Raw genomic sequence first — 109,935 nt, 5'->3', positions numbered from 1 at the left:
TTGTCACGACGTAACGGTTGCGGGGTAATCCGTAAAGAAAGGCAAAAGCCGGTCATAGGTGGAGAGCAGGAGCTGGGGCACGATCCGGGTTTCCCCGAAAACGGCCATGAACGAGGAATCGCCGTTCCACCGGGGCACGATCTGGAAATGGAGGTGGGCGGCAATCCCGGCCCCGGCAGCCTCGCCGAGGTTGAGTCCGATGTTGATGCCCTGGGGTCGCAGGGCCTCTTTGAGCACCCGGGTGCAATAGGCAAGCCCGGCGGTCAGTTCCCCTGACTCGGCCGCAGCGAGTTCGGTCAGGCAGCTCACGTGGCGCACCGGGGTGACCATCAGGTGGCCGGAGTTGTAGGGAAATTTGTTCATGATCACGAACGTGTGGCAGCCCCGGGCCAGGACCAGCCGGTCCCGGTCCTCGTCCCGGTTTTCCGGCAGGCAGAACACGCAGGCATCGGGCTTTGGGCCCAGTATGTAGTCCATGCGCCAGGGCGCCCACAACACTTCCATCAATCACGACTCCGACAGCTGATCGTCCCGGCAAAACGCCGCCACCATGGCCGCGGCTTCTTCCGGGGTTTTCGCGGACCGGACGCCGGGAAGCGTCCCATACGGCCCAAGGGCCACCACGGGCCGGCCGAGTTTCAGGGCCAGGCCGATTTCCGACAAGGTCCCGGCCCCGCCGGACAGGGCCACGACCGCGTCCCCGTTTTTTACCACCAAAACGTTTCGAGCGATACCCATGCCCGTCACAATGGGCACATTCACAAAGGGATTGGCCGCGGCCGGGTCGTCGCCGGGCAGGATGCCGATGGTCCGGCCGCCGGCCTCGCGCGCGCCTTGGCACACGCCGGCCATGACCCCGCCAAGGCCGCCGCAGACGATGTCGCAGCCGTGTCCGGCCAGCAGGCGTCCGAGGAGACGGGCCGCCTCGTAGACGGCCGCGTCGCACGTTCCCGCGCCGATGACCGAAACCCGTCTGGGTCGTTTCCCGCTCATGTCCGCATTTTCCTACACGCGTCTTTCTCCAAGGGCAAGGGACCCTTAGCCCAAAGACGAAAGGTGGCCGCACCCGGGCTTGAGTCCGGGACCCGGCCGGGCTAGTCTCCCGGACCATGTACGATTTTGAACCGAAAAATTTTCCCACGTCGCCTGGGGTTTACCTCATGAAGGGAGGCAAGGGGAAAATTCTTTACGTGGGCAAGGCCAAAAATCTCCGGGCCAGGCTGGGCTCGTATTTTCGCGGGGAAACCGGGCACACGGTCAAGACGGCCGCCCTGGTCGGACGCATCGAGGCCGTGGACGTGCTGCTCACGGCCTCGGAAAAGGAGGCGCTCCTCCTCGAGTCGAGTCTCATCAAAAAGCACCGCCCCCGCTACAATGTGGTGCTCAAGGACGACAAGAACTACATCCTTTTCAAACTCGACAAGCGTTCGGATTTCCCCCGGCTGGCCTTCACCCGGCGGGTGGAGCGCGACGGGGCCACCTATTTCGGCCCCTTCACCTCGGCCGCCGCCGCCAGGACCACCTGGAAGGAGCTCGGCCGGGTCTTCCCGCTTCGAAAGTGCGGCGACCGCACGCTCCACAACCGGGTGCGGCCCTGCCTCTACTACTTCATCGGCCAGTGTCTGGCCCCGTGCGTCCTGCCCGTGGAGCCGCAGGAGTACATGACGCTGGTGCGCCGGGTGGAGGCGTTTCTGACCGGCCGGTCGGCCGAGATCCTGCGGGCCGTGCAGAAGGAGATGGAGGAGGCGGCCGAGAGGCTGGCCTTCGAGCAGGCGGCCAAGCTGCGCGATCTGTTAAAAGCCATGCGGCGCACCGTGGAGGGCCAAGCCACGGTGCTGACCCGGCTTGTGGACATGGACGTGGTCAACATGGCCGCAACCGAGCACGGGGTCGGGCTGTGCGTGCTTTTCGTGCGCCAGGGCCGGCTCCTTGACCGCAAGACGTTTTTTTTCCCGGGCGTGGAGGCGGCCGAGGCCGACGCGGTCGCCGTCACCGCCCTGGTCCAGTTCTACCGGCCGGGGAGCTTCATCGCGCCGCGCGTGGTGGTGCCGGCGACCCTGGCGCCGGTAGCCATCGGAGCTTCCGGTCCTCCGGACCCGGTCCGTCCCGGGGAAGCCGGGAGGCCGGACCCAACCGGGGAGACCGACGCGAGGGGCGGCGATCCTGGCGCATCTGACGTGGGTGGCGGCGAGGGCCAGCGGGAGGGGGCCAGCCCGGGCGAGGCGGCCGAAGATGCGGCCGCTTACGGCGTCGGCGGCGAGAGCGGCGGAGCCGGCCAGAGCCCGGAGGCCGCAGACGCGGCCGGAGCCGTCATGGGCGAGGGCAGCGAAGAGGGCGGCGGCGATGGCCAGGCCCTGGCCGAGATCCTGGCCGAACGCCGGGGCGCGGGCGTGCGCCTGGGGCCGCCCCGGGGCCGGGAGGAACGCCAGCTTCTGGAGATGGCCGCGGTCAACGCCCGGCGCGCCGCCGAGGAGGCGGCCAAGGCGGCGGAAGGCGACATCCTCCCGTCCCTTGCCCGTAAGTTCGGCCTGCCGGCCCTTTCCCGCATCGAGGCCGTGGACGTCTCGCATTTGGGAGGAAAAGGGGTGCGCGTCGGCATGGTCGTCTTCGAGGACGGGACGCCCCAAAAAAGCGACTACCGGGCCTATGCCTTCCCGGAACTCGAAGGCACGTCCGACGACTATCTGGCCCTGGCCACCTTTGCCGCCAAACGGGCGGCCTCCGGCCCGCCCTGGCCGGATCTGCTTCTTATCGACGGCGGCAAGGGCCAGCTCGAGGCTGTCTCAAGAAGCCTGACCGAGGCCGGGGTGGCCGGGGCCTTTGCCCTGGCCTCCATCGCCAAGGGCGAACGGCGGTCCCAAAACGAGATGGACGACGTGATCTACGTGCCTGGCCGCAAAAATCCGCTGTCTCTGCGATCCGGTTCGCCGGAACTCCTTTTCTTGCAGCGCGTGCGCGATACGGTCCATGATTTTTCCATCGGCCGCCAGCGCCGGGCCAGGAACACGGCGAGCCTTCAAAGCACGGTGCTGGAACTGCCGGGCGTGGGGCCGAAGACCGCCCGGCTCTTGTGGGAGGCCTTTGGCTCGGTTACGGCCATGCGGGCGGCCGGCGCCGGGGAGATCATGGCCAAGACGGGCCTTGGACCCAGACGGGCCGCGGCCGTGGCAGCCGCCTTGGCGGCCCTGGCCGATTGATCTCTTCATTTTTTTTTGGTAATGTTCCCGATTATTTTCGTTCGGAGACCCCATGCCCCCTTTGCAGGAATTTTTGGCCCTCGCCCAGTCCATCGCTCCCGAACACCGCTACCGAACCGTCTACGACACGGATTTTTCCGTGCTCGTGCCCGGCAAGGAAGCCATCGACGCCGACACCTTGCAGGTCTTTTCGCGGATAGGGTTCGCCGGCCGCACGGTGGTCGATCTTGGCTGCAACTTCGGATTTTTCACCTTCGAGGCCAGCCGGCTCGGGGCGGCGAGGGTGCTCGGCGTGGACCGGGAGGCCCGGGTGCTGGCCGGTTGCGAACTCTTAAAGAAACACTTTAAGATCGACAACGTCGCCTTCGAGCGCCACGATCTCGACGATCCGGACAGTACCTTGCCGGCCCGGCAGTTCGACATCGCCATGCTGGTGGAATTCATTGGCAAAACGTTTGTGGTCGAAAACCGGGTGGCTCCGGCCCTGGCCTTTCTGGAGCGTCTTTCCCGGCGCGAACTGATCGTTTCGGTCCAGAAGATCTACTGGATCCGAAAGGAACTCGGCACCACGCCCGGGAAGCTTCGCGAGGTCTATCCGGAGAAGTACGTGCAGGGGGGCGACTTTCTGCTTCTGGAGTACGTGTGCGATTGCCTGGCCCCGCGCTGGCGCATGGAGCCGCTTTCGCCCATGGCCGAGGGCTACGAGAAACCCCGCAAGTTCCTGCGGTTCGTCCCGGCCTGAACCATGGCAGGCGGCACCAATCGCGCCGACATCCGGCCCGGCCTTCGTGTGGCCATTGTGCTCAAAAAGGACCAGCGCACGGGCGCGCTGACCGAGGGCGTGGTCAAGGACATCCTGACCAAGTCCCCGTACCATTCGCGTGGCATCAAGGTCCGTCTGGCCGACGGCCAGATCGGCCGGGTCCACGCGATCCTCGGCCCTGCGGCCTGAGAATACGCCTCTCGCGTCTCACTCCCGGCATTGCTTCTGGGGGACGACGGATCTTTCCCCAGGGGAATCTTCCTGGTGTCTTGCTGTTTCCCGGACCGTCATCCCTTGCCTGCCGCCGGCATCCTCCTGGCCAGGACCACGCCGCCAAGGGCCAGGGCGAAACCGGCCAGTTGTGCTGGCCCGAGCCGGGCCCCGAAAAGGAGCCAGGCCTCGGCGGCCGCCAGGGGCGGGGCCAGAAAGAGCAAGGATACCGCCCGCGACGCCTCCCCCCGCCGCACCAGCCAGACGAGCAGGCTCGCCCCGCCGACGGACAGGCCGCCCACTCCCCAGGCCAGGGCCCCGAAGAGGGGCAGGGACGGCACGAACCGCGTCTCGTCCCACACCACCGCGAGGAGCGCCGTGACCACGGCCCCGCCGGCATGCTGGAGCGCGCCCGCCGCCCGCAGGTCGGCCCGGGCCAGGGAGGATTTCTGGACGAGCGCGCCGATGGTGATGGCCGATACACCGGCAAGGGCCAGGCCGATCATTGTCGGCGACACCGGCGGCAGGCCGCCGTCGCCTCCGCCGGACGACAGGCCGGGCCAAACCACCACGCCGACGCCGGCCAGGCCGGCCAACATGCCGAGCCAGAGCCGCCAGTCCGGCCGCTCACGGAAAAAGTATACGCCGCAAAGGGTGGTCAGGGGCGGCTGGAGGGCTCCGAAAAGGGCCATGACGCCCGGAGAAAGCCCCAGAGCCACGGCCCGGTAGCTGGCCGCGAGATAGAGGCCGTGAAGGAGCCCGCCGGCGGCCAGATGACCGGCCGCGTGTCGGGCGCCCGGCCAGGACGCCCGGGCCGCCAGGGCGCACCCGGCCAAAACGAGTCCGGCCAGGGCAAACCGGGCGGTCAGAAACAGGCTTGGGTCGGCGTAGGGCACGATAGCCCGGGCCACCACAAACCCGGTGGACCAGAGGAAAACGAACAGGGCAGGAGCAAGGGATGCGACCATGGCCGTGTCTTTACCCAAAGCTTTGCATACGGTATAATGAAACTATTCGATCTCTCCATAACTTATTTTTATGAAGCAGAATCTTTTCGACACCCAGGCCCTGCGCCCCCTGGCCGCAGTGGTGGATGCAGGCGGATTCACAGCCGCGGCGGCCGGACTCTGCAAGACGCAGGCGGCCGTCAGCGCGGCCATTGCCGGCCTGGAGCGGGCGGCGGGCTGTCGGCTGCTCCAGCGGTCGCGCCAGGGCTGCCGGCCGACCCCGGCCGGAGAGATGGTGGTCGGCTATGCCCGCCGCATCCTAAGTCTTTTGGATGAGGCGGCCGTGGCTCTGGAAACGGCCAAGCCGGCCGGGACGTTGCGGCTTGGGGTGCCGGACGAAGGCGTGGCCGGACTGGTCGCTTCGGTAGTCGAGGGACTGGCCCGGGACTGCCCGCAGGGGCTGGTCGATCTGCGGTGCGATTTGTCGGCCGGGCTCGAAGCGGCGCTTATGGCCGGGGAGCTGGATGCGGTGGTGGTGGTCCGCGAGCCCGGAAGCGCTCGGGGGGAACTGGTCTTTCGCGACCGGCTGGTGTGGTGTGTGCCGCCCGGCCGGGAGCCGCATCTGTCGCGTCCGCTGCCGGTGGCTCTTTTCGCCGAGGGCTGCCGGACCCGGCCCATGGTTCTGGCCGCCCTGGCCAGCGCCGGCATCGCCTGGCGCGAGGTCTGCCGGGCCTCGCACATCGCGGGGCTCACCGCCATGGCCGGCCGGGGCCTGGCCGTGACGGCCCTGGCCCGGCGGACGGTCCCCCAAGGCTGGCGGGTCCTTTCGTCCGGGGAGGGCGGTCTGCCGGTGTTGCCGGATTACGAGGCGGCCCTCATTCTGCCGCCTCGGCCCACACCGCTTGCCCGGCGGCTGGCCGGCCTGCTCCTCGGTCCGTCCCGCCCGGAGCGGGCCGCCCCGCCCCAGGACCCATTTCTTCGTTAAGCCCGGTACATGGCGCCGGCCGAAGATCATCCTCAAATAGGCACCGATCTCTGGGGGCTTCCAAAAGGCTATGCCCCTGTGGCCGCCGGAGGGATCCAGCCGCCTTCCCTCCCTGTCGCCTCAAATGGCCTTCCACAGGGTCTGTTCCGGAGTGAAGGCGGCGTCGAGTCGGGGGCTTATCTCCACCGTAATTTCCTCTTCAGCGCGTGTCACCCGGACGTGGCCTTCGGGCGGCAGGCCGGCGTCGCGGGCGGCCTCGGCCCAGCGGGCCAGATCGGCTGCAATGAGTTCCTCCAGGGCCGGCTCGGGCTGGCACGGACGGCAGAAGCTCGATACCGTCACCCAGGCCTGTCCGTCGTTGTTGTCTTGTTCCATCTGGCAACCCTGACATTCCCCGCGCATAGGCACTCCTTTCCGTGGCGGCCCGTCCGGGGCCGGCCCTTTTGTCGTTTGAGGACATTGGCGATGCGCCGGTCGGGATAGGGTCCCCGGCGCCGGGCATCGGTTGGTGAAACGTGCCGTCCGGTCACTGCGGGTCTCCGGCCAGGAGGCAGGTCATAGGGAAGTCGGGCCAGGCCGGGGTGTGGGGTTCGAGTCGGCCGTCGGCCCGGATGTGGACCACCCGGGCCCCCCGGGTGAGGAGGGCCGGGGCGATGCGGCCGGCCCGGTGGCACCGCCGGGGGTCTTCCTCGGCGCAGAGCAAGGCCAGCCGATAGGCCTGCCGCCAGGCGTCCATCACCCGTTCCACGCCCCGGGCAAAGGATACGGCGTTCTCGATGCCCGAGCCCCGGCCGCCGAGATCGCGGCCGAGGAACTGGTAGCCCACGCCCCAGGCACGCAGGGACTTCTCCAATGCGTCTTTGGAGAAGTGCGGCATATAGCGGGAGACGGGATGGGAACGGACGTCGATCAACAGGTTGACGCCGTGGCAGGCGAGTAGGCTTAGAAACGCGGCCCGCTCCAGATGGCCGTGGCCGATGGTGTAGATGGGCGGGCGGGAAAGGGGCTCGCGCTGCATCAGGCCGCCCCGGTCAGCTCCCGGTAGCGGAAGCAACCCGTCAAATGGTCGTTGACCAGGCCGGCCGCCTGCAAAAAGGCGTAGACGATGGTCGATCCGACGAATCCGAAGCCGCGGGCCTTGAGGTCCCGGCTGACCTGCTCGGACAGGGGTGTCGTGGCCGGAACCCGGCTCAGGTCGTCCCAGTTGCCGACCACCGGCCGGCCGTCCACGAAACGCCACAGGTAGGCGTCGAAGGAGCCAAAGGCCTCGTTGACGGCCAGAAAGGCCTGGGCGTTTTTGACCGAGGCCGCGATCTTGGCCCGGTTGCGGATGATCCGGGCATCGCCGGCCAGGGCGGCCATCCTGGCGGCGTCAAAGGCGGCCACCCGGACCGGGTCGAAGCCTTCGTAGGCCTCCCGGTAGCCCTCCCGGCGGGTGAGCACCGTCAGCCAGGACAGGCCGGCTTGCGCCCCTTCGAGGATGAGGAGCTCGAAAAGGGCCCGGTCGTCGTGGAGCGGCGTCCCCCACTCCTCGTCGTGGTAGCGGACGTAGAGCGGATGGTCGCCGCACCAGGGGCAGCGGATTTTGGCGTCAGCCTCGGGCATGGCCTAGAGTCCCAGTTCGCCCCACAGGGCGTCGATGCGGGCCCGGGTGGCCGGGTCCATGGCCAGGGCATCGGGCCATTCGCGCATGTGTCCTTCCTCGGGGCCTTTTTTCGTGGCGTCGATGCCGATCTTGCCGCCGTAAAAGGCCGTGGGCGAGGCGTGGTCCAGGGCGTCGAGGGGTCCGTCCACGATCACGATGTCGCGCCTGGGGTCCACGTTGTTGCCAAGCCGCCACAGCACTTCCGAGGTGTTCTGGACATTGACCCCGGCGTCGACCACCACGATGCACTTGGTGAACATCATCTGGCCAAGGCCCCAGATGGCGTACATGATCTTGCGCGTCTGGCCGGGATAGCGCTTGTCGATGGAGACGAAACAGAAGTTGTGGAACACGCCCTCGAGCGGCAGGCTCAAGTCCACGATCTCGGGCAACTGCTTTTTGATGAGCGGCAAAAAGAGGCGCTCGGTCGCCTTGCCCATGTAGCAGTCCTCCATGGGCGGCGGACCGACCAGGGTGGCCGGATAGACGGCGTCCTTGCGGTGGGTCAGCGCCGTGACGTGGAAAACCGGATAATCGTCGGCCAGGGAATAGTAGCCCGTGTGGTCGCCAAACGGACCCTCGCGGCGTCGTTCACCGGGTTCGACATACCCCTCCAGCACGAACTGGCTCGAGGCCGGCACCTGCAAGTCCACGGTCTTGCACTGCACCAGTTCCACCGGGGCCTGGCGCAGGAAGCCGGCGAACAGGAATTCGTCGATGTCGTCCGGCAGCGGGGCCGTGGCGGCGTAGGTGCAGGCCGGATCCGGGCCGATGGCCACGGCCACGGGAAGTCGCTCGCCGCGCTGTTCGGCCAGATGGTAGTGGGCGGCCCCGCCCTTGTGGCGGTGCCAATGCATGCCCGTGGTCTTTTTGTCGAATACCTGCATCCGGTACATGCCGACGTTGCGCTTGCCGGAAACCGGGTCCCTGGTCACCACCACAGGCAGGGTGATAAAGGGCCCGGCGTCGCCCGGCCAGGTGGTCAGGACCGGCATGATGGACAGGTCCACGTCGTCGCCGGTCAGGACCACGTCCTGGCACCGGCCGCCGCCCACGGTCTTGGGGAAGATGCCGGCCATCTTGGCGAGCTTGGGCAGGAGCTTGAGCTTCTCGATCAGGCCTTCGGGCTTTTCCATCTCCAGCACGTCGTCGATGCGCCGGCCCAGGGCGTCGAGATTCTCGCATTCGAGCGACAGGTGCATGCGCGGGTAGGACCCGAACACGTTGGTCACCACCGGAAAGCGCGCCCCTGTGGGGTTTTCGAAGTACAGGGCCGGGCCGACGGCCTTGGACACCCGGTCCGTGATTTCGGCGATCTCCAGATACGGGGAAAGCTCGGGCTTTATGCGCCGCAGTTCGCCCTTTTTCTCCAAAAGCCGCAAAAATTCCTGCAAGTCCTTGTATGCCATGGGCTATCGCTCCGGGGAATGGATCTCTCGGCCTTTGCCGGTCCCCGCCTTTATACCCGAAGCCGCAGCCCCGTAAAGGGCCGGCCCGCGTCGGCCAAAAGCCGGGCCACAAAACCGGAGGCATATGCGGCCGGGAGCGGCCCCACGGACAGCCAGGCCGGAGCAAGGACGGCGCGGCCGAAACGGACCCGGGACAGGGCGGCCGTCACGGCCCCGGCCGCGTCCCTCCGTTCGAGCATGAGGCGGCAGGCCACCCGGCCCGGATGCCAGGAGGCCTGCACGGCCACCAACCCCTCACGGGCCAGCCGGCCGAAAACGCGAACCGTCCAGGCCGGCCCGCCCTGGCCGGCCGGCAGACGCGCGGCCAGAAGCTCCGACTGGGCCAGCCCCGGAAACACCCAGGGCACGTAGGCCAGCCGTCCCTCGGTCCGGGGCAGGAAGTCCCCGGCCACGGCGCAAAGCGCGGCCACGGCGTCAAAATCGGCCCGCACGGCCGGATCGGCTGTGAGCCAGGCGAGGAAACGGCGTCTGGCCCCGGTCAGGTCCAGGGGCGGGACGGACGGCGGCCCGTCGTCCGCCAGCCGGTGTTCGAAGCGCGACCGGGCCTCGGTCAGGGCGGAAAGGAACAAGGCCGGATCGGACCGGGACGAGGGCGGCGGAGTGATGTCCTTGAGCAGGAGTTCGGGTTCCAGGCGCTCGATGCGAAAGAGGAGCTCCCGGCCGGGCGTGGGCTCGTGGTCGAGTCGGGCAAGGAGCCTGTGCCCGGCCGCGACGACCCAATAAAGTCCGTGCGGGCCCGGACCGGCCAGCCTGCCGCGCACGATCTGCCCGGCCTTGCGGCCCCGGCGGAAGGCCTCGGGATCGGACCTGTCCCGGCTGTTTGGCGACCGGCCATTGCTGCTTTGCTTGTCGCTGACGCGCATTGGAGAATGCCTCCGGCGGCCGGGGGATCATCCCCCCCGGACCCCCTGGCCTTTATCGTCGGTGCGCCCACGGTCCGGATGCCGCCGCCACCGTGATACAAGCGGGGAGGGCCGGGGGAATCATTCCCCCGCCCGCCGGAGGCATCTTCCTTCCGTGTTCCCTAGGGGTTGTTCTGGGCCAGGATCAGTTCCACCTCGTCGAGGGACAGGCCGGTGGCCTTGGCCAGGGCCTGGGGCGACTGGCCTCGACGGGTGCCGTTCAGGATGATCTGGCGCAGAAAATCCGGTGAACGGCTGTATTCCTTGGCTTTCTTGACCAGTTTTTCCAGTTCGTCGCGGCGCTGTTCGAGCTTCTGGTCCAGTTCGGCCAGTTCGGCCTGGCGGCGCTGGAAACTGCCGATCAGCTCCTGTTCGAGCTTGGCGTTGAAGTCGAGCTTTTTGAGCAGCGAATCCTGGTTTTTCTGGAGCTTGGCCAGGAGCTCCTCGGAGCGGCGGAGCCTCGAAAAGAAAAGGACGACCAGCAGGAGCAGGGCCAGCTCGCACACGGTCAGGAAGATGACGAGAGTGGAATAGCCGTTCATCGGGGAACATCCAGGGGGCGTGCCGCCGGCCCGGGCCGGACCGCCGCCGGGAAACATGTCTCCCTGATGGCGAAAATGCGGGGACGGGCGACCGGGCGGACGGCGGACATGGGCAGGGCGGGCGGCGTGGCGCTAGATTTTCATGTTGATGATGTGACCGGCAAAGGGCGTGGGATTGCTGGCCTGGGTTTCCTCGGCTTCGGGCGGGGCCGGACGGCGGGGGCGATGCTGCCGCTGGTCCCTGGCCTGGCGGCCCTGCTGCTCTTTGTCGCCAACGGTATCGGCCGCGTCCTGCTGCTCGATGCGCGGGGTCTGCTTGTTCTGTTCGGCCAGGACCTGCTCGGCCAGAAGCTGGGAGGCGGCCAGACCGGCTTGCGGCTGGACCAGCTCGGCATGGGCCACGTTCTGCGCGTAGGGCAGGGCCTGGAAGACGGTGGTCAAATCGATGGACATCTACTTCACCAGGTAATCCTCGATAAGCAGGTTATCCAGCGGTTGTGCCCCGATAAACTGGTTTATGACCGACAGGACGTCTTTTTTGAGGGCATCGGCGTTGTTCTTGTCGGTCAGGAACTCCAGGTTCTTGTTTTTCAGATAATAATACACGGCATCGCGAACGACAATGAGATTCCGCTTGAATTCGAGTTCCACAGCCGGTTCCCGGGTCACGGCCGTGAAGCGGATGGTCAGGAAGCGGGTGCGGCCTTTCGGATCGGCCAATTCGATCAAAAACGGGTCCATGGCCATGATGATTTCCGGCTGGACCGCCGGCGGCTCGGGGGGCGGGGGCGTGGGGACCACCGGGGCAGGGGCCTCGACGGGCGGGGGCGCTTCCTCGACCACGGGGGGGGGCGCGGGTGGGGTTTTTTTCAGGAGAAAAAACGCGGCCGCCCCGGCGAGGAGCAGGAAAAGGACTGCGCCGACCAGGACGAAGAGCTTTTTTCGGGAAGGCTTGGCCTCTTCATCCGTTGCCGGGAAAGGGGTCGATTCCTCGACCACGGCGGACGGGGCGGGTTCCTCGGCCTCGTCTTCGAGGAACGGGGCGTCATCTAGGTCGAGATCGACCTTTTGGAGGGCCTTTGGCAGGTCGTCGGACAGTTCGCTGTCGTCAAGCTTGGCCTTGATCTGGGAATCGAAACCGTCGTCCGCAACCATGGAAGCCTCGTGGTCCTTGCCCGGGCCGGGCGGCCTCGACCCGGCGGCGATGCACCCGGCCAACGGTCGCGCTCCTGGCGTGTCGCCGCAAGGCCTGTCGGGAGTGCCGGCTCCCGGCCTGGCAGCCGGGAGCCGGGGGCGTCATGGCCCGGCCGTGATCCGGGAAGGCGGGCTATTTGTCGAAAATCTTGTCGATCTTCTGGCCCAACGTTTCCGCGGTAAAGGGCTTGACGATGTAGTTGGATACCTTGGCCTGGACGGCCTCGATGATGTTTTCCTGCTGTGCTTCGGCCGTGACCATGAGAAACGGCAACTCGGCGAACTCTTCGCTGGAGCGGACCTTGCGCAGGAGTTCGATGCCAGGCATCTTCGGCATGTTCCAATCGGAGATGATAAAGTCGATCTTGTCTTTATTGAGGGTTTCCCAGGCGCTGCTACCGTCGTCGGCTTCGATGATGTTATTAAAGCCCAGTTGTCTGAGAATATTTTTTATGATTCTGCGCATCGTGGAAAAATCGTCAACGACCAGGATGCGCATTTCCTTATTGGCGGCCATGGCTTCTCTCCTGTTGGTGCGAATGCTTCACTATCGTCTGGGGCAAGGCGGATGCGGCGGTGTTTGACGATGCTCCCGCAGGAGCCTCGATGCGGACCGCGACTGCCATTCCCGCGTCAATGCTGTTCGATGTTGTATTGTGCTTTGAACTTCTGGCGGAGCCTAGCCAAGGCCTGGGAGTGCAGTTGCGACACCCGCCCTTCGGTGATGCCCATGACCTCGGAGGTTTCCCGCATATTCAGTTCCTCGCCGTAATAAAGCGACAATACCAACTTTTCCCGGGGAGTCAAATCGTCGATCAGGGAAGCCAGCTTGTCGACCAGTTCCTTGAATTCGGCGGATTTGTACGGCTCGTTTTCGAGCTGGTTCTTCTGGTACGACGAAATGTTTTCCGTGATGGCGTCAAGGCTCAGGCACAGCTGGTTCTGGAGGGCCTCAAGCCCCTGGGTGACCTCGCGCTCGGTCAAACCCGTGGCTTCGGCCAGTTGTTCCACGGTGGCGGCCTTGCCGGAATCGTTTTCGATGCGCCGCGACGCCTCCTCCAGGGTGCGGACCCGGTGCCGCTGGCCCCTGGAAAACCAGTCCATGCGCCGCAGGTCGTCGAGCATGGAACCCTTGATCCGGGACTCGGCATAGGTCTCGAACTTGATGCCGAGTTCCGGCCGGAAGCGGCCGAGGGCCTCGATCAGGCCCATGGCTCCGGCGCTTAAAAGCTCTCCCATCTCCACGGACTGGGGCAGCTTGGCCTTGAGCCGGCTGGCCACGATTTTGATCTTGGGCGAGTAGTGGCGCACGATCTCCTGCCGATCGCGCGCGTCGAAGTCTTTCCACTGCGTCGCCCCGGATTCGAGCCTAAGCCAGGGGTTGTTCCTGGAAGAGGAGCTTTTTCCAGAAGAATTTGATGTTTCCATCGAGCTTGGCGTCCACGTCCCAGGAATCGATCGTTTGGGCCAGTTCCATAAGTTTTTTGCTGGCCGGAGCGTCGGGCGTCAGGTGGCAAAACGGCTTTTGCCGGATCACCGCGTTTTTCACGGCCGGATCGACCGGCACGATCCCCGTGAAATCCAGGGAGATGCCGGAGAGAAAATGGTCGCAGGCCGTGGAGAGCTTTTCATATACCGCCTTGGCCGCCTTGAGGCTCGGGGCCATGTTCACCACGACCCGGAACCGGTGCACGTCGTGGTGCACGTGCATGACCTTCACGAGCGCATAGGCGTCGGTCAGGGAAGTGGGCTCCGTGGTCAGGACCAGCAGCCGTTCCCGTGCGGCCAGATTGAAATAAATGACATTATCATTGATTCCGGCCCCTGTGTCCACTATCAAATAGTCGATTTGGCCTTCCAGGTAATCCATGGCCTCGAGCAGGTCGAGCTTTTGCCCCGTGGACAGGGCCAGCATGTCGCTCACCCCCGAGGAGGCCGGCAGGATGGAAAAGCCATAGGGCGTTTCCATGAGCACCTGCCTCAGGTCCACGCCTTCGTGAAAGAGGTGGAAGAGGTTCATGGTCGGGGTCAGGCCAAGCAGGATGTCCACGTTGGCGAGCCCCAGGTCGGCGTCGAGGAGCACCACCCTGCGTCCCATCCGGGACAGGCTGTAGGCTAGGTTGACCGAAAGGTTGGTCTTGCCGACCCCGCCCTTGCCCGAGGTGACGGAAAGGACTTGGGGGATGGCCGCGCCGTGGCGGGGGCGGCGGGGCGCGGCGAGTGTGCTGGTTGGCATGGGTCGTCCTTAGACGCCGGCTTCGGCATCGGGATAGTCGCCGGGCAACTGGTGTTTGAAAAGCAGTTTCCACACAGCCTTGCCCGAGGCCGGCGTCATGCCCTGGGTCAGTTCCGGTCCGTAGGCCAGGGCCGAGACCGGCAGCGACGAAGCATGCGCCATGTTGACAAGACTTCCATAATTACAGGCTTCATCGAGCTTCGTCCAGACAAGGCTCGCGAGCGGCTCGCAACGGTAGACGCGCAGGAACTGGGCGGCCTGGGGCGCGGCGTAGAGGGGTGACAGGGCGAGGTGGGCGCAAAGGCCCTTGCGGCCGGAAATCCCCATCTCCCGGCACCAGCCTTCCATGGCCCCGTCGCCACGGACGCTCGGCGTGTCCACGAATACGGCGTCGCCTCCGGCCGCCTCGTCAAAAATCCGGCGAAAGTCTTCCGGCCCGTCGGCCTCGGCGTAGGCGAGGCCGGAAAGTTCGGCATAGTGGCGCAAAAGGAGCCGCCCCTTGCCCCGGCCGCCGTCGGCGTTGACCACCACCACCCGCCGGGCAGGCTCCTGCCGCCGGGCCGTCAAGGCCAGGCGCAGGAGGTTGGTGGTCTTGCCCACCCCGCTTGGGCCGATGAACATATGGGCCGTCTCGGGCCAGTCCCTGGTCGTCAGAGGTTTGACGCGAAGGAGGCGGGACAGGGCCGGAATGACCGTGTCCTCGCCGCGTTCGACAATGGAACGGTAGAGGGCCAGGACCGAGGCCTCGTCCACTCCTTCGCGTTCGAGGAATTCCAGGGCCAGTCGCTGCCGGGGCGAGAGGGTGCCGAAATCCATGCGCGGCCGCAAAAGCGCCAGCAAGTGCCCCTTGATCTCGCCCCATTCCCTGTTCCAGTCCCCGCCCGAGGCCGGAGTTGCCGAGGTGGCCGGCCCGGCCTGGCTCTCGGCCGGGACGCCGGCCCTGGCCTTGCCGTTGCCCGAGGCCTTGCGGGTCGGAGCGGGGTTCGGCTGCTCCAGGGCGGCCATGACCTCGCACAGGCACTTCCCCTCCTCGCGTACGGTTTGGTTGCCGAGAATGACGGCCTCGCTCCCGAGCTCCTGGCGGACCTGGGACAGGACGGCGGCCATGCTCTCGCCCCGGAAGGTCTTAACCCGCATTGGACAGTCCTATGTTGGCCACGGATTGGAGCTTGATCTCGGCCGGGATCTCGGCCTGGGAGATGACCGGCAGGTTGGGGATGAACCGTGACAGGAGCTGGGCCAGGTGGGGCCGGACCAGGGGCGAGGTCAGAAGGACCGGCTGTCCCTCGGAAAGAAGCGCCTTGTCCAGGGCCCGCTGGATGGCCTGGATGATCCGCTGGGCCAGGCCCGGCTCCATGGCCAGGTAGGCCCCGTGGTCGGTCTGGCGCACGCTTTCCTGGATGGCCCCCTCGACCTTGGGCGTGAGGTTTAAAATCGGCAGCGACCCCTCGGCCGTGAGGTAGGGCTTCACAATGGTGCGGCCCATGCGGGACCGGACGTATTCCGTCAACTGGTCCGGGTCCTTCACGGAGGCGCCGTAGTCGGCCATGGTCTCGACCACGGTCAGGATGTCGCGGATGGAGACGCCTTCCTTGACCAGATTCTGGAGCACCTTCTGCACGCCGCCGAGGTTCATGGTGCCGGGCACCAGGTCTTCCACGGCCTTGGGCGCGCGCTTGGCCAGGTTGTCGAGCAGGACTTGAACTTCCTGGCGGCCGAGGAATTCGTGCAAGTGGCGCTTGAAGACCTCGGTCAGGTGGGTGGCGATGACCGTTGCCGGATCGACGACGGTGTAGCCGGCCAGGATGGCCTCTTCCTTGTGGAGCTCGGGCACCCACAGGGCCGGCAGGTTAAACGCCGGCTCGCGGGTTTCCACGCCCTGGATGCGGTGCTTGGCGTCGCCCGGGTCCATGGCCAGATAGTGGTCGATGAGGATCTCGGCCGAGGCCACCTCGTTGCCTTTGATGAGCACCACGTACTGGCCGGGGCGCAGTTGCAGGTTGTCGCGCAGGTGCAGCGACGGAATGACCACGCCCATATCGAGGGCGAACTGGCGGCGGATGGAGCGGATGCGCGAAAGGAGGTTGCCGTTTTGCTCCTCGTCGACAAGCGGGATGAGCCCGTAGCCGACTTCGAGCTCCAGGGCGTCCAGCGGCAGCAGCGACTGGACCTCTTCCGGGGTTTCGAGTTCCGGCGCCGGCTTTTTCTCCTTCTGATCGGCCTCGGCCGAGAGCATCTCCTGCTGCCTGCCCGAGAGCCGGGCCACCAGGAAGAGCAGAGCCGACATGGCCAGGAAGGGAAGGGTCGGCAGGCCCGGGACGATGGCGAACAGGAGCAGCATGGCCGACACCAGCCGCAGGGCCCGGGGGTGGAAGGTGAGCTGGGCCAGGAATTCCTCGCCCATCTTGGCCTCGGCCGCGGCCCGGGACACGATGAGGCCGGCGGAGGTGGAGATGATGATCGAGGGGATGATGGACACCAGGCCGTCGCCGATGGTCAAAAGCGTGTAGGTCTGGGCCGCGTCCTTCCAGTTCATGCCCTTTTGCATGACCCCGATCAGGAAGCCGCCGCAGATGTTGATGGCCGTGATGATGATGGTGGCGGAGACGTCTCCGGAGACGAACTTGCCCGCGCCGTCCATGGCGCCGTAGAAGTCGGCCTCCTTGCGGATGACTTCGCGCCGGTCGGTGGCCTGCTTTTCGTTGATGAGTCCGGCGTTGAGGTCGGCCTCGATGGCCATCTGCTTGCCGGGCATGGCGTCGAGGGTGAAGCGGGCGGCCACCTCGGCGATTCGGGTGGTGCCGGCCACGATGACCTTCTTGTTGATGGCGAAAAGGACCAGGAAGATGACGCAGCCGACGATGTAGTTGCCGCCGACCACGAACTGGCCGAAGGCCTGGATGACGTGTCCGGCCGCGGACGGGCCTTCGTCGCCGTGCAGCAGGATCAGCCTTGTCGAGGCCACGTTCATGGACAGCCGCAGGAGGGTGGTGACCAGGAGCAGGGAGGGATAGATGGAAAATTCGAGCGGCGAGCCCATGAACATGCTGGTCACCAGGATGACCAGGCTGATCGAAATGGAGAAGGTCAGCAGGAGGTCGATAAAGATCGGAGGAATCGGCACCAGCATGACGAAGAGAATGACCACCACGCCGACCGCCAGCATGATGTCGCCCTGGCGAGCGAACTGGGCGTAGTTGAATTTGATCGGTTCAGCGGTCTTCGCCATGATTTTGACGCCTTCTTTCCGGCCGCGGGGACCTAGCGGGGCCGGCCGGGACGCTTGAACTTGTCGAGTTGGGCCAGGATCGAGGCCACCGCCTGGTAGAGGTCCTCGGGAATGGTCTGGCCTATTTCCACGTTCTTATACAAGGCCTGTGCCAGGGGCTTGTTCTCGCGGATGGGAATGCGGTGTTCCCGGGCGATCTCCTTGATTTTTTCGGCCAGATGGTCCGCGCCCTTGGCCAGGAGCAGGGGGGCCGGGGACTCCTTGGGATTGTAGCGCAGGGCGCAGGCGAAGTGGGTGGGGTTGGTGATGACCACGTCGGCCTTGGGTACGTCCTGGAGCATGCGCCGCTGCATGACCTCCATCATCTTGCGCTTTTGTTGCTGCTTGATGGCCGGGTCGCCGATGGCCTGCTTGGTTTCGTCCTTGATCTCGTCCTTGGTCATCTTGAGGTTCTCTTCGTAGTCCCACCGCGTGTACCAGACGTCGAGCACGGCGATGATCACCATGGGGACCAGGGTGTAAAGGACGAGGATGAAGCCGTTTCCGAGGAGAAAGGCAGCGAAGTTTTCGGTGGTCTGGTAGAAAAGCGGAAAAAACTCGTCGAACTTGTTTTTGAGGATGAGGTAGGGGGCCAGGCCGATGGCCGCGGCCATGGCCACCTGCTTGCCGAGCTGCACCAGGGTCTTCGGATTGATCAGAAGCTTCTGGATGGCGGCCACGGGATTGAAAAGGTTGCTGAAATCCGGGTTGAAGAGCCTTGAGTACCATACCTCCCCGACCTGCCACCGCTGGGTGACGTAGCCGACCACGGCCATGACGAGCAGCAGCGGCAGGAGCATGACGGCCAGCTTCTGGGACAAAAGCCACATCAGGGCGTTGACTCCGTCCGGGGTGGCTTCGAAGGCCAGGCGTTGGCCGAGGAAGGTGGTGAAGACCTCGCGCAGGGCGTCACCAAGGTCGTCGATAAGGAGGCGCAGGGTGAAAAGGCCGGCCAGGAGCACGGTCAGCTTGGGCAGTTCCTGGCTGCGGGGGACAGATCCTTTTTCCCGGGCCTTGTCCCGCCGTTTTTGGGTGGCTTTTTCTGTCTTGCTTGGATCTCTGGCCATGTCGTTCCCCTGGGCCGCGTTCGCTGCCGCCCGTTATTCCCGCCCGCTGCGGCCGGCTCCTAGCCGGAAGCCTTGAGCACCAGCCGGTACATCGGCCCGAGTTCGGCGATGTACTGGCCGACGTAGACGGCGAGGGCGCCGAACACCAGGGTCATGAAGAGAAAACCCACGCTGATCTTGAGGGGAAAGCCGATGAAGAGCACGTTCATCTGGGGCGCGGCCCGGGCCACCAGGGCCAGGGCCAGGTCCACCATGAAGATGGAGGCCATAATCGGGGCGGCGATCTTGAGGGCCATGACAAAGATCTGTCCGGAAAAGGCAATGAGGTGCTCGCCCAGGGCCGGGCTGAGGAAAAGCCCGCCCGGCGGGACCAGGGTGAAGCTTTGGGCCATGCAGTCGAGCAGGAACAGGTGGCCGTTTAGGCACAGAAACAGCATGGTGGTGACCTGGTTCATCAGGTGGCCAAGGCCCGACTCCGAGGCGCCGGTCATGGGATCGATGCTGTTCATGAGCGAAAAGCCCATGGAAAATCCCATGATGGCCCCGGCGCACTGGACCGCGGAAAAGAGGAACATGACCAGGATGTCGAGCAAAAGGCCCATGATCACCTCGCCGAGGAACATCAGGGCCAGGGTCCAGGGGTTGGCCGGCATGAGGGCCGCCGGAAAGGACAGCATGGGAAAGACGGCCAGGGTCAACAACAGGCACAAGGCGCCCTTGACCGGGTTCGGCAGCAGATTGGCCCCGAAAAACGGCAAGAGGAAAAGGACGACGCTGATGCGCATGAGTGTCAGCAGGAAGCTGAACACGAGGTTCGGATCGAAGTGGAACAGGTCCATGGCGGGGTGCAAGCAAAAGCCGGGCCACGGGCGGCCGGCTATTCCACGATGTAGCGCATGGGACTGACCGGTACGCCGCCAAGCCGGGTCTCGTAGTGGAGGTGGGGACCCTTGGACTGGCCGAAATCGCCGACATGGCCGAGGAGCTGGCCCCGGGTCACGGCTTGGCCCTTGGCCACGGCCGCGTCGCGCAAAGGGCCAAAGGAGGTGACAAGGCCGCCCTGGTGGTCGATGGCCACAGTGAAGCCGCCATCCGGCGTTGCAGCGGCAAAGGTCACCAGGCCGTCGCCCGGGGCCACCACCGGCGTGCCGGTGGGCGCGGCGATGTCCAGGCCCTTGTTGAATTCCCGGCGGCCGGTCAGCGGCGAGGTCCCTTCGCCAAAGGGCGAGACGATCCAGCCTTCCACCGGCCAGGACATGGGCATGGCGGCCAGGAGTGTCCCCTTGGCCGCAAGCGTCCCCAAAAGCTCCTGCTGGCGGATCGTTTCCGTGGCGGCGCCACGGCCCAGGTCGGCCAGGAACTGGTGGAGCCGGCGGGTAAGCATCTCCTGGCGGTAGAGAGGCAGGTATTTCTTGTCGAAATCCGCGGCGTCGCTGCCGGCCGGGGCCACGTTCCGAGGCTCCTGGTCGAGGCCCGCCATCTGGCGCAGCTTGGCGTCGAAGCCGCGCAGCCGGTTGAGGTCGGCCTCGAGGCCCTTGACCTTGTCGGTGATGCTCAAAAGCTGGGCGTTCTGCTCCCTGGCCTCCTGGTCGAAAGCGGCCAATTCGATCTGCATCCGTTTATAATTATAATAATATTTTATCAGGTAAACATTCCCGGCCAGAAGAAGGGCCACGGCCAGCAGGATGGCGGCGAACAGCCAGCCCCGAAATCGGAGCTTGCGGCAGGAGCCGTGGTGGTCCCGGAAGACGACGACCTGGTAGTTCTTGAACATCAAAACGGTCCTGACCGGGCGGCTGGTGGGTCCCCTACAAAAACAGGGCATCCATTTTTAATAAAAATATAATTATTGAAGTGTGTTGCTTTTTGCATGCGGCACGTCCCGATTTCGGGGACGCGAGGCTAGCGGGGCGCGGCATCCCGGTCGCGCTGCCAGCGGCCAAGCGCGTTTTCCAGGTTCACGGCCCGCTTTTTCCCCGTGGCGCAGATGTCCTTGATCCAGGTTTCGGCCTCGTGGCGCATGGACTTGCCGGCCATGGGGCAGGGATTGGAAAAGACCGGCAGTTCCCAGGCCTTGGCCGCCCGGATAATCGTTTTCTTGTCCACGAGCAGAAGCGGCCGGATGACGGTCAGCCGCCCCTCGAAAAAGGATTCCCGGCACGAGAGGCCGTCCACGCGGCCGTTCTGGAAGATGTTGAGGAAAAAGGTGGCGCTCAGGTCGTCGGCGTTGTGGCCGAAGGCCAGATGGGTCAGGCCATATTGCCCGCACAGGTCGAATAGGCGTTTGCGGCGCAGCCAGGCGCAGTAGAAGCAGGCGGACTTCTTCTTGTTTTCGTCGGAGAAGGCGCGGGGGCCGAAATCCGTGACCTCGATGTGGGCGGGAAGGCCAAGGTCCGCGCACAGCCCGGCCAGGGGCTCGTGGTTGGCGGCGTCGAAGCCGGGATTGAGGTGCAGGAGCATGAGTTCGACCGGAAAAGGGACGATGCGGCGGCGAATGGCCATGACGGCCAGCATGACCAGGCTGTCCACGCCGCCGGATACGGCCAGGCCCACCCGGGCCCGGGGCGCAAGCTGGCCGGTTTCCATCATGAGCTTGCCGGCCTTGGCCACGCAGACGCGTTGGGCGTAGCCGAGGTCCCTGGCGCGCAGGGGATGCGGGGAACGCGTCATTGCCTCACCTTTTAAAGGGTATTTTCCATGAGGATCTCGCGAACCTCGGCGATCTGTTCCAGAATGGCGGCCATGACGTTTTCCATCTGGGCCGGCGTCACGTCAAGGCGGGCGAAAACGGCTTCGGACGGGGCGTACTGCATGCCGTCGATGCCCATGCCGATGCCCGTCATCTTGGCGATGACGTCGCCCACGTGCACGAGGTCGAGGGCCACGTCCGGCTCCGGGCAGTCGTCGGGGCGCAGGCGGTAGCGGACCACGTTGACGATGGAGCAGGGGATCGACCACCGCTCAAGGAGGACGGCGCCGAGTTCCGCATGGTTGATGCCAAGGACCATCTCCTCGGCCTGTTCGAAGGAGATGTGGCGCTCGTGGGCCAGGGTCAGGATCGGGCCGGCGTCGACTTCCAGGAACGAGCCCATGACGGTCTTGCCGATATTGACGAGCAGGCCGGCGGTAAAGGTATGGGGGGGCGGGATGATGTCCAGTTCCCGGGCCAGGGTTTCGGAAGCCGTGGCCACGGCCACGGAGTGTTCGAGGAGTTCGCCTGGCCGCAGCCCGTACCCCTTGATTTCATAGCGGGTGAAAGGAGCCACGCCCGAGGCGATGACGAGCTGGTAGATCCGGTGCAGCCCCAGGCGCATGAGCGCCTCCTTGACCGTGGTCACCTTGCCCGCGCCGCCGAAAAAAGACGAGTTGGCCATGCGCAGGACATTGACCGTGAGCCCCGGGTCGAACTCGATGATCCTGGCCAGCTGGCGCAGGTCGGCATCGGGATTGCCGATGTAGGCCAGAACCTTTTGCACGGGCATGGGCATTTGGGGAATGGCTGTGGCTTTCTCGATGATTTCCTCGCGTCGGCTCATAAATCCCAGGACCTCCCGCAAGATGAGATCATAACCCGGCCCGTGTCGGCGAAAAGGCGCATGGTGCGCGGAATGGTGCCACCGACGTCCTCGGCGGACAGACGCATTTCATTGACCAGAAGCAGTTTTTTAAGAGCGGCGAAATTGTTGGCCCCGGTGTCGAACTGGTTGGAGATGTGCATCATCCGGCCGCAGCCCGCGGCCTTGAGCACCAGGTTCTCCCGGGTCGCGCCCCGGTTGAAAAGGGCGCGCATCATTTGGGGAACGCCGAGATTGACGTACATGAAGGGGTTTTTGACCGGACCCTTGGCCGTGTCCCTGGCCACGGGAAGCAGGCAGTGGATGAGCCCGGCCACGCCGGCCGCGGGATCGTAGGCGGCAAGCCCGAGACAGGAGCCCAGGGCGTGGGTGACCAGGACATCCTTGGGCCGGTTGGTGACCTTCATGTCGGAGATGCTGACAATGATCTCCATGATTCGTGGAGGTGGATCCTTGGGCGCAAAAGGTTGTCGGCAGATGCGGGTCAAAGAGGGCAACCTAGCCGGAAAGCGACCCGAGGACAAGGTCGGGTCGCGGCGGGGAACATGCCTGTGGACAGATGGCGGGCAAGTGCATACTTTCCCCGGACTTTCACGCGACGCAACGGACCAGGGCCGGCCGCCAACCGGGAGAGGGCGATGTCCATCGAATTTTTCAAGCACATCATCGAAAACTACGGTTATCTTGCCCTCTTCATCGGCACCTTTCTGGAAGGGGAGACCATTTTGCTCCTGGCCGGCTTTGCCGCCCAGTCGCCGGAATTCCATCTGGATCTGCGCTACGTCATCCTGTCCGCCTTTGCCGGCAGCCTGGCCGGCGACCAGACCGCCTTTTTCATCGGCCGCTACTTCGGCCGGCGCCTCATGGAAAAAAGTGAGAAATGGCGTGCCCGCACCGAACGGGTCACCACCATGCTCAAGAAATACCACGAGATCCTCATCCTTTCGTTCCGGTTCTTCTACGGCCTGCGCAACCTGACCCCTTTCGTGCTCGGTTCCATCGACATTCCGGTGCGCAAATTCTTCGTCCTAAACGCCATCGGCGCGGCCATCTGGGCCGTGGCCTTCGCCCTGATCGGCTACGGCTTCGGCAGTCTCCTCGAAAACGTCCTCGCCCGGCTTATCGACAACGTGCACTATGCCGAACTGGCCGTCCTCGGCCTGGCGGCCCTGGCCATCGTCGCGGTCTGGATCCTCAAGCTCCTGCGCCGCCGCTAGGCCGCCCGCCCGGCCTTGCGGCCCCACGGCGAAGGAATCCTTTGAGTTCAGGACAAAAACGTGTAGTTTCGCCATGCCCCGGCAGGTCAGCCGCGGGCGTCGCCCGGGAAACTGCGCGGATCTTCAAGGCGTCTCGCTCACGCGTCTTGGAGGGCATGCGACGGGTATGGGAGCCATGACCGACACCACCGATCTCACAAGCACCGCTTCCGACATGCTGCGGCAGTGCCGCACAGCCCTCGAGGGCATGGAACACGGCCTGTCGTCGGTCATGAAAGGCCGCGAACGGGATTTCCTGCGTCTGGGGGAAGACCTGATGTCCCTGCAGGCCGGCTGCGAGGACATTTCCCGAGACGCCCGGGAACTGGTCGCCTGCACCTCGGGCCAGGGCATGCACGTGACCCTCGAGGGCCTCTCGGGCGAACTGCGCTCCCTGACCGACGCCACGGTCCACGACGCCGGCCGCCGCAGTCTCGGCGACATTGAGGGCGTGTCCGGCATTGTCAACGAACTTTCCTCCATCGTTTCGGCCTTCTCGAAGATCGTCAAGCATCTCACCATGCTTGGCATCGCCACCCGCATCGAAAGCGCCCGGCTCGGCACGGACGGGCGCGGGTTTTCCACCCTGGCCGACGACGTGGAGAAGCTCGCCCATCTGATCGTGGACCACTGCGCCGGCATCACCACCCGCATCGAGGCCCTGCGCGGCCATGTCGATTCGGCCCGGGCCAGGACGCTGGCCATCATCCACGCCCAGGACCAATGCCACAATGTGATCTCCCGGGAACTGGGGGCCCATATCGCGGGGTTGGCCGACATGGCCGAAAGGTCGGCCACGGTGTCCCTGGCCTTGTCCCGCAACGCCGAGGAGATCGAGGCGGAAATCGCCAAGGCGGTCCGCTCGCTCCAGTCCCACGACATCGTCCGCCAGCAGATCGAGCACGCCGAGCACGCCCTGGCCGAAGTGGCCGGGGTCCTCGACAACGGCGGGCGCGGGCCGGCCGGCCAGGAAGACGCCCTGGACATGGTGGCCTTCGTGGCGGACGTGCTGACCTTGCAGGCCTCCCAGCTCGACAGTGCGGACAGGCACTTTTCCGAGGCAGCGGCCATCCTGCGCGACTCCCTGGACTCCCTTGCCGCCCGCATCCGGGGCATCGGCACGGCCATCGCCGCCGTGGCCGGGACGACCGACGCCAACAGCCCGCTGGTCAGGATGGAGGCCGGCATCGGCACGGTCAAGGCCGAACTCGGCGACTTCGCCACCCAGGGCGAGGCCTTGGGCGGCATCATGGACTCGGTGGCCGAGACCATTGCCGGCATGGGCGGCTCCATCGAGGCCATCGAGGAAGTCGGGGCCGAGATCGAGCTGATCGCCATAAACGCCAGCATCAAGGCCGCCCATACCGGCGAGGCCGGCGCGGCCCTTGGCGTCCTGGCCCTGGCCATCCAGGGCCTTTCGGCCGACGCCAGGCGGCAGACCGATGCCGTGGCTCGAATTCTCGGCGATATTTCCAGCGCTTCCAAGGTGTTGCAGGAAAAAGCCCGCCAGTATAACGACCAGTCCGAAGCCTGGCGCGTGGTCGGCCAGCTCGACGAGGTTCTGGCCGCGACCTCGGGCACGGCCAGGCGGTGCGAAACGCTTTTCGCCTCCCTCAAAAGCACCAGCGCCGCTCTTGGCAGCCGGGCCGGCGAAGTGGGGCGGTCCATCGATTTCGACAAGGACATCGGTTCCCGGCTGACGGCCATCCGCCGAACCCTGGAGGGTCAGGTGGGCCTGGCCAGGAAGCTGGCGCCGGAGGGTGGACTCGGAAAAAGCTCGCGACTGCGCGCACTCTACGACCGTTACACCATGGAGGCCGAGCGGGCCGTGCACGAGGCGGCCTTTGGCCTCGCTTCCGCCCCGCACGATGCCGCAAATCCGGTCGCGGCCCAGGAAGACGCCGGAGAATTCGGGGACAACGTTGAATTGTTCTAATCCCGCTTTTCCCGTCCGATCACGGAGGCCCGCCAGGCGATGAGGTCCCAGGAAGACGCCCACCGCGCCGCCTACTTGGATGAGGCCAGGGAGCTCTTGGCCGACCTCGAGGCCTCGCTTCTGGAGCTCGAACGGACTCCGGAGGATGTCGATCTCCTGCACAAGATTTTCCGGGCCCTGCATACGGTCAAAGGCTCCGGGGCCATGTTCGGCTTTGACGATATCGCGGCGTTCACCCACGACGTGGAGTCGATCTTCGACCGAGTCCGCAACGGTTTTCTGGCCGTCGACCGCCGTCTGCTCGACCTCTCGCTCGGGGCCTGCGACCACCTCCGGTCCCTGCTGGAGCCGGTCGCCGGCCGCGAGGCGGAACTCGCCGCCGTCGGGGCCGACCTCCTTTCCGGATTCCGCGCCTTTGGCGGCGAGCCGGCGTCCGTCTCGGAAGCACACCCCGCAACCGACGCCGCGGTTGCGGCCATTTCGTCGGCCCCGGGCGTCCCCCGCATCTACCGGCTGCGCCTGCGGCCCCATGCCGCCATGCTGGCCACGGGCAACAATCCCCTGCACCTGCTCGGCGACCTCATGGCCCTTGGCGAATGCCGCTTCTACGCCCACACCGAGGACATCCCCGAGCTTTCCGCCCTTGTCCCCGAAACCTGCCTGGTCTGGTGGGACTGCGTCATTCGGACCGAGTCCGACCGGGCGGCCCTGGCCGACGTGTTCGTCTTCGTCGAGGATGACTGCGACCTCTCCATCGAGGTGCTCGATGACGGCTGCGCCCATGACGGCGAAGCGGTCCACCAACGGCTCGGGGAGATCCTTGTGGCCCGGGGGGACATCACCGCCGCCGAACTGGAGGCCGCCCTGTCCTCCCAGCGGCGTCTGGGCGACATTCTGGCCGGCGAGGGCCTGGTCAGTCCGCCCCGGGTGGCTTCGGCCCTGCTCGAACAAAGCGCCGTGCGGGAGCTGTGCCAGAAGACCCCGGACCGGGTGGAAAAGACGACCAGCATCCGGGTGGCTGCGGACAAGCTCGACGCCTTGGTCGATCTCGTCGGTGAACTGGTCATCGTCCAGGCCCAGATCCGCCAGGCGGTGGAGGAGCGGGGGGATCCGCTCTTGCGCGGGCTGGCCGAACACCTGGAGCGGCTCGGCGACAGCCTGCGCGATTCCACCCTGTCCATCCGCATGCTGCCGATCGGGGCCACCTTCGCCAAGTTCCGGCGGCTGGTGCGCGATCTGGCCACGGAACTCGGCAAGGAGATCGAGCTCGTGACGGTCGGCGAGGAGACCGAGCTCGACAAGACGGTCATCGAGCGGCTTGGCGACCCGCTCGTCCACCTGCTGCGAAACAGCATCGACCACGGTGTCGAATCCCCGGAGAAGCGGACGGCCGCAGGCAAGCCGGCCACCGGCGTCATCCGCCTCGCCGCCGAACACTGCGGTGGCGAGGTGGTCATCTCCGTGGCCGACGATGGCGCGGGCCTCGATTCCGCGGCCATCCGGGTCCGGGCCGAAGAGCGGGGTCTTATCCAGCCGGGCCTTGAGCTGACGACCAAGGAGCTTTACAATCTCATTTTCCTGCCCGGTTTCTCGACGGCCGGCGCGATCACGAACATCTCCGGCCGGGGCGTAGGCATGGACGTGGTCAAGCGGGCCATCGAAGCCCTGCGCGGCATCGTGGAGATCGATTCCGAACCAGGACAGGGCACCTCCATCACCGTGCGCCTGCCGCTCACCCTGGCCATCATCGACGGCCTGCAGGTGGAGGTGGGGGGGGAATACTATGTCGTCCCGCTGTCCCTGGTCGAGGAATGCCTGGAGATGGCGCGCGGCGGCGACGGCCCGGATACGACGATGCTCAACATGCGCGGCCAAGCCGTGCCGTGCCTGCGCCTGCGCGAGGTCTTCGACATTCCGGGCCGGGTGCCGGCCATCGAACCGATCGTGGTGGTGACGGTCGACGGGGCACAAGTGGGCTTGGCCGTGGACCGAGTGATCGGAGAGCACCAGACCGTGATCAAGGGCCTGGGGCCGCTTTACCGCGACATCGAGGAATTTTCCGGCGCCACCATCCGGGGCGACGGCCGCCTGGCCCTGATCCTCGACGTGGCTGCCCTGGTCCGGCGGGCGGCCGAGGCCGCCGAGGCGTCGTAGTTTTCGTTTCTTCGAAGCAATGACGGCGTCACGGCCCACCACCACGCCGCGCAAGGGGAGCAAGACATGGCCGAAATCCCGAGCAGCAACGACAACCAGTACCTCACCTTCACCCTGGAGCGTGAGCTTTTCGCCCTGGACATCGGCTCGGTGCGCGAGGTTCTGGAGCTTGTGAACATCACGCGGGTTCCTCGCACCCCCGACTACATCCGGGGCGTGATCAACCTGCGCGGCCGGGCCGTGCCGGTGGTGGACCTCAAGATGAAATTCGGCATGGGCGCGACCGAGAGGACCGTCAACACCTGCATCATCATCGTGGAAGTGGCGCTCGAAGGCGAGGCCACGGTCCTTGGCGCCCTGGCCGACTCGGTCCAGGAGGTCTACGAGATGGAGTCCTCGCAGATCGAGCCGGCCCCGCGCATGGGCACTCCGATCAAGGGCGATTTCATCCGGGGCATGGGCAAGGCCGGCGAGCAGTTCATCATCATCTTGGATATCAACAAGGTCTTCACCTCCCTGGAGCTGGCCGGTCTGGCCCAGAGCCTTGGCGAACCCACCGCAGAGACCGAGGAGGCCTAGTTCCCATGGCGCCAGTCGGCACCCCGGCCCGGGCAAGCGGCCTCATGGCCATGTCGGAAAAGGAATTCAAGCGGCTAAGCGAATTCGTCCATGCCGAAGTCGGCATCAAGCTGCCGCTATCCAAGAAAGTCATGGTCGAGGCCAGGCTGCAAAAGCGGTTGCGCACGCTTGGCATGCCCGGCTACCGCGACTACTACGACTATCTCTTCAGCCCCAAGGGGCTTGATGAGGAACTCGTCCATCTCATTGACGTCATCACCACCAACACCACGGAATTTTTCCGCGAACCGCGTCATTTCGAGATCATGAGCCAGGACACCCTGCCGGCCTGGCGGACCGCCCAGGGGGCAAGCCGCGCCTTCCGGCTGTGGAGCGCCGGCTGCTCGACCGGCGAGGAACCCTACACCCTGTCCATTGTGCTCTCGGAATTCGGCCTGCGCGCGCCCGGCTTCCGGTTCAAGATCATGGCCACGGACATCTCGACCCGGGTGCTGACCATGGCCCGCAACGGCGTCTATCCCGAGGAGCGGGTGGCCAAGATGCCGCTCGAACTCAAGCGCCGGTATTTTCTGCGCAGCAAGGACCGGGCGCGCAAACTCGTGCGCCTGATGCCGGAACTGCGCCAGACCATCGAATTCAAGCGTCTCAACTTCATGGAGCCGTTCGCTTTCCCGGAACCCATGGACACCATCTTCTGCCGCAACGTCATGATCTATTTCGATCGGACGACCCAGGAACAGCTTCTGAAGAAATTCTGCACCCAGCTGCGCCAGGGAGGATTTCTCTTCATCGGCCATTCCGAGAGCCTGACGGGCATGGATCTTCCCTTGCGCCAGCATGCGCCAACAGTATACAGAAAAGTATAATACCGGATGACGCCTGCATTTTGCCAACGAGGTCGCGAGTGAAAGATACCATCAAAGTGCTTGTCGTGGACGACTCCGCGCTGGTCCGCCAGACGTTGACGGACATCCTGTCGTCGGACCCCGAGATCGAGGTGATCGGCGCGGCCGCCGATCCCTATGCCGCGGTCAAACGCATGGAGACCCAGGCTCCGGACGTCATCACCCTCGATATCGAGATGCCGCGCATGGACGGGCTGACCTTTCTGCGCAAGATCATGACCCAGCATCCGATCCCGGTGGTCATCTGTTCGACCCTGACCGAGGCGGGTTCCGAAACCACGCTGCGGGCCATGGAGTACGGGGCCACGGACATCATCCTCAAGCCCAAGCTCGGCACGCGCCAGTTTCTGGAGGAGTCGCGCATCCGGGTGGTGGACGCGGTCAAGGCCGCGGCCCGGGCCAAGACGCGCAAGATGCTGCCCCCGTCGGCCATGAAGGTCGCGCCCAAACTCTCGGCCGACGCCATGCTTCCGGGGCCGACCGGCAAGGCCATGTTCCAGACCACGGAAAAAGTGGTGGCCGTCGGCGCGTCCACCGGCGGCACCGAGGCCTTGCGCGAGTTCCTGGAAGCCATGCCCCAGGACTGTCCGGGCATCGCCATTGTCCAGCACATGCCGGAAAAATTCACGGCCGCCTTTGCCAAGCGCCTGGACAGCATCTGCCGCATCACGGTCAAGGAGGCCGTCGACGGGGACACGATCCTGCGCGGCCAGGCGCTTATCGCCCCGGGCAACCTGCACATGCTTCTCAAGCGCAGCGGGGCGCGCTACTACGTGGAAGTCAAGGAAGGGCCGCTTGTGCGCCGCCACCGGCCGAGCGTGGACGTCCTTTTCCGCTCCGCCGCCCGGTATGCCGGCAAGAATGCCGTTGGCGTCATCATGACCGGCATGGGCGACGACGGCGCGTCGGGCATGCAGGAGATGCATGAGGCCGGGGCCTACACCATCGCCCAGGACGAGGCCTCCTGCGTGGTCTTCGGCATGCCCCAGGAAGCCATCAAGCTCGGCGGCGTGGACAAGATCATGCCCCTTTCCGGCATTGCCCACGAAGTGGTCCGGGCCTGCTCCGGCTAGCGTCCATGAAAAAGTACATACTTTTTCATGAATAAAAATCTAGGATGCTTGTTTTTATTAAAAAAAACTGCCGTATTTTTTAGAGGATTGCACCGCGAGAGGGGGGGCAGGCCAGCGCGCCCGAACGCCGGGGGAAAGGCCGGAGGTCCGGAAAAGGGTCTGGAAATATTCGAGCTTTCTCCCTATGATGCGCCTTTGCCGGAAGGCTTCGGGCGGTCCCCATCCGACGTCGCGCCACAGGGCTGGCTGCGGCGGGGAACCCTCTTTTTCCCGGCGTTTCGCAACTTCCCGGAAGGCATCCCCATGGACAAGGTATTGCTCGACTATGGCAGCGGCGGGCGGGCATCGCACCGCTTCGTCCAGGACCTCTTTTTCAAGCATCTCGGCAACGACATCCTGGCCCGCATGGACGATGCCGCCGTTTTGCATCTCAACGGCCCGGTCGCCATGAGCACGGATTCCTTCGTGGTCGACCCGATCTTTTTCCCGGGCGGCGACATCGGGTCCCTGGCCGTCCATGGCACGGTCAACGACGTGGCCATGATGGGGGCCCGGCCGCTCTACCTGACCTGCGGCTTCATCCTGGAAGAAGGCCTGCCCCTGGCCGATCTCGAACGCGTGGTCGCTTCCATGGGCCAGGCGGCGCGGGATGCCGGGGTGCGGATCGTGGCCGGCGACACCAAGGTGGTGCAGCGGGGCGCGGCGGACAAGATCTTCATCAACACCACGGGCGTGGGCGAGATCGTGGTCGATCCGGCTCCGGGCGGCAACCGGGCCCGGATCGGGGACGCGGTGCTGGTATCCGGGTCCATGGGCGACCACGGGCTGGCCATTCTCTCCACTCGGGAAGGCCTTTCCTTCGCCGCCCCGGTGGTCAGCGACAGCGCGGCCTTGTGGGGATTGGTGGAAAAGGTCCTGGCCGCGGCCGGCGATGTCCACGTCCTTCGCGACCCCACGCGCGGCGGCCTTGGCACGACCCTCAACGAGATCGCGGGCCAGTCGGCTGTCGGCATCGAGCTCGTCCAGGCCGACATTCCCATCGATCCGGCCGTGGCCGGCGGCTGTGCCGTGCTCGGCCTCGATCCGCTCTATCTCGCCAACGAGGGCAAGTGCATCTGCATCGTGCCGGGCGACAAGGCGTTGGCGACGCTCGAGGTTTTGCGGGCCGATCCGCTCGGCCGGGACGCGGCGGTCATCGGCCGGGTGGTGGCCGAGCATCCGGGCAAGGTGGCCATGGTCACGCCTCTTGGCGGCCGGCGGCTTCTCGGCATGCTCGAAGGCGAGCAGCTGCCGCGCATCTGCTAGGCCTTTGGCCTGCAAATCCTTTGTTGAAAAAGGCCGGCACTGACGGTACGGACGAAATGGGGTCGGATGCACGGCATCGTTTTTCAGACACGAGTTACGAAAGGGGGGCGCAATCATGAGTGTATGCGACGTGGTGATCATGGGGGCCATGGGGCGCATGGGCCAGACCCTGATCCGATTCGTCAGGACCGATCCGGATCTGCGTCTGGCCGGGGCTCTGGAGCGCAGCGGCTGCACGGCGGGGCTTGAGGGCCTTGATTGCGCCGTGGGCGACGACCTGGCGACCGTGCTCGCCAAGTGCCCGGGCGCGGTGGTGATCGATTTCACCTCTCCGGAAAGCACGGTGGCCGCGGCCGCGGTGGCCGCCCAAAGCGGCAATCCCATGGTCATCGGCACGACCGGCCTTTCCCCGGACCAGGTCCGGACCCTGGAAGCGGCGGCGGCCAGGACGCCGGTCTTTTTCGCCCCCAATATGAGCGTGGGCATAAGCGTCCTGCTGCAAGTCCTGCCGGAGCTCGTGCGCAAGCTCGGTCCGGACTACAACCTGGAGATCATGGAAATCCACCACAACCGGAAGGCCGATGCGCCAAGCGGCACGGCCATCAAGCTCGGCCAGTGCCTGGCCGCGGCCCGGGGAGCCGAATACGACGCGGTCAAGCGCCACTGCCGCGACGGCATCATCGGGCCGCGCCCGAGCGACGAGATCGGCGTGGCCGCCCTGCGCGGCGGCGACGTGGTCGGCGACCACACGGTCTATTTCTTCGGACCGGGCGAGCGGATCGAGGTCACCCACAGGGTGAACAACCGCGAGACCTTTGCCCAGGGGGCCCTGCGGGCGGCCAAGTGGGTGCGCGGGCAAAAGCCCGGCCGGCTCCTGGCCATGGCCGACATGGTGGCCTAGGAAACAAACGCTCCTTCCCGCCGCGGCGGGATTCCCGGCGGCCGGCTACGCGCCGGCCGCCAGCTTTTCCCCCATGGTCCGCAGCACGTCGTTCATGGCCCGTTCCATGGCCGCGAACGCCTCGCTGGCATGGGCCGCGTCATAGTCCTTGGCCGCCCGTTCCAGGTTGTGGCTGGCTTCCCGCAGGGCCGGGGCACACATGGTGGCCGAAGCCCCTTTGAGCGAATGGGCCATGAAGGCCAGCTGGTCGAAATCGGCCATGGCCAGGGCTTCGCGCATGGATTCCAGATTGATCGGCTGCTCGGCCACGAACGCCCCGAAAAGCTTCATGAGAAAGCCGGTATTGCCCCGGGCCTTGGCCAGGAGCTCGGTCCAATCGAGGAGACCATCCTCGCTGGCCGGGGCCGGATAGGGCGCGTTCCCTTCCGAAACCCCGCCACCGGCCGCAACCGTGTGTTCAGCCGCGGCCGCTCGCTCTTTCGCGGCCTCGTCGACAGCGGCACCGGCGGTCTTCCTCGCCTCCGCGTCGCCGACAGCCCGCATCAGGGCCGCTTCCAGTCCGGCCGGACTGACGGGCTTGCTCAGGTATTCGTTCATGCCGGCCCGCAGGAAGGTCTCCCGGTCGCCTTTGAGGGCGTGGGCGGTCAGGGCCACGATCGGAATGTTGGGATCGAAATCCCCGGTCTGGTCGGTCCGGATGGCCCGGGTGGCTTCCAGGCCGTCCATCTCCGGCATCTGGATGTCCATGAGGATGGCATCGAAATATTTGCGGCGCAGGGCCTCCAGGGCGCGCCGGCCGGTGTGGGCCACCACCACCTCGTGGCCGTCCATCTCCAGGAGTTCCTGCACGTAGAGCTGGTTTATGGGATTGTCCTCGGCCAGCAGGATGGAGAGGGGCCGGGGTTTTTTGTGCCCGTTTCCTGGAGCGTCCTCGGCGTCGTTCGTCCGTCCCTCGGGCAGGGCGAAGGTCAGGGTGAAGGAGAAAATGCTTCCCTGTCCCTCTTCGCTTTCCACGCTGTAAAGGCCTCCCTGCATCTCCACCAGGTGCCGCACGATGGCAAGCCCCAGCCCCGCTCCCTGGTAGCGGCGGGCGGCCGAGACGTCGGCCTGGGTGAAGCTGTCGAAAATGGCCTGGATCTTGTCCCGGGGAATGCCGATGCCCGTGTCGCGAACGGCCAGATGCAGTTGGGCCGCCTTTCTTTCCGACCCGTCGTCGGCCCGGGTGATGGTGAGGACCACGCTGCCGGCGTCCGTGAATTTGACGGCGTTGCCGACCAGGTTGATGAGGATCTGGCGCAGGCGGCTGGCGTCGCCGACCAGCACTTGCGGCACGGCGCCGATGAACTGGTAGCCGATGACCAGGTGCTTTTTCGCGGCCAACGGCCGGAAGACGCTTATGGTCTCTTCCACCGTGGCATAGAGGTCAAAGGGGGTCCTGGCCAGTTCGAGGGCCCCGACCTCGATGCGGGCATAGTCCACGATGTCGTTTAAGACCGTCAGCAGGGACTGGGCCGAATGCCGGGCCATCTCCAGGTATTCCCGTTGTTTTTCCGTCAGCTTGGTGGCGAGCGTCAGCTCGGTCATGCCGAGGATGCCGATCATGGGCGTGCGGATCTCATGAGTGATGTTGGCCAGGAAATGGCTTTTGGCCCGCTCGCCGGCCTTGGCGGCCTCGCGGGCGGCGGCCAGTTCGGCCAGGACCGCCCGGTGTTCGGTCACGTCGCGAAGGACCACCCGGGTGAGCGGCAGGCCGGATTCGTGCAGGCTCTCCCGACGCAGGAGCGCCACGCGGCCTGTGGCGGCAAGGGTCACCTCGGCCTGCCCGTCGCACATCACCGGAATGCCGAAGGGGAGTCCGGTCAATTGGTTGGCCGGGCTGCCGAGGAGGGGGGCGGCCGCGGGCGTGGCGTGCAGGATGATGCCATCCTTGTCGAGCAGGAGCAGGGCATCCCCGGAAAGACAACCGATGGCGTCGGTTTCGCGGATCAGGTCTTCGAGCATGGCGGCGTTACCCTTTGATGCAGGCCAGGGGGCGAAGCCTGGCGGTTTTGGCTGCCAACCCCAGGGCATGGGTGGTCTGTGCCACTTCCTCGATATCCTTGTAGGCGCCGGGAGCCTCTTCGGCCACGCCCCGCAGGGTGTGGGTCCGGATGGTGATGCCCTGGCCGGCCAGGGCGGCGACGACGCCTTTTGCCGAGAAGCGCTTGGCCGCCTGTTTGCGGCTCATGGCCCGGCCGGCGCCGTGGCAGGCCGAGGCGAAGGACAGGGCCTCGGAAGCCTCGGTTCCGGACAGCACGTACGAGCTCGTGCCCATGCTGCCCCCGACGATGACCGGCTGGCCCACCTCACGAAACGTTTCGGGCAGGTCGGGATGGCCAGGGCCGAGGGCCCGGGTGGCCCCTTTGCGGTGGACATGGAGGGTCTTGACGCTTTTCCCCACGGCGTGGCGTTCGACCTTGCAGGTGTTGTGGGACACGTCGTAGAGCAGGGCCAGCCGGCAGCCGGGAAAAAGCGCGGCAAAAACCTCGCGCACGAGGTGGGTGATGATCTGCCGGCCGGCCAGGGCGCAGTTGATGGCGGCCCGCATGGCCCCGAGATACCGGACCCCGGCCGGAGACTCGATGGGGGCGAAGGCCAGTTCCGGGTCGGCCACGGTGAGGCCGTGCCCGGGCGCGGCGGCCAGCATGGCCGCCATGTGTTCGGTGGCCACTTGATGCCCGAGCCCGCGCGAACCGCAGTGGATGGAAACCACAACCTGGCCCGGGCGCAAGCCGTAGGCCGAGGCGGTCCGGGAATCGAAAATTTTTTCCACGTGCTGCACTTCGAGATAGTGGTTGCCGGACCCGAGCGTGCCGAGTTCGTCGCGCTGGCGCTCCCGGGCCTTGGCCGAGACCCCGGCCGGATCGGCTCCGGGCATGGTCCCGCCTTCCTCGCAACGCGGCAGGTCCCCGGTCTGGCCAAACCCCTCGCGCACGGCCCAGGCCGCGCCGCCGGCAAGCATCCGGTCCATGTCCCGATCCGAGAGACGCAGTCGTCCTCCGGCTCCGAGTCCGGCCGGCACCGCGTCGTAGAGCCGGTCGGCCAGGCTTTCCCGGACCGGTTCCACGTCTTCCCGGTCCAGGTCGGACACCAGCGTTCGCACGCCGCAGCCGATGTCGAAGCCCACACCCCCGGCGCTGACCACGCCCCCGGCCCGGGCGTCGAAGGCGGCCACGCAGCCGATGGGGAAGCCATACCCCGTGTGGGCGTCCGGCATGGCCAGGGCCTGGCCGGCGATGCCGGGCAGGGAGGCCACGTTTCGCAGTTGGGCGAAGACCCCGTCCTCCATGGCCGCGAGGGCCGCTTCCGTGCCGAAAAGCATGGCCGGCACCCGCATGGAACCCGTTTGCGGCATCTCCCAGACAAGCGCCTCTCGGCGTCGCACGTCGTGCCGTCCCATCAGACGCCCCTCGTTGAAATGGCTGTCCCGGCTCCCTGGCCGAAAAACCAGTATTCTGTAACGTTAGTTCATGGAGCGCGGCTTTTGTCAAGGTCTCCGACGGGCGGCCGGGCACCCTTGGCGCGGGGCGACCCTATGGGGCCGGCCAGCCGGTTCCACCGGAAAGCCTATCGGTCGTCGTCGGGAACGAAGGCCGCGCACATGGCCGCGACCGTGGCCGCGTTGCCCTCTGGCGTCAGGTGCGAATCGGTCGGCCAATAGAGGCGCCCGGCGTCGGGGTCATTCATGAACGCCGGTTCCATGTCCAGGGTTTCGATGCCGGCGTCGGACAACATGCCGAGGAGAAGGCCGGCCAGGGCGTTGAGGTTTCGGACTTCGTCCCAGGATTTGCGGGCGAATTCCGAGCGGCGGTCAACGGCCGCGAAATCGATGCGCGGGAAAACGACCTGCAAGGCGGTCGGCAGGAGGACCACCCGGAGGCGCAGGTGCCGGCTTTCGGCCAGGCGGCGCAGATCGGCCAATACCGCCGCGACCGACTCCTCCTCGGCCGGCCCGAACCAGGCAGTGTCGGCAAAGGACCGGTAGAAGGGATGGAAGGCAAAGGGGAGGCCCTTTTGCGTGGGCACGGTCAGGGGCACGGGAAAATAGCCGTGGGTATCGACCGTGGGCGTCGGCCCGGCGGCCAAGGCCTGCCCCGCGCCCTGGTCGGCGTCACGCAGAAACCGGCTAAGCCGCCACAGGGTGCGCAGCTTCACATGCCGCCAGACGCCGAGGCGTTCCTCGGCCAGACGGTCCCGGTAGACGAAGAGGTCCGCGGCCGTGTCATTGCCGACGTAGAGGAGAACGAAGACGTCCCTGCCCCCGAAATGCCCCGGGGCCCCGGGCGGCGTCTCCACGGTCAGGCGGCGCAGGATGTCGCGGTACTGCGGCAGGCCGTAGCCGTTTTTGCAGGCCGCGTACACGGGCTGGCCGGTGGCTTTTTCATACAGGGCCGGGATGCTCCGGGCCGAGCCCGAGCCCGCGCCGTAGCAGAAGGAATCCCCGATAAAAAGGACGTCCGCCTCGCGCGGCATCCGTCCGTTCCACCAGCCGAGAGGATCGGTCGCGGCAACGGTCAGGCCCGGCGGGTCGGGCAGGGCGATGCCGTAGGCCCGGTAGGCGTCGTCGGCCGTGCCGGACCGGGGGGGCTGGTTCGGCTCGTTGACATAGCCGTGCAGCCACTGCCGGTAGAGGGGGTTGGTCGTCGGGTCGAAGACGCCGTAAGAATAGAGCAGCTCCCGCTGCTTGTCGGAAAAGAGGGGGGCATGGGGCAGCCCATGGTAGATACCGGCGTCGAGCCCGGCCAGGGCCAGGTACAGGACCGTCGCGAGACAAGCGGCGCAGACGGGCCGTCGCCAGTGACAGCGGGAAACGAAAGCGGGGAGGGTGATGCGCATACGACTCGATCAGGGGGAGTTCGTTGGGGCCTGCGAACGGGAAAAAGTGGCCGGTGGGACCTTGGCCAGACGTCCGCAACCGGACCGGTCACGGACGCCTGGAATGCCTGGGGAAGACGGAAGGAACGCGGGCCATCCTGCCGGTTTTTTTTAGATGCTGTAGAGCTTTTCCCCGGGGATGATGGGGATGTTGTTTTTCTGCAACAGTTCGATGGCCTGGTCGGTGCGGTCGAAGCGGACGATGATGACGGCCGATTTTTCGCACTGGTGGACGAAGGCGTACATGTATTCGACGTTGATGCCGCCGGCGCACAAGAGCTTCAGAATGGAGTGCAGACCGCCCGGCGCGTCCGGCACTTCCACGGCCACCACGGCGTTACGGCCGACGGTGAAGCCGTTTTCCTTAAGTGCGACCTTGGCTTTCTCGTGGTCGCTGACGATCAGGCGCAGGATGCCGAAATCCGAGGTGTCGGCCAGGGACAGGGCCCGGATGCTGATGCCGGCCTCGGCCAGGACGCGGGTCACTTCTTCCAGGCGACCGGAGCGGTTTTCCAGGAAGATGGAAATCTGTTCGGCTTTCATGGCTGTTCCTTCGCGTGGCGGTTTTTTGCCGTTAGACGTGGCGCAGGTCCACGATGCGTTTGGCCTTGCCTTCCGAGCGCTGGATGGCCCGGGGCTCGACCAGCTTGACCAGGGCGGTGACGCCCAGAAACTCCTTGATGTTCTTTTGGATCTTGCCTTCCAGGCGCTGGAGCTTTCTAATCTCGTCGGAAAAGAGCTTTTCGTCCACTTCCACCTGCACGGTGAGTGTATCGAGGTTGCCCTCGCGTTCGACCACCAGTTGGTAGTGGGGGGTCAGCCCCTCGGTTTCAAGCAGGATGCTCTCGATCTGGGACGGGAAGACATTGACCCCGCGGATGATCAGCATATCGTCGCTTCTGCCCTGGACGCGCACCATGCGGGCGAAGGTGCGGCCGCATTTGCAGGGCGTGTATTCGAGCCGGGTGACGTCCCGGGTGCGGTAGCGGATGAGCGGCTGGGCTTCCTTGGTCAGCGTGGTGATGACTAGCTCGCCGACCTCGCCCGGCCCCACGGGCTCCTTGGTTTCGGGATCGATCACCTCGAACAGGAAATGGTCTTCCTGGAGGTGGGCCCCGTGCTGGGCCTCGACGCACTCGATGCCGACCCCGGGTCCCATGATCTCGGACAGGCCGTAGATGTCGATGGCCTTGATGCCCATCTTGGCCTCGATGTCCCGGCGCATCTCGTCGGACCAGGGTTCGGCCCCAAAGACGCCGATGCGAAGGGGCAGGTCCTTGAAGTCGATGCCGGCCTCGAGGGCGGTCTCATACAGGACCAGGCTGTAGGACGGGGTGCAGCAAAGGACCGTGGCGCCGAAATCGCGCAGCAGCATGGCTTGCCGCCGGGTGCCGCCGCCCGAGACCGGGATGGTGGTCGCACCCAGGCGCTCGGCTCCGTAGTGTGCCCCAAGCCCGCCGGTGAAAAGGCCGTAGCCGTAGGCCACATGGATGATGTCGCGCCGGCCGGCCCCGGCCGCAGTCAGGGACCGGGCCATCATGGTGGCCCAGTTGTTGACGTCGCGCTGGGTGTAGCCGGACACGGTCGCCTTGCCCGTGGTGCCGGAAGAGGCGTGGATGCGCACCACGTTGTCTTTCGGCACGGCGAAAAGACCGAACGGATAGTGGTTGCGCAGATCCTGTTTCTCGGTAAACGGAAGATAGCGCACGTCGGCCAGGCTTTTGATGTCGGCCGGCTTGACCCCGGCCTCGTCAAAGGCGCGCCGGTAGAAGGCCACGTTGGCGTAAACCCGTTCGCACAGCGTTTTGAGGCGCTTGAGCTGCAGCGCCTCCAGGTCTTCCCTGGGCAGGGTTTCGATGTCCATATCGAAAATCATGCGGCTTCCTCCCAATAGCGTCGTGGCGCGTCCAATGGCGATACCTGCCCGAAAGCCGCCCGGGGCGTCAAGAGAGGACTGGGAAAAAACGGAAATCCCGATCCCGGCATTTGCGGGGCCGGGCCAAATCGGATACTGCACCCCTGTTTCCCCGTGTTTGGGAAACGCACCTGCATTCTGGAGAGACGATGCCCGAAAAAAAATCCGACAAGAACCTGTCCGCCAGGGACAAGGCCGTCATAGTCGCTTCCTGGCTGGCCGAGAAAAAGGCCAAGGACATCCTGGCCATTGAAGTCGCCCCGTTAAACCCCGTCTGCGACGCCATGATCCTGGCCTCGGCCGTGAGCCTCAGGCAGGCCAAGGCCCTGGCCGATCACGTCCTTTTGCGCAGCGGCGAGGAGGGGTTTTCCTACCTCGGCATGGAAGGCTACGGCAACGGCCAGTGGATCCTGCTCGACTTGAACGACGTCATGGTCCACATCTTCCAGGAAGACCTGCGGCCGTTTTACAACCTCGAAGGCCTGTGGTCCGAGGGCAAACGCATTCCTCTGCCGGCCCTGCCGAAGCCGGAGAAACGGTCCGAACCCGAACCCGATACGAGCGCTGAATGAAGCCCGCGCCTACACTGCTTCTGATCCTGGACGGCTGGGGGCTGGCGCCGGCCGGACCCGGCAATGCCGTGGCCCAGGCGAAAACACCGGCCCTCGATCGCCTCCTGGCCGAATACCCCGCAACGACCCTGGCCTGCTCGGGCCGGGCGGTCGGCCTGCCGGACGGGTTCATGGGCAACTCCGAAGTCGGGCACATGAACATCGGCGCCGGCCGGGTCGTCTACCAGGACATGACCCGCATCGACATGGCCGTGGAAGACGGCAGCCTGGCGGACAACCCGGTCCTGGCCGACCTGGCCCGGGCCTCGCTCGCCGCCGGCGGCCGCGTCCACCTCATGGGCCTTGTCTCCGACGGCGGGGTGCACAGCCATGTGCATCACCTGAAAGCCCTGGTCGCGGCCCTTGCCGCCCTTGGCCAGAGAGACATCTGCATCCATGCCCTGCTCGACGGCCGCGACACCCCGCCCCAAAGCGGGGCGGACCATGTCGGGAACCTGGACCGCTACCTGCGGGATACGGGTGTTGGCCGCATCGTTTCCCTGATCGGTCGGTTTTACGCCATGGACCGGGACAAGCGGTGGGAGCGGGTGGCCGAGGCCTACGCCGCCCTGACGGAAGGGAAGGGCGAGCCCTTTTCCGATCCGGTCGCCGCCGTGGCCGCGGCCTATGCCGTGGGCCAGACGGACGAGTTCGTGAGGCCCCGGGTGCTGGCCGGCGGGGACGGGGCCATCCGCGACGGCGACGCCGTCTTTTTTTTCAACTTCCGGGCCGACCGGGCACGGGAGATCACCAGCGCGCTCACCCGTGACGATTTCGACGGCTTCCCTCGCGGGATCCGGCCGAAGCTCTCCGGGTTCGCCACCATGACCGAATACGACGGCACCTTCGGCCTGCCCGTGGCCTTTGGCCCGGTGGCCGTCACCGACGTCCTCGGCGAGGTCTACTCCCGGGCCGGGCTGACCCAGCTCAGGCTGGCCGAGACCGAAAAATACGCCCATGTCACCTATTTCCTGAACTGCGGCCGGGAAGAGCCGTTTCCGGGCGAGGAGCGCCGGCTGGTGCCGTCGCCCCGCGACGTGGCCACCTACGATCTCAAGCCCGGGATGAGCGCGGTCGGCGTCACGGACATGTTTTTGCGCGAAATGGACAAGGGCTATTCCCTGGCCGTGATGAACCTCGCCAACTGCGACATGGTCGGGCACACGGGCGTGCTGGCGGCGGCCATTGCGGCCGTCGAGACCGTGGACGCCTGCGTGGACCGGATCGTTTCCGCCTCGGTTGCGGCCGGCTGGCGGGTGCTTGTCACCGCCGACCACGGCAACGTCGAGGAAATGATCGCCCCAGGCGGCGGTCCCATGACCGCCCACACCCTGAACCCGGTGCGGCTGATTCTGGTCGATCCCGGCCGCAAGGACGCACGGCTGGCCCCGGGCAAGCTCGGCGACATCGCGCCCACGTTGCTCACCCTGGCCGGGCTGCCCGTGCCCGAAGCCATGACCGGGACCTGTCTGGTCGAAACGTCCGGGGAGGCGGCGGCATGAGCGGCGAACAGCGAAAACCGCTCACCCCGGCCAAGCCGGTGGGCGTGGAACTGGTGTTTCTCTATCCGTGCCCGTTCTGCCAGCGCGAGGTGCCGGTGGTGGCGCCGACAAAGCCCACCATGATCGCCTGCGACGCCTGCCGCGGCCGGTTTCCCATCGTGCCGGTGGACGACCGCTCGGTCCGGTTCGTGAAACTGATGCTGGCAGGCGGCAAGGCGGCCGTGGACCCGGATTTCCTCTAGGCCCAAGCCGGGGGCGGCCCCGGGTCGCGCCACCGCTCTTTTCCCTCAAATCGTCGTCGGATCTGGACGACGGCCCCCCTTTTGGTCACTATGCTCGCGGCTCTCTCCAAGGAGGATACCCCATGGCCGTCAGTCCCCTGGCCGGCAAACCGGCTCCGCGCTCGCTCCTCGTCAACGTGCCCCGGCTGGTCGCGTCCTACTATTCCATCAAGCCCGATCCGGCCGAGCCCGTCTGCCGGGTCTCGTTCGGCACCTCGGGCCATCGGGGAACGTCCTTTGACGGGTCGTTCAACGAGGACCACATCCTGGCCACCACCCAGGCCATCTGCGACTACCGGGCCGGGCAGGGCATCTCCGGGCCGCTCTATCTCGGCATGGACACCCACGCCCTGTCCGAGCCGGCCTTCATGACGGCGCTGGAGGTCCTGGCCGCCAACGACGTGGCCACCCGCATCCAGACCGGCCGGGGCTACACCCCGACCCCGGTGGTCTCCCACGCCATCCTGACCTTCAACCGCGACCACAAGAATGTCACGGCCGACGGCATCGTGATCACGCCCTCGCACAACCCCCCGGAGGACGGCGGATTCAAGTACAATCCCCCGTCCGGGGGCCCGGCCGACACCGACATCACCAACACCGTCCAACAGATGGCCAACGCCTACCTGGAAAAAAAGCTGGCCGGCGTCAGACGCCTGCCTTTTGCCGCCGCCCTTCGGGCCGCGACCACCGAAGCGTACGACTACGTGACCCCGTATGTGGCCGATCTGGCCAACATCGTGGACATGCAGGTCATCCGGGATTCCAAGATCCGCATCGGCGTGGACCCGCTCGGCGGATCGGGCATCGGGTTCTGGCAGCCCATGGTCGAGCGCTACGGGCTCAACCTTTCCCTGGTCAGCGATGTGGTGGACCCGACCTTTTCCTTCATGACCGTGGACAAGGACGGCAAGATCCGCATGGACTGCTCCTCGCCCTACGCCATGGCCCGCCTGATCGAACACCGCGACGCCTACGACATCGCCTTTGGCAACGACCCGGACTACGACCGGCACGGCATCGTCACCCGCTCGGCCGGACTCCTCAATCCCAACAGCTACCTTTCCGTGGCCATCCACTACCTTTTCACCACCCGGCCCGAGTGGCGCGCCGACGCGGCCGTGGGCAAGACCGTGGTCTCGAGCGCCATGATCGACCGGGTGGCCGCCTCCCTCGGCCGGCGCCTGTGCGAGGTGCCGGTCGGATTCAAGTGGTTCGTGTCCGGGCTGGTGGACGGCTCCTTCGGCTTTGGCGGCGAGGAGAGCGCCGGCGCGTCGTTCCTGCGCAAGGACGGCACGGTCTGGACGACCGACAAGGACGGCATCATCATGGACCTGCTCGCGGCCGAGATCACGGCCAAAACCGGCAAGGATCCGGCCGCCCACTACGCCGATCTCACCGCCCGCTTCGGCCAGCCAGTCTACGAACGCCTGGACGCTCCGGCCACCAAGGCCCAAAAGGCGGCACTGGGCAAGCTTTCGCCCGAAATGGTCACGGCCACGTCCCTGGCCGGCGAGGCCATCACGGCCAAGCTCACCCATGCCCCGGGCAACGGCGCGGCCATCGGCGGCCTCAAGGTCGTGACCGAGAACGGCTGGTTCGCGGCCCGGCCCTCGGGCACCGAGGACGTTTACAAGATCTACGCCGAAAGCTTCAACGGCCGGGACCATTTGCAGGCCCTGCAAGCCGAGGCCAAAGAGATCGTGGACGCCGCCTTCAAGGCGGCGGGGGTGTAGAAGGTGTAGAAAGAAAAAAAGGATGCCTCCGGCGGCCGGGAGGGGATGATCCCCTCCCGGACCCTCCCCGATGGGGGTTGCCTGGGGGGCGGTTGCCCGGTAGAGGAGACGGCCGATTGGACGTGGAGAATGCTATGGATGGCGGGAGGGCTCTGGAGCCGGATGCGGTCCGGTTGCTTGAGGCTCTGGCCGCGTTGCCGGACGCGCCGTATCCGGATCGGATCATGCCGGGCGAGGTGGCCACGTCGTTGGGGATGCCGCCGGGAAAGGCCTGGCGGCTTTTTCGGGCCCTTTTCACGGCCGGCTATTATGAATATGACATCTCGGCCTACAGCGGCCGGCTGACCGCGGCCGGCCGTCTGGCCGCACAGGATTTGCAGAAGTGAAGCTTTCACAACACTGTCTGAGCACCATTCCGTTGGCCGTGGCCGGCTATGCCGCGGCCGGCGGCAGTTTCGCCGCGGCCGTGGCCGCCGGCCTGTCCAGCGTGCTCATGGATCTGGACCACGTCGGCGACTATGTGCTGTGCAACCGGGGCTGGGGCGGGATGAAGCACTTTTTCGCCAGTTGCGAGGAAGGCCGGCTGGATAGGCTCTACCTGGTGCTCCACTCCTTCGAGTGGGTGATTTTTCTGTGGATCCTCATTGGCACGGGCATTGCCGCGCCCTGGGGGGTGGGCCTGGCCGTCGGCATGGCCGGGCACCTGCTCCTTGACTGGGTCGGCAATCGCCACCTCGTGCAGCCGTCGTTTTACTGGCTGTGGTTCCGGGCCCAGAACCGTTTCGACGGCAACGTTCTCTACCGCGTGCCCCCGGGAACCCTGGCCGCCGAACGGAACAAGTAGCCGCCTACCGCCGAGCCTGTCGCCCGGCCTGGCACTGGGAACGGGCCGGAGCGTACACTTCCAGCCGCAGGTCCGGGGCCAGGGCCAGGCCGAGGCTTTCGGACAGGAACAGGGACGGCGAGGCGTCGAAGACGTCGAGCCCGGCCGTGCGCTCCAGGTGGAACAGTTCGCCCCAGGTCGTGGCGTAGAGCACGTCCAGGCTCACGGTCCGTCGTTCCTCCCGGGGGGCGAGCAGGTTGACGACAAACAGGGCGGCGGTCACGCGTTCCGGCAAAAGCCCCAGCGAAAGCGCCGGGGCAAAGGTCTCCCGGACCGGAAAGACGTTGTGCACGGCTCCAAGGACGCCGGCCACATCGGGCAGGGTCAGGGGCGCCGGCAGGGCGGCGGCCTGCAAATGCAGCCCGGGCCGGTAGAGTTCGTTGGCCGTGAGCCAGCCGGCCAGACGGGGAAGCGAACCCTCCTGGCGCACGGTTTCGCGCTTTCTGGCCTTTCGGTCCGGACCGGCGCTCTCGGCCCGGATGACGAAGCCCTTTTCCCGGGGTGAAATCTCCTCGCAAGCGATTTCCAGGGAGGCGAACAGGTCCCGGCCCGGCCGGATAAACGGCATGCGCATGATTTTTCCGACCCGCCGGCCGAAGCTCGCGGCAATGCGCCGCGACAGCATGGTCTGGTCGCGTTCGGTCAGCCCGCCGCCGCTGGCCAGTTCCTGGCTGCGGGCCTTGAGCCGCTCGTAGGCCCGCAGGAAATAGGCGGTGATGGCATCGCCAAGGGCCACGGCCTGGGCAAAGCCGTCCTCGTCGGCCTGGCTGTCCCGCCGGGGCGGAGGCGGGCAGGCCCCGGCCGCGGGCGGCGCGTAGGGGAAGAAGTGGTCGAGGATGGTTTCCCCGGACCGGGTGGCGTATTCCTCGCACGGATCAAAACCCGTCTTCTGCAAAAAGGCCTGGCGCAGGAGCTCCACGGCGCCGGATTGCTTGCGCTCCTGGTAGTGGCGGCTGACCTCGCGGAATAACAGCGCATAGGGATCGCACCGCCAAAGGCCGCCCTGGTTGGCAAACACGTAGTCCTTGAGCGTGTCGCACAAAAGCTCCGGCTCGCCCGGGTGTTCGGCGTATTTTTCGAGTAGCCCGAACTTGATGATGGACTTGAACGGGCTGGTCAGGGACTTGACGATCATCCACAACGACGCCCCGAAGTACTCGTCGCCGGCGATGGCCGTCACCGGTCCGAAATCCAGGCAGTCGGCGGCCACCTCCGGTTCGGCCCGTCTGATGCCCGAGAGGGCCTTGGCGTACGCTTCCTGCCCGATCCGGGCCGGAACGCACCACCAGGCCGGCTTCCTGCCGGCCACCACCAGCGCCGTGCGGTAAAATTCCTCCTTCAGCAGGCAACCCTGGGCCGAGCCGTAGCCCTCGTCCTCGGAATAGCCGAACACGTTGTCCCGCACGTCCTGGACCGTCATGCAGAAGAAATGGATTTCCAGTCCCGCTTCCGTTTCGGCGAACCGGCTTATGGTTTCAAGTTTGTCCGTAAAGGCCGGCAGATCCGGGTGCGCGGCCTCGCCGTCCTTGAGACAGATCCAGACATCGAGATCCGAATCGGAAGTCTGGGCCACGGTGCCGACGCTGCCGATGGTGTAGACCGCCTCCACGGCCAGGGCGTTTGCCGGGACCTCCGGGAATGCCGCGGCCGGGCAGCCGAAATGGCGCACCAGATGCCGCAGGGTGGGCAGGTCCGGGGCGAATCCGGCGATACGTGCCCCAGGAGCCGGACGCGTGCCCGACCCGTCCCGCACGAGCCCCAGGCCGACCAGCCCCGGCAGCATGTCGAGAAAGGCCGCGCCCGCCTCGCCAAGCCGCCGTCTGGCCCAGGCCAGCCGGCGCTTGTTGTTGGCCAAAAGCGCCAGCCGGCGGCGGCGGATGTCGCGGGAAAAAAGCAGGGCATCGCAGCAGGCGGCCACCAGCCGCAACCCCGGCCCTTCGGCCAGGGCGGCCGGCAGGGGGATGTCCGGGGCGGCCTCGGCCATGGCCAGGGCATCGTCCTTGGCCATGGCCCCGAGAATGTCCGGCTCCTCGGTCGCGCCGGAAAACCGCGAGCCGGCGAAATAGCAGCCCTCGGTCCGAAGGCCCGAGAACCTGGCCCGGGGAAAGGTGGCCATCTCGAAGAGGCAGTCGGAAAAAAGCACGCCCCGGCTGGAGAATCCGTGCAATACGGCCCGCACCAGACTGACCGCCCGGAACCGGCACCGACAGAGGGACAGGCCGGTCAGAACGGCGCTGAAAAAATCGCATTCCGCCACATCGACCGAGGTAAAGGCCACGTCGCTCCCGGTGGCGGATTCGAAGCCGCACAGCCGCAGTTCGCAGTCGGCCAGCCCCACCCCGTCGAGCACGATCCGGGAAAACCGGCAATTGGCGAACCGGCAGCCCTGGAAGGTGACGCGGGTCAGCCGAGACTGCTCGAAATTGACGTCCGAAAACTGGCAGTCCGTAAAGGTGACGTCGGCAAGTGTGGACTGGCTGAGGCCGACGGCTCGGAACACGCATTTCGAAAAGACCGCATCCGTGATGGCCTCGCCGTCAAGCGGCGTCCATAAGATCTGTCGCTTGTGGATTTCCTCCCCGGCGGCCAACTGCCGGCGAAGGGCCTCGGCCTTTTGGTCGCCGCCGCTTCCGGGCGTCGGCACCAGGGATTTGACGCGTTTCCAGAGCCCCTTGGGATCTTCCCTGGGTGCGGCCGGACCGGGCAGGGCCGGGCGGGGCGGGAAGGGGCGCGAGGCGGCCTTGGCCCTGACGGCCAGATCCGCGAGCAGGGACTCGGTGAGCTGAGCCGGGGCCACGCCTGCCCGTGCCACCGCCCGGGCGGCACCGGCCATGGCCTGGGGCTGGGCCGCGGCCAGGACGGCATAGACGGCCCCCAGGGTCTTTTTCCGCAGTTGCGGGGGCAGGCCGCGAAGGGCCTGGCCGAAGGCGGCCAGGGGCAGGCCGGCCAGAAGCGGGGCCAGTTCGGCCGTCCGCCCGGGATCGCCGGCCAGAAGTCCGGCAGCGGCCTCGGCCGCCAGGGACGGATCGCACCGGGCCAGGGCGGTCAGGGCCGCGCCGGCCAGGGACGGTTCCGGTGTCGCCAGAAGGGCCGCCACAGGCCCGGCCGCCACGGCCGGGTCGATGCCCGGCGTCTCGGCCAGGGCCCGGCAGACCATTTCGGCGGAAATTTCGTCCAGGTTGCCGAGCCGCTCCACCAGTCCCTCCACCAGGACCGGCTCCCGCAGCCGTCCGACCACGCGGGCCATGTACCGGGTCTGCTCGGCCGACAGGTCCATCCGGAGTAGCCGGTGCAGCCACATGCCGAGCCGGCCGCGCACGAGCCCGTTTCGCACGGGCAGGGCCGGATACTCGTGGCGGTTGGCCAGGAGGTCCAGAAGGATCAGGAGTTCGTCCGGGGTCCGCTCCACCACGTCGGAAAGGACCCCGAGGCCGAAGGCGGCGGTCTTCGGCCGCGCCGGCCGTTCCCGGCGGAAAAAGGCGTTGACGAAAAGGAGTTTTTCCTCGTCGCCAAGGCCGGAGAGGATGGCGACGGCCTGGTCCTCGGACAGCTTTTCCAGATGGATGACGGCCAGGACCTCGCCTTCCACGCCCAGGCGGAAAAGCAGACCAAAGGCCTGACGGGCAAAGCCTTCGTCTCCGGCTTCGAGCAGGGCGGCCAGCAGAAAGGCCAGCTCCGACGCCTCGCCGGCCGTGGCCGGATCGTCCACGGCGCCACGGTCGATAAAGGCCAGGGCCTGCCTGGCCAGGGGCACGAGCGGAGACAGGTCCGAGCCCGGCGGCTGAGACAGCCCGGTGCGCAGGGTCCGCATGATGGCCCGGGCCGGCGAGCCCGGACGGGTCACGGCCTGCCCCGGCCGATGGCGGGTGCGGCCCTACGGACGGGGCGCGGCGTCGACATAGTAGGAAACCTGCTTGCCCGGGTTCAGGTACTGAAGAACGTCTGGCGGAAGGTCCGTTGTTTTGAGGGCCTTGGCCACGTTCAACTCCGTTTCGATGCACAGGTCGATAATGAGGGCCTCGCGTTTGGGAATGTCCGGGTGGTAGACCTTGACGCTTGGCCGCATAGAATCGCGCAGGTTGGCCGAAACCACCATGCCCTGCATGCCGTTTGACAGCTCGACCAGGGAGCCGGGCGGGTAGACCCCGAGCTTGCGGATGAACATGGTGACGGCCTTGGGGTCAAGCAGGCCCCGGCGCTTGTACAGGGCCTTCATGGCCTCGTGCGGGGTGCGGCTCTCGCTGCCGTCCTTGGTGTTGCAAAACCGGTCGTAGACATTGGCCACGGCCGCGATCCGGCCGCCGAGAGTGATGGCCTCGCCGCTCACGCGCATGGGAAAGCCCGAGCCGTCCATCTGCTCGTGGTGCTGCAGGACCAGAAGCTGGGCGGCCGGCGGAAACCCCGGGACGGCGGCCAGCATCTTGGCTCCGATCTTCGGGTGCTCCATGTAGTATTCCTTGAGCACCTTGTTCATGGTCACCATGTTGCCCTTGGTGAACCGCTGGATCGGGACCCGTCCCTTGCCGATATCGTGGAAAAGCGAACCCATGCCGACCTCCTCGATGTCCTTTTTGCCAAGGCCCATTTCCTTGGCCAGCATCATGGAGAGCACGGCCACGTTCAGGGCGTGGTAATGCTTGGCCTCGTCGCGCATCTTGGCGGTCATGACGTTTATAAGGACGTCGAGGTCGGACAGGAAGGTCTCGGCCATGGGGCCGACCACCTCGCCGGCCGCCTCCAAGACTTCGGCGTTGGGCGAGGAGACCCGCTTTAAGGCCTCCACCACCTGGCTCATGGCCTTTTCATAGCGGCGTTCGCAAGCCGCGAACCGCTCCAGCCGGTCCTTGTTGCGCTCGATGGTCTCCCGCTTGAGGCTCGACAGTTCGGCCGAAACCGGCGTGCGGGCCGTGGACCACGGCCCCTTCTGGCGTTTGCCGGCCAGGCCGTCGATTTCTTCCAGGGAAACGGGCAGGCGGTCGGACTTGTCCGGCACGCAAAGGACGTGGGCCAGGCCAAGGGCCGTCACCTTGGCCACATCGGCATCGGTTTTGAGCAGAAACCCTTTGGCGGGAAAGGGATGGGGCAGGCCCGGCTCGTCAATGCGGATGAAAAGTCCGGGGCACAGTTGTTCCACCAAGATAGGGTATTCGTCTATTTGCATGAGGCATGATCCTGGGACCGTGGATGCCGCCGTTTGGGCCCCACCGGGCGGTATGGCCGATGGGTTTGTCGCCTCGGCATCCCCGGGTATATGCGGCAGGAAAAATTCCTGTCAACTCGCGCCGCCCCGGGCAGGCCGGGCATGGCTTGCCGAAACCTCCTCCCCGGGAGTATCAGGGACGACACCCCCAACCCCTTTGCCATGCCGCAACCCCCGAACCATACCATACCCGTTCCCGGGGCCAAACCCGTCAAGGGGGTCTTTTCCACCGACGCCCAGCAGTTCCTCGGCCAGCGGAGCCTCGGCCGCATCACCCAGCGTCTGTTCGTCTATGCCGAGGAGCAGGGAGACGGCCGGATGGCCCTCTGGCGCCTGAGCCGCAACTTCATTCCGACAGGGACCAGGCGGATCATTCCCAAGGAGCGGCTTCTGGCCGAGTATCTGCCCGAACCCTCCATCTATATCAACAAGGTCGTGCCTGTCATGCGCCGGCTGGAGGACGCCGTGGAAACGGCCGACCGCCATCGGCAACGCCAGGAGCTTTTCTCCGCGGAATTCGAATACCAAAACGTGCTGCGTCTGGACGCGGACCACGTCAAGGCCACGTTCGGACTCGGACTGACGTATCTCGAACGCCAGGAAAAGCAGAACGCGGACATCGTGTTCCAGAAGATCATGCGGATCGAAGCGGCCTTCACCGTGGAGCACAAGCATCTCTTCAACGACTTCGGCATCAAGATGCGAAAACTGGGCATGTACGACGAAGCCATGCAATACTACAGCCGGGCCTATCGCCTGTGCCGCACCGACGAACACTTGCTCTACAACATGGCCAGGACCCTCTATGAAAAAGGGCGCCTGGCCAGTTCCCGCATGATGCTCACCCACGCCCTGCGCCTCAATCCCGCCTTCCCTCAGGGCAAGGCCTTCATGGCCTATCTGGAATCACGCCAACGCGGGGAATCCATGCCCGAACCGCCCCTGGAAGAGGCTTCGGACGCGAACGACGGAATTTGACAAAACCGGCAAATCGGGCAACACCTCGGCAGCACATCCCATCATTCGGGAGTATCGGCGCGATGACGCATCCTGTCCGGCAGTTTCAGGGGGAGGGGCCGTGGGCAATTTCAAGGTCGGCGTAAAGTTGTTCGCCTCGGTGGTTGTCACGTCGCTCATCACCGTCGTTATCGGCATCCTCGGCTATCGGAGCCTGCAGGATACCGGCAAGGCCCTGTCCGAGGTGGCCGGGTCGGCCCTGCCCCGCGTGGCCGGGCTTGGCCTGGTGAAGGAAGGGCTCCTGGCCGCCCAGTCGGCCGAGCGGACCATCCTGGTGCCGGAGCTGGCCAATTCCAAGGAATTCGACCGGCAACGGGAAAACCTGAAGACGGGGCTTGGCCTCGTGGACCAGGGCCGGGCCATGGTGGAGGGGCTTTGGCGCGACGAGGAGGATGTGGCTGCCTGGAAGACGTTCAACGATGCCCTGGCCGAATGGCGGGCCACCAACGCCAAGGTGGTGGAGTTTGTTTCCCAGAACAAGCGCAGCAACGCCCTGACCCTGTCCATCGGCACCTCCATGCTTTCCCTGCGAAAGGCCAGCACGGCCCTTGGCAGCCTGCTCGAACGCAGCCGGATCCAGGCCGATGTCCTGGCCCGGTCGGCCAGGGAGCAGGCGGCTCGGCGGGGGCTGACCCTGGTCGTGGCCGCGGTCTTGTGTCTGGCCGTTTCCATCGCCCTCGGCACCATCATTACACTGTCGATCGTCGGGCCGCTTAAAAAAAGCGTGGCTTTTGCCCGGTCCGTGGCCGGCGGCGACCTCGACGCAATGCTTGCGGTCAAGGGCCGGGACGAGCTCGGGGAGCTGGCCGACGCCCTGCGCCGGATGCTTGATTCGCTCAAGGAAAACATCGCCGCCGCTCTGCGAAAGGGCGAGGAGGCCGCCGCCCAGGCCGAAAAGGCCTGCGCGGCCACGGCCGAGGCCGAGGCCCACCGGCTGGCCGCCGAGATGGCCCGCCACGAGGGCATGCTCCACGCGGCCGAACGGCTGACGGCCGTGGTCGAGGTCGTGACCGAGGCCTCGGCGGAGCTGGCCGAGCGCACGGAGCAGGCCACCCGGGGCGCGGCCGAACAGTCGGCCCGGCTCTCGGAAACCGTGGCCTCCATGGGCGAGATGAGCGCAACCGTCCTCGACGTGGCCCAAAACGCTTCCACGGCTTCGGATACGGCGGCAAAGGCCCGGGAACAGGCGGCCTCGGGCTCGGAAGTGGTGCGCCGGGCCGTGGCCGGCATCAGCGCGGCCAGGGACAAGGCGCTCGTCCTCAGCCAGGACATGGCCGAACTCGGTACCCAGGCCGAAGGCATCGGCCGGGTCCTTGGCGTCATTTCCGACATTGCGGACCAGACCAACCTGCTGGCCTTAAATGCCGCCATCGAGGCCGCCCGGGCCGGCGAGGCCGGGCGGGGCTTCGCCGTGGTGGCCGACGAGGTCCGAAAGCTGGCCGAGAAAACCATGACCGCCACGGCCGAAGTGGGCAAGGCCATCCGCGACGTCCAGGCCGGCACCCACAAGAGTGTCGGCGGCGTGCGCGAGGCCGTCGGCGTCATCGAGTCAGCCACGTCCCTGGCCGACCAGTCCGGCCAGGCCCTGACCGCCATCGTCTCCCTGGTGGAGTCGGCTTCCGACCAGGTCCGCTCCATCGCCGCCGCCTCGGAGGAGCAGTCCGCGGCCAGCGAAGCCATCGAGGCTTCCATCGCCGACGTCAGCCGGGTGTCCGGCGAGACGGCGCAAGCCATGGAGCGCTCGGCCACGGCCGTGGCCGACCTGGCCGAACAGGCGCAGGTCCTTAAAGGATTGATCGAGGAACTCCGCGGCGAATCGGCCCATGCCGCCCAGACGGCCCTGCCGGGCGGGCGGGCCTGAGGCGGGCGGCGCCAGGCTGTTGCACCACACGGCCGAAACCGTATTTCCACAGCGGCCGGTCCGGCGTGCCTGGGCAGACCCCTTTCCCCTGGCGGGTGTCGGGACGGCGCCCGCCAGGTTGCGGCCGGCTGCCCGGCGTTCCTTTCGGGGCTCCGGGCTCACGACCTTGACCCCATATCCCAAAGCGTCTAAACTGCCACGTTTACGTTTCGGTTGTTCAAGTCGCGTTACGGCGTCGCTTTGGGATGGTTCCGAAAAACGTCGAGAGCAACGGGGGAAGGAAGATGGGGCTACGTACTGATTTCATCTGGATGGATGGCACGCTTGTTCCCTGGGACCAGGCCAATGTGCACGTCCTGACCCATGCCCTGCACTACGGGTTTTCCGTGTTCGAGGGCATCCGGGCCTATGAGACCGCTGATGGCAAATCGGCTGTATTTCGCTTGCATGAGCACGTGGACCGGCTGTTCGGTTCGGCCAAGGTCCTTGACATGGTCATTGCCCACACCCGGGACGAAATCGCCAAGGCCTGCGTGGACACGCTGGTGGCCAACAAGATGCCGGCCGGCTACATCCGGCCCATCGCCTTCGTGGGGTCGGGCGAGTCCATGGGCGTCAACCCGGGCAAGAATCCCATCCGCATGGCCATCGCCACTTGGCCGTGGGGCGCCTACCTCGGGGCCGAAGCCCTGGAGAAGGGCATCCGCATCTGCACCTCGAGCTACACCCGCCACCACGTCAACGTCATGATGACCAAGGCCAAGGTGGCCGGCAACTACGTCAACTCCGTCCTGGCCAAGACCGAAGCCCTGGCCGACGGCTACGACGAGGCCCTCATGCTCGACCCCTCCGGGTACGTGGCCGAGGGGACCGGGGAAAACGTCTTCATCGTCAGAAACGGCGTCATAAAGACCCCGCCCCTGACCTCCATCCTGGCCGGCATCACCCGCGACAGCCTGATCATCCTGGCCAGGGAGCTCGGCTATGAAGTGGTGGAGCAGCTTTTCACCCGCGACGAGCTCTATATGGCCGACGAGGCGTTTTTCTCCGGCACCGCCGCCGAACTGACGCCCATCCGCGAAGTGGACCGCCGCGTCATCGGCCAGGGCCATGCCGGCCCCGTGGCCAAGGCCTTGCAGGCCGCCTTCTTCAAGGTGGTCAAGGGCGAGAACCCGGCCTATTCCCGCTGGCTGTACCCCTTCAGCCTGTAATCCTTCCCGGGCGGCCTCGCTTCTCCGCCAGGCCGCCCGGACACGCCCCATGAGCACCACCAGCCTTACCGCCAAATACCGGCCCCAGCGCTTCGCCGACGTGGCCGGCCAGGAGGCCGTCAAGCGGATCCTGTCCCGGGCCGCGGCCGAGGACAAGATCGCGCCGGCCTACCTTTTCAGCGGGACGCGCGGCGTCGGCAAGACGACGCTGGCCCGGGTGCTGGCCAAGGCGCTCAACTGCGAGACCGCGCCGACCGCCGAACCCTGCAACGTCTGCTCCCAATGCCGCCAGATCACGGCCGGGGTCTCTCCGGACGTGATCGAGATCGACGCCGCCACCCACGGCAAGGTCGACGACGCCAGACGCCTCAAGGAGGACGTGGGCTACGCGCCCTTAAACAGCCGCTACAAGGTCTTTATCATCGACGAGGCCCACATGCTGACCATGCAGGCCTTCAATGCGCTGTTAAAGACCCTGGAGGAGCCGCCGGCGCGGGTCACCTTCATCCTGGCCACCACCGAACCGCACAAGTTTCCGGCCACCATCATCAGCCGCTGCCAGCATTTCCTTTTCAAGCGTCTGGCCCAGCCCGAACTCGAAGCCCATTTGGGTGGCCTCCTCGACCGCGAGGCCGTGCCCTTCGAGTCCAAAGCCGTAAGCCTCATCGCCCGCCGGGGGGCGGGGAGCGTGCGCGATTCCATGTCGCTTCTGGCCCAGGTCCTGGCCCTTGGCGGCGCGGCCCTGACCGAGGCCGACGCCCGAAGCGTCCTCGGCCTGGCCGGGCAGGACGTCTTTTTCGGCCTCATCGAGGCCATCCACGCCATGGACGGTCCGGCCGTGGTGGAACTCTTGCGCCAGGTCCTTGACAAGGGCCTGGACATCGGTTTTTTCCTGCGCGAACTGGCCGGCATGTGGCGAAACCTCTTTCTTTTGCGCCAGGCCGGGGAAAAGGGCCTGGCCGTGGTCAACCTGCCGGCCGAGGAAGCCGGGATCTGGCTGGAATGGGCGGGCAGGTTCGACGCGGCCCACATCCACGCCTGCTGGCAGATGACCCTCGAGGGCCAGCGTCGGGTGCTGACGAGCCTGGAGCCGGCCCTGTCCCTGGAGCTCCTGCTTTTGAACATGGCCTATCTGCCGCGCCTCCTTCCCTTGCAGAACCTGGGCTCGTGCACCGTGCCGCCCGGCCGGTCCGGCCCGGCAGGAGCACCCGGGACACCGGGCGCTCCTGGAGGGAGCGGGGGAGGCGGTGGGGCGTCCGGCCCGGCGGGACCGCGTTTTTCCCCGTCCGGCTCCGGACCGGCGCCCCGGCGCGTTGACGGGCCGGCCCCGCGACCGCCCCAAGGGGCCCAAATGCCTTCGCCGGCCGGGGCCGGGCAAGAGCCTTCCCCGTCGGCCGGCCCCGTCTCCGGCGTGGCCGAGCGGCCGACGGCCGCGCCCGCCGGCCCGAAGACCTGGGACGGGTTCAAGCGGTTCGCCGGCAAGGGCGGGGAGATCGCGGGCCTTAAAAAGGCGCGCGGCGTGTTTGCGCCCGAACCGGAGCCCGGGGAAGTGCGGATCGGCTGCGAAAACGCCTTCCACTGCGGCCAGCTCACCCAGCCCGAGAAATTTCGCCAGCTCCAGGCCCTCGTGGCCGAATACTTCGGCCCGGGCGTGGCCGTGCGCGTGGAGGCGGCCGGAAACGCCGACCGGATGACCCCGGACGACCTCAGGCAGTACATCGACACCCGGCCCGAAGTGCGTCAGGCCGTGTCGGCCTTTGACGCCGAAATCATCGAACGAAAGCCCCGCTAGGGCAAATCCCAAGGAAGGACGCCATGAAAGGAATGAATGAATTGGTGCGCCAAGCCCAAATCATGCAAAAGAAAATGGCCAAACTTCAAGAAGAGCTTGAAGTGAAGACGGTCGAGGGATCGGCCGGCGGCGGCATGGTCACGGCGGTTGTTTCCGGGTCCAACGAGCTCAAGTCCATTGTCATCGACAAGACGGTAGTGGACCCGAACGACGTGGAGATGCTCCAGGACCTGATCCTGGCTGCGGTCAATGACGGCCTCAAAAAGGCCAAGGCCATGATGGAGGCCGAGATGGGGCAGGTGACCGGCGGCATCAAGGTGCCCGGCCTGTTCTAGGCGACGGCCTCCAGACCATCAGCCAGGACGAGACCAGCGTTTGCCGGAGTCCTGCCGGCATGGGAGGCCTTTTGCATGGAAGCGGGCCCCTGGCCGGCGGCGCGCGACAGACGGTCCGGAGCGCCTTGCCGCACAGGACCCGCCTGGCATCGGCTCTTCGCGTCACCCTCCTTTGTTGGCTGATCGGCAGGCGGGGTACGCACGGCAGGGGGAATTCGTGGAGACCGTTGGCCTGGGCGGAGGCGGAGCTGTGTGGCTTGCAAAGCAGCCCATCGCCCACCGGGGCATGTACGACCGGAGCGGCGTGCCTGAAAATTCCATCCCGGCCTTTGAGCGGTGCGTCGCGGCCGGGACGCCCATTGAACTGGATGTCCGCCTCACCAGGGACGGGCAGGTGGTCGTTTTCCATGACGCCGGCCTGAAACGGCTCTGCAACGTGGACGCGTTGGTGACGGCCCTGTCTTATCAGGAACTCGCGGCCCTCAAGCTGCTTGGCTCCCGGGAGAAGATTCCGCTTCTGGCCGATGTCCTGGCCAAGGTGGCCGGAAAAGTGCCTCTTCTGGTGGAACTCAAAAGCCAGGGAAGGACCGGAGCCCTGGAGCGGCAAGTGGCCGCCGCCCTGGCCGGCTACCGGGGGGCGTATGCGGTCCAGTCGTTTACCCCCTGGACCGTGGGCTGGTTCCGGCGAAACCGGCCGGGCATGCTGCGCGGACAGTTGACGTGTACGTATGACGACAGAAAAGACATGCATTGCATCAATAAGTATATCCTGAAAAACATGCTCTATAATATTTTGACAAAGCCACTCTTTCTTTCCGTTCACAAAAATATGTTGCACGGCTCTTTTCTCACACGCTTGCGGCAAAGCGGCCTTCCTGTCCTGGTCTGGACCATCACGGATAAACGGGAAGCGGCCTTTTGCCAGCAACTGGGTTTCAATTATATTTTTGATCCCTGTCAGTGTAGCGTTCTCTAGATAATATGTAATTGTTTTTCAGATAAAATCAGTTCGTTCAGTATACAGTTCTCGAAATTTGTACGCAGGAACTTCGAGAACGCGACACGAGAAAAGGCGCCTGCGTGCTTTGACCGAAAACAACGCGATGTACCGTCCGATGGTGGAGCCGCTTTGAAACAGCGGGCGTATCCTTCGTATAGACTTGAACCAGGAAACCATGGCAGCCCAAACTACCCTTCCCGCCCCGCTGGTCGAACTGGTCGAACAGCTCGCCAAACTGCCGGGGCTTGGCCCGAAATCCGCCCTCAAGGTGGCCATGACGCTGCTCGAATGGCCGCGCAGCCGGGCCGATTCCCTGGGCGACGGCATTCTGCGCCTGCGCGAGCGGCTGTGCCTGTGTTCCCGGTGCGCCGGGCTCTCGGAGACTCCCGTCTGCCCGGTCTGCGCCGATCCGACCAGGAGGCCGGAAGAGCTGTGCCTGGTGTCCCAGTGGGATTCGGTCATGCTGCTCGAGGAGACCGCCCAGTTCGGCGGCTATTATCTGGTCCTCGGCGGCCTGCTCGATCCCCTGGAAGGGGTGACGCCCGGACAGTTGCGTCTGGACGCCCTGCGGGCACGGCTGGCCGAGGGCGCGGTCACGGAGTGCATCCTGGCTCTTGGGGCCACGCTTGCCGCCGAGTCCACGGCTTCGCACATCAAGAACCTGCTGGCCCGGGAATTCCCGGGTGTGCGGCTGACCCGGCTGGCCCAGGGCATTCCGCTCGGGGCCGAGGTCAAATACGTGGACAAGGAAACCCTGTCCCAGTCCCTGCGCTTCCGGCAGGACCTGTAGGGCGCAACCGGCGAGGCAATGGCAATCGAACTTTCGGCCGAGGTCCAGACCGTCACCTTCTACAACGAAGGGACGAACTACCTGATCGCCCGGGTCCGGTCCAAGGACGAGCCGGGGCCTTTTTCCATTGTCGGCTGCGTGGGCGCGGTGACCCCCGGCGAAGTGCTGCGCCTGACCGGCTCCTGGGTCACCCATCCCAAATACGGCCGCCAGTTCCAGGTGGAGACGTCCGCCCGCGAAATGCCGGCCACGGTCAACGGCATCCGCCGTTACCTCGCCTCGGGCATGATCAAGGGCGTGGGCGGGGTGCTGGCCACGCGCATGGTCGACGCCTTCGGGGAAAAGGTGCTCGAGATCCTCGACACCGCCCCGGAAAAGCTCCTCACGGTCGAAGGGGTGGGCAAAAAAAAGCTCAAGGAGATCGTGGCTTCCTGGACGGCCCAGCACGAGGTCCGGTCGCTCATGCTCTTTCTCCAGACCCACGAGATCGCAACCACCCACGCCGGCAAGATCTTCAAGCTCTACGGCAATGCCGCCGAGGGGCGCATCCGGAACAATCCCTACGAGCTGGCCTACGAGATTCGGGGCATTGCCTTCAAGACCGCCGACGCCATGGCCCTGCGCCTGGGCTTTGCCCCGGACAGCCCGGAGCGCCTGCAAGCCGCCCTGGTCTATGTTCTTTTCACCATGGGCGACCAGGGCCACCTCTTCGTCCCCCGGGACATCCTTTTTGAAAAAACCGCCGCCATGGTCGGCGAGGTGGCCCCGGAGCGTCTGGACGAGGCCTTGGCCAGCCTTGAGGCATTAAAGCGCGTCAAAGTGGAAGCCCTGCCGGCCCAGAACATCGAATCCGCCGTGTACCTGCGCCACTACTACGCGCTCGAAACCGAGATCGCCCGGCGCATTCACGAGCTGGCCGCCCACCCGGGAGCGGACCTGCGCGGCAAGGTGGAAAAGCTCCTGCCGGCCCTCGAATCCGCGGCCCGGCTCCAGCTTTCTCCGGAGCAGCGGCAGGCGGCCGTGGACGCCTGCGCCAATAAGGTCTTCGTCATCACCGGCGGCCCAGGCACGGGCAAGACCACCATCACCCGCATGGTGGTGTCCGCCCTTGACAAGTTGTCTCTAAAAGTCAAACTTGCCGCGCCGACGGGCAGGGCGGCCAAGCGTCTGGCCGAAGCCACCGGCTGTCCGGCCGCCACCCTGCACCGGCTCTTGCAATCGACGCCCGACGGCGCCTTCGCCGTGTGCGAGGACAACAAGCTCAAGGCCGACGTGCTGCTGGTCGACGAGGTCAGCATGCTCGATGCCAAGCTGTGCGCCCACATGCTTCGCGCCTTGCCGTTCACGGCCCGGCTGATCCTCGTCGGTGACGCGGACCAGTTGCCTGCGGTCGGGGCCGGCAATGTCCTGGGGGACATCCTTGGCAGCGAGGCCGTTGGCAGCGCCCGGCTGACCCATATTTTTCGGCAGGCCCAGCAGAGCATGATTGTGGTCAACGCCCACCGCGTCAACCAGGGCCAGCTCCCCCTGGCCGCGACCAAGCCGCCGCCCGAGGCCGATTTCTTCTGGGTGGAGCAGGATGATCCGGCCACGGTCCGGGACATGATCGCAAGCCTTGTGAGCGACCGCATTCCCCGGACCTACGGCCTCGATCCCCTGCGCGACGTCCAGGTCCTTTCGCCCATGCACAAGGGCGAGGCCGGCACCCAGTCGCTGAATGAAGCCCTGCGGGAGCGGCTCAATCCCAAGGGACCGGAACTGTTGCGGGGCATGGTCCGTTTCCGCCAGGGCGACCGGGTGCTCCAGACCAAAAACGATTACGAAAAAGACGTGTTCAACGGCGACCTGGGCCACATCGTGGAAGTCGACACCGAGGAAGGGGAGGTGCTGGTGTCTTTCGAAGGACGCACCGTCGCCTACGACCGCACCGAACTCGACGAGCTGGCTCCGGCCTATGCCATAAGCATCCACAAATCCCAGGGCAGCGAATATCCGGCCGTGGTCGTCCCGATTCTGACGCAGCATTACGTCATGTTGCGCCGCAACCTCATCTATACCGCCCTGACCCGGGCCAAACGCCTGGCCGTCCTGATCGGCAGCCGGCGGGCCATGCAGCTTGGGCTTCGAAACGCCGGCGGCGACAGCCGCTACACCCACCTCAACTACCGGCTTCGGGAGCTTTTCAATGCAGAATAGACACGGGAAGGGCCTCCTCCCTGTCCGACGCAGGGGCAATCCGCAATGGTCCTAAAAAAAGCCGCCGGCTTCTTTCTCCGGCTGGCCCTTGTGGTCGGCTGTCTGGTCTATGCCTTCTGGGGCATCGATTTCGCCCAATTATGGAGCACGCTTGTCCGCTACGACGACGTGGCCCTGGTCTGGACCACGGCCTTCTCCTTTGTCGGCTACGCGGTCATGGCCTTGCGGCTCAATTTCCTTTCCGGATTCGTCGCCGGCAACTGGCTGTGCTTCAAGGCCTTTCTCATGTCCATGGCCGTCAACAACATCGTGCCGGCCAAGCTCGGCGAGCTGGCCAAGGCCTTTTACCTGCGCCGGGAGTGCCGGTTCTCCCTGTCCCGAAGCATTACCATGGTCTTTTGGGAGCGGTTTTTCGACCTCAACGCCATTCTGGCCATGGGCCTGGTGGTGGCCTTCCACTTCAAGCTGCGCATGGCCTTCGTGCCCTTGGCCGGAGCGGTCGGCGGCATCTGGGTGGCCCTGTGGGTGGTGCGGACCTATCCGGATTTCGTCGGCCGGCTCATTGCCAAGATGCCGTCGAACCGGTTGGCCGAGTTTTTGGCCGAACTCAAGTTGCAGGTCCTGCACGGCGTCACGCCCACCTTTCTGACGCTGCTTGGGCTTTACACCGTCGTTTGTTGGATCTGTTACGCCAGTTCCACCTTCCTGGTCCTCTTGTGGGTGGCCAAGCTGTCCCTCACCTGGGGCCAGGTGGCGGCGGTCTTCGTCATCTCGTCGCTCGGCATGGCCATGCCGTCCTCACCCGGGGCCCTTGGCGTCTTCGAAGCGGCCGTCGTCTTTTCCCTCGGTCTTTTCGGTGTGGACCAGACCCAGGCCCTGGCCGCCGGGCTCATCCTGCATATGGTCCAGTACATCCCGGTGACCGTGGCGGGCCTGCTCATCCTGGCCAAAAGCGGACTCAGCCTGCGCAAGATCCGCGAGAGCGACGAAGCCTTGGACTAGCGGGGTATGGAGCGGGGCGACCACACCGGGCGGCGTGGCCTTCGCCCGTCCATCGCCCTGGTTGCCGGCAAAAAAGACGGCAATGCCTTTCCTATTTTGAACGGGTCTTTGGGAGAAAAGTCATGCAGCCGCCATGCGTATTGACCGTGGCCGGGTCGGATTCCGGCGGCGGGGCCGGCATCCAGGCCGACCTCAAGACCTTCATGATGCAGGGCTGTTATGGCCTGTCGGCCATCACCGCCCTGACCGCCCAGAACACCCGGGCCGTGACCGCCATCGAGGCTCCGTCGCCCGGATTCGTGGCCGCGCAGTTGCGCGCGGTCCTGGACGATTTTCCCATCCGCGCCGCCAAGACCGGGATGCTTTTTTCCGCCCCCATTATCGAGGCTGTGGCCGATGCGCTGGCGGACAAGGATTTTCCGCTGGTGGTGGACCCGGTCTGCGTGGCCCAGTCCGGAGCAAGACTCCTCTTGCCCGAGGCCGTGGCCGCCTTGATCGCCCGCATCCTGCCCCTGGCTGATCTCCTGACCCCGAACCGCCACGAGGCCGAACTCCTTGCCGGCATGGCCATAAACAGCCCGGCCGAGGCCAGAACCGCAGCCGTTCGGCTGCTCGCCCTTGGCGCCAAGGCCGTGTTGCTCAAAGGCGGCCATTTTGAGGCGTCCGGCGATCCGGGCCGGGCCTTGGTCACGGACCTGCTCGTCACGGGGCAGGGGCTTGTCCGGGAATACGTCCGGCCCCATGTCCCGACCCGCAACACCCACGGCACGGGCTGCACTCTGTCGGCGGCCATCGCCGCCCATCTGGCCCGCGGCAAGGCGCTGCCGGAAGCCGTGGAGGCAGGGAGAGACTACCTGCAGGAGGCCCTGCTCGCGGCCTATGACCTGGGCCGCGGCGACGGGCCGGTCAACCACCTGGCCCCGTACCTGCGGTTGTTGGGCGAGGCTTGACCGCGAGGGACCCTTTTTTCGGCCGATGCCTGAGAGCATGCCGGAGAAACGGGCATCTGTCGGAGATGTATCCAGTTTTTGGTTCACCCCGCGATTCACCCCTTGTGCATCCGGCGGCGTTCGCGTAGAAAATTCCGCCCGTAGCCTGGCGGGCCGTGCGAGAGTGGCGGAACTGGGAGACGCACCAGACTTAGGATCTGGCACCGAAAGGTATGGGGGTTCGAGCCCCCCCTCTCGCACCAAACTGATTTTATAGAGAAAATTCTTCTTCTCGCTGTCCTCAATATTTACGCCCGTCTGAAACTATCCCAACAGAGCCCCAAAAAGTGTGCAACTTTTGGGGCTCTGTTCGTTTGGGGCAGGCCATGGACGGTCTGATCTTCGCCCATTCCTTCCCTGCGCCTGCCTCGCCGAAGGGCCATTGCCGCCTCGGGGCGGGGAAACGAAAAGCCCCGCCGGAGCGGGGCTTGATCGTGGGCGTCGTCCTGTATTTGTCCTACAGGAATATCCGCCAAGTCATGTCCAGGGCTTGCTCCAGTTTCTTGCCCTGAGGTGGTCGCGGAAAATTGGACAGTCAGATGGCCGTGAGGGCAGCGGCTTCGGGTTCCGGCATCTGCAGAGAGGTGGTCGCGGAAAATTGGACAGTCAGATGGCCGGGGCCATGGCATTGGTCCGCGGCGGCGAGGCTCCCCACGCCCGTCCGACTGCCGTGGCCCGGACGCGGCCGCGCCTGACGGCGTTTTTCCCCATCGACACGGGCCCGTGCGTCAAGGATCTTGGTTATTTCAGACGAAAAGGGTAGGCTCTGGGCAGCAGCATATCGGAGGCAGTATGTCCGAGAAAGCAAAAGCCATGGTTCTGGCCTCGTTGACTGGGGACGCCCTGGCCCTGGGGGCGCATTGGGAATACGATCCAACGGCCCTGGCCAGGCGGCACGGCCGCGTGACGGGGTATCTCGATCCGCCTGCGGGCGGCTACCACAGCGGGAAACGGGCCGGCGACCAGACCCATTACGGCGACCAGACCCTGGTGTTGCTGCGGTCCCTGGCCGAGCGGGGGAATTTCGACCTCGACGACTTCGCCCGCAAGTGGCGGGAACGCATGACCGCCTACGACGGGTACATCGACGGGGCCACCCGCATGACGCTCAAGATTTTTGATTTCGGAGAGGGGCCGCACAATTCAGGTTCCAATTCCACGGATTTGGCCGGCGCCAGCCGGGTGGCTCCCCTGGTCTGCGCCCTGCGCCATAATTTGGAAGCCCTGGTCGAGGCGGTCCGTTCCCAGACCAAGATGACCCACAACCACGCCCAGGTCATCGAGGCGGCCGAATTTTTTGCCCGTACGGCCTGGGGCGTGCTCGGCGGCAAATCCCCCGGGCCGCCCTCGAGGCGGCCCGGGAGGCCGGGTATGCCAGCGCCCCCATCGACCGGTGGTTGGCCCAGGGCCTGGATTCCGCCGCCGAGGACACGGTCACGGCCATCGGCCGGCTTGGCCAGACCTGCCGGATCGACGAGGCCATGCCCGGGGTCATCCACCTCGTCGTCCGGCATGAGCGCGATCTGGCCGCCTGCCTGACGGAAAACGTCATGGCCGGCGGAGACAGCGCCGCCCGGGGGATGCTCGCCGGCATGATCCTCGGCGCGGCCCACGGCCGGGCGGCGATACCCAAGGCCTGGCTCGACGGGCTGGCCGCCCGCGCCGCCATCGAGCGGGACCTGGCCGCCATCGTGTCCTAGTGTCGCGTTCTCGAAATCCGTGCATACGAATTTTGAGAATAACATAGTTAAATAGTAACATATTTTTTAGCGAACGCCACACCAGGCGATTTTGCCTGCCGATTTTACACCGGCTCGCTTCTGCGGTATACCCCTACCATCGTGCCAAGCCTGTCCGGCCGACTGCCGGACGAATCGGCCGGTTGGAAACATCGGCCAAGGGGGTGGGACATGGAAAGCATCAAGGCGTGCCTGCCGGACATGATCCGAAGCAGGATCGAGGATCTGATCGATGCCCAGACCGTGGACGAAGAAATGGCCGCCCGCATGAACGAACTGGGCAGCCTGATGGCCGAACTCCAGGAACTGGCCGAGGGGCAGGAAAACGAACGCCTCCGGCAGCTGGCCGAGGATATCCCGCAACTGTGCGACCGCATCCGCCGCGATTACGTGGCCATGGCCTACCGCCAGGGCCTGGTCGACGGCGTGCGCGTCAAGCAGACCGTGTCCGTGGAAATCGAATAGCCGTTGCCCTCACGTATGCCCGGTCGACCGACCGGACCGGCCTATCCGCCGCCGCTGGAAGAAGGACCATGCCGCAAAAGGATATGAAGGATGTGGCGCACTGCATCTACATGATCGATCTGGTGCTCAGGGAGATCATGCATACGTCAAGCATCACCAACAAGGCCTTTGCCACCCAGTCCGTCATCGAATGCTTCGTGCGCATCCTCCGGGAAGAGGGCTATGCCATCACGGAAAGCCGTTTGAAAAAGATGCTCGCCTACGCCCATTGATTCCCCCGCAAAGGCGTGGCACATCCCTCGGGACCATGGTTCCCCGGCGATCGGGTCCTGGCCCGGGGGCGCGTGGCCTGCCGCCGGCACCCTCTGGCAACGACAATAACCCGAAACAGGTTTCCCTGCGAAAGCGCCCGGCCGCAATGGCCCGCGGCCGGCCGTTGTCATGTCCGGGCCCGGTGGCCGCCCTCGTCCCGGCCTCGAAGCCGGGCACCCGCCGCGTGAAGCCTTGGCAATACCAGGAGTTCTGTCCGTGAACGATGCCGTCAAGCCGTCCTTCCTGCTCGGGCCGGTCCGGGAGCCCATTGACCGCGATGTTTCCAAGCGCATCGACATCTTGCGCATCATCCTCATCGGCCTGATCGTCCTGGCCCACGGCGCCCGGGGCATCACCGTGCGCATCGCCGATTCCGGCGGCACGGGACCGGTGGCCGATCTCATGGTCAATATCCTGAACGGGCACGTGGATTTCGTGGCTGTGCCGCTTTTTTTCACCATTTCCGGCTTTCTTTTCCTGCGCAAGTTCGAGCTGACCCTGCCGGCTTACGGTGAGATGGTGCGCAGCAAATTCATCTCGCTCCTCATTCCCTACGTGCTCTTCAATGGCCTGCTCGCGGCCTGGTTCTATTGCGTCGGCAGCATCGAGATGATGGGCTCGTGGGGTTTTCTCCAGTCCGAAGGGCTCGTCACCAAGATCCTTGGCCTCGGCACCACCCCGGTCAACTATCCCCTGTGGTTTCTGCGCGATCTGCTCGTGGTCTTCCTGCTTTCCCCGGTGCTGCTCCTTTTTTTCAAGGAGGCCCCGGGCGTCGGCCTCATCACCCTGTTCGTGCTCTGGGCCGGCATGGACCCCGCGCCATACTCCTATTACGGCGATTTCTTCGCCTTCTACCTCGGCGGCTATCTGGCCAGGACCCGGCTGCCCCTGGCCGGTGTCTCGTGGTGGCAGCGGGCCGGCGCATGGCTCTTTGTCGGCCTGACCATCGTGTTGGTCGCCCACCAGCCCCTCGGCATCACTGTGGACAGCGTCCGCCTGTTTCTTTTCAAGTGCAACCTCGTGCTTGGCCTGGTCTTTTTCTGGCGGATCTCGGCCTTTTCTTTTATCCGCGACAGCGCCGTGCTCCACAGCATGGCCCGGCACAGCTTTTTCGTCTATCTTGCCCACGAACCGACCATGTCCATCCTTCAGACGCGGCTCCTGGCCGTGTGGAAACCGGTTGGCGACCTCCAGCAGATCGCCTTTTACTGGCTTTCGGGCCTGACGGTCATCGTGCTCTTGTGGGGCCTTGGCGAGGTTTTGTCCCGGCTGGTTCCGGCGGTCTACGCCGTGGCCACCGGGGCCCGCCGCTCCGCCCGGCGGCCAGCGCCGCCCCTGGCCGCAACGTCCGGCGAGTGATCCAGTTTCCTGCTTTACAGTAATTCAGGACAATCGGTTTGCCCCCCAGCCTGGGGCCGGGTCGGAAACCGCTTGGTTTCACAGGATAACAGGAATGGCTATCCCCCGGCACGGATCATGCTCTGGCAGAGAAGGGAGGTGCTGTGCCCATGTTGCATATTTTGCTCGCCGAGGATGATCCCAATCACGCCACCCTGGCCAGGCAGGCCTTGGAAGAAGAAGGGCACATCATCACGTCCGTGCCGGATGGCAAGCGGGCGCTCGAAGCCATGGACCACGACGCCTTTGACCTGGTCCTGCTCGACATGCGCCTGCCCGAGGTGGATGGCCGTGAATTCATCGGCCGGGTCCGCCAGGGGCAATGCTGGTACGCCGACATTCCCATCGTGGTCCTGACCGGCTACGGCCTGCGCCAGCACCTGGACTTTTTCTCCCACTTCGGCGTCAGGGACTACCTTTCCAAGCCCTACGACTGCGACGAACTGGCCACCATCATCCGCTCCTACGATTCCCACTGAACCGGCCCGCGTCCGGTTTTGCCGGTCGCGGGCCGGCCGCCGTCCTCCTTGGTGGACTTCAGCCGGTTTTTTCCGTAGACCCCAGGCGGAGAAACGCGCCCCCGGACGCGAAAAAGCGAGGGAATCATGCTTCGCATCGAAGATCTGCACGTCAAAATCGGCGACCGGCAAGTGCTCTCCGGCATCAACCTGCACATCGCCGAGAACGAAACCTTCATCCTGTTCGGCCCCAACGGTTCGGGCAAGACCACCTTGCTTATGACCCTCATGGGCTTTGGCAACTACGAAATCACCAAAGGCCGCATCCTTTTTCGCGGCCACGACATCACCCACGCCCCGATCTACGAGCGGGCCCGTCTTGGCATCGGCATGTCGTTCCAGCGTCCGCCGACCATTCATGGCCTCAAAACCCGCCATCTGGTCGGCATGTGCGCCCGCGACGCCGACGTGGACGTGGACAAGCTGGCGAAAAAGGTCAACATGGACGAGTTCCTGGAGCGCGATATCAATGCCGGCTTTTCCGGCGGCGAGATCAAGCGGTCCGAACTCCTCCAGCTCATGGCCCAAAAGCCCTACCTGCTCCTTTTCGACGAACCCGAGTCCGGCGTGGACCTGGAAAACATGAAGCTGATCGGCTCCACGGTCCGCGAGGTCCTGACCGGCGGCATTGAGCCGAGAGCCGGGTCCAGCATGAAGGAGCAGCGGGTGCGCAAGCGCCCGGTGTCCGGACTCATCATCACCCACACCGGCTACATCCTCGAATACGTCAACGCCGACCGGGGACAGGTGCTTTTTAACGGCCATCTGTGCTGCGAGGCCAATCCCCGCGACATCCTGGACCACATCGGCCACTACGGCTACCAGGAATGCGTCCGGTGCCTGCAATAGCGAGAGGGAGTGCGGCATGGAAAAGATCAATCTCAAGGATTTCCGGTTCAGCGGCTCCCAGCTTGGCGAAATAGCCGACCTGCGCCAGCTCGACCCGGCGGACAAGGCCGAGATGCTCATGTCCGGCGTGGATGTGGAAGAGCGCGAACGGGCCGGCACCTACCTGCAGGTGGACCACGGCCGGGTCCACTGCAAGAGCCTGCAAAAAGGCGTCGAGATCCTGGACATCAAGGAAGCCCTGGCCAAGTACGACGGCCTGCCCGGCTACTTCTGGACCCAGGTCGACCCGGACAAGGACGAGTTCACCCGGTCGGCCGCCGAGAACCTGCACGGCGGCTATTTCGTGCGCACGGAAAAAGGGGCCAAGATCACCGAGCCGGTGCAGTCGTGCCTTTTTCTCAAGGGCGACATGGTCGGCCAGAACGTCCACAACGTGGTCATCGTGGAGGACGATTCCGAACTCCACATCATCACCGGCTGTTCAGTGGCCCACGGTTCCAAAGGTGCGGCCCACCTCGGCATCTCGGAATTTTTCGTGGGCAAAAACGCCAAGCTGACCTTTACCATGATCCACAACTGGGCCGAGTCCACGGTGGTGCGGCCCCGGACCGGCGGCGTGGTGGACGAGGGCGGCGTCTTCATCAACAACTACGTCCTCCTCAAACCCGTCAAGGACCTGCAGTCCTACCCGGCCATCCGCCTGAACGGCAAAGGGGCCGTGGCCCGGTTCAACTCCGTCATCGTCGCGCCCAAGGGCTCGTACGTGGATTCCGGCAGCCGCATCGAACTCAATGCCCCGGACACCAAGGGCGAGATCATCTCGCGCACCATCGCCTCGGGCGGCACCATCGTGGCCCGGGGGTTCATCGGCGGCAATTCCGTGCCGGCCAAGGGGCACCTGGAGTGCAAGGGGCTCATCCTCGGCGGCGGCGTCATCCACGCCATCCCGGAACTCCTCGGCTCGGTGGACGGCGTGGAGCTGTCCCACGAGGCGGCCGTCGGCAAGATCGCCCAGGAAGAGATCGAATACCTGATGGCCCGGGGGCTTGACGAGAACGAGGCCACTTCCACCATCGTGCGCGGCTTTTTGAACGTCGACATCATGGGGCTGCCCCAGGAACTCAAGGACGTCATCGAGAAGACGATTTCCGAGAGCGAGAAGGATATGTTCTAGGGGAGAGAAGATGCCTCCGGCGGCCGGGAGGGGGTCACCCCCTCCCGGACCCTCCTGTCCTGAATAATACAGGGGTGGTCCTGTGGCAGGACCGCCCCTGTATTATACCCATCGAGGGGGTCCGGGGGGAATCATTCCCCCCGGCCGCCGGAGGCATCTTTACGGCCCAGGTGTTGTCAGAATCAACCGACTGGGCTATGACGCGGACCGGTCGGCAGTTCACCCAGGCGTCGCCGCCCCGCGAGGGGTGCTAAACCTGCCATTTCCTTTCCGCACCGACACCTTATCCCGTGCCGCGTCGGAAGACGGCGACCATCGACATTCCCCCCGAGGAAAGGCACGCTTGAAGGGATAAGCGATGTCCAGAGAATCCTTGCCTTTTTGCGTGGACGACATCTCGGTCCTGGCCAAGGCCCTGCGGACCCGGCTGCTTGCCGGCGAAGCAGTGCCCGGCCATGTCGAGCTTCTAAATATCCTGGCCCGGTCGGCCGGATGCCGCAACTTCCAGCACTTCCGGGCCAAGGCCATGGCCCGGGACCGCCTCGCCGCCCCACGGACGCCGGCCGACGCCGTGGACCTGGCCCGGGTGACCGCCGTGGCCCGCCATTTTGACGCCAAAGGTCGGCTCCTCCGCTGGCCGTCCAAACGCAATCACCAGCTCCTGTGCCTGTGGGCCCTTTGGGCCGGCATCCCGCCGCGACAGACCTTTGACGAACGCGGCATCACCGGGCATCTGCAGGCCCGCCACCTGTTCGGCGACCCGGCCCTCCTGCGTCGGGAACTGTGCGACCTGGGACTCCTTGCCCGCACGGCCGATTGCCGGGAATACCGGCGCGTCGAGCAGCGGCCCCCGGCCGAGGCCAGGGCCCTTGTCCGGCATCTGGAGCAGGCGGGGGAGGAAACCCTTCGCCTGCTCTCCGCCTGAGTCTTCCGTACCCCAGTGCATCGACCGGCGTACCCCAGTGCATCGACCGGGGCCGACATAGCCGGCCCCGGTCCCTTGCAACCTCTTTCGGACCATGCCAGAAGGGTGGCATGCACCAGGGAAAAAAGCGGTCCCGTAGCGGCGCGCCGTGGTTGTGCGTCTTTCTGGCCGTGTCCGGATGCTGGGGGTTGTGGCCGCCCGGGCCAAACGCCGTCCACGCGGCCGGACCGGACGATACCGGCGGGCTGGCCGGCCTGACCGCCGATTTCCCCTGGCGCGACACGCTGCCCCAGTCGCCGGTTCCCTCGTCCGCCTGGTACGGCAATCCCAAGCTCGGTTCCTGGGGGCCCAAGTCCGCCGTCTATCCGGCGGTGGCGGTGCCGGCCGGCGTCGATGCCGTGGCCTGGAAACGCCAACGCGTGGCCATCGTAGCCGAGCGTTACCAGGGCCTTTCCTACCGGCACCACCACATACCGGCCTATGATCCGCCGGGGGAGGGGCCGGGGCTCGACTGCTCGAACTTCACGTCCTGGGTCTACAACTACGGTCTGGGGGTCCGTTTCACCTCGGCCATCGCCTCCCAGGCCGACGGCCCCAAGGCCCCGGGCCGGCGGCTCGGCCCGGATGAACCCTTCGCCGTCGGAGACCTCCTTTTCATCACGACCCGGAACCGGTCCCGAGTTTCCCATGTGGTCGTCTGGCTCGGCGACGGCCGCATCATCGATTCCCACAAAGAAGGGGTGCGGATCCGGACATTGACGGGCTGGTACAAGGACTGTTTCTCCCACGCCCGGCGCGTCATCGAATAAATTGCGGCCTCCGCCGCAGGCGGACGGCCAGTGCCCCGTCGAGGGGTTCCGGGGGCTGTCATGCCCCACGGCGGGGCTTGGGACGGAGCCCCTCTTCCTGTCTACGGCCGCTCCAACTCGAAATAATCGGCCGCGTCGATTCCCGGAAAGACGTAGAGGACCGGCGTGCAGGTCCCGTGGCGGATGCGGCGCAGCTCGCAGGGCAGGACACTTCCCGGCGCGAGGCCGTACCTTTCCACATAGCGCGGCCCGGGCGGCATGCCGTTTGCCAGGGTGAAGGCGTGCGGGGCATCCGGTTCGCCGGCCACCGGCGCGTTCGGGGTGAAGGTGAAGGTCACGGCAAGGGGCGGGTAGGGTGTCGGGGGGAAATTTCCGGAATCTCCCGGCGGCACGGGCCCCACCGACACGATGGTGCCCTTGCCCGGGAACGAAGCGTAGCGGCAGGGGCCGCCGACCATGCCCTCGGCCCCGGCCATGGCCTGGATCGGGACCGGACAGACGGCCAGGGAGCACAGGATGGCCAGACAGCGGACGGCAACGGCCATGTCGTCTCCTTTGGGGGAGCGGAGTTCGATCCGCTCTATTTGGCCAGAAGACGCAGGTACAGGTCGCCGCGCATGGGGCCGATGCGCCGGCCCATGCCCTTGAGGCGGATCGGCCGGCCCACCACGAAATCCGGGGGCAGGGTGACCTCCACCATGGTCGGCTTGGCGTTGCCCAGGCCATGGCGGATGCCGACCCGGATGCGGGTGCCCGGGAAAAGGCTGGTGGCCGGCAGATGCACGGTCTGCTCGTCGTCGAGCTGTCTCCTGAAGTATTCCTTGATAGATCCCATGAATCCCTTGGAAATATCAAGGGATACCGCTTTTTCTCCCCAGTGGAACGAGACCTTGCGCGGCCCCTTGGCCGTGACCGGGCCGGTTGCGGCCGACTTTTTCACCTGCTGGTAGATGTCCTGGAACACCTGCCGGGCGAAGGGGTCCTTGAGCAGGTCCTGCAAGACCTCCTCGCGGCGAAAATAGAAGCCCGCGTCCGCGTTCTGCCTGGAGGCTTGCGTATAGGTGGCCCGGCCCTGGCGTTCGCGGTGGGCCTGTCCCGGGCTGGGGCCGGGCGGGGGGTTGCGGGTGGCCCCGGGCTTGGTGCCCTTGGCCGGGCCGGCCTGTTTTTCCGGACCCGGCGCCTTGTCGCGGTTGGCGTGGAAATGGCGCAGGAGCAGGTAGGCTTCGTTTAGGCGCTGGAACTTGCGCTTGGCCCCGGGGTCGTCCGGGTGCAGGTCCGGATGGAGGTGGAAGGCCAGCTTGCGGTAGGCGGATTTGATGGCCTCGAGGTCATCGGCCGACGAGACGCCAAGAAGGGTCTGGGCCTCGTCAAGACGCATCGAATCGGCTGGGGCCATGATCCGGTTCCTCGGTGGGCGTCGGGATGTCGGCCAGGGCCTCGGGCACGCCGGGCCCACGGGCCCGGGCCAGGCCCCGACTGTGGAGATAGACGGAGCCCTGCCGGGCGAATTCGGCGTGGGACGCCTCGGGATTGATGCCCGGGCAGTCCTCGGCGGCCATGGCATGGCTTTCGGCGTCGATGATGTTGCCCCGGAAAAACGGCCAGGCTCGGCAGACGTCCGGCCGGGCCGGATGGATGGCGCAGCCCTGGTCGTAAAAGATGCAAGCCTTGTCCGGCCCGGTCACGAGGCGGTTTTTGCCGCCGACGTGCTCGGCGTACCGGGACAGCATGGCCTCGGCCGAGAGACGCAGGTGCCCGGCCAGACGGTCGATGTCGCTTCCGGAAAGGACGATGCCGCCTTCTCCCTGGCAACAGTGGCCGCAGCGGCGGCAGATGAAGGCGACAAGTGGCGGCATGGCGTATCCTTATCCCCAAAGGCGGCGGTGTTCAACCATGATGCACCGGTCTTCCACCACGGCGACGCCGTGGGGCGCGAGCAGCTCCCGGGCTTCGGCGCTGCGGATGCCGGACTGCATCCAGAAGCAGGCCGGCCGGTGGGCCAGGGCCAGGACCTCTGCGGCATGGCCCGGACAACTCGGCGCGGCCCGAAAGAGGTCCACGATGTCGATGGGGCCGTCGACCTCGGCCAGGGTCTTGCGCGCGGGAATGCCCCAGACCGAGGCCCGGGCCGGATGGACCGGGACGACCCGGAAGCCGGCGGTGATCAGGTAGCGGCCGACCATGTCCACGGCCGTGCCGGGACGGTCCTTGGCCCCGACCACGGCAATGGTCTTGCCCGGGGCCAGCATGTCCGTCAGGGTGGTTTCACTGTAAAGCATAGGCAAGGGGTGGTTTCCGTTTGTGGGAAAAAAGTGTATCCGCGTGGCGGCATCCCTGCCTGGAGGTCAACCGCCCATGCCTGATCGCGCCATCGGCCGCATAAGCCTGGCTGAAGCCCGGGCCCTGTGGGAGGACGAGGACGTCTTCTCCCTCGGGAAAAAAGCCCACGCCGCCAGGATGGCCCTGCATCCCGAAGCGGTCGTCACCTATATCGTGGACCGCAACATCAACTACACCAACGTCTGCGCCTGCGGCTGCCGGTTCTGCGCCTTTTTCCGGCCGCCGGGGCACGCCGAGGGCTACGTCCTCAGCCGGGAGCAGCTGGCGGCGAAGGTGGCCGAAACGGTGGCCCTTGGCGGCTACCAGATCTTGCTCCAGGGCGGGATGCACCCGGATCTGCGCCTGGATTTCTATACCGGCATGCTGGCCTTTTTGCGGGACCGGTTTCCGGAGGTGGCGGTGCACGGCTTCTCGCCGCCGGAAATCGTGTTCCTGGCCCGGATGGAAGGCCTGTCCATAGCCGAGGTGCTGGCCGAACTCAAGGCTTCGGGCCTGGCCTCCCTGCCGGGCGGCGGAGCCGAGATCCTGTCCGACCCCATCCGGGGGAGTGTTTCTCCCAACAAGTGCCCGGCTGACGAGTGGATCGCGGTCATGGCCGAAGCCCACAAGCAAGGCCTTCGCAGCACGGCCACCATGGTCATCGGCCTGGGCGAGACCATCGAACACCGGCTCGAACACCTTTCGCGCATCCGGGACCTGCAGGATGCAACCGGCGGATTCACGGCCTTTATTCCCTGGACCTTCCAGCCCGGCAACACGGCCCTTGCCGTGCCCGAGGCCTCGTCCTGGGAATACCTGCGAACCCTCGCCCTCGCGCGCCTTTTTCTCGACAACGTGCCGAACATCCAGGCCTCCTGGGTGACTCAGGGGCCGATGATCGGCCAGACGGCCCTCTATTTCGGGGCCAACGACTTCGGCTCGACCATGATCGAGGAAAACGTGGTGGCCGCGGCCGGGGTCCGGTTCCGCATGGAAGAGGACGAGCTGTGCCGCCTGGCCGTCAAGGCCGGGTTCGAGCCGGTCAGGCGCAACATGGACTATTCCCGGCGCGAAGGCTCCTGAGGCGTCTTGCGGCCGGGGCGGGCGCTTAGGGCCACGCCGCCGAGGGCCATGAGGCCGCCTGTCCACTGGGCCGGGGTCAGGGTCTCGTCGAGCATGACCCGGGAGAGCAGGCAGGCGAAGACCGGAATGAGGTTGATAAACGCCGCGGCCTTGGCCGCCGGGGCGCGGCTCACGCCGTAGTTGTAGAGCCCGTAGGCCACGAAGGTGACGCCGAGGCCCAGGAACACCACGGCCAGGGCCGGGCCGGGCGCGATGGTTTCCGGAAACGGCGTGAAAAAAAGGACCGGCGCGAAAAAGACCGCGCCGGTAAAGCTCTGTACGGCCGTGAGATACAGCGGCCTGTGCCTCGCGGCCAGCCGCTTGGCGGTCACGATGTAGCCAACAGCGCAGCACATGGCCAGAAATTCCAGGAAATTGCCGAGCACCGGATACGGCGCGTCGCCCGTCGCCTCGCCCGAGGCGCTCATGACCCCGACCCCGGCCACGGCCAGACAAAGGCCGGCCATGGCTTTCCCTTCGAGTTTTTCCTTGAGGAACCAGGCGGCCGCGACCGCGGTCAAAAGCGGCAAAAGCGCCGTCACCATGGCGGCCTGGGAGGCCTGGGTCAGGGTGAGCGCCTTGGCCTCGAACACGAAATAGAGGCATGGCTCGCAAAACGCCATGAACACGAGCCCCGGCCAGTCGCCCTTGGCGGCGCGAAAGCCTCCGAGCCGCCGCCACAGGAGGCCGAAGACGGCCGAGGCCAGGACCATGCGGCAAAAGACCACCAATAGCGGCGAAAAACCCCGCATGGCGATCTTCATGGCGATAAACGAGCCGCCCCACAGGAGCGTGGCCGCGACCAGCGCGAAAAAGGCCGGCCAGGCCAGTCGATTGTTTGGCAAAGCGGTCATCCTGCCGGCGATGGCGCGACGCGGGACCATTCCCGCCGCCCAAAGGCCGTCTTCCGGACACGCGCCCGGAGGGCCGCTATACCTGCTTGGCCTTGGAATGCAACACAAAACGGAGTCGTCATGCCAACCGCCCTCGAACGTCTGCCCGAATCGGAACTGTCCTCCCGCCTTGCCAAGTGCCGCACCGCCCTGGCCCAGGTCGCGCCCACGGCTGGCGGTCTCCTCGTCTTCTCCCGGCTCGCCATCTACTACCTGACCGGCACCTGGGCCAACGGGGTGCTGTGGCTGCCCGTGGCCGGCGAGCCGGTGCTGCTGTGCCGCAAGGGCCGGGAGCGGGCCGTGCTCGAGTCCCCGCTCCCGACCATTTTGCCCTTCCGGTCCTTTGGCGACATCATCCCGCTTTGCCGGGATGCCGGCAGCCCCCTTTCCACGGTCTGCGCCGCCGAGCAGGGCGGGCTGGCCTGGAACCTGGCGGAACTGCTGGCCGCAAGGCTCCCCGGCGTCTCGTTCGTGCCCGGCGACGCCGCCCTGGCCATGGCCCAGGCCCGCAAATCCGAGTGGGAGCTGGCCAAGATGCGCCTTTGCGGGGCCCGCCACGCCGAAGGGCTCATGAAACGCCTGCCCCTGGCCATCGCCCCGGGCATGACCGAACGGGACATCGCCCGCCGCTGTTGGGACGCCTTTTTCGACCTCGGCCACCAGGGACAGTTGCGCATGAGCGGGGGCGACGAAATCTTTCTCGGCCACATCGCGGCCGGGGACAGCGCCAACTACCCGAGCGTCTTCAACGGCCCGGTGGGGCTTCGGGGCGAGCATCCGGCCCTGCCCTTTTCCGGGGACGCCGGCACGGTCTGGAAAAAGGGCGAGGTCTTGACCATCGACAACGGCTTTGCCCTGGAAGGCTACAGCACGGACAAGACCCAGGTCTATTTCGCGGGCAAGGCGGCGGCCATTCCGGATGCGGTCCGCACGGGCCACGACTTCTGCGTGCGGGTGCAGCAGGCCGTGGCCGAACGGCTCAAACCCGGGGCCATCCCGAGCGAACTCTATGCCCTGTCGCTGTCCATGGCCGCCAAGGAAGGCATGGAGGAGGGCTTCATGGGCCTTGGCGGCAACAAGGTCCGGTTCCTTGGCCACGGCATCGGCCTTGCCATCGACGGCTGGCCGGCCCTGGCCAAGGGGTTTGACGCGCCCATCGAGGCCGGCATGACCCTGGCCCTTGAGCCCAAGTTCGGCCTGGCCGGCATCGGCATGGTGGGCGTGGAGAACACCTTTGAGGTGACGCCGGCGGGCGGGCGATGCCTGACCGGCGAGGCCTACGACATGATCTGCATCGATTGACCGTGTTCACGGCGGGTGCGTCCAGGCCGAACGGAGCCGGGGCCGGCTCCAGGCGCGTAGCGGCCGGGCCGGCGGGAATGGCACGGGGCAAAACCGGAAAGCAGACCAGGGCGGCCGGGAAGAGAGGGCTCTGGCCGATCAGGCCGGCCGGCCGCCGGGAAGGCACGCGGGAAACAGGATGGCCCGCACCGGCGAGGCCTCGGCCTCGGGCACGGCGAGCGGCAGGCAGGACAGGGTATGGCGGCCGGGCGGCACGGCCGCCAGGACAAGGCCCTCCAGGATGGGCAGGCCTGCGCCGAGAAGGATGTTGTGGACAGGATAGAGCGGATCGGCCAGGGGCTCGATGCTTAAGCCGTCGATGCCGACCAGGCCGGCTTGTCGCCGCACCAGTTCCAGGGCCAGGGCCGGGTTGGCCGCGGCAAAGGTTTCGGGAAATTCCGGCCCGGCAAAGAGCCGCTCCGTGGAATTGCGGGTGCGCAAGAGCACGGCCTCGCCGGGCACGGTTTCGAGGCCGGAAAGGACATCCGGGCCGAGGGTCCAGGCCTGGCCGCAATCCACGACCAGGGCCGGCAGGACGAAAGCGGCGGCCGGGTAATCGCCGGCCCGTTTGCCGTTTGGGAAAAAATGGGCCGGAAAGTCGAGGTGCGTCCCGGCGTGGGCGGACAGACGCCAGGCTCCGGCCTCGCAACCGTCGGTTTCGTGGCGCAGGAAAAGGCGGCGGCGAAAGGGCGGGTCGCCGGGCACGGCCGCCGTTGCCCCGGTCAGGGGCAGGGAGATGTCATACCAGCCCGCCTCCCCGCCGGCGGGAAGGCCAGGCGCCCGCCCGTCCGCCATCACGCGCCCATCGGCAAAAACTTGATCAGGGACAGAACCGCGCCCTGGGGGTCGCCGATGACGCAGAACCGGCCGACACCCGGGATGTCGGTCGGTTCCTTGTACACCGTGCCGCCGAGTTCCACGGCCTTTTGGGCCGCGGCATCCACGTCGTCCACATTGACATAGCTCCCCCACACCGACGGCATGTCCGGACCGACCTCGGGCGGCATGGGCATGATGCCGCCGACCGGAATGTCGCCGACCTTGGCCAGGGTGTAGGTCATGCCCATCTCCGGCATGGGCGCGTCTTCGAGAGTCCAGCCGAGCAGGCCGCCGTAAAAGGCCTTGGCCCCGGCGACGTCCCGGGTCATCAGTTCGTTCCAGCTGAAAACGCCCTGTTTGCTCGTATCCTCGGCCATATGGACCTCCTTGCTCGAGTGGTTGCCGCGCTTTGGCGGGGGAAAGACACGTTCCCTGATACGGGCATTCCCGATCCGGGGCAACGGGGCGGGCACAAAAAAAGCCCCCGCTTGGGCGGGGGCTTTCGGCGGCGTCAGGGTGCCGGACGTTACTTCTGGGCGACGTGGCAGCCGTTGTTGGAGCAGGGGGCCACGGAAAGGGGCTTCTGGCCCTTTTCCTTGCGCACGATGTTGGTCTTCATGTGGCAGCCCAGGCAGCTGGTTTCGGAATTTTTGTCATGGAAGGCGCGGAAATAGGAAGTGGCTTCCTGACGTTCCTTGAGATTGTCGTGGCAACCGGCCGTGGCGCATCCCTCGACCGGGCCCTTGCCGTCCCACATGTGGTGGCAGGTGGTGCAGGCGATGTTGGCATGCTGGCCATGGGAAAACTTGACCGGCACAAAGCTTGTGGTCAGCACCCCGGACGGGCGCTTGAACGTGAGTTCCAGGGGGTAGCACAGCGTGGACTTCGCGTCGACGATTTCGCTGAACTTGCCGCCCTCGCTAAAGGCCGCCGTGGCCATGGCCAGGGTGAACACCAGAACGACCAACGTGGAAAGCATGACCTTGGAACGCATCCAACTCCCTCCTTAAAGCTCCAAAAAACGGTGAATGGACCTTGCCGCTGCGAATACACAGGCGGCAGTCGCAGGCTTGAGCCTCGCCGCCGTAATTCAAGAGAAAAGCGTAAAATTTCACAAGGCGGAAGTCAACAGATTTTCCCAAAAAACCGTTGTTCTCCACACCCCGCCGGCGAGGCCCGAAAGGCGCCGGAACCGGACGCCCCGGAACACGCCCGGCGGAGCTTCGTGAAATCTAGTCACCGGAGCAGCCGCACGCGTCCTCGTCCGCTTCGCTGGCCTCCATCGCGTCCATGAGGTCAAGGCTTAGCCGGATGAAATCCGAAGCCGTCAGGATGCCGACGAGCTTGCCGCTCTCGACCACGGGCAGGCAGCCGTATTTCTGGGTCAAAAGGATCTCGGCCGCCTGGCGCAGGGGCAGGCCGGGCGAGGCGAGGGCCACGTCGGATTTCATGACCTCGGCGATGGGAATGCCGGAATAGATGTCCTCCTGGGTGGCCACGTCGATCTCGGCCAGCCGGGAGACGGAGGCGGCCAGGATGTCGCGGTGGGTGAGGAGCCCGACAAAGGCTCCGGCCGCGTCGATGACGGGCAGATGGCGGATGCGGGCCTCTTCCATGGCCCGCTTGGCCGCAAGCAGGCTGTCGGTGTCGCGAAGGGCGATCAAATCCTCGGTCATCAGGTCTCGGGTTGTCAGCATGGATGCCTCCTGGTGGCTGGAAAATCGCATTGCCAAAGCGCGGCTGTCAAGGCGACCGGCGTTGACTTGAAACCAAAATTCTGTTTTTTCCAAGGAAGATCGCGCTGACGCGCGGCATGCCCGGGCAATGCCCCGGGCTAAGGGCGGCAATGAACGGATCGGGTCCAAAAATAGATTTCAGGCGCAGCCGCGAACGCATGGTCCGGGAGCAGATCGAGGCCCGGGGCGTGTCCGATCCCCAGGTGCTGCGGGCCATGCGCAAGGTGCCGCGGCACCTTTTCGTGGAAGAGGCGCTCACCCCTCAGGCCTACGAGGACCATCCCCTGCCCCTTGGCCACGGCCAGACCATTTCCCAGCCCTACGTCGTCGGCTGGATGACCGAGCTTTTGGCCGTGGCACCGGGCATGCGGGTGCTCGAGATCGGCACCGGTTCGGGCTACCAGGCCGCGGTCCTGGCCGAACTCGGAGCCTACGTCTTCACCGTGGAACGGGTGCGCCCTCTCTACGCCCAGGCCCGCCGGCGCCTGGAGGAGCTGCGTTACCTGAAGGTCCGTTTCAAGCTCGACGACGGCACGCTCGGCTGGCCGGAAGAGGCCCCCTTCGACCGCATCCTGGTCACGGCCGGCGGGCCGAAGATCCCGGATCCTTTGCGCGCCCAGCTCGCCGATCCCGGCCGCATGGTCATCCCGGTCGGGGCGGGAAGGCGCAGCCAGACCCTGGTCGTGGTCCGCAAGGAGAACGGCCGCGTCGAAGAGCAGGAACTCGGCGGGGTCATGTTCGTGGACCTGGTCGGGGCCCACGGCTGGTAGGCCGGACGCCAAGGAGAGGAGGGGCATGGAGGAGATCAAGACCTGTCGCGCCTGCCCGGGCGGACCAGAGGCCACGGAGCGCGCCCGCGCCCGGGATGGCCGCGACGGCCGGCTCGGGGCGGCCCTGGAGAAGATCCGCTACAAGCTTTTTGTCATGAGCGGCAAAGGGGGGGTCGGGAAAAGCTCAGTCGCGGTCAACGTGGCTTGCGCCCTGGCCGACGCCGGGGCCAGGGTGGGCCTGCTGGACGTGGACCTGCACGGGCCGAGTGTGACGCGCATGCTCGGCATCACCGGAGCCATGGAGGCGGGAAGGGGGGCGGCCATCGCGCCCAAGCGTTTCGGCGAGAACCTGCTGGTGGTCTCCATGCAGTCGCTCCTTGGCGACCCGGACCAGGCGGTGCTGTGGCGCGGTCCCATGAAGACCACGGCCATCCGCCAGTTCCTGGCCGACGTGGACTGGGGCGAACTCGACTACCTGGTCATCGATTCCCCACCGGGCACGGGCGACGAGCACCTGACCATTCTCAAGACCGTGCGCGATGCCCTGTGCGTGCTCGTGACCACGCCCCAGGAGATCTCCCTGGCAGACGTGCGGAAAACCGTCAATTTTCTCCAGTACGCCAACGCCAACATCCTTGGGGTGGTGGAAAACATGAGCGGGCTGGTCTGCCCCCACTGCCACACGGAAATCGAACTGTTCAAAAAAGGCGGCGGCGAGGAGATGGCCCGGGCCTTTGGCCTGGAATTCCTCGGGGCCGTGCCCCTTGATCCGGCCACGGTGGTGGCCGGGGATCTGGGCCGGCCCGTGGTCCAGCTGGACGGGGATTTTCCGGCCAGGCAGGCGTTCGTCAATCTGGCCGCGGCCATTGCCGCCGCCTGCCGGTCGAGCCTCGAAGCGGCCGCCTCGCCCTGTCCCTGAGCGCTTCAAACCGGCCAAACCACAAGAATGTCTTGATAATTCGCCTCCGCCGTCAGGCGGCCGCCGGGCCTGGACCGCCGGAGGCCGAACGCTCCTGCGGACCCGTCCGGCGGCTTGAGGCTTTACGCCGGCGGGGGATTGCTTTAAGTGCCTGCCTGCATGCCGCAACCCGAAAGGTTTCTCCCCATGTTCAATCTCGCCAACAACCTGACCCTGGCCCGCATCGCAACGGTGCCCATCCTGGTGGTGCTGCTCTACTTTCCCGGCCGCGGGACCTGTCTTGCGGCCATGCTCCTTTTCATCGCCGCCTCGGTCACCGACATCGTGGACGGCGTCGTGGCCAGGCGGCGCAACCTCGTCACCACGCTTGGCAAGTTCCTCGACCCCCTGGCCGACAAGCTTCTTATCAGCTCGCTTTTGATCATGTTGACGAGCCTTGGCTGGGTGGAGGCCTGGGTGTGCGTGCTTATCATCGGCCGGGAAATCGCCGTGACCGGGCTTCGGGCCATCGCCGTGGACCACGGCGTGGTCATCAGTGCCGACCGGTTCGGCAAGCTCAAGACCATTCTGCAGATGGTGGCACTGTGTCCGCTGGTCCTGCATTTCCCCTGGTACGGGCTGGATCCGAACCCGCTTGGCCGCGTCTTATTATATGTCGCCCTGGTTTTGACCCTTGTATCCGGGGCCAATTACTTTTATGGGTTCGGGAAAAAAGCGATGTGGACAGGCGCCCCCACCCGGTGAGCGCGGCCGGCGAAACCCACAGTGAAACGCACACAAGGTGCCATGAAAGCCAAAAACATCTCCAAACTGGCCAGACGCCGGGTCCGATCCGGGCGGCCGGCGAGCGGCAAGGGGAACGGCAGGGGCAGGCTTTTGCCTGACGAGAACCTGTCCGCCCGCATCGAAAACTGCCTGCACACCATCCTCGAACTCGAACCGGATCTCGAAAGGCTCCAGTTCGGCCATTATCTCCTTCGCGACTTCAACATCCTCAAGATGTTTCTGTCCCACGTCGAGGAGATCGAGGTCCAGGAACAGGACGTGGCCCGCATCGAGGCGGCCACCGAGAATTTCCTGAAGGAACTCAAGGAGCCGCTCGAGCAAAACGAATACAAACGCCTGAAAAAATACGTCGTGCAATGACATGATCTGGCGACGGTTTCTCCTGACAGGTCTGATCTTCTTCAATATTTTCCTGCTCTACAATCTCATCTGGAGCGACAACGGCATTTTCGCCTATCTCGAGCTGAAAGCCCGGCACGAACAGCTCAGGCAGCGCCTGGAGGGGGTCAACGACCACTCCCTGGACCTCAGCCAGGAAATCCGCTGGTTGAAGACCGACCGGGCCTTCACCGAAAAAATGGCCCGCTCCCAGATGAACTATCTGAAGGAAAACGAAATCCTTTACCAGTTTCCCAAGGATGCCCCCGCCCCAAAGGATACGGACAAGGAAGGAAAAAGGGCCGATGGTCAGTAAAATCGATATCTACCGGGAAGTCCTGGAGATTGAGCCCAATTCCAAGGTTTTCTTCCCCCTGGCCAGGCAGCTTCATGAGGAAGGCCGCCACGACGAGGCCGCCACGGTTCTCGCCCGGGGCATCGCCTTTCATCCCGACCACCTGGAAGCCAAGTTCCTCCTGATCGAACTGCTGACCCGCCTCGGGCGGGCCGGGGAGGCGGACGCGGTCTTCGGCGACGTCGGCACCATGCTCGCCCGCTATCCCTCGGTCTGGCTCCTGTGGTCCCGGGAGGCCGCGTCCCGGTCCACGGACCCGGCCCTGGCCATGCTTTTTCTGGCCAACTATTTCCAGAACGAAACCCTGACCTGGGCCGACGTCATGGAGCGGGGGCTGCGCAGCCTTCGCCAGGGGGCTCCCGGCACGCCGGACCTTGCCGGCAAGGCTGCCGCGACGTCGGCCTCGCCGCCTGACGACGCGAACCAGGCTACGCCCAAGGTCGAGACGGCCCCGGTCGCTCCGGCCCCCCTTGCGCCCCCCGTCCCCAGGCCCCAGGATCCGGCTCCGGACCGCCGGGAGGCCGGGGAAGCGCCGCCCTTGCGCGGCGCACGGGAGGTTCTGGAACTGGCCGACCTTCTGGACGTGCCCGAGGAGAGCCGGGAAAAGGCCCGGCCCCGGCCGGCCAAGCCCCGGGAAGCCGGAGTCCGCACCAAGACCATGGCCGCGCTCCTGGCCGGGCAGGGCGAGACGGACGCAGCCCGCGACATCTATACCGAGCTTTTGGCCGCCACCGCGCCCGGTCCCGAGCGCCAGGAATTGGAGCGCATGCTCGCCTCCCTGTCGCCGGGCGGGGCCCCGGCCGCGGACCTGTCCGCCGGACAGCCGGAATCCGACCTTGAAGAAGGCGACGCCCCCCCGGCCGTTGCCCCGAAACCCAAGGGTGCGGCCAAACTCGTCAGCCTCCTGGAAGCGTTGGCCGGACGCCTGGAAAGCCGGGCCGGGGCCTGATTCCGCGATCGATACCGCCACTGGCGGCCCGAGCCCATAATCTGGAACATCGAGAGGAAACGGTCTTGAAACGCACTGTGAGCGCGGCCCTTGCGGCCCTTGGTTGCCTTGTCATTTTAAGCGGCTGCGGCACGATGAAGACGTCCTGGCGCGACACCAAAAAGCTGTACCGGTCCTACATCAATACCGACCCGACCATCGATTTCAGCGAACAGGGCATAAGCGACAAGGGTCTGCAACGGCTGGCCTCGCTCCTCATGCCGGTTGACGAGCGCCTCATGGGCCTTTTGCGCGTCATTGGCAGCCAGGACACGCCGCCGGAAAGCGACTGGGCCCAACAGCTGCTCTCCAGCCACGACTGGCTTTCCGGCGTGGCCGTCATCGACACCTCCGGCGCGGTGGTGTCCCAGGCGCCGACCGCCTCCCTGCGGCCGCTCGATTTCAGCGGCCTGCTCGAATTCGCCGACCGCTACAAGACCCGCAAGATGGGCGCCCAGGTGAAGACCGACGAATTCGGCACCGTGGTCCTGGTCGCGGCGCCCTATTTCAAGGAGAACGAGTGGGCCGGCCTGGTGGTCGCCTTCTTCGATCCCAGAAACCTGGTCCGGTTCTCGCCGGAGCCCGACGCCCTGGTGGTCCTTTCCACCGACGGCCTGGTCTGGCCGGGCGGAAGCGGGCAGGGCGAGGCCCTCTCCGGCCTCAAGTGGGCCGAGATGCTCAAGGGCGGAGTCCAGGGCGAGGTGGCCTCCGGCGGCGGCCAGTACGTCTGGCAGGCCCGCTACCTCGGCCAGCTCGAACTGGTCTACCTGACCGACGTGCGCGAGGCCCGGGCCAAAAAGCCCGAACCGCCGAAGGCCGCGCCGGTCCCGACCCCGGAGCCGTCCCCCGCGGACGTGTCCCCGGCCGCTACGCCCAATCCCTAGATTCCCGACTGCCCGAAAAGCCGGCGGCTGGGCCGCCGGCTTTTTTTGTCCGCGCCAACCCCTGGAAAATCTTGTGGGAAGTTCCCGGCCATTGTAAAAGGACCGACAGCCGCATGAAAACGCTGTCCGGCGCGGCCACCCATCGCCCGGACCGCCATCGACGGCGGGAGGAACGACACATGCCCCAAGTCACCGTTATCGAGCATCTGCTTTTGCACCAAAAAGAATCGCCTATGGCCACGGGCCGGTTCACCCGGCTTCTGAACGAACTCATCCTGGCGGCCAAGATCATCTCCCGGGAAGTCAACAAGGCCGGGCTGGTCGATGTCCTCGGATTTACCGGCGAAATCAACGTCCAGGGCGAGCAGGTCCAAAAGCTCGACGACTATGCCAACATGGTCCTCATCCACCGCATGGAACGGGCCGGCGTCCTTTGCGCCATCGCCTCCGAGGAAAACGCCGATCTGGTCCTCATTCCGGACCAGTTCCCCAAGGGCGACTATTTTCTTATCTTCGACCCCCTCGACGGGTCGTCGAACATCGACGCCAACGTCAACGTGGGCACCATCTTCTCCATCTACCGCACCAAGGAAGGCTGCACCGGCGACAAGCTGTGCGATCTGCTCCAGCGCGGCTCCGAGCAGGTGGCGGCCGGCTATTTCCTGTACGGCACCTCCACCATGATGGTGTACACCACGGGCCGGGGCGTCCACGGCTTCACCCTCGACCCGAGCGTGGGCGAATTCCTGCTCTCCCACCCCAACATCAAGACCCCGGAAACCGGCCGGATCTATTCGGTCAACGAGGCCTACTGGGACTACTGGGACGAGCCGACCCGGGAGATCGTCCGGTACTTCAAGGGGTCGGACAACAGGCGCGGCCAGCCCTACGGCGGCCGCTACATCGGGTCGCTGGTGGCGGATTTCCACCGCAACCTCCTTTACGGCGGCATTTTCCTCTATCCCGCCGACCACCGGGACCCCAAAAAGCCCAAGGGCAAGTTGCGGCTGCTGTGCGAGGCCTCGCCTCTGTCCTTTGTCGCGGCCCAGGCGGGCGGCGCCGGAAGCGACGGTGTGCGCGACATCCTGTCCATCGAGCCGGAAGAGCTCCATCAGCGCGTGCCGCTTTTCATCGGCAGCAAAAACGACGTGGCCATGGTGGAGGAAATCTACGCCAAGGCCCGCCAGTCCTGAGGCCCGATGCTCTGCCTTGGCATCGAGACCTCCTGCGACGAGACGGCCGTGGCCCTTTGCGACGACGGCCGTCCCCTCCTTGAAAAACTGGCTTCCCAGATCAAGCTGCACGCGCTTTTCGGCGGGGTGGTGCCGGAATTGGCCTCGCGGGAGCATTTGCGCCGCATGGGGCCGCTTCTGGACGCGCTTTTTCGGGAGGCGGGCCTTGGCCTGGCCGACGTGGACGCCGTGGCCGTGGCCCGGGGGCCGGGACTCCTCGGCAGTCTTCTCATCGGCCTGGCCGTGGCCAAGGGCTTGGCCCTGGCCGCCGGCAAGCCTCTCATCGGCGTGGACCACCTCCACGCCCATCTCTTGGCCGCGACGCTTGGCCGCGAGGTGGCCTATCCGGCGCTCGGGCTCCTGGTTTCGGGCGGACACACCCAGATCGTGCTCCTGCGGTCCCCCCTGGACCTGACGGTCCTTGGCCGCACCGTGGACGACGCCGCGGGCGAGGCCTTTGACAAGGCGGCCAAGTCGCTGAACCTGCCCTATCCCGGCGGGGTCTTCGTCGACCGGCTCGGGGCGGGGATCGAGCCGGACCGCGCCCTTTTTCCCCGGCCCAATCTGGAAAACACGCACCTCGATTTCAGCTTCAGCGGCCTTAAAACCGCCGTCGCCACCCATGTCGCCAGACACCCCGGCCTCCGTCTGGCCGTCATGCCGGCGCCGGACGGGCCCGTCGATGCCGCAGCCTGGCCCCTGGATCTGCGCCGGGTTTGTTCCTCGCTCAATTTCGCCGTGGCCGACACGCTCCGCGTCAAGATGGAGCGGGCCCTGGACGGCCTCGACGTGCCGGCGGTCTCGATCCTGGCGGCCGGCGGGGTGGCGGCCAACAGCCGCATCCGGGCCATGTTGGAAGCCCTGGGCGCGCGTCGCGGCCTGCCGTGCTTTCTGCCCGAGCCGGCCCTTTGCGCGGACAACGCCACCATGATCGCGGCCGCCGGCTGTCTTCTCGGCCGGGCCGGCCTGACCCACGACCTGGCCCTCGACGCCGTGCCGCGCGGGCGCAAGGTGCCGTGGGATTACCAGGCAGGCCCGCCTCTTGGCCGGGGATCGGTTGACAGGCGGTCCAAGCCGCAATAGGTTCGCACAATTAGGGACTGCGCAAGAGGCGCGGGCACGCGCTTCCCGCCCGAGGTTTCCAAACGCGAAGAAACCCCGGCCACCCCCTCGGGCGGCCGGCCAAGCCACAAAAAGGAGTAGCAACCATGGCCATTCAACTGAGCGACGCGAATTTCGAGGCCGAAGCCTTGCAGTGCGACCTGCCGGTCCTGGTGGACTTCTGGGCTCCCTGGTGCGGGCCGTGCCGGGCCATGGGGCCGGTCATCGACGAACTGGCCAACGAGTACACCGGCCAGGTCAAGGTGGCCAAAATGAACGTGGACGAGAACCCGAGCACCCCGAGCAAGTACGGCATCCGCGCCATCCCCACGCTGATCCTGTTCAAGGGCGGCGAAGTGGTGGAACAGATCACCGGTGCGGTCTCCAAAAGCAGCATCAAGGAAATGATCTCTCAAAAGGCGCTCTGATTCATGAAACGCTATGACGCCGTCGTGATCGGGGGCGGCCCGGCCGGCATGACGGCCGCTCTCTATCTGGCTCGGTCCGACGTGTCCGTGGCCCTGGTGGAAAAGCTGTCTCCGGGCGGACAGATGCTCATGACGCATCTGATCGAGAACTATCCCGGCTTCCCGGAAGGCATCGAGGGCTGGAAACTGGCCGACCTCATGGCCGCGCACCTCGGACACTACGCCGTGGACCGGATCGGCGACGAGGTGCGGGCCATCGAGTCCGCAGACGGCGTCCACCGCGTCAACGTGGCGGGCGAGACCGTCGAGGCCACGGCCGTGGTCCTGGCCACGGGCGCCCGGTACAAGCGGGTGGGGATTCCCGGCGAGCAGGAGCTCGTGGGCAAGGGCGTGTCCTACTGCGCCCTTTGCGACGGGAACTTTTTCCGGGGCCAGACCGTGGCCGTCATCGGCGGCGGCAACGCCGCCCTGGAAGAATCCCTGTACCTGTCCCGGCTGGTCAAAAAGCTCTACCTCATCCACCGGCGCGACGATTTCCGGGGGCAGAAATGCTACCAGGACCGGTGCTCCGTGAGTCCGGTCATCGAGATCCTGCGTTCGACCGTGGTGTGCTCCATCACGGGCGCGGACAGCGTCACCGGGATCGAGGTCCGCGACGTCAAAAGCGGCGACTGCCATGTCCTGCCCGTGGACGGCGTCTTTGTCTTTGTCGGGTTCGAGCCCCAGGGCGACTTCTACCCCGCGGGCCTGGACCGGGACGGACAGGGATTTATCAAAACCGACGCGGAAATGCGCACGAACATCGAGGGCATCTTCGCGGCCGGGGATATCCGTTCGAAATCCTGCCGGCAGGTGACCACGGCTGTCGGCGACGGCGCCTGCGCCGCCCATGCCGCCTACGCCTATCTCAGTTCGCGCTTCTCGCAAGGCTGACCGCCGGACCCGATCGACCGCCGGGCCACGGGGCGAAGGCGGCCGGACGGGTTCGGTTTTTTCCATTGTGCGCCCTTGCCCCATCTGGTAAGAGGACGCGCATCAAAACGCCTGACCGGTTGCCGCCTTGGGGCGTTGCCGCGTCCGACGCATGGCGCCCGGCCGGGACCGGGCCATATCCGGGAACCAATCATGAATGCGATGTTGCGCCGTTTTCTGCCTCTCTCCTGCCTGCTGCTCTTCCTTGGCGGCTGTGCCGGGCTCATGGACTATTATTTTCTGCCTCCTCCCGAGGATACCGCCCAGGAGCTGTATGAATCCGGTCGCCAGGCCATGTCCGAAAAGGACTACTACGGAGCCATCGGCTACTTCATGAAGCTCAAGGACCGCTATCCGTTCAGCCCCTACACGCCGATGGGCACGGTCGCCCTGGCCGACGCCTACTTCCTGACCGAGGATTACGGTCCGGCCGCGGAAACCTACAAGGAATTCGAGTCGGTCCATCCGCGAAGCGAAGAAATTCCCTACGTCCTCTACCAGATCGGCGTGTCCAACTTCAAACGTTCCGAGTCCATCGACATGCCGCAAGGCAACCTGCAGGAAGCCCTCCAGTATTTCTACCTCCTGGAGCAGACCTTCCCGGACACCGACTACGGCAAGGAGGCGGCGGAGTACATCCGACGCTGCCGCAAGCGGCTGGCCGAACATGAACTCTTTGTGGCCGATTTCTACTGGCGCACCGACCAGTTCGGCGCGGCCTGGAAACGCTACATGTACACGGCCGAGAACTTCAAAGACCTCGAGGAAGTTCTCGAATACTCGAAGCTGCGGGCCGAGCTGTCCTACCTCGAATACCAGAAGACCCTGACCGAGACCGAACGGCGAAAGATCGAAGGCAGTTGGCGCAACTGGGCCAAACGCTGGCTGTAAGGACCAGGCGCGAGCGGGGCGGCCGTCCGCCCCGCTCGCGTTTATGGCGCCGATATTCATGAACATGGACACGGAGTACGACATTCCGGACGCAGCCGGCGGCTGGCCCGAGGCCATGGAGCGGGGCAGGATGGCGGACGCGGCCTTTGCCGCGGCCTATGCCCGGGTTTCGGACCGGGAGCGTTCCCTGGCAAAGACCGGCCTGGCCGCCGTCTATGCCGCCTGCGGCGGCCCCATGCCGCGCTTTCGCCGCTGGTCCGCCGGCCTTGGCCATGACCTTGGCCTGACCCGTCTGGACGTTCCCCTGGATTTCGTGGTTGTCCTGTGCGGCCGGTCCTTCGCCTCGCCGGCGAGACTGGCGGCGGCGGTGGTGCCGGCCCTGTGCGCCCGGGTGCCCCAGGTCGCGGCCGTGCGTGTCGGCGACCGCTGGCCGAGGGAACTCCTCGTCGCCCTGGAACTTTGCGGCGTGGAGACCGCCTGCCGCCTGGGGAGCCGTTCCCTGGCCGGCCTGTGGCCGGCCCTGGCGGCCACAGGCCACGGCGCGGTGGTCTGCCTGGACGGCGTTTCCCCGCCGCCGGCCGTCGGCCGGCTCCGGGTCCTCGCGGCGCACACGGCCGGGCGGGTCGGCCTCTTTCCCGGCCCGGACGCGACCTTTGACCGCGAGGCCCTGGCCTTTGCCCACCCGGACATGGCGTTTTTCGTCCACGGCGAGGCCGATGCGGCCGAAAACGAGCCGTTTTACGCCGCCTCGGGCACCACTCTGGCCGAAGCCGCCGCACTGGGCTACGATGCCGTCTACACCGGCGAAGCAATGCTCCCCCAGGCCATGGACGCGGCCCCCCTGGCCCTTGGGCCCGGCCGGGAAACGTTCTGGCTTTGGCCCGAGCTTTCGCCCGAAGTCTTCCGACGCCGGCATGTCGCCGCCCTGGCCGAGGGGCCGGCTGCGACCGGACCGGACGGTCCCGACGCCGGGTGACATCCTTCGCCGCAACCGCAGCAACACGGATCGGAGCGTTCATGAGCGCCAAGAAGGGGAGCGGGAAGGGCAGGCTGCCAAGCCTTCGCAACATCGGCATCATCGCCCACATCGACGCCGGCAAGACCACCTTGACCGAGCGCATCCTTTTTTTCACCGGCAAGATCCACCGCATGGGCGAAGTCCACGACGGCACGGCCACCATGGACTTCATGCCCGAAGAGCAGGAGCGGGGCATCACCATCACCTCGGCCTGCACCACCTGCGCCTGGAAAGGCCATACGGTCAACATCATCGACACCCCGGGCCACGTGGACTTCACCATGGAGGTCCAGCGGTCGCTGCGGGTCCTTGACGGGGCGGTCGGCGTTTTTTGCGCCGTGTCCGGGGTCGAGCCCCAGTCCGAGACGGTCTGGCGGCAGTCGGTGGCCTATGGCGTGCCGAAGCTGGCCTGCGTCAACAAGCTCGACCGCCTGGGCGCGGACTTCGAAGGAACGCTCGCCGCCATGCGCGAGAAGCTTGCGGCCAATCCCGTGGCTGTGACCATTCCGCTTGGCCAGGGAGCCGACCTCGCCGGGCTGGTCGACCTGCTCGCCATGGAGCGCCTGGATTTCGACCCGAAAAGCCAGGGGGAAGAGGTCCTGCGCCGCCCCCTTTCCGAAGACGAGGCCGCCTACGCCGCGCCCTGGCGCGAACGGCTCGTGGAAGCGGCCTGCGAATACGACGAAACCCTCATGGAAGCCTATCTTTCCGGCGGCGACATCGATCCGGCCCTTCTCGTGGCCGGGCTTCGCGCCGCCACCCTGGCCCACGACATCGTGCCGGTCTTTGCCGCTTCGGCCCTCAAGAACATCGGCGTCCAGCCGCTGCTGGACGGGGTCCTGGCCTTTCTGCCGAGTCCGCTGGACCGTGGGGCGGTGGCCGGCCTCGACCCGGACACCAAGGCGGAAAAGCGTTTCGAGCCCGACGCCGGCGCGCCGCTTTCCGCCCTGGTCTTCAAGGTCAGCATGGAGACCGGCCGCAAGCAGGTCTTCGCCCGGGTCTATTCCGGCCGCCTGGAAGCCGGCAAGGACGTCTACAACGCCACCCGCGACGTGGTGGAGAAGCCGTCCCGGCTTTTTCACCTACACGCCGGACACCGGGAAAAGGCCGAAGTGGTGGGGCCGGGCGAAATCGTGGCCGTGGCCGGCCTTAAAAGCGCCATGACCGGCGACACGCTCTGCGCCAGGGCCGATCCTATCCTTCTCGAATCCATCACCGGGTACAAGCCGGTCATAAGCCTGGCCCTCGAACCCCGAAACGCGGAAGAGGCCGAGAAACTCAAGGAAGCCCTCGACAAGCTCCTCCAGGAGGACTCCACCCTGACCCTCATCGAAGACCCGGACACGGAGCAGTTGATCCTCTCCGGCATGGGCGAGCTCCATCTCGACGTGGTGCTCGAACGGGCCCGCCGGGAATACGGCGTGGCGCCCCGGGCCGGCAAGCCGCAGGTGGTTTACCTGGAGACGGTCACCGGGCCCGGAGCCGGGGAGGGCGAATTCGACCGCGAGCTCGGCGACCGGGTCCACCACGGAAAAGTGGGGCTCGCCGTGTCGCCGTTGCCCCGGGAGGCCGGTCGGGAGATCATGTTTGAAATCGACGCCCAGACCTATCCGCCGGCCTGGATCCAGGCCGTGACCGAGGGTCTGGAGGACGGCCTGCAAAGCGGGCCGTTGCGGGGTTATCCCGTCCAGGACGTCCGGGTGCGGGTGACGGGCATTTTCCCGGCCGAGGGCAAAACCACGCCGGTCGGCTGCCGCATGGCCGCGAGCATGGCCCTCAAAGCCGCCCTGGCCGACGCGAGACCGGCGCTCCTCGAACCGATCATGGAACTCGAGATCGGGGTGCCGGACGCCTTCGTCGGCGACGTGGCCGGGCTTCTGGGCTCCAAGGGGGCCAAGATCGAAAACATGTTCGACCGGGCCGGCCAGAAGGTCGTGACCGCGCTCGCCCCCCTTCGCCAGATGTTCGGCTTTTCCACGGACCTGCGTTCGGCCACCCAGGGCCGGGCCGGGCTCACCATGCGTTTTTCCAAATTCGACCTGCTGCAGTAGCCGCGAACCGACGGTCCCATGTCCACACGCGCCTTGGTTTCTCCGGATATATCCCGCCGTTTCGACGTGCTGCGCACACTCCTCGTGGCCTTCATCATCGGCGTGCACGTCGAAAAAGGGGTGCAGGCCTATTACGCCGTGGTTCCGGATGGCCTTCGGGCCTGGCTGGCCCTGGTCAACCACAACCTCTACCGGTTGTGCGTACCCGTCTTCTTCAGTATTTCCGGGTATCTCTTCTACCTGACCTACAAGCCCACGGCTGCGGCCTACGGCCGGATGGTGGTCAAAAAAACCAAGACCATCCTGCTGCCGTACCTGTTTTTCAACGCCCTCACCATCGCGCTCATCCTCCTTTTCAACAAGGTCCCCTACATCGGCGACATAAACGACCTGCGCGCGGACGGGATCGCCAAATACCTGCTTGGCGTCTACCGTTTCCCGGCCGTCTACACCCTCTGGTTCCTGCGCGACCTGTATGTCTATTTCCTGCTGGCCCCGGTCTTTTACGTAGTGTCCGAAGAGATTCCTCTGCTCGGGCTCCCCCTTTTCTGGGCCATCTGGATGTTCGTTCCCCAGGCCGGCCTGCCCGTGGAACTGAGCGGCCTGTTTTTTTTCTACGCCGGCTGCCTGCTGTCCCGGACCCGGGCCGATCTCGATGCCGCCAGGCGCCTGACCGTGTCGGTGGCCGCCCTGTACGGGGTCATGGCCCTGGCCACGGCCCATGTGGAATTCCACTATGGGTTTGCGCCGCTTTATCATCTGCTTTATCGCAACACGCTTATTTGCGGGACTTTTGCCTTGTGGCTCCTCACGGGCTATTCGTGGCTTGGCCGCTCGAAGCTCCTTCTCGGCCTGTCCGGCGTCTCCTTTTTCGTGTACCTGACCCATGAACCGGTGCTGTCCTACCTGATCTACGGGACGCGGTTTTTGTTCCACCCCTCGGGCACGGCGGACGGCATCGCGTATATGCTGCTCTTGCTCTTGGTGACCTTTGCCCTGTGTACGGGACTGGCCCGGTTGTGCATCCGGTTCGTTCCGACCGCCTACGCCCTGGTCACGGGATCGAGGCTGCCCCGATGAGCATGCGCATTATCGGCGGCCGGTTCGGCGGACGCCGCATCAAGGTCATTGAATCGCAAGGCCTGCGTCCGGCCACAGGCCGGGTGCGCGAGGCGCTCTTTTCCATGCTGGCCGCCCGGGGGGCACTGGCTCCCGGGGCCCGGGTGCTCGATCTTTTCGCCGGGGCCGGCAGTGTCGGCATCGAGGCCCTGTCGCGCGGAGCATCGCAAGCCCTTTTTGTCGAGAAGCACCCGGCCGTGGCCCGGGTACTGCGGGAAAACCTGCGCGGCCTGGGCCTGGCGCCGGACGAGGCCAAGGTCGTCGAGGCCGACGTGGCCCGGGCCCTGCCACGGCTCGCCGGCCAGACCTTTGACCTGGTGGCCATCGACCCGCCGTATGGCCTTGGGCTTTTGCCGCCGACCCTGGCCGGGCTCGTCGCCAACGGGCTGCTCGCGCCCGGCGGCGTCATCGTGGCGGAAATCGAGGCCGGTGCCGACCTGCCCGACACGGCCGTGCCCGACACCCTCGAGTGCCTGACCGACCGGCTTTACGGTCAAACGAGGATCATTCTATGGACACCAATCCTTCCTGCTTCGCCGTCTACCCCGGAACCTTCGACCCCCTGACCAACGGGCATGTCTCCCTGGTGCGCCGGGCGGCCAAGATCTTCGGCACAGTGATTGTGGCCGTGGCCGGCGACTCCCACAAGACGCCGCTTTTCTCCCTGGAGGAGCGGGTGGCCATTGCCGAGGGCGTCTTCGCCCATGACGAGCGGGTGCTGGTGGAAGGATTTTCCGGGCTGCTCGTCAACTACGTCAAGGCCAGGCAGGCCAACGTCATCCTTCGCGGCATGCGGGCCGTGTCCGACTTCGAATTCGAGTTCCAGATGGCGCTCATGAACAGGAAGCTCGACCGGACCATCGAGACCGTCTTTATCATGACCGACTACAAGTGGCTCTACATCAGCTCCACCATCGTCAAGGAAGTGGCCAAGCACGGCGGGGAGATACGCGGCATGGTCCCGGAATCGGTCCGCGAGCGGATGCTCGAAAAATACGGCCAGGCCGGCCCCGGCAAGGAAGGCTGAGAATGGCCGCCACACGGGTCGTCTGTCTCCTTGGGGCCACGGGCACGGGCAAGACCGAGGCCGCGCTCCGTCTGGCCGAGGCCTTTGGCGGGGCAGTGGTCAACGTCGATTCCAGGCAGGTCTACCAGGGCTTGGCCGTGCTGACGGCCCAGCCGACGCCGGCCGAACAGGACCGCTGCCCCCATTTCCTCTACGGTGACACGCCCCTCGACCGGCCGGTCTGCGCCGGGGACTTCGCCAAACGGGCCAGGCTGGTCATCGGCTCCATTGCCGAACGGGGTCTCCTGCCGCTGCTCGTCGGTGGCACGGGCCTCTATTTCCGGGCCATCCTCGGCGGCTTGGCCCCGATTCCGCCGGTGCCGCCCGAGGTCCGCACGGCCGTGGCCAGGGAATACGATGCCGCAGGGCCGTCCGTCGCCCACGCACGCCTGGTGGCTGTCGATCCGGACGCGGCCGCGAGGATCAATCCGGCCGACCGCCAGCGCGTGACCCGGGCCCTGGAAGTCTGGGCGGCCACGGGCCGGACGCTCACCTCCTGGCACGCCGAGGGCGATCCCGAGGCGCCAGACTACGATATCTTCAAAATCGGCTTGGCCCTGCCGCGAAACGTCCTGGCCCGCCATCTGGCCAACCGCATCGAGGCCATGGCGGCAGGCGGAGCCGTGGACGAGGTGCGCGCCGCCCTGGCCCGGTATCCGGCCGACGCCCCGGGACTTTCCGGCATCGGCGGCCCGGAGCTGGCCGCCTTCCTGTCCGGGGCCAGGCCGCTTGCGGCGGCAAAATCCGCCTGGCTCTCCAACACCCGGGCCTATGCCAAGCGCCAGGAGACCTGGTTTCGCAAGGAACCGGACGTGGTCTGGTTCGCCCCGGACGACCACGCCGGCATGGCCGCGGCCGTCGTCGCCTGGCATGGGGGAGGGCGTTCATGAACCGTCGCAACGCCCTTGCCTTTCTCGGGCTGGCCGGACTGGCCCTGGCCGGCCGGCCAGCCCTTCTTTTGGCTGATTCGGCCGACGAACTGGCCAACCAGGGCCAGGACGCCCTGAACGACGGCAATCCGGCCAAGGCCCTGCCCATCCTGCTCGAGGCCCAGGCCAAGGATCCCCGAAACGACCGGGTGGAGGCCCTGCTCGGCCGGGCCTATTTCCAGCAGGGCGACGCCCGGCAGGCGCTCCATCATTTCACCGCGGCCGTGCGGCTTAATCCCGAGGACACCCTGTCCCGGATCATGGTCGAAACCATCAGCCAGTTTCCGCAGCCGGCCTCGGGCGCAAAAAGCCGGGAGACGCCGCCCCGGCGATCCTCGGCCCTGGCCGGAGAGGCCCGGGCCGAGCGCCAGGCGCTTCTCGCCCGAAACGCCCCCCCCCGCTGGGACGGGCCCTTTCGCCTGCTCATCGACCCCGGCCATGGCGGCGCGGACAGCGGCGCGCCAGGGGAAGGCTTGCGCGAGGCCGACGTGGCCCTGGACCTGGCCCTGCGGCTGGCCCGGCTCCTGGCCGCCATTCCGGACGGACCGGCCGTCTCGCTCACCCGGACGGCGGATGTGGCCCTGCCGGGCTGGGCCCGGGCCGCCCTGGCCGGGTATTACGGCGCGGACCTGCTGTTGTCCGTGCACGCCACGCGGCTGACCACCGAGCCCGTCGTGGCCGGCGTGTCCTTCCATACCTTCGCCCGGACGCCGACAGATGCCCTGGCCGGGGCGGCGGCCAAGGCGGAAAGCATGGCCTCCGGCCGCCATGTCGCGGACCTGGGGCGGGGAGGGCAGGAGTATTTCGCCAGGGCGGTGCGGCAGGCGGCAGGAACCGGGCACACCGTCCGGGCGGCGGCCCTGGCCGCGGTTCTGGCCAAGTCCTGGCCGGCCGGTTCGCCCTTGCCCCTGCGGGGCGTCGGGGCCGGTCCCTTCCGCCTGCTGGCCGAGGCCGATGCCCCGGCGATCCTGGTCGAGGCCGGCTTTCTCTCCAACACCGGCAACGCCGCGCTGCTCGCCGTGCCGGAAAAACGCCAGGCCCTGGCCAAGGCCCTGGCCGACGCCCTGTTGGCCGTGGTCCGGGAGCCAGGCAAGCCTGGCCCATGAAAAAGCCCCGCCGGGAATCCCGACGGGGCCTTGCGATCGGCTGGGCCTGGGCCTAGTTCTTGTCCGGCGAATCGTCCTTGGGCTGCTTGCCCGGGGTGACGTCGATTTCGTCGGGTTCGGTCGTGGCTTTCTTGAAGTTCTTGATGGCCTTGCCCATGCCGGCACCGATCTCGGGAAGCTTGTTGGCTCCAAACATGACGAGCACGATGACCAGAATGATGATAAGCTCCGGAAATCCGAGTCCAAACATGACATGCCTCCGCGAATGGGTTGGCCGAGGCTATACACGCGGCCTGGGAGCAGGTCAAGGAAGGGGCCCGGGCCCTTGGGACAGGCCGTGCCGGCCTGGCTGACCCGGCTCTCCGGCCAGGGTTGCCGCCATTTCCTGGCCGGCCGCTGCCTGTATGCGGAACACGTGAATCCCGGCCTGGAGGAGGGCTTCGTGTGCGTGGTGGTGCACCGCCTGGGCCGGGCCTTTGACGACTTTCTGCTTCGGGCCGAGAACCTGGGCCTTGGCGAAGAGGAGGCCGGACGGGTCTGGCAGGCCCGTTTCCCGGCCACCTTGGCCAAAGAAGGCAATTGTCAGGATTACCTGCCCGGTGGTACGACGTCCTTCCCTGATTGCGCCCATGCGGCAGGCGAGTTGTGCCTGCTGGCCCTGCCCGCCTGTCCCGGCCGGTGCGGCCGTTTTTTTTCGCGCCAGGGGTAAGCTTTCGCAAGGACGGTTTTCCCATGCATGGCCTGCTGTATTTCCCGAGCCTCCACCCGGCCCTGTCCCACGGCCTTGTCCCGGGCGTGCGGTTTCTCGATCCCGGCCTGGCCGATTCCGGTGCCGGCCCCTGGCTGCGGCCGGAAGGCCTGCCGCTTATCGGCGACGAACTGGCCGGAATGCTCCGCGGGTTCGACCGCTTGCGCCGGGAAGTCAAAAACCCCAAAGACCTGGCGCTCTTGGCCGGAGCCTCGGGCGGCCACTTTTTCGCCGACACCTCCTTTGCCGTGCGCGAGGCCTTCGCCGACCAGGAACACCCCGAGCGGGTGGGCGCCAGACGGGCGAAAAGCGCCCAGCTGGCCCTGTGCCTGGCCTACATGGTCGAGGAAAGCCTCCTGGAGCTCGCCGGCACGGGCGAACTGGACGTGCGGTTCGCCACGGCCATGGCCGAAAGCCTGGGCCTTGGCGACGACGATTCGGACGAGGAACTGGCCACGGCCCTGGCCGGCGTCGGGGACATGTTGCCGGCGGCCGCCCTGGCCGACGAATTCCGGCCGCCCTGGCGACAGGTCCTGTCCCCATTCTGGGCCGTCGCCCCGGAGGGGGCAGGGCTTTTCGTGGTGGATCCGGACATGGCCGCGACCCTGCTCGACGCCGGCCTGCCGTTTGCCGAACCCTCCGCCCCGGAGCTGGCCGGCTGGTTCCCGGACGGCCGGCCGGAGAGGCCGCTTCTGGCCGCTTGCGCCACCGGCTGGCGGACACTCGGCAAGACCCGTCCCGATCCCGACGCGCCCTGGCTCGACGCGCCCCGGCCGATCGTGATCCCCAAACCCTAAGGAGGCGACGGTGTACGTCTGCAACCCCCTTTCGCCCCCGGATTTCCTCGGCCGGGTCAAGGGCGTCATCTTCGACTGCGACGGCGTGCTGGTGGATTCCCGCGACGCCAACCGCATGTACTACAACCTCATCCGCGAAGGGCTCGGCATGCTGCCCATCACTCCGGAAGAGGAAGACTACGTGCACATGCATTCGGTCACCGAGTGCCTGGCCCGCATCATCCCGGCCGACCGGCTGGAGGAAGCGGACACCGTCCGGCGAAATCTCGATTACGACGACATCTTTCCCTATATCTTCCTGGAAGACGGCCTGGTCGAACTGCTCGACGTCCTGGCCGGCCGGGGCATCCGCATGGCGGTCCACACCAACCGGACCAACACCGTGGAACGGCTTTTGCGTCATTTCGAGATCGACAACTATTTCAGTCCCGTGGTCAGCGCCGGCAGCCTCAAGCGCCCCAAACCCGATCCCGAAGGCGTGCTCACCATTCTGGCCGCCTGGGATCTCCCCAAGGCCGATGTGGCCTACATCGGGGATTCGGCCCTGGACGAGCGGTCGGCCAGGGCGGCCGGTATCGAGTTCTGGTCGTACAAAAACCCGGGGCTCCTGGCCGCCATGTACCTCCCGGACTTCCACAGCCTGCGCCGGTGCCTGGCCCCGGAAGCAGCCGGGACGTAGCGGGGGGGGAGGCCGGAGGCCCGGGACGGACGGGAATCGGAAATAGCCCGGCCCGTCCGCTTTTCGTCAAAAGGCCGGGGGCCGACTCTGCCGGACGGGCGGGCCAGGCCTCGAATTATCTTGATTAAAACCAGTCGCTGTGCCATTTTTCGGCTCAAGCGCGGTTGCTTGGTCGTCTTCTGCCAAAGGAAAATACATGGATATCATTGGATATTTTTTTGTCGCGCTGGCCAGGGTCCTGGACATCGTCCTCTCCCTGTATTTCTGGATCATCATCATTGCCGCCCTGATGTCCTGGGTGCGGCCCGATCCCTATAATCCCGTCGTCCGGTTCCTGCGGGCCATGACCGATCCGGTGTTCTACCGGGTCCGGCGGTGGTTGCCGTTCCTGACGATCGGGGGCTTCGACCTTTCCCCCATTGTGGTAATTTTGGCCATCCAGTTTCTGCAGTGGTTCCTGGTGCCGACGCTTTTGCGCCTGGGCGGCATGGGACACCTGTAACCGGAGCGTCGCGGACCGCCTATGGCCGAGCCCTTGCCCGAAAGGACGCACAACCGGCGGGATGTGAGACGCCGCCCCAAGCGCAGGCCCGGTTGCCGTGATCCGCGATAACCTTCTCCCATCCGAACGGAAATTCGCCATATGCCTGCCCGGGTGCCGCCCGGACGACGGGAACCGCTGGCCGGCAGGGACGGCGGGGCGGGCGTCGGCTGTTTTGAGACAGGCGGCCGACCGGGCCGTCTGGGCACAGGAGGCCGGCGTGGCAAAAAGCGGCCGCCCGACAGGGCCGGGAAAGAGGCGCCCATCCGGCGCGGTGGCCGAAGCCAAGGCCGGACTGCCCGTTTTCGCGACAGCCGACGGACCGGGCGTCTGGACGCTCCGGGTGGTGGTAACTCCCGGGGGAAGCCGGGACACCCTGGCCGGGCTGGCCGAAGGCCGGCTGCGGGTGCGGCTGCGGGCCAAGGCCGTGGAAGGGCAGGCCAACGCCGGATTGACCGTCTTTCTGGCCGGCTGCCTGGGGCTTCGGCCCCGGCAGGTGGCCATTGTGTCCGGGGAGAAGTCCCGGAAAAAGACCTTGCGCATTTCCGCCGAGTCCGAACCCGACTGGTCCGCCGTGACCGGATCGGGATGTGACTAGAACCGTCAACAAGGAGTCTTCGCCATGGACCAACGCGATCTGGAGCTCATTGGCAAGTACGCTGAGGCAGACCCCGAACTGAAGAGTCTGTACGAGGAGCATGTCGCGTTTGAAAAGATTCTGGACAAGATGGAAGGGAAACCCTTCCTGACCCCTTCGGAAGAGACGGAACTGAAGGAAATCAAGAAAAAGAAGCTGTCCGGAAAGACCCGCATCGAAACGCTCCTGATGAAATACCGCAAGGCGGAGGACCAATAGCATGGAACTCACCGGGGCCCAGATCCTTCTGGAATCCTTGCGCCGCGAGGATGTGGAAGTCGTGTTCGGCTTCCCCGGAGGTGCGGTCATCGATATCTACGACCAGCTGCCGAAGTATCCCCTGCGACACGTGCTGGCGCGCCATGAGCAGGGAGCCATCCACGCTGCGGACGGGTATGCCCGGGCCACGGGCAGGGTAGGCGTCTGTCTGGTGACCTCGGGCCCCGGAGCCACCAATGCCGTAACCGGCATCGCCACAGCCTACATGGATTCCGTGCCGGTGGTCGTCATCACCGGCCAGGTGCCGACGCCGCTCATCGGCAACGACGCCTTCCAGGAAGTCGACATCGTCGGCATCACGCGCTCCTGCACCAAGCACAATTACCTGGTCAAAGACGTGCGGGACCTGGCCCGGGTCATCAAGGAGGCTTTTTACCTGGCCTCCACCGGCCGGCCGGGACCGGTGCTGATCGACCTGCCCAAGGACGTGCAGCGGGCTGTTTGCGAGTACAACTACCCCAAAGATATCAAGATGCGCAGCTACAATCCCACCTACACGCCCAACCCCAAGCAGGTGGTCAAGGTGGCGGAGGTGGTGCGCCGGGCCAAAAAGCCCATCATCTACGCCGGCGGCGGGGTCATCGCCTCGGGCGCGAGCGCGGATCTGGCCTGGCTGGCCCGGTCCTGCGGCATCCCGGTCACGGCCACCCTCATGGCCCTTGGCTGCTTCCCGGCCGACGATCCCCTCTGGCTCGGCATGCTCGGCATGCACGGCACCTACGCCGCCAACATGGCCATCAGCCACGCCGACCTGATCCTGGCCATCGGCTGCCGCTTTGACGACCGCGTCACGGGCAAGATCAGCGAATTCGCCAAGAACGCCAAGATCGTGCACATCGACATCGACCCCACCTCCATCCAGAAAAACGTGCACGTGCACATTCCGGTGGTGGCCGACTGCCAGAAGTTCCTGACGGCCCTGCGCCAGACCCTGGAGCCGGTCCTCGCGGAAGGGACGGAATCCTTCCCGAAGCGCCATGCGCCGTGGCTTTCGCAGGTGACGGCCTGGCAAGAGGAAAAGCCGCTGACCTACGCCTCGGACACGGACAAGATCAAACCTCAGTACGTGGTGGAGGTCATCTCCCGCCTGACCAAGGGCGAGGCCATCATCACCACCGAGGTCGGCCAGAACCAGATGTGGGCGGCCCAGTTCTACCAGTTCGTCCGGCCCCGCTCGTTCATCAGTTCCGGCGGCCTTGGCACCATGGGCTTCGGCTTTCCCGCGGCCATCGGGGCGCAGATGGCCTTTCCGGACCGGCTCGTCATCGACGTGGCCGGCGACGGCTCCATCCAGATGTGCATCCAGGAGCTGGCCACGGCCGTGTGCTACGGCCTGCCCGTCAAGATCGTGATCCTAAACAACGGCTACCTTGGCATGGTCCGCCAGTGGCAGGAACTCTTCTACGAGAAGAACTACTGCGCCACCTGCCTGGACGTGGCCCCGGACTTCGTCAAACTGGCCGAGGCCTACGGCGCGGCCGGCTTCCGGGTGACCGACCCAGGGCAAGTGGAATCGGTCCTCGCCGAGGCCTTTGCCCTGCCAAAGACCGTCATTGTGGATGTGGTCATTGACCGCGAGGAAAACGTCGCGCCCATGGTCCCGGCCGGCAAGTCCATAACCGAGATGATCCTCGTCTAGGAGCCCCCATGCGCCACATACTCTCCATACTGGTCGAGGACGAGCCCGGGGTGCTCTCCAGGGTGGCCGGCCTTTTCAGCGGCCGGGGGTACAACATCGAAACCTTGAACGTGGCCCCGACCCTGACCGAGGGCCTGTCCATGATGACCATCACCACCGAGGGCGACGAGGCCATCATCGAACAGATCGTCAAGCAGCTGCGAAAGCTCGTGACCACGCTCAAGGTGGTGGACCTGACCGGCGTCAAATCCGTGGAGCGCGAGATGATGCTCCTGCGGGTGGACGCGGAAGGCGGAAAACGGGCCGAAGTGCTCCGTATCGTCGACATTTTCCGGTGCAAGGTGGTGGACGTGAGCTTGGATGAGCTCGTGCTCGAAGTCACCGGCACCCAGGACAAGCTGACCGCGCTCATAAGCTTGCTGCAACGGTTCGGCATCAAGGAAGTCGCCCGCACAGGCTCGGTCGCCATGCGACGCGGCATGCAGGAATAAAAAAGGAGCTGTGATGAAAATCTATTACGACCAGGACGCCGATCTTTCCCTTTTGGCTGATAAAACCGTGGCCGTCCTCGGCTACGGCAGCCAGGGCCACGCCCATGCCCAGAACCTGCGCGATTCGGGCGTCAAGGTGGTCATCGGCCAGCGTCCCGGCGGTCCCAACTGGCAGCTGGCCAAGGAGAACGGCTTCACGCCCATGAGCGCCGCCGAAGCCTCGGCCGCCGCCGACATCATCATGATCCTGGTGCCGGACCAGCACCAGAAGGCCCTTTACGAAAAAGACGTCCTGCCGAACCTCAAGCCCGGCAAGATGCTCATGTTCGCCCACGGGTTCAACATCCACTTCCAGCAGATCGTGCCCCCGGCCGACGTGGACGTGACCATGGTCGCGCCCAAGGGCCCCGGCCACCTCGTGCGCCGGGTCTACACCGAAGGGGCCGGCGTGCCGAACCTGATCGCGGTGCACCAGAACGCCACGGGCAAGGCCATGGAACTGGCGCTCGCCTATGCCAAGGGCATCGGCGGCACGCGCGGCGGCGTTTTGACCACCACCTTCAAGGAAGAGACCGAGACCGATCTTTTCGGCGAGCAGGCGGTCCTGTGCGGCGGCGCTTCCGAGCTGGTCAAGGCCGGATTCGAGACCCTGTGCGAGGCGGGGTACCAGCCCGAGATCGCTTACTTCGAGTGCCTGCACGAACTGAAACTCATCGTTGACCTCATGTACGAGGGCGGCCTGTCGCGCATGCGCTATTCCATCAGCGACACGGCCGAGTACGGCGACTACTCGCGCGGCCCGCGCGTGGTGACCGACGAGACCCGTAAGGAAATGAAAAAGATCCTCAAAGAAATCCAGGAAGGCACCTTTGCCAAGGAATTCATTGTGGAGAACATGTCCGGCCGGGCCCACTTCCTGTCCATGCGCCGCATCAACGCCGAGCATCCCATCGAGAAGGTGGGGGCGAAGCTGCGCGACATGATGAGCTGGCTCAAGAAATAGACACCAGACGCCCTGACGCGGCCGCGCCAACAGGCGCGGCCGTTTTTCAAGGAGCAATCCCCATGCCCGTGCGCTCCCGGACGTTGTCGATCCTCTGCCTGGGGCCTGTGGCCGCCATTTTCCTCCTGTGCGCCGCGTCCCGGGTTCAGGCCGAGGCCCTGCCGCCTGATCCCGAGGAAGCCGCCGCTTCGGCCGCCACCTTCGAGGATCTCGTGGCCCGGGCCCAAGCCGGCGATGCCAGCGCCGCCTGCGAGGTCGGGGTGGCCTATCTGAACGGCACCCGTGTCGCCCAGGATTTCCGCCAGGGCCTTGCCTGGCTCGTACTGTCCTCCGACTTCGCCTTTGGCTACGCCCGCTACGTCCTGGCCGACGTCTACAGCCGGGGCTATGCCGGTGTGCCGATAAGTGACGAGAACGCCTACTATTATGCCTCCCTGGCCGCGGCCGCATCCTCGCTCCCCGAAAAATACCGGCAGCGGGCCGTCAAGCTCAGAAATGCCTGCGCCAAACGTCTGACCGCCGCCCAGATCGCCTCCCTCCAGGCCCGGGCCGCCCTGGCGCCGCTCGACGCCGCCGGCCTCCCGGCAACGACCCGGTAGTCACCGGCCCAGACGTCCGGCACGCGCCCATGCATATTTTCCGGCCCTTGCGCACACGCGCGCTCCAAAAAATGGGGACAGCCGACCTGATCCGGCCCTTTCAGGCTTGGCTTCGCCTGGCCGGGACAGCGTGTTGCGCCATGGCCCTGCTTCTGGCCCTGGCCGTCGGGCCGGCCCTGGCCGCCAAGGCCGACACCCGGTCCTTCAACGCCGCCTTTGCCAGCCAAAGCGCCAAGATCTACGACCATCTGCTGAAGGTCACGGACTACTACGCCTCCCTGAGCAAAGAGGGCAACACCGAGCGGATCAAGGACGTCCTGGCCCTTCGCGCCTCCCTGTCCGCCTGCTGGGAACTCTTTCTGAACGCCGGGGACATGGTCTATGTCTACGACCTGCTCGATCCGTCTTGCGCCACGGATGTGACGCGGGTGGGGGGACTGCTCAAAAACGGCCTGGGCGTCATTGCCGGAAAGCTGGAAAAGGAACTCCAGTGGATGGGACTGGTGGAGAAAAACGTGGGCGATCTGCCCGTTTCGGTGGAATTGGCCCAGGCCCGAAAGGACATCGAGGCCGCCGCCGCCTCGTTTCGCCAGGCCGCAACCCTGTTCGAGGCCCCGGCCGGCGGCGAAACCCGCCAGCCCGTCCGGCCCTAGCCGCCTGGACCGGCCACGATGCCCTGCACACAACACCCCAAGGCGCGCCCGGTCCGGGCGCGGGAGGTCTCCATGCGCGCCGCTTTCCTGGTTCTCGTCCTTCTTGCCCTGGCCGGCGCCTCCCTTGGAGGCTGTGCCCGGCACACCTATTATGTCGAACTCAACGACGGCAAATACTTTTACGCCGATCCGCCCCTGGTCCTGGACACGAAAAAAGGCGTGTACCGGATGTGGATCGCGGGCAGCCGGCAGGCCATTCCCATGGACGATGTCCGGTACATCGATGACGCGGCCCAGATCTGCTACCAAAACGGCGTCACCGACACCTTTACCTGCTTCGACGCCCTGTACCAGTTCTAGCCCCGGACCCGCTGTGCCCATTCCCCACGCCAGGCGGCGGTCCGGCCGGCCGAACCGGTCCCCATAGGGCCGTCATGGATGACCTCAAAGCCCTGTCCCTGCGGCTCTTGGAGCGCGACCCGCCGGCCGGGCCGGTCATGTCGCCCGAAGACTACGTGCCGGGTTCGCTCTTTTCGCTGGTGGCCCGGCTGTGCCGCCCGGACGTGCCCGTGGACGGGCCGGGGCTTTTCAGTCTGTGCCTCAAGTATTGCTTCAACTATGTCCATCCCGAACGGCTTGGCGATGCGGTAACCCTTGAGGAGGCCACACGTCTGGCCGGCCAGTTCGTGCGCCGCCGGGGCGGGACGCGGAGCCTCGCAGGCCAGGACGGCCTGCGCCGCCTGCTCCTGCACCACGGCTTTGCCTTGCAGATGCTCCTCGACCTGCCCAAAACGGCCCATTTGCTCACCGCCCTGCTGGCTCGACCGGTGCCGGCCGCAAGAGAGCGGTTCGTCGGCCTCGACCTCGGAGCCGGCACCGGCATCCTGCTCCTTGGCCAGTACCTGCTCGCCAGGCGCAGGGGGCACGATACTCCGGACCTGGTCGGCATCGAGCACCTGCCCCAGGTGGCTGGGCGCGCCCATGCGCTTCTCACCGCCCTGGGCGTCGGCCGGGTGGTGACCGGGGATGCGACCCGACCCGCCGTCTATGTCGACCTTCCCCAAGACCCGATCGCCTGCGTCACCAACGAAACCCTGCCCGCCTCGGGTCGGCGCCTCTACAAGGAGCCGTTTCCGGCCATCTGCGCGGCCCTGTACGCGGCCCTTGGGCCACGCCTGGCGCCCACGGCCTTTCTGCCCGAAGCGGTCTGGGCCTCGGACCGGGAAGGGCGGTCGTGGCTGCGGCTGACCCCGGCAAACGGATTCGCCGGCGGGGAGGCGGAAAAGCCGCTTCGGCTTTTCTACATGCGCGATGTGGAGCTGGCCGGGGTGCGGATGCCGGCCGGGCAGGTGGGGGGGCCGTTTCGAGCGCTTGTCAGTCCGCCGTGGCGGGAGGCCCTCGGCCGGCGGTGGTAGGGGAGGGGACCGCCCGGGCCCTGGCCGGCGGGGAGGACGACAAGCACTTGTCGCCGGAAACCGTCCCCGGGAAGGCCCGGCCGGGCTCGGTTCTCCGACCCGGGCCAGTTTCCGGACCCGGCGGACCAGAATCGCGGCGGGAAAAACTAGAGCGCCAGTTCGTAATAAAGAGCCCCGGCCAGCGGATTCTCGCGGTAAGGCTCGATAGGGCGGAACCCGAGCTTTTTATACAGCGCGTTGGCAGCGGTCATGCTCGCCAGAGTGTCGAGCCGCACAGCCCGGTAGCCGCGCTCCCGGGCCCCGGCCACGGCCGCCTCGGCCAGGGCCCGGCCGAGCCCCTGGCCGGCATAGGCCGGGCGGACGTAAAGCCGCTTCATCTCGCACCGCCCGTCCCCGAGCGGCCGCAGGGCCACGCACCCGGCCGGCATGCCGTCGTGCCAGGCCAGCCAGATGCCGCCGGCCGGCAGGGCGTAGCAGCCGGGCAGGTCGGCCAGCTCCTGGTCGAAATTCTGAAAGCACAGGTCGAAACCGAGTCCCGTGGCGTATTCCTGGAAAAGGACCCGGACCACGGCCATGTCCGTGGCCGGGGCGATATTCGAGGCCTGGCGGGAAAGGCTTGGCGGGGAGGTCGTCTGCATGCGGCGTCGCTCCTTTGCGCGCTCGTGTGGCGTTGGCTAAAAAATAAGAACTTTACCATGTTATTCTCAAAAATTCGTATGCACGAATTTCGAGAACGCGGCACTAGATGATGACGTGGCGGCGGATGAAGGCCACCGCCTCCTCGGCCGTATCCACAACCGTAATGAGCTCCATGTCATCGGGCGAGACAAAGCCCCGTTCGAGCAACGTCCCCTTGAACCAGTCGATGAGCCCGCCCCAGAAAGCCGAGCCGAGAAAGACGATCGGAAAGGGCTTGATGCGCCGGGTCTGGATGAGGACCAGGGCCTCCGACACCTCGTCCAGGGTGCCGAAACCGCCCGGCATGGCGATATACGCCATGGCGTATTTGACGAACATGAGCTTTCGAATGAAAAAATACCGGTATTCGCTTCGGATGGTCAGGTACGGGTTGGGCTTTTGCTCGAGGGGCAGGTGGATGTGCAGGCCGATGGACTGTCCGCCGGCCTCGGCCGCGCCCTTGTTGGCCGCTTCCATGAGCCCCGGCCCGCCGCCGGTGATGACCGAATAGCCGGCCTTGCAGAGCAGTTCGGCCAGCCTTGCCGTGTCCTGGTAGAGCGGGTCCGCGGCCGGCACCCGGGCCGAGCCGAAAATGGACACGGCCGGATTGATGCCCCCGAGTTCCTCGAAACCATCGACGATTTCGGCCATGATCCGGAAAAGCCGCCAGGATTCGGTGACGGACAGGTCGTCGATGAGATACTGTCGCGAGGCGCTCATGGAGTCTCCTTCGCCGGGAACCGGGCACGGCCCTTTTCAGCGGCGGCCAAACGGGATACATGCCGACTTCCGCCAAGCGCCCAAGCCCTTTGATCTTGCCCGGTAGGGCGTTTCTTATCAAGACGCGGCCGGCCGTCCGGCCCACACCTCGGAGGCTTCATGAAGGTCAAGTTCCTCGGCGCGGCCGGCACCGTCACCGGCTCCTGCCATGTGATCGAAACAGACTCCGCCCGCTTCGCCATCGACTGCGGCATGCACCAGGGCAGCGAGCCCATCGAGCGCCGCAACCTGGACACGGCCGTCTATGTCCCAAGAGAAATGGACTTTTTCCTGATCACCCACGCCCATATCGACCATTCCGGGCTGCTGCCCCGCATGGTCAAAACCGGATTTTCCGGAAAGATCTACTGCACTCCGCCGACCCGGGACCTGCTTGGCATCATGCTCGAGGACAGCGCCCACATCCAGGAAATGGAAGCCGAGTGGGCCAGCCGCAAAAGCCGCCGCCACGGCGGCCGGATGGTCGAGGCCCTCTACACCCGGGCCGACGCGGCCGCAACCGTGGACAGGCTCGTGGCCATACCCTACGGCCAGGCCTTTTCCCCGGCTCCGGGCGTGACCGCCGTCTACCACAACGCCGGGCATATCCTGGGTTCGGCCTTCATCGAGCTGACGCTGGAAAAAGACGGTGCCCGCACCCGCATGCTCTTTTCCGGCGACCTCGGCCGGCCCGACCAGCTCCTGGTCAACAACCCCGACAAGCCCGTGGACGCGGACTACCTCTTCCTGGAGGGCACCTACGGCGACCGGGACCACAAAGACGAATCCCAGAGCCGCCGGGAGCTGGCCGAGGCCATCGCCTACAGCTACGAACGCGGCGGCAAGGTCATCATCCCGGCCTTTGCCGTGGAGCGGACCCAGGAGATCCTTTTTTGCCTGCACCTGCTCTCGAAGGAAGGCAAGATCCCGGCCGACCTGCCGGTCTTCGTGGACAGCCCGCTGGCCACCAAGGCCACGGAAATATTCAAGCGAAACCCGGACTACCTCGACGACGAGACCCGGGTTCTTTTCGACCGGGGCGAGGATCCGCTGTCCCTGCCGAACCTGCGCTTCACCCAGACCACCGACCAGTCCCGGGAGATCAATACCCTAAAGGGCCCGGCCATCGTCATCTCGGCCAGCGGCATGTGCAACGCCGGCCGGGTCAAGCACCACCTGCGCCACAATCTCTGGCGCCAGGATGCGAGCATCGTCTTCGTGGGATTCCAGGCCATGGGCACGCCCGGCCGCAAGATCGTGGACGGGGCCAAAACCATTCGGATTCTCGGCGAGGAGGTGGCCGTCAACGCGAAAATCTTCACCATCGGCGGGTTTTCCTCCCACGCCGGGCAGAGCCAGATCCTCACCTGGCTTTCGCATTTCAAGGTCAACCACCCGCAGGTCTTCCTGGTCCACGGCGAGCAGAAGGCGCTCACCACCCTGGCCGGGCTGGTGCGGGAACGGTTTGGCCTGACGGTCCGCATCCCCCAGTATCTGGAGGAATATACCCTGACGCCCGGCGCCGAGCCGCTGGTTTCCATCGACGAGGCCAAGGCCCGGCCGCGCATCGACTGGGAGGTCCTTCTGGCCGAGATGGAAGGCCGCCTGGCCCGGATGCGGGAGCGCAAGGAAGCGCTCACCCGCCGTCCGACCGAAGAACAGGCGGAACTCCGCCAGCGGCTTGTGGCCGTGGACGCGGAACTGCTGGAGCTGCTCTCGGAGATGTGAGCCGGGAGCCGGCGCGGCCTGGGGGCTTCTCCGGGCCGCGCCGCCCGTTTCTGCGGCGGGCGGCCTTACTTCAGGCGGTAGGTGATGCGGCCGCGGGTCAGATCATAGGGCGACAGCTCGACCTTGACCCGGTCGCCGGGCAGGATGCGGATGTAGAACTTGCGCATTTTGCCGGAAATATGGGCCAGCACTTCGTGCCCGTTTTCGAGCTCCACACGGAACATGGCGTTGGGCAGGGCTTCCTGCACCACACCGTCAACCTCGATGGCGCCTTCTTTGGCCATAAACGGTATCCTCCTGACGACACGCCCGCAGGCGGCGACGCCCTGGTCGCGATGTCGTGAACGTTGTAAGGTAGTCGTTTTTTAAGCAGATGGCAAGGGTTGGCGCACAACCCGCCGCTACGGACCTGGCCTTGCCGCCGGTATGTCTTTCACGCTATATCCCCGTGAAAAAGGAAATTGCCGTGCTGACACGCACCCAACTCGACAAATATGCCGATGTCCTGTTGTGGGGCCTAACCACCTCGCGGGTGGAACCCTACAAGCCCGGGGACGTCGTGCTCGTCCAATTCGATCTGGCCGCCCTGGGCCTGGCCGAGGCGGTCTACGCCAAGCTCCTGGCCCGGGGACTCAATCCCGTGCCGCGCCTGACCCTGACTCCGTCCATGGAAACCGCCTTTTACGGCTCCGCCGACGAGGCCCAGCTCGTCTTCCAGACGCCCGGTCAGGCCGTGCTCCACGAAAACGTCCACGGCGCCATGCATCTGCTCGCCCCGGACAGCCTGACGCACTTAAGCGGCATCGACCCCAAGCGGATCGCCACCGCCGCCCTGGCCAGAAAGCCCCTGCGCGACATTCTGGTCCGCCGGGAGGAGAAAGGCGAATTCGGCTGGACCCTGTGCCTCTATCCCACCAAGGAACTGGCCGCCAAGGCCGGCATGACCGGCCGGGAATATGCCGCCCAGGTCACGGCCGCCTGTTTCCTCAAGGATGCCGATCCCGTGGCCCGATGGCGCACGCTTTACGAGGAAGCCCGGGAGATCAAGGCCTGGCTCAACTCGATCAAGGCCGTCTCCCTTCGCGTCGAGTCCGACAACGTGGACCTGACGGTCACCCCCGGCCGGCATCGCCGCTGGCTTGGGCTTTCCGGCCACAACATCCCGAGCTTCGAGATCTTCACCTCGCCTGACTGGCGCGGCACCTCCGGCCGCTACTACGCGGACCAGCCGTCGTACCGCAGCGGCAACTACGTGCGGGGCGTGCGCCTGACCTTCAAGGACGGCGTGGTGACGGACATCGCGGCCGAGCAGGGCGAGGAATTCGTGCGCAAGCAGCTGGCCATGGACCCGGGCGCCTCGCGCCTGGGCGAATTCTCCCTGACCGACAAGCGGTTCTCCATGATCGACCGGTTCATGGCCAATACGCTCTATGACGAGAATTTCGGCGGGCCGCACGGAAACTGCCATGTGGCCGTGGGAAGCTCCTACTCCGACACCTTTGACGGCGATCCGGCCGGGCTTGACGGGCCGCGCAAGGAGGAGCTGGGATTCAACGATTCGGCCCTCCACTGGGATCTGGTCAATACCGAACCCAAACGGGTGCGGGCCCGCCTGGCCGACGGCCACGAGGCCACGGTTTACGAAAACGGCCAGTTCCTCTATTGACGCAGGCCGCAAGGAACCGTATCGCGGCGGTGCCCCGATGCGAAATGGCCGGCCAATATCGATGGCCGGCAAGGAGATAGCCATGCGTGCGCTTGTCTTGTCGCTCTTTTTGACCGCATTGTGCCTGCCGGGCACGGCTCTCGCCGCCGCCAAGGCCAATCCCAACATTAAGGGATGGGAAAAAGGCGGGGAGTACGATCGGATGTTCGACCCCAAGGAAGCCGATTCCCTCAAGGGGCGGGTCCTCAAAATCGTGGATGTGACGCCGATTCCGGGCATGGCCCCGGGCGTGGCCCTCCAGATCGAGGACAAAAAGGACAAATCCGTCGAGATCGTGCATGTCGGGCCCAAGGAATTCGTGGACCTGGGAGCCATCGGCCTCAAGGAGGGCGACCAGGTCAAGGTGGCCGGCGCCTGGGTCGAGTTCGACGGCCATGACGTCCTTTTCGCCGTCAAAGTGAAAAAGGGCGAGGACAGCGAGCTCAAGGTCCGGCGCACCAGGGACGGGTTTCCCTATTGGAGCATGACGCCCGAGGAACGCCAGCGCGAAGCCTCGGGAGAGTAGTTTTCGGCCTTTCCGGAGCGGCGCCCTTGCCGAACCCGGGGAAATTCGGCTAGATAGTCGAAAAGCGGGACGTATCGCCGCGGATTTCGCGGTCACATCAAAACGGGAGCTTGCCGCATGGAGGAGACCCTCAAAAAACAGGACGCCGAACTGCTCCAACTCGTCACGTTCAGCATTGGCGAGGAAGAGTTCGGTGTCGATATCCTGAGCGTGCAGGAGATCATCCGCATGATGGATATCACCAAGGTCCCGCGCGCCCCGGAATTTGTCGAAGGCGTGATCAACCTGCGGGGCAAGGTCAT

General features: G+C 65.9%; 116 protein-coding genes, 1 tRNA gene and 1 pseudogene (1 of these 118 cut by a window edge). 76 read left to right on the top strand and 42 right to left on the bottom strand.

Annotated features, from left to right (window positions below):
* Window positions 1-3: 3 nt before the first annotated feature.
* A complete protein-coding gene (locus tag DFW101_RS04265; protein WP_009180292.1) occupies window positions 4-504 on the bottom strand; it encodes an HIT family protein in 501 nt (166 codons plus the stop codon).
* A 3-nt stretch (window positions 505-507) separates the two neighbouring features.
* Window positions 508-993 (bottom strand): TIGR00725 family protein, encoded by a 486-nt coding sequence (locus DFW101_RS04260; RefSeq protein WP_009180291.1) that lies wholly within the window; start codon window positions 991-993, stop codon window positions 508-510.
* 116 nt (window positions 994-1,109) lie between these two features.
* Here DFW101_RS04260 and uvrC point away from each other — a divergent pair, with 116 nt between their 5' ends.
* From uvrC to DFW101_RS04245, 3 genes are read left to right on the top strand one after another with little or no spacing between them, the layout of a single operon-like run.
* Window positions 1,110-3,197 (top strand): excinuclease ABC subunit UvrC, encoded by a 2,088-nt coding sequence (uvrC, locus tag DFW101_RS04255; protein WP_009180290.1) that lies wholly within the window; start codon window positions 1,110-1,112, stop codon window positions 3,195-3,197.
* A 52-nt stretch (window positions 3,198-3,249) separates the two neighbouring features.
* Complete coding sequence (locus DFW101_RS04250) at window positions 3,250-3,939, top strand: class I SAM-dependent methyltransferase (RefSeq protein ID WP_009180289.1); 690 nt, start codon at window positions 3,250-3,252, stop codon at window positions 3,937-3,939.
* Window positions 3,940-3,942: 3 nt separating this feature from the next.
* A complete protein-coding gene (locus DFW101_RS04245) occupies window positions 3,943-4,149 on the top strand; it encodes a YwbE family protein (protein ID WP_009180288.1) in 207 nt (68 codons plus the stop codon).
* 98 nt (window positions 4,150-4,247) lie between these two features.
* Here DFW101_RS04245 and DFW101_RS04240 read toward each other — a convergent pair whose 3' ends face one another.
* Entirely contained in the window at window positions 4,248-5,138 is an 891-nt protein-coding gene (locus DFW101_RS04240; RefSeq protein ID WP_009180287.1) for a DMT family transporter, read from the bottom strand.
* Between the two features lie 70 nt (window positions 5,139-5,208).
* Between DFW101_RS04240 and DFW101_RS04235 the strand changes: the two genes are divergently transcribed.
* Window positions 5,209-6,102: a LysR family transcriptional regulator gene (locus DFW101_RS04235; protein WP_009180286.1), complete on the top strand. Its 894-nt coding sequence runs from the start codon at window positions 5,209-5,211 to the stop codon at window positions 6,100-6,102.
* A 120-nt stretch (window positions 6,103-6,222) separates the two neighbouring features.
* On the opposite strand, the gene DFW101_RS04230 is transcribed toward DFW101_RS04235, so the two are convergent.
* From DFW101_RS04230 to DFW101_RS04140, 19 genes are all read right to left on the bottom strand, one after another.
* Window positions 6,223-6,504: a hypothetical protein gene (locus tag DFW101_RS04230; RefSeq protein ID WP_009180285.1), complete on the bottom strand. Its 282-nt coding sequence runs from the start codon at window positions 6,502-6,504 to the stop codon at window positions 6,223-6,225.
* Between the two features lie 124 nt (window positions 6,505-6,628).
* Entirely contained in the window at window positions 6,629-7,120 is a 492-nt protein-coding gene (locus DFW101_RS04225) for a DUF488 domain-containing protein (protein WP_009180284.1), read from the bottom strand.
* Window positions 7,120-7,707 carry a DNA-3-methyladenine glycosylase I gene (locus tag DFW101_RS04220; RefSeq protein ID WP_009180283.1) on the bottom strand — a complete coding sequence of 196 codons (588 nt, stop codon included), beginning with the start codon at window positions 7,705-7,707 and terminating at the stop codon, window positions 7,120-7,122. Before DFW101_RS04220 ends, DFW101_RS04225 begins: the two co-directional genes overlap by 1 nt.
* Window positions 7,708-7,710: 3 nt before the next feature.
* Window positions 7,711-9,156 carry a menaquinone biosynthesis decarboxylase gene (locus DFW101_RS04215; protein WP_009180282.1) on the bottom strand — a complete coding sequence of 482 codons (1,446 nt, stop codon included), beginning with the start codon at window positions 9,154-9,156 and terminating at the stop codon, window positions 7,711-7,713.
* A gap of 50 nt (window positions 9,157-9,206) precedes the next feature.
* The gene (locus DFW101_RS04210) at window positions 9,207-10,079 is read right to left on the bottom strand and encodes a hypothetical protein (protein WP_009180281.1); all 873 of its coding nucleotides are present in this window, start codon (window positions 10,077-10,079) and stop codon (window positions 9,207-9,209) included.
* A 161-nt stretch (window positions 10,080-10,240) separates the two neighbouring features.
* Complete coding sequence (locus DFW101_RS04205; RefSeq protein WP_009180280.1) at window positions 10,241-10,660, bottom strand: hypothetical protein; 420 nt, start codon at window positions 10,658-10,660, stop codon at window positions 10,241-10,243.
* Between the two features lie 132 nt (window positions 10,661-10,792).
* Window positions 10,793-11,113 carry a hypothetical protein gene (locus tag DFW101_RS04200; protein WP_009180279.1) on the bottom strand — a complete coding sequence of 107 codons (321 nt, stop codon included), beginning with the start codon at window positions 11,111-11,113 and terminating at the stop codon, window positions 10,793-10,795.
* Window positions 11,114-11,815 carry a flagellar basal body-associated FliL family protein gene (locus DFW101_RS04195; protein ID WP_009180278.1) on the bottom strand — a complete coding sequence of 234 codons (702 nt, stop codon included), beginning with the start codon at window positions 11,813-11,815 and terminating at the stop codon, window positions 11,114-11,116.
* A gap of 172 nt (window positions 11,816-11,987) precedes the next feature.
* A complete protein-coding gene (locus tag DFW101_RS04190) occupies window positions 11,988-12,371 on the bottom strand; it encodes a chemotaxis response regulator CheY (protein WP_009108500.1) in 384 nt (127 codons plus the stop codon).
* Between the two features lie 116 nt (window positions 12,372-12,487).
* Entirely contained in the window at window positions 12,488-13,282 is a 795-nt protein-coding gene (locus tag DFW101_RS04185) for a FliA/WhiG family RNA polymerase sigma factor (protein ID WP_009180277.1), read from the bottom strand.
* Entirely contained in the window at window positions 13,224-14,090 is an 867-nt protein-coding gene (locus tag DFW101_RS04180) for a MinD/ParA family protein (RefSeq protein ID WP_009180276.1), read from the bottom strand. The genes DFW101_RS04185 and DFW101_RS04180 overlap by 59 nt, the downstream gene beginning before the upstream one ends.
* Window positions 14,091-14,099: 9 nt before the next feature.
* Window positions 14,100-15,227 (bottom strand): flagellar biosynthesis protein FlhF, encoded by a 1,128-nt coding sequence (locus DFW101_RS04175; protein WP_009180275.1) that lies wholly within the window; start codon window positions 15,225-15,227, stop codon window positions 14,100-14,102.
* Window positions 15,217-17,319 carry a flagellar biosynthesis protein FlhA gene (gene flhA, locus DFW101_RS04170; protein ID WP_009180274.1) on the bottom strand — a complete coding sequence of 701 codons (2,103 nt, stop codon included), beginning with the start codon at window positions 17,317-17,319 and terminating at the stop codon, window positions 15,217-15,219. Before flhA ends, DFW101_RS04175 begins: the two co-directional genes overlap by 11 nt.
* Window positions 17,320-17,351: 32 nt before the next feature.
* The gene (gene flhB / locus DFW101_RS04165) at window positions 17,352-18,425 is read right to left on the bottom strand and encodes a flagellar type III secretion system protein FlhB (protein WP_009180273.1); all 1,074 of its coding nucleotides are present in this window, start codon (window positions 18,423-18,425) and stop codon (window positions 17,352-17,354) included.
* Window positions 18,426-18,484: 59 nt separating this feature from the next.
* Window positions 18,485-19,264, bottom strand: a complete 780-nt coding sequence (gene fliR / locus DFW101_RS04160; RefSeq protein ID WP_009180272.1) for a flagellar biosynthetic protein FliR — start codon at window positions 19,262-19,264, stop codon at window positions 18,485-18,487.
* Window positions 19,265-19,302: 38 nt separating this feature from the next.
* A complete protein-coding gene (locus DFW101_RS04155; protein WP_009180271.1) occupies window positions 19,303-20,199 on the bottom strand; it encodes a M23 family metallopeptidase in 897 nt (298 codons plus the stop codon).
* A gap of 128 nt (window positions 20,200-20,327) precedes the next feature.
* Window positions 20,328-21,095, bottom strand: a complete 768-nt coding sequence (locus DFW101_RS04150) for a tRNA lysidine(34) synthetase (protein WP_009180270.1) — start codon at window positions 21,093-21,095, stop codon at window positions 20,328-20,330.
* A gap of 11 nt (window positions 21,096-21,106) precedes the next feature.
* On the bottom strand, window positions 21,107-21,961 hold the full coding sequence (locus DFW101_RS04145) for an HDOD domain-containing protein (protein WP_009180269.1): 855 nt from the start codon (window positions 21,959-21,961) through the stop codon (window positions 21,107-21,109).
* Complete coding sequence (locus tag DFW101_RS04140; RefSeq protein ID WP_009180268.1) at window positions 21,958-22,434, bottom strand: chemotaxis protein CheD; 477 nt, start codon at window positions 22,432-22,434, stop codon at window positions 21,958-21,960. Before DFW101_RS04140 ends, DFW101_RS04145 begins: the two co-directional genes overlap by 4 nt.
* Window positions 22,435-22,638: 204 nt before the next feature.
* Between DFW101_RS04140 and DFW101_RS04135 the strand changes: the two genes are divergently transcribed.
* The 8 genes from DFW101_RS04135 to dapB all read left to right on the top strand — a co-directional run bounded on the left by DFW101_RS04135 (window position 22,639) and on the right by dapB (window position 32,109).
* On the top strand, window positions 22,639-23,217 hold the full coding sequence (locus DFW101_RS04135; protein WP_009180267.1) for a DedA family protein: 579 nt from the start codon (window positions 22,639-22,641) through the stop codon (window positions 23,215-23,217).
* A 175-nt stretch (window positions 23,218-23,392) separates the two neighbouring features.
* The gene (locus DFW101_RS04130; protein WP_232286143.1) at window positions 23,393-25,192 is read left to right on the top strand and encodes a methyl-accepting chemotaxis protein; all 1,800 of its coding nucleotides are present in this window, start codon (window positions 23,393-23,395) and stop codon (window positions 25,190-25,192) included.
* A 39-nt stretch (window positions 25,193-25,231) separates the two neighbouring features.
* Window positions 25,232-27,346: a chemotaxis protein CheA gene (locus DFW101_RS04125; protein WP_009180265.1), complete on the top strand. Its 2,115-nt coding sequence runs from the start codon at window positions 25,232-25,234 to the stop codon at window positions 27,344-27,346.
* A gap of 66 nt (window positions 27,347-27,412) precedes the next feature.
* Entirely contained in the window at window positions 27,413-27,925 is a 513-nt protein-coding gene (locus tag DFW101_RS04120) for a chemotaxis protein CheW (RefSeq protein WP_009180264.1), read from the top strand.
* Window positions 27,926-27,930: 5 nt separating this feature from the next.
* On the top strand, window positions 27,931-28,791 hold the full coding sequence (locus DFW101_RS04115) for a CheR family methyltransferase (protein ID WP_009180263.1): 861 nt from the start codon (window positions 27,931-27,933) through the stop codon (window positions 28,789-28,791).
* Between the two features lie 38 nt (window positions 28,792-28,829).
* Entirely contained in the window at window positions 28,830-29,903 is a 1,074-nt protein-coding gene (locus DFW101_RS04110) for a protein-glutamate methylesterase/protein-glutamine glutaminase (RefSeq protein ID WP_009180262.1), read from the top strand.
* Between the two features lie 303 nt (window positions 29,904-30,206).
* Window positions 30,207-31,208 carry a hydrogenase expression/formation protein HypE gene (hypE, locus tag DFW101_RS04105; protein WP_009180261.1) on the top strand — a complete coding sequence of 334 codons (1,002 nt, stop codon included), beginning with the start codon at window positions 30,207-30,209 and terminating at the stop codon, window positions 31,206-31,208.
* 115 nt (window positions 31,209-31,323) lie between these two features.
* Entirely contained in the window at window positions 31,324-32,109 is a 786-nt protein-coding gene (gene dapB, locus DFW101_RS04100) for a 4-hydroxy-tetrahydrodipicolinate reductase (protein WP_009180260.1), read from the top strand.
* Window positions 32,110-32,154: 45 nt separating this feature from the next.
* Here the strand turns inward: dapB and DFW101_RS04095 are convergent, their stop codons facing one another.
* The 5 genes from DFW101_RS04095 to DFW101_RS04075 form a co-directional block, all read right to left on the bottom strand.
* Entirely contained in the window at window positions 32,155-34,110 is a 1,956-nt protein-coding gene (locus tag DFW101_RS04095) for an ATP-binding protein (RefSeq protein ID WP_009180259.1), read from the bottom strand.
* Between the two features lie 7 nt (window positions 34,111-34,117).
* Window positions 34,118-35,548, bottom strand: a complete 1,431-nt coding sequence (locus tag DFW101_RS04090) for an RtcB family protein (RefSeq protein ID WP_009180258.1) — start codon at window positions 35,546-35,548, stop codon at window positions 34,118-34,120.
* 167 nt (window positions 35,549-35,715) lie between these two features.
* On the bottom strand, window positions 35,716-36,984 hold the full coding sequence (locus DFW101_RS04085) for an alginate O-acetyltransferase AlgX-related protein (protein ID WP_009180257.1): 1,269 nt from the start codon (window positions 36,982-36,984) through the stop codon (window positions 35,716-35,718).
* A gap of 150 nt (window positions 36,985-37,134) precedes the next feature.
* Window positions 37,135-37,566 carry an ACT domain-containing protein gene (locus DFW101_RS04080; RefSeq protein WP_009180256.1) on the bottom strand — a complete coding sequence of 144 codons (432 nt, stop codon included), beginning with the start codon at window positions 37,564-37,566 and terminating at the stop codon, window positions 37,135-37,137.
* A 31-nt stretch (window positions 37,567-37,597) separates the two neighbouring features.
* Entirely contained in the window at window positions 37,598-38,899 is a 1,302-nt protein-coding gene (locus tag DFW101_RS04075; RefSeq protein WP_009180255.1) for a phenylacetate--CoA ligase family protein, read from the bottom strand.
* Window positions 38,900-39,087: 188 nt separating this feature from the next.
* Here DFW101_RS04075 and rsfS point away from each other — a divergent pair, with 188 nt between their 5' ends.
* The 6 genes from rsfS to DFW101_RS04045 all read left to right on the top strand — a co-directional run bounded on the left by rsfS (window position 39,088) and on the right by DFW101_RS04045 (window position 43,912).
* Entirely contained in the window at window positions 39,088-39,510 is a 423-nt protein-coding gene (rsfS, locus tag DFW101_RS04070; RefSeq protein ID WP_009180254.1) for a ribosome silencing factor, read from the top strand.
* Window positions 39,507-41,051 carry a 2,3-bisphosphoglycerate-independent phosphoglycerate mutase gene (gene gpmI, locus DFW101_RS04065; protein WP_009180253.1) on the top strand — a complete coding sequence of 515 codons (1,545 nt, stop codon included), beginning with the start codon at window positions 39,507-39,509 and terminating at the stop codon, window positions 41,049-41,051. Before rsfS ends, gpmI begins: the two co-directional genes overlap by 4 nt.
* Entirely contained in the window at window positions 41,048-41,293 is a 246-nt protein-coding gene (locus DFW101_RS04060) for a hypothetical protein (protein WP_009180252.1), read from the top strand. The genes gpmI and DFW101_RS04060 overlap by 4 nt, the downstream gene beginning before the upstream one ends.
* Before the next feature lie 122 nt (window positions 41,294-41,415).
* Window positions 41,416-43,068, top strand: coding sequence for a phosphoglucomutase (alpha-D-glucose-1,6-bisphosphate-dependent) (gene pgm, locus DFW101_RS04055; RefSeq protein ID WP_009180251.1), 1,653 nt, complete (start codon window positions 41,416-41,418; stop codon window positions 43,066-43,068).
* A gap of 134 nt (window positions 43,069-43,202) precedes the next feature.
* Complete coding sequence (locus tag DFW101_RS04050) at window positions 43,203-43,454, top strand: helix-turn-helix domain-containing protein (protein WP_009180250.1); 252 nt, start codon at window positions 43,203-43,205, stop codon at window positions 43,452-43,454.
* A complete protein-coding gene (locus DFW101_RS04045) occupies window positions 43,451-43,912 on the top strand; it encodes a hypothetical protein (protein ID WP_009180249.1) in 462 nt (153 codons plus the stop codon). Before DFW101_RS04050 ends, DFW101_RS04045 begins: the two co-directional genes overlap by 4 nt.
* A 4-nt stretch (window positions 43,913-43,916) precedes the next feature.
* On the opposite strand, the gene DFW101_RS04040 is transcribed toward DFW101_RS04045, so the two are convergent.
* Complete coding sequence (locus DFW101_RS04040; protein WP_009180248.1) at window positions 43,917-47,795, bottom strand: class I adenylate cyclase; 3,879 nt, start codon at window positions 47,793-47,795, stop codon at window positions 43,917-43,919.
* Between the two features lie 30 nt (window positions 47,796-47,825).
* Window positions 47,826-49,112, bottom strand: a complete 1,287-nt coding sequence (locus DFW101_RS04035; RefSeq protein ID WP_009180247.1) for an HD-GYP domain-containing protein — start codon at window positions 49,110-49,112, stop codon at window positions 47,826-47,828.
* A gap of 141 nt (window positions 49,113-49,253) precedes the next feature.
* Between DFW101_RS04035 and DFW101_RS04030 the strand changes: the two genes are divergently transcribed.
* From DFW101_RS04030 to DFW101_RS03935, 20 genes and pseudogenes are all read left to right on the top strand, one after another.
* Window positions 49,254-50,129 carry a tetratricopeptide repeat protein gene (locus DFW101_RS04030; RefSeq protein ID WP_009180246.1) on the top strand — a complete coding sequence of 292 codons (876 nt, stop codon included), beginning with the start codon at window positions 49,254-49,256 and terminating at the stop codon, window positions 50,127-50,129.
* A gap of 100 nt (window positions 50,130-50,229) precedes the next feature.
* Entirely contained in the window at window positions 50,230-52,029 is a 1,800-nt protein-coding gene (locus DFW101_RS04025) for a methyl-accepting chemotaxis protein (protein ID WP_009180245.1), read from the top strand.
* A 284-nt stretch (window positions 52,030-52,313) separates the two neighbouring features.
* Window positions 52,314-53,240 carry a branched-chain amino acid transaminase gene (locus tag DFW101_RS04020; protein WP_009180244.1) on the top strand — a complete coding sequence of 309 codons (927 nt, stop codon included), beginning with the start codon at window positions 52,314-52,316 and terminating at the stop codon, window positions 53,238-53,240.
* Between the two features lie 49 nt (window positions 53,241-53,289).
* Window positions 53,290-55,032, top strand: a complete 1,743-nt coding sequence (gene dnaX, locus DFW101_RS04015; RefSeq protein WP_009180243.1) for a DNA polymerase III subunit gamma/tau — start codon at window positions 53,290-53,292, stop codon at window positions 55,030-55,032.
* A 23-nt stretch (window positions 55,033-55,055) separates the two neighbouring features.
* A complete protein-coding gene (locus DFW101_RS04010) occupies window positions 55,056-55,367 on the top strand; it encodes a YbaB/EbfC family nucleoid-associated protein (RefSeq protein ID WP_009180242.1) in 312 nt (103 codons plus the stop codon).
* A 250-nt stretch (window positions 55,368-55,617) separates the two neighbouring features.
* On the top strand, window positions 55,618-56,343 hold the full coding sequence (locus DFW101_RS04005; protein ID WP_009180241.1) for a glycerophosphodiester phosphodiesterase: 726 nt from the start codon (window positions 55,618-55,620) through the stop codon (window positions 56,341-56,343).
* 199 nt (window positions 56,344-56,542) lie between these two features.
* Window positions 56,543-57,157: a recombination mediator RecR gene (gene recR, locus DFW101_RS04000; protein ID WP_009180240.1), complete on the top strand. Its 615-nt coding sequence runs from the start codon at window positions 56,543-56,545 to the stop codon at window positions 57,155-57,157.
* An 18-nt stretch (window positions 57,158-57,175) separates the two neighbouring features.
* Window positions 57,176-59,353: an SF1B family DNA helicase RecD2 gene (gene recD2, locus DFW101_RS03995; RefSeq protein WP_009180239.1), complete on the top strand. Its 2,178-nt coding sequence runs from the start codon at window positions 57,176-57,178 to the stop codon at window positions 59,351-59,353.
* A gap of 45 nt (window positions 59,354-59,398) precedes the next feature.
* Window positions 59,399-60,355, top strand: coding sequence for a lysylphosphatidylglycerol synthase transmembrane domain-containing protein (locus DFW101_RS03990; protein WP_009180238.1), 957 nt, complete (start codon window positions 59,399-59,401; stop codon window positions 60,353-60,355).
* A 122-nt stretch (window positions 60,356-60,477) separates the two neighbouring features.
* On the top strand, window positions 60,478-61,305 hold the full coding sequence (thiD, locus tag DFW101_RS03985) for a bifunctional hydroxymethylpyrimidine kinase/phosphomethylpyrimidine kinase (RefSeq protein ID WP_009180237.1): 828 nt from the start codon (window positions 60,478-60,480) through the stop codon (window positions 61,303-61,305).
* 157 nt (window positions 61,306-61,462) lie between these two features.
* Window positions 61,463-61,547 (top strand) — tRNA-Leu (locus tag DFW101_RS03980).
* Between the two features lie 589 nt (window positions 61,548-62,136).
* Window positions 62,137-63,044: pseudogene (locus DFW101_RS20270) on the top strand (ADP-ribosylglycohydrolase family protein).
* 210 nt (window positions 63,045-63,254) lie between these two features.
* Window positions 63,255-63,548 (top strand): cysteine--tRNA ligase, encoded by a 294-nt coding sequence (locus DFW101_RS03970; RefSeq protein ID WP_009180236.1) that lies wholly within the window; start codon window positions 63,255-63,257, stop codon window positions 63,546-63,548.
* Between the two features lie 68 nt (window positions 63,549-63,616).
* Window positions 63,617-63,820 (top strand): hypothetical protein, encoded by a 204-nt coding sequence (locus DFW101_RS03965; protein WP_009180235.1) that lies wholly within the window; start codon window positions 63,617-63,619, stop codon window positions 63,818-63,820.
* Between the two features lie 256 nt (window positions 63,821-64,076).
* Window positions 64,077-65,219: an acyltransferase family protein gene (locus tag DFW101_RS03960; RefSeq protein WP_009180234.1), complete on the top strand. Its 1,143-nt coding sequence runs from the start codon at window positions 64,077-64,079 to the stop codon at window positions 65,217-65,219.
* A 149-nt stretch (window positions 65,220-65,368) separates the two neighbouring features.
* Window positions 65,369-65,737: a response regulator gene (locus DFW101_RS03955; RefSeq protein WP_009180233.1), complete on the top strand. Its 369-nt coding sequence runs from the start codon at window positions 65,369-65,371 to the stop codon at window positions 65,735-65,737.
* Between the two features lie 126 nt (window positions 65,738-65,863).
* Entirely contained in the window at window positions 65,864-66,625 is a 762-nt protein-coding gene (locus DFW101_RS03950) for an ABC transporter ATP-binding protein (protein ID WP_009180232.1), read from the top strand.
* A gap of 16 nt (window positions 66,626-66,641) precedes the next feature.
* A complete protein-coding gene (locus DFW101_RS03945) occupies window positions 66,642-67,799 on the top strand; it encodes a SufB/SufD family protein (RefSeq protein WP_009180231.1) in 1,158 nt (385 codons plus the stop codon).
* A 358-nt stretch (window positions 67,800-68,157) separates the two neighbouring features.
* Window positions 68,158-68,724 carry a DUF2087 domain-containing protein gene (locus tag DFW101_RS03940; RefSeq protein WP_009180230.1) on the top strand — a complete coding sequence of 189 codons (567 nt, stop codon included), beginning with the start codon at window positions 68,158-68,160 and terminating at the stop codon, window positions 68,722-68,724.
* A 110-nt stretch (window positions 68,725-68,834) separates the two neighbouring features.
* Window positions 68,835-69,533 (top strand): C40 family peptidase, encoded by a 699-nt coding sequence (locus DFW101_RS03935; RefSeq protein WP_009180229.1) that lies wholly within the window; start codon window positions 68,835-68,837, stop codon window positions 69,531-69,533.
* A gap of 101 nt (window positions 69,534-69,634) precedes the next feature.
* Here the strand turns inward: DFW101_RS03935 and DFW101_RS03930 are convergent, their stop codons facing one another.
* Genes DFW101_RS03930 through DFW101_RS03915 form a run of 4 tightly spaced genes read right to left on the bottom strand, consistent with a single transcriptional unit; the run spans window position 69,635 to window position 71,812 of the window.
* Complete coding sequence (locus DFW101_RS03930) at window positions 69,635-70,078, bottom strand: hypothetical protein (RefSeq protein ID WP_009180228.1); 444 nt, start codon at window positions 70,076-70,078, stop codon at window positions 69,635-69,637.
* Between the two features lie 35 nt (window positions 70,079-70,113).
* On the bottom strand, window positions 70,114-70,929 hold the full coding sequence (locus DFW101_RS03925) for a J domain-containing protein (protein ID WP_009180227.1): 816 nt from the start codon (window positions 70,927-70,929) through the stop codon (window positions 70,114-70,116).
* Complete coding sequence (locus DFW101_RS03920) at window positions 70,901-71,389, bottom strand: YkgJ family cysteine cluster protein (protein WP_009180226.1); 489 nt, start codon at window positions 71,387-71,389, stop codon at window positions 70,901-70,903. Before DFW101_RS03920 ends, DFW101_RS03925 begins: the two co-directional genes overlap by 29 nt.
* Before the next feature lie 9 nt (window positions 71,390-71,398).
* Window positions 71,399-71,812 carry a CoA-binding protein gene (locus tag DFW101_RS03915; RefSeq protein ID WP_009180225.1) on the bottom strand — a complete coding sequence of 138 codons (414 nt, stop codon included), beginning with the start codon at window positions 71,810-71,812 and terminating at the stop codon, window positions 71,399-71,401.
* 76 nt (window positions 71,813-71,888) lie between these two features.
* On the opposite strand from DFW101_RS03915, the gene mqnC reads away from it, so the two are divergent.
* A complete protein-coding gene (gene mqnC, locus DFW101_RS03910) occupies window positions 71,889-72,935 on the top strand; it encodes a cyclic dehypoxanthinyl futalosine synthase (RefSeq protein WP_009180224.1) in 1,047 nt (348 codons plus the stop codon).
* Here mqnC and DFW101_RS03905 read toward each other — a convergent pair.
* A complete protein-coding gene (locus DFW101_RS03905; RefSeq protein WP_050805051.1) occupies window positions 72,911-73,828 on the bottom strand; it encodes a DMT family transporter in 918 nt (305 codons plus the stop codon). The two genes, mqnC and DFW101_RS03905, sit on opposite strands and share 25 nt — an antisense overlap.
* 120 nt (window positions 73,829-73,948) lie before the next feature.
* On the opposite strand from DFW101_RS03905, the gene DFW101_RS03900 reads away from it, so the two are divergent.
* Window positions 73,949-75,169, top strand: coding sequence for a M24 family metallopeptidase (locus DFW101_RS03900; RefSeq protein WP_009180222.1), 1,221 nt, complete (start codon window positions 73,949-73,951; stop codon window positions 75,167-75,169).
* A 138-nt stretch (window positions 75,170-75,307) separates the two neighbouring features.
* Here the strand turns inward: DFW101_RS03900 and DFW101_RS03895 are convergent, their stop codons facing one another.
* From DFW101_RS03895 to DFW101_RS03880, 4 genes are all read right to left on the bottom strand, one after another.
* Window positions 75,308-76,003: a cyclase family protein gene (locus tag DFW101_RS03895; RefSeq protein WP_009180221.1), complete on the bottom strand. Its 696-nt coding sequence runs from the start codon at window positions 76,001-76,003 to the stop codon at window positions 75,308-75,310.
* Window positions 76,003-76,404, bottom strand: a complete 402-nt coding sequence (locus DFW101_RS03890; RefSeq protein ID WP_009180220.1) for a VOC family protein — start codon at window positions 76,402-76,404, stop codon at window positions 76,003-76,005. The genes DFW101_RS03895 and DFW101_RS03890 overlap by 1 nt, the downstream gene beginning before the upstream one ends.
* Window positions 76,405-76,553: 149 nt before the next feature.
* Window positions 76,554-77,021 carry a cytochrome c3 family protein gene (locus tag DFW101_RS03885; protein ID WP_009180219.1) on the bottom strand — a complete coding sequence of 156 codons (468 nt, stop codon included), beginning with the start codon at window positions 77,019-77,021 and terminating at the stop codon, window positions 76,554-76,556.
* Window positions 77,022-77,259: 238 nt separating this feature from the next.
* Window positions 77,260-77,724 carry a CBS domain-containing protein gene (locus DFW101_RS03880; RefSeq protein WP_009180218.1) on the bottom strand — a complete coding sequence of 155 codons (465 nt, stop codon included), beginning with the start codon at window positions 77,722-77,724 and terminating at the stop codon, window positions 77,260-77,262.
* A gap of 149 nt (window positions 77,725-77,873) precedes the next feature.
* Here DFW101_RS03880 and DFW101_RS03875 point away from each other — a divergent pair, with 149 nt between their 5' ends.
* From DFW101_RS03875 to DFW101_RS03785, 19 genes are all read left to right on the top strand, one after another.
* Window positions 77,874-78,533, top strand: a complete 660-nt coding sequence (locus DFW101_RS03875) for a protein-L-isoaspartate(D-aspartate) O-methyltransferase (RefSeq protein WP_009180217.1) — start codon at window positions 77,874-77,876, stop codon at window positions 78,531-78,533.
* 25 nt (window positions 78,534-78,558) lie between these two features.
* Complete coding sequence (locus DFW101_RS03870) at window positions 78,559-79,452, top strand: Mrp/NBP35 family ATP-binding protein (RefSeq protein WP_009180216.1); 894 nt, start codon at window positions 78,559-78,561, stop codon at window positions 79,450-79,452.
* 186 nt (window positions 79,453-79,638) lie between these two features.
* A complete protein-coding gene (gene pgsA / locus DFW101_RS03865; RefSeq protein WP_009180215.1) occupies window positions 79,639-80,196 on the top strand; it encodes a CDP-diacylglycerol--glycerol-3-phosphate 3-phosphatidyltransferase in 558 nt (185 codons plus the stop codon).
* A 42-nt stretch (window positions 80,197-80,238) separates the two neighbouring features.
* The gene (locus tag DFW101_RS03860) at window positions 80,239-80,598 is read left to right on the top strand and encodes a hypothetical protein (protein WP_009180214.1); all 360 of its coding nucleotides are present in this window, start codon (window positions 80,239-80,241) and stop codon (window positions 80,596-80,598) included.
* 1 nt (window position 80,599) lies between these two features.
* The gene (locus tag DFW101_RS03855) at window positions 80,600-80,932 is read left to right on the top strand and encodes an FtsB family cell division protein (RefSeq protein WP_009180213.1); all 333 of its coding nucleotides are present in this window, start codon (window positions 80,600-80,602) and stop codon (window positions 80,930-80,932) included.
* Window positions 80,922-81,920: a tetratricopeptide repeat protein gene (locus tag DFW101_RS03850; protein ID WP_009180212.1), complete on the top strand. Its 999-nt coding sequence runs from the start codon at window positions 80,922-80,924 to the stop codon at window positions 81,918-81,920. The genes DFW101_RS03855 and DFW101_RS03850 overlap by 11 nt, the downstream gene beginning before the upstream one ends.
* 65 nt (window positions 81,921-81,985) lie before the next feature.
* On the top strand, window positions 81,986-82,843 hold the full coding sequence (locus DFW101_RS03845; RefSeq protein ID WP_009180211.1) for a hypothetical protein: 858 nt from the start codon (window positions 81,986-81,988) through the stop codon (window positions 82,841-82,843).
* Between the two features lie 179 nt (window positions 82,844-83,022).
* On the top strand, window positions 83,023-84,036 hold the full coding sequence (fbp, locus tag DFW101_RS03840) for a class 1 fructose-bisphosphatase (protein ID WP_009180210.1): 1,014 nt from the start codon (window positions 83,023-83,025) through the stop codon (window positions 84,034-84,036).
* Window positions 84,037-84,042: 6 nt separating this feature from the next.
* The gene (tsaD, locus tag DFW101_RS03835) at window positions 84,043-85,158 is read left to right on the top strand and encodes a tRNA (adenosine(37)-N6)-threonylcarbamoyltransferase complex transferase subunit TsaD (protein ID WP_009180209.1); all 1,116 of its coding nucleotides are present in this window, start codon (window positions 84,043-84,045) and stop codon (window positions 85,156-85,158) included.
* Between the two features lie 125 nt (window positions 85,159-85,283).
* Window positions 85,284-85,604 carry a thioredoxin gene (gene trxA / locus DFW101_RS03830; RefSeq protein ID WP_009108368.1) on the top strand — a complete coding sequence of 107 codons (321 nt, stop codon included), beginning with the start codon at window positions 85,284-85,286 and terminating at the stop codon, window positions 85,602-85,604.
* Between the two features lie 3 nt (window positions 85,605-85,607).
* Entirely contained in the window at window positions 85,608-86,537 is a 930-nt protein-coding gene (gene trxB, locus DFW101_RS03825) for a thioredoxin-disulfide reductase (RefSeq protein ID WP_009108367.1), read from the top strand.
* Between the two features lie 192 nt (window positions 86,538-86,729).
* Entirely contained in the window at window positions 86,730-87,467 is a 738-nt protein-coding gene (locus DFW101_RS03820) for an outer membrane protein assembly factor BamD (protein ID WP_009180208.1), read from the top strand.
* A 58-nt stretch (window positions 87,468-87,525) separates the two neighbouring features.
* Window positions 87,526-88,443, top strand: a complete 918-nt coding sequence (locus DFW101_RS03815) for a hypothetical protein (protein ID WP_009180207.1) — start codon at window positions 87,526-87,528, stop codon at window positions 88,441-88,443.
* A 41-nt stretch (window positions 88,444-88,484) separates the two neighbouring features.
* Window positions 88,485-90,536, top strand: a complete 2,052-nt coding sequence (gene fusA, locus DFW101_RS03810; RefSeq protein ID WP_009180206.1) for an elongation factor G — start codon at window positions 88,485-88,487, stop codon at window positions 90,534-90,536.
* An 18-nt stretch (window positions 90,537-90,554) separates the two neighbouring features.
* Window positions 90,555-91,616: an acyltransferase family protein gene (locus DFW101_RS03805; protein ID WP_009180205.1), complete on the top strand. Its 1,062-nt coding sequence runs from the start codon at window positions 90,555-90,557 to the stop codon at window positions 91,614-91,616.
* Between the two features lie 2 nt (window positions 91,617-91,618).
* Window positions 91,619-92,221 (top strand): 16S rRNA (guanine(966)-N(2))-methyltransferase RsmD, encoded by a 603-nt coding sequence (rsmD, locus tag DFW101_RS03800; RefSeq protein ID WP_043643161.1) that lies wholly within the window; start codon window positions 91,619-91,621, stop codon window positions 92,219-92,221.
* Window positions 92,167-92,682, top strand: coding sequence for a pantetheine-phosphate adenylyltransferase (gene coaD, locus DFW101_RS03795; protein ID WP_009180203.1), 516 nt, complete (start codon window positions 92,167-92,169; stop codon window positions 92,680-92,682). Before rsmD ends, coaD begins: the two co-directional genes overlap by 55 nt.
* A gap of 2 nt (window positions 92,683-92,684) precedes the next feature.
* The gene (gene miaA, locus DFW101_RS03790) at window positions 92,685-93,611 is read left to right on the top strand and encodes a tRNA (adenosine(37)-N6)-dimethylallyltransferase MiaA (protein ID WP_009180202.1); all 927 of its coding nucleotides are present in this window, start codon (window positions 92,685-92,687) and stop codon (window positions 93,609-93,611) included.
* Window positions 93,608-94,756, top strand: a complete 1,149-nt coding sequence (locus DFW101_RS03785; protein ID WP_009180201.1) for an N-acetylmuramoyl-L-alanine amidase — start codon at window positions 93,608-93,610, stop codon at window positions 94,754-94,756. The genes miaA and DFW101_RS03785 overlap by 4 nt, the downstream gene beginning before the upstream one ends.
* 52 nt (window positions 94,757-94,808) lie before the next feature.
* Here DFW101_RS03785 and DFW101_RS03780 read toward each other — a convergent pair whose 3' ends face one another.
* Entirely contained in the window at window positions 94,809-95,006 is a 198-nt protein-coding gene (locus tag DFW101_RS03780) for a twin-arginine translocase TatA/TatE family subunit (protein ID WP_009108358.1), read from the bottom strand.
* A 75-nt stretch (window positions 95,007-95,081) separates the two neighbouring features.
* Between DFW101_RS03780 and DFW101_RS03775 the strand changes: the two genes are divergently transcribed.
* The 13 genes from DFW101_RS03775 to DFW101_RS03715 all read left to right on the top strand — a co-directional run bounded on the left by DFW101_RS03775 (window position 95,082) and on the right by DFW101_RS03715 (window position 104,237).
* Window positions 95,082-95,465: a hypothetical protein gene (locus tag DFW101_RS03775; protein ID WP_232286142.1), complete on the top strand. Its 384-nt coding sequence runs from the start codon at window positions 95,082-95,084 to the stop codon at window positions 95,463-95,465.
* A gap of 23 nt (window positions 95,466-95,488) precedes the next feature.
* Window positions 95,489-96,301 (top strand): hypothetical protein, encoded by an 813-nt coding sequence (locus DFW101_RS03770; protein WP_009180199.1) that lies wholly within the window; start codon window positions 95,489-95,491, stop codon window positions 96,299-96,301.
* A 10-nt stretch (window positions 96,302-96,311) separates the two neighbouring features.
* Window positions 96,312-96,980 carry an HAD family hydrolase gene (locus DFW101_RS03765; protein ID WP_009180198.1) on the top strand — a complete coding sequence of 223 codons (669 nt, stop codon included), beginning with the start codon at window positions 96,312-96,314 and terminating at the stop codon, window positions 96,978-96,980.
* 196 nt (window positions 96,981-97,176) lie between these two features.
* Window positions 97,177-97,482, top strand: a complete 306-nt coding sequence (locus DFW101_RS03760; RefSeq protein WP_009108354.1) for a YggT family protein — start codon at window positions 97,177-97,179, stop codon at window positions 97,480-97,482.
* Window positions 97,483-97,741: 259 nt separating this feature from the next.
* Window positions 97,742-98,119 carry a DUF167 domain-containing protein gene (locus DFW101_RS03755; RefSeq protein ID WP_009180197.1) on the top strand — a complete coding sequence of 126 codons (378 nt, stop codon included), beginning with the start codon at window positions 97,742-97,744 and terminating at the stop codon, window positions 98,117-98,119.
* Window positions 98,120-98,143: 24 nt separating this feature from the next.
* The gene (locus DFW101_RS03750) at window positions 98,144-98,377 is read left to right on the top strand and encodes a DUF465 domain-containing protein (protein ID WP_009180196.1); all 234 of its coding nucleotides are present in this window, start codon (window positions 98,144-98,146) and stop codon (window positions 98,375-98,377) included.
* A gap of 1 nt (window position 98,378) precedes the next feature.
* Entirely contained in the window at window positions 98,379-100,076 is a 1,698-nt protein-coding gene (ilvB, locus tag DFW101_RS03745; protein ID WP_009180195.1) for a biosynthetic-type acetolactate synthase large subunit, read from the top strand.
* Between the two features lie 8 nt (window positions 100,077-100,084).
* Window positions 100,085-100,567, top strand: coding sequence for an acetolactate synthase small subunit (ilvN, locus tag DFW101_RS03740; protein ID WP_009180194.1), 483 nt, complete (start codon window positions 100,085-100,087; stop codon window positions 100,565-100,567).
* A 13-nt stretch (window positions 100,568-100,580) separates the two neighbouring features.
* Window positions 100,581-101,570, top strand: coding sequence for a ketol-acid reductoisomerase (gene ilvC, locus DFW101_RS03735; protein ID WP_009180193.1), 990 nt, complete (start codon window positions 100,581-100,583; stop codon window positions 101,568-101,570).
* Between the two features lie 62 nt (window positions 101,571-101,632).
* The gene (locus DFW101_RS03730) at window positions 101,633-102,169 is read left to right on the top strand and encodes an SEL1-like repeat protein (RefSeq protein WP_009180192.1); all 537 of its coding nucleotides are present in this window, start codon (window positions 101,633-101,635) and stop codon (window positions 102,167-102,169) included.
* Between the two features lie 71 nt (window positions 102,170-102,240).
* Window positions 102,241-102,822, top strand: coding sequence for a hypothetical protein (locus DFW101_RS03725; RefSeq protein ID WP_232286139.1), 582 nt, complete (start codon window positions 102,241-102,243; stop codon window positions 102,820-102,822).
* Window positions 102,823-102,894: 72 nt separating this feature from the next.
* On the top strand, window positions 102,895-103,182 hold the full coding sequence (locus tag DFW101_RS03720; RefSeq protein ID WP_009108346.1) for a hypothetical protein: 288 nt from the start codon (window positions 102,895-102,897) through the stop codon (window positions 103,180-103,182).
* Between the two features lie 74 nt (window positions 103,183-103,256).
* Window positions 103,257-104,237 carry a hypothetical protein gene (locus tag DFW101_RS03715; protein WP_009180190.1) on the top strand — a complete coding sequence of 327 codons (981 nt, stop codon included), beginning with the start codon at window positions 103,257-103,259 and terminating at the stop codon, window positions 104,235-104,237.
* Between the two features lie 146 nt (window positions 104,238-104,383).
* On the opposite strand, the gene DFW101_RS03710 is transcribed toward DFW101_RS03715, so the two are convergent.
* Both DFW101_RS03710 and DFW101_RS03705 read right to left on the bottom strand, forming a co-directional pair.
* On the bottom strand, window positions 104,384-104,875 hold the full coding sequence (locus DFW101_RS03710) for a GNAT family N-acetyltransferase (protein WP_009180189.1): 492 nt from the start codon (window positions 104,873-104,875) through the stop codon (window positions 104,384-104,386).
* 103 nt (window positions 104,876-104,978) lie between these two features.
* Window positions 104,979-105,635: an LOG family protein gene (locus tag DFW101_RS03705; RefSeq protein WP_009180188.1), complete on the bottom strand. Its 657-nt coding sequence runs from the start codon at window positions 105,633-105,635 to the stop codon at window positions 104,979-104,981.
* Window positions 105,636-105,794: 159 nt separating this feature from the next.
* On the opposite strand from DFW101_RS03705, the gene DFW101_RS03700 reads away from it, so the two are divergent.
* Complete coding sequence (locus DFW101_RS03700; RefSeq protein ID WP_009180187.1) at window positions 105,795-107,402, top strand: MBL fold metallo-hydrolase RNA specificity domain-containing protein; 1,608 nt, start codon at window positions 105,795-105,797, stop codon at window positions 107,400-107,402.
* Window positions 107,403-107,467: 65 nt separating this feature from the next.
* Here the strand turns inward: DFW101_RS03700 and infA are convergent, their stop codons facing one another.
* On the bottom strand, window positions 107,468-107,686 hold the full coding sequence (gene infA / locus DFW101_RS03695; RefSeq protein ID WP_006918952.1) for a translation initiation factor IF-1: 219 nt from the start codon (window positions 107,684-107,686) through the stop codon (window positions 107,468-107,470).
* A gap of 182 nt (window positions 107,687-107,868) precedes the next feature.
* On the opposite strand from infA, the gene DFW101_RS03690 reads away from it, so the two are divergent.
* From DFW101_RS03690 to DFW101_RS03680, 3 genes are all read left to right on the top strand, one after another.
* Window positions 107,869-109,068, top strand: coding sequence for an aminopeptidase (locus tag DFW101_RS03690; RefSeq protein ID WP_009180186.1), 1,200 nt, complete (start codon window positions 107,869-107,871; stop codon window positions 109,066-109,068).
* Between the two features lie 82 nt (window positions 109,069-109,150).
* On the top strand, window positions 109,151-109,633 hold the full coding sequence (locus DFW101_RS03685; protein WP_009180185.1) for a MamS/MamX family magnetosome protein: 483 nt from the start codon (window positions 109,151-109,153) through the stop codon (window positions 109,631-109,633).
* Between the two features lie 117 nt (window positions 109,634-109,750).
* Window positions 109,751-109,935, top strand: partial view of a chemotaxis protein CheW gene (locus DFW101_RS03680; protein WP_009108339.1) — the 5' end (the start) only. The gene runs 295 nt beyond the window's last position; only the first 185 of its 480 coding nucleotides appear in the window; the start codon lies at window positions 109,751-109,753; its stop codon lies off the right edge, out of view.

This window comes from Solidesulfovibrio carbinoliphilus subsp. oakridgensis (assembly GCF_000177215.2).
Lineage (GTDB): Bacteria > Desulfobacterota > Desulfovibrionia > Desulfovibrionales > Desulfovibrionaceae > Solidesulfovibrio > Solidesulfovibrio carbinoliphilus.
The sequence above is the reverse complement of the archived record's forward strand: the minus strand, read 5'-3'. Positions and strand labels throughout refer to the sequence as shown.

Excerpts from the sequence above, each read along its gene's own strand:
- DFW101_RS04130 (WP_232286143.1), top strand. The coding sequence starts at position 23,393 with ATGACCGACACCACCGATCTCACAAGCACCGCTTCCGACATGCTGCGG.
- DFW101_RS03685 (WP_009180185.1), top strand. The coding sequence starts at position 109,151 with ATGCGTGCGCTTGTCTTGTCGCTCTTTTTGACCGCATTGTGCCTGCCG.
- DFW101_RS04240 (WP_009180287.1), bottom strand. The coding sequence starts at position 5,138 with ATGGTCGCATCCCTTGCTCCTGCCCTGTTCGTTTTCCTCTGGTCCACC.
- DFW101_RS03920 (WP_009180226.1), bottom strand. The coding sequence starts at position 71,389 with ATGCCGCCACTTGTCGCCTTCATCTGCCGCCGCTGCGGCCACTGTTGC.
- DFW101_RS04185 (WP_009180277.1), bottom strand. The coding sequence starts at position 13,282 with ATGGAAACATCAAATTCTTCTGGAAAAAGCTCCTCTTCCAGGAACAAC.
- DFW101_RS04265 (WP_009180292.1), bottom strand. The coding sequence starts at position 504 with ATGGAAGTGTTGTGGGCGCCCTGGCGCATGGACTACATACTGGGCCCA.
- uvrC (WP_009180290.1), top strand. The coding sequence starts at position 1,110 with ATGTACGATTTTGAACCGAAAAATTTTCCCACGTCGCCTGGGGTTTAC.
- DFW101_RS03925 (WP_009180227.1), bottom strand. The coding sequence starts at position 70,929 with ATGGCCCCAGCCGATTCGATGCGTCTTGACGAGGCCCAGACCCTTCTT.
- DFW101_RS04080 (WP_009180256.1), bottom strand. The coding sequence starts at position 37,566 with ATGAAAGCCGAACAGATTTCCATCTTCCTGGAAAACCGCTCCGGTCGC.
- DFW101_RS04140 (WP_009180268.1), bottom strand. The coding sequence starts at position 22,434 with ATGGAGATCATTGTCAGCATCTCCGACATGAAGGTCACCAACCGGCCC.
- DFW101_RS04020 (WP_009180244.1), top strand. The coding sequence starts at position 52,314 with ATGGGGCTACGTACTGATTTCATCTGGATGGATGGCACGCTTGTTCCC.
- rsfS (WP_009180254.1), top strand. The coding sequence starts at position 39,088 with ATGCCCGAAAAAAAATCCGACAAGAACCTGTCCGCCAGGGACAAGGCC.
- tsaD (WP_009180209.1), top strand. The coding sequence starts at position 84,043 with ATGCTCTGCCTTGGCATCGAGACCTCCTGCGACGAGACGGCCGTGGCC.
- DFW101_RS03895 (WP_009180221.1), bottom strand. The coding sequence starts at position 76,003 with ATGGCGGACGGGCGGGCGCCTGGCCTTCCCGCCGGCGGGGAGGCGGGC.
- DFW101_RS04095 (WP_009180259.1), bottom strand. The coding sequence starts at position 34,110 with ATGCTCGAAGACCTGATCCGCGAAACCGACGCCATCGGTTGTCTTTCC.
- flhA (WP_009180274.1), bottom strand. The coding sequence starts at position 17,319 with ATGGCGAAGACCGCTGAACCGATCAAATTCAACTACGCCCAGTTCGCT.
- DFW101_RS03700 (WP_009180187.1), top strand. The coding sequence starts at position 105,795 with ATGAAGGTCAAGTTCCTCGGCGCGGCCGGCACCGTCACCGGCTCCTGC.
- DFW101_RS03860 (WP_009180214.1), top strand. The coding sequence starts at position 80,239 with ATGAAAGCCAAAAACATCTCCAAACTGGCCAGACGCCGGGTCCGATCC.
- DFW101_RS04155 (WP_009180271.1), bottom strand. The coding sequence starts at position 20,199 with ATGTTCAAGAACTACCAGGTCGTCGTCTTCCGGGACCACCACGGCTCC.
- DFW101_RS03870 (WP_009180216.1), top strand. The coding sequence starts at position 78,559 with ATGGAGGAGATCAAGACCTGTCGCGCCTGCCCGGGCGGACCAGAGGCC.
- recR (WP_009180240.1), top strand. The coding sequence starts at position 56,543 with ATGGCAGCCCAAACTACCCTTCCCGCCCCGCTGGTCGAACTGGTCGAA.
- DFW101_RS03880 (WP_009180218.1), bottom strand. The coding sequence starts at position 77,724 with ATGCTGACAACCCGAGACCTGATGACCGAGGATTTGATCGCCCTTCGC.
- DFW101_RS03710 (WP_009180189.1), bottom strand. The coding sequence starts at position 104,875 with ATGCAGACGACCTCCCCGCCAAGCCTTTCCCGCCAGGCCTCGAATATC.
- DFW101_RS03930 (WP_009180228.1), bottom strand. The coding sequence starts at position 70,078 with ATGGCCGTTGCCGTCCGCTGTCTGGCCATCCTGTGCTCCCTGGCCGTC.
- DFW101_RS04060 (WP_009180252.1), top strand. The coding sequence starts at position 41,048 with ATGAGCGGCGAACAGCGAAAACCGCTCACCCCGGCCAAGCCGGTGGGC.
- gpmI (WP_009180253.1), top strand. The coding sequence starts at position 39,507 with ATGAAGCCCGCGCCTACACTGCTTCTGATCCTGGACGGCTGGGGGCTG.
- DFW101_RS04205 (WP_009180280.1), bottom strand. The coding sequence starts at position 10,660 with ATGAACGGCTATTCCACTCTCGTCATCTTCCTGACCGTGTGCGAGCTG.
- DFW101_RS03725 (WP_232286139.1), top strand. The coding sequence starts at position 102,241 with ATGGGGACAGCCGACCTGATCCGGCCCTTTCAGGCTTGGCTTCGCCTG.
- DFW101_RS03990 (WP_009180238.1), top strand. The coding sequence starts at position 59,399 with ATGGTCCTAAAAAAAGCCGCCGGCTTCTTTCTCCGGCTGGCCCTTGTG.
- DFW101_RS04120 (WP_009180264.1), top strand. The coding sequence starts at position 27,413 with ATGGCCGAAATCCCGAGCAGCAACGACAACCAGTACCTCACCTTCACC.
- DFW101_RS04200 (WP_009180279.1), bottom strand. The coding sequence starts at position 11,113 with ATGTCCATCGATTTGACCACCGTCTTCCAGGCCCTGCCCTACGCGCAG.
- DFW101_RS03820 (WP_009180208.1), top strand. The coding sequence starts at position 86,730 with ATGAATGCGATGTTGCGCCGTTTTCTGCCTCTCTCCTGCCTGCTGCTC.
- DFW101_RS04035 (WP_009180247.1), bottom strand. The coding sequence starts at position 49,112 with ATGCAAATAGACGAATACCCTATCTTGGTGGAACAACTGTGCCCCGGA.
- DFW101_RS04195 (WP_009180278.1), bottom strand. The coding sequence starts at position 11,815 with ATGGTTGCGGACGACGGTTTCGATTCCCAGATCAAGGCCAAGCTTGAC.
- DFW101_RS03935 (WP_009180229.1), top strand. The coding sequence starts at position 68,835 with ATGCACCAGGGAAAAAAGCGGTCCCGTAGCGGCGCGCCGTGGTTGTGC.
- DFW101_RS03855 (WP_009180213.1), top strand. The coding sequence starts at position 80,600 with ATGATCTGGCGACGGTTTCTCCTGACAGGTCTGATCTTCTTCAATATT.
- DFW101_RS03970 (WP_009180236.1), top strand. The coding sequence starts at position 63,255 with ATGGAAAGCATCAAGGCGTGCCTGCCGGACATGATCCGAAGCAGGATC.
- recD2 (WP_009180239.1), top strand. The coding sequence starts at position 57,176 with ATGGCAATCGAACTTTCGGCCGAGGTCCAGACCGTCACCTTCTACAAC.
- hypE (WP_009180261.1), top strand. The coding sequence starts at position 30,207 with ATGGACAAGGTATTGCTCGACTATGGCAGCGGCGGGCGGGCATCGCAC.
- pgm (WP_009180251.1), top strand. The coding sequence starts at position 41,416 with ATGGCCGTCAGTCCCCTGGCCGGCAAACCGGCTCCGCGCTCGCTCCTC.
- DFW101_RS03770 (WP_009180199.1), top strand. The coding sequence starts at position 95,489 with ATGCATGGCCTGCTGTATTTCCCGAGCCTCCACCCGGCCCTGTCCCAC.
- DFW101_RS04245 (WP_009180288.1), top strand. The coding sequence starts at position 3,943 with ATGGCAGGCGGCACCAATCGCGCCGACATCCGGCCCGGCCTTCGTGTG.
- DFW101_RS04050 (WP_009180250.1), top strand. The coding sequence starts at position 43,203 with ATGGATGGCGGGAGGGCTCTGGAGCCGGATGCGGTCCGGTTGCTTGAG.
- dnaX (WP_009180243.1), top strand. The coding sequence starts at position 53,290 with ATGAGCACCACCAGCCTTACCGCCAAATACCGGCCCCAGCGCTTCGCC.
- DFW101_RS04010 (WP_009180242.1), top strand. The coding sequence starts at position 55,056 with ATGAAAGGAATGAATGAATTGGTGCGCCAAGCCCAAATCATGCAAAAG.
- DFW101_RS03815 (WP_009180207.1), top strand. The coding sequence starts at position 87,526 with ATGAACATGGACACGGAGTACGACATTCCGGACGCAGCCGGCGGCTGG.
- DFW101_RS04030 (WP_009180246.1), top strand. The coding sequence starts at position 49,254 with ATGGCTTGCCGAAACCTCCTCCCCGGGAGTATCAGGGACGACACCCCC.
- DFW101_RS03705 (WP_009180188.1), bottom strand. The coding sequence starts at position 105,635 with ATGAGCGCCTCGCGACAGTATCTCATCGACGACCTGTCCGTCACCGAA.
- miaA (WP_009180202.1), top strand. The coding sequence starts at position 92,685 with ATGGCCGCCACACGGGTCGTCTGTCTCCTTGGGGCCACGGGCACGGGC.
- DFW101_RS03885 (WP_009180219.1), bottom strand. The coding sequence starts at position 77,021 with ATGCGTTCCAAGGTCATGCTTTCCACGTTGGTCGTTCTGGTGTTCACC.
- DFW101_RS04230 (WP_009180285.1), bottom strand. The coding sequence starts at position 6,504 with ATGCGCGGGGAATGTCAGGGTTGCCAGATGGAACAAGACAACAACGAC.
- fbp (WP_009180210.1), top strand. The coding sequence starts at position 83,023 with ATGCCCCAAGTCACCGTTATCGAGCATCTGCTTTTGCACCAAAAAGAA.
- DFW101_RS03915 (WP_009180225.1), bottom strand. The coding sequence starts at position 71,812 with ATGCTTTACAGTGAAACCACCCTGACGGACATGCTGGCCCCGGGCAAG.
- ilvC (WP_009180193.1), top strand. The coding sequence starts at position 100,581 with ATGAAAATCTATTACGACCAGGACGCCGATCTTTCCCTTTTGGCTGAT.
- flhB (WP_009180273.1), bottom strand. The coding sequence starts at position 18,425 with ATGGCCAGAGATCCAAGCAAGACAGAAAAAGCCACCCAAAAACGGCGG.
- DFW101_RS03955 (WP_009180233.1), top strand. The coding sequence starts at position 65,369 with ATGTTGCATATTTTGCTCGCCGAGGATGATCCCAATCACGCCACCCTG.
- dapB (WP_009180260.1), top strand. The coding sequence starts at position 31,324 with ATGAGTGTATGCGACGTGGTGATCATGGGGGCCATGGGGCGCATGGGC.
- rsmD (WP_043643161.1), top strand. The coding sequence starts at position 91,619 with ATGCGCATTATCGGCGGCCGGTTCGGCGGACGCCGCATCAAGGTCATT.
- DFW101_RS04215 (WP_009180282.1), bottom strand. The coding sequence starts at position 9,156 with ATGGCATACAAGGACTTGCAGGAATTTTTGCGGCTTTTGGAGAAAAAG.
- DFW101_RS03890 (WP_009180220.1), bottom strand. The coding sequence starts at position 76,404 with ATGGCCGAGGATACGAGCAAACAGGGCGTTTTCAGCTGGAACGAACTG.
- DFW101_RS03805 (WP_009180205.1), top strand. The coding sequence starts at position 90,555 with ATGTCCACACGCGCCTTGGTTTCTCCGGATATATCCCGCCGTTTCGAC.
- DFW101_RS03850 (WP_009180212.1), top strand. The coding sequence starts at position 80,922 with ATGGTCAGTAAAATCGATATCTACCGGGAAGTCCTGGAGATTGAGCCC.
- DFW101_RS04090 (WP_009180258.1), bottom strand. The coding sequence starts at position 35,548 with ATGGGACGGCACGACGTGCGACGCCGAGAGGCGCTTGTCTGGGAGATG.
- pgsA (WP_009180215.1), top strand. The coding sequence starts at position 79,639 with ATGTTCAATCTCGCCAACAACCTGACCCTGGCCCGCATCGCAACGGTG.
- ilvN (WP_009180194.1), top strand. The coding sequence starts at position 100,085 with ATGCGCCACATACTCTCCATACTGGTCGAGGACGAGCCCGGGGTGCTC.
- DFW101_RS03730 (WP_009180192.1), top strand. The coding sequence starts at position 101,633 with ATGCCCGTGCGCTCCCGGACGTTGTCGATCCTCTGCCTGGGGCCTGTG.
- DFW101_RS03715 (WP_009180190.1), top strand. The coding sequence starts at position 103,257 with ATGGATGACCTCAAAGCCCTGTCCCTGCGGCTCTTGGAGCGCGACCCG.
- DFW101_RS03940 (WP_009180230.1), top strand. The coding sequence starts at position 68,158 with ATGTCCAGAGAATCCTTGCCTTTTTGCGTGGACGACATCTCGGTCCTG.
- DFW101_RS04225 (WP_009180284.1), bottom strand. The coding sequence starts at position 7,120 with ATGCAGCGCGAGCCCCTTTCCCGCCCGCCCATCTACACCATCGGCCAC.
- DFW101_RS03875 (WP_009180217.1), top strand. The coding sequence starts at position 77,874 with ATGAACGGATCGGGTCCAAAAATAGATTTCAGGCGCAGCCGCGAACGC.
- DFW101_RS04210 (WP_009180281.1), bottom strand. The coding sequence starts at position 10,079 with ATGCGCGTCAGCGACAAGCAAAGCAGCAATGGCCGGTCGCCAAACAGC.
- DFW101_RS03760 (WP_009108354.1), top strand. The coding sequence starts at position 97,177 with ATGGATATCATTGGATATTTTTTTGTCGCGCTGGCCAGGGTCCTGGAC.
- DFW101_RS03785 (WP_009180201.1), top strand. The coding sequence starts at position 93,608 with ATGAACCGTCGCAACGCCCTTGCCTTTCTCGGGCTGGCCGGACTGGCC.
- DFW101_RS03945 (WP_009180231.1), top strand. The coding sequence starts at position 66,642 with ATGGAAAAGATCAATCTCAAGGATTTCCGGTTCAGCGGCTCCCAGCTT.
- DFW101_RS04125 (WP_009180265.1), top strand. The coding sequence starts at position 25,232 with ATGAGGTCCCAGGAAGACGCCCACCGCGCCGCCTACTTGGATGAGGCC.
- DFW101_RS03905 (WP_050805051.1), bottom strand. The coding sequence starts at position 73,828 with ATGACCGCTTTGCCAAACAATCGACTGGCCTGGCCGGCCTTTTTCGCG.
- DFW101_RS03780 (WP_009108358.1), bottom strand. The coding sequence starts at position 95,006 with ATGTTTGGACTCGGATTTCCGGAGCTTATCATCATTCTGGTCATCGTG.
- thiD (WP_009180237.1), top strand. The coding sequence starts at position 60,478 with ATGCAGCCGCCATGCGTATTGACCGTGGCCGGGTCGGATTCCGGCGGC.
- DFW101_RS04085 (WP_009180257.1), bottom strand. The coding sequence starts at position 36,984 with ATGCGCATCACCCTCCCCGCTTTCGTTTCCCGCTGTCACTGGCGACGG.
- DFW101_RS04190 (WP_009108500.1), bottom strand. The coding sequence starts at position 12,371 with ATGGCCGCCAATAAGGAAATGCGCATCCTGGTCGTTGACGATTTTTCC.
- trxB (WP_009108367.1), top strand. The coding sequence starts at position 85,608 with ATGAAACGCTATGACGCCGTCGTGATCGGGGGCGGCCCGGCCGGCATG.
- DFW101_RS04075 (WP_009180255.1), bottom strand. The coding sequence starts at position 38,899 with ATGATTTTCGATATGGACATCGAAACCCTGCCCAGGGAAGACCTGGAG.
- DFW101_RS03900 (WP_009180222.1), top strand. The coding sequence starts at position 73,949 with ATGCCAACCGCCCTCGAACGTCTGCCCGAATCGGAACTGTCCTCCCGC.
- DFW101_RS03750 (WP_009180196.1), top strand. The coding sequence starts at position 98,144 with ATGGACCAACGCGATCTGGAGCTCATTGGCAAGTACGCTGAGGCAGAC.
- fusA (WP_009180206.1), top strand. The coding sequence starts at position 88,485 with ATGAGCGCCAAGAAGGGGAGCGGGAAGGGCAGGCTGCCAAGCCTTCGC.
- DFW101_RS03720 (WP_009108346.1), top strand. The coding sequence starts at position 102,895 with ATGCGCGCCGCTTTCCTGGTTCTCGTCCTTCTTGCCCTGGCCGGCGCC.
- DFW101_RS04260 (WP_009180291.1), bottom strand. The coding sequence starts at position 993 with ATGAGCGGGAAACGACCCAGACGGGTTTCGGTCATCGGCGCGGGAACG.
- DFW101_RS04150 (WP_009180270.1), bottom strand. The coding sequence starts at position 21,095 with ATGACGCGTTCCCCGCATCCCCTGCGCGCCAGGGACCTCGGCTACGCC.
- DFW101_RS04250 (WP_009180289.1), top strand. The coding sequence starts at position 3,250 with ATGCCCCCTTTGCAGGAATTTTTGGCCCTCGCCCAGTCCATCGCTCCC.
- infA (WP_006918952.1), bottom strand. The coding sequence starts at position 107,686 with ATGGCCAAAGAAGGCGCCATCGAGGTTGACGGTGTGGTGCAGGAAGCC.
- DFW101_RS04235 (WP_009180286.1), top strand. The coding sequence starts at position 5,209 with ATGAAGCAGAATCTTTTCGACACCCAGGCCCTGCGCCCCCTGGCCGCA.
- DFW101_RS03965 (WP_009180235.1), top strand. The coding sequence starts at position 63,617 with ATGCCGCAAAAGGATATGAAGGATGTGGCGCACTGCATCTACATGATC.
- ilvB (WP_009180195.1), top strand. The coding sequence starts at position 98,379 with ATGGAACTCACCGGGGCCCAGATCCTTCTGGAATCCTTGCGCCGCGAG.
- DFW101_RS04180 (WP_009180276.1), bottom strand. The coding sequence starts at position 14,090 with ATGCCAACCAGCACACTCGCCGCGCCCCGCCGCCCCCGCCACGGCGCG.
- DFW101_RS04175 (WP_009180275.1), bottom strand. The coding sequence starts at position 15,227 with ATGCGGGTTAAGACCTTCCGGGGCGAGAGCATGGCCGCCGTCCTGTCC.
- coaD (WP_009180203.1), top strand. The coding sequence starts at position 92,167 with ATGGACACCAATCCTTCCTGCTTCGCCGTCTACCCCGGAACCTTCGAC.
- fliR (WP_009180272.1), bottom strand. The coding sequence starts at position 19,264 with ATGGACCTGTTCCACTTCGATCCGAACCTCGTGTTCAGCTTCCTGCTG.
- DFW101_RS04115 (WP_009180263.1), top strand. The coding sequence starts at position 27,931 with ATGGCGCCAGTCGGCACCCCGGCCCGGGCAAGCGGCCTCATGGCCATG.
- DFW101_RS03950 (WP_009180232.1), top strand. The coding sequence starts at position 65,864 with ATGCTTCGCATCGAAGATCTGCACGTCAAAATCGGCGACCGGCAAGTG.
- trxA (WP_009108368.1), top strand. The coding sequence starts at position 85,284 with ATGGCCATTCAACTGAGCGACGCGAATTTCGAGGCCGAAGCCTTGCAG.
- DFW101_RS04135 (WP_009180267.1), top strand. The coding sequence starts at position 22,639 with ATGTCCATCGAATTTTTCAAGCACATCATCGAAAACTACGGTTATCTT.
- DFW101_RS04145 (WP_009180269.1), bottom strand. The coding sequence starts at position 21,961 with ATGAGCCGACGCGAGGAAATCATCGAGAAAGCCACAGCCATTCCCCAA.
- mqnC (WP_009180224.1), top strand. The coding sequence starts at position 71,889 with ATGCCTGATCGCGCCATCGGCCGCATAAGCCTGGCTGAAGCCCGGGCC.
- DFW101_RS04220 (WP_009180283.1), bottom strand. The coding sequence starts at position 7,707 with ATGCCCGAGGCTGACGCCAAAATCCGCTGCCCCTGGTGCGGCGACCAT.